This is a genomic window from Pseudomonas sp. NPDC089406 (assembly GCF_044900265.1).
GTDB classification, from domain to species: Bacteria; Pseudomonadota; Gammaproteobacteria; order Pseudomonadales; family Pseudomonadaceae; genus Aquipseudomonas; species Aquipseudomonas fakonensis.
In genome coordinates this window covers 1-113229 of sequence record NZ_JBJDNC010000016.1, presented here as the reverse complement: position 1 = coordinate 113229, position 113229 = coordinate 1, and the positions used below count along the sequence as shown (strand labels likewise).

The 113229-nt window shown below is 63.9% G+C and carries 105 protein-coding genes, 5 tRNA genes and 2 pseudogenes (1 of these 112 only partly in view); 79 read left to right on the top strand and 33 right to left on the bottom strand.

The features are described from left to right. The 3 genes from eno to ispD form a co-directional block, all read left to right on the top strand. A protein-coding gene (gene eno, locus ACI2KK_RS13715; RefSeq protein WP_217886175.1) for a phosphopyruvate hydratase crosses the window boundary here: on the top strand, nt 1-908 show its 3' portion. It extends 382 nt beyond the left edge of the window; 908 of the gene's 1290 nt are visible here — the last part of the coding sequence; its start codon lies off the left edge, out of view; the stop codon is at nt 906-908. 156 nt (nt 909-1064) lie between these two features. After that, nucleotides 1065-1346 carry a cell division protein FtsB gene (gene ftsB, locus ACI2KK_RS13710; protein ID WP_217839951.1) on the top strand — a complete coding sequence of 94 codons (282 nt, stop codon included), beginning with the start codon at nt 1065-1067 and terminating at the stop codon, nt 1344-1346. Further along, entirely contained in the window at nt 1343-2050 is a 708-nt protein-coding gene (gene ispD / locus ACI2KK_RS13705; protein WP_404669276.1) for a 2-C-methyl-D-erythritol 4-phosphate cytidylyltransferase, read from the top strand. The genes ftsB and ispD overlap by 4 nt, the downstream gene beginning before the upstream one ends. A 256-nt stretch (nt 2051-2306) precedes the next feature. On the opposite strand, the gene ACI2KK_RS13700 is transcribed toward ispD, so the two are convergent. Next, the gene (locus ACI2KK_RS13700; RefSeq protein WP_404669275.1) at nt 2307-3203 is read right to left on the bottom strand and encodes a LysR substrate-binding domain-containing protein; all 897 of its coding nucleotides are present in this window, start codon (nt 3201-3203) and stop codon (nt 2307-2309) included. Nucleotides 3204-3311: 108 nt separating this feature from the next. Between ACI2KK_RS13700 and ACI2KK_RS13695 the strand changes: the two genes are divergently transcribed. The 8 genes from ACI2KK_RS13695 (at nt 3312) to rpoS (ending at nt 10547) form a co-directional block, all read left to right on the top strand. After that, on the top strand, nt 3312-4424 hold the full coding sequence (locus ACI2KK_RS13695; protein WP_217839948.1) for an S-(hydroxymethyl)glutathione dehydrogenase/class III alcohol dehydrogenase: 1113 nt from the start codon (nt 3312-3314) through the stop codon (nt 4422-4424). Nucleotides 4425-4435: 11 nt separating this feature from the next. Continuing rightward, nucleotides 4436-5284: an S-formylglutathione hydrolase gene (fghA, locus tag ACI2KK_RS13690; protein WP_404669274.1), complete on the top strand. Its 849-nt coding sequence runs from the start codon at nt 4436-4438 to the stop codon at nt 5282-5284. Between the two features lie 177 nt (nt 5285-5461). Next, entirely contained in the window at nt 5462-5935 is a 474-nt protein-coding gene (ispF, locus tag ACI2KK_RS13685) for a 2-C-methyl-D-erythritol 2,4-cyclodiphosphate synthase (RefSeq protein WP_404669273.1), read from the top strand. Continuing rightward, nucleotides 5932-6990: a tRNA pseudouridine(13) synthase TruD gene (truD, locus tag ACI2KK_RS13680; protein ID WP_404669272.1), complete on the top strand. Its 1059-nt coding sequence runs from the start codon at nt 5932-5934 to the stop codon at nt 6988-6990. Before ispF ends, truD begins: the two co-directional genes overlap by 4 nt. Further along, nucleotides 6978-7727 (top strand): 5'/3'-nucleotidase SurE, encoded by a 750-nt coding sequence (surE, locus tag ACI2KK_RS13675; RefSeq protein WP_404669271.1) that lies wholly within the window; start codon nt 6978-6980, stop codon nt 7725-7727. Before truD ends, surE begins: the two co-directional genes overlap by 13 nt. Before the next feature lie 38 nt (nt 7728-7765). Continuing rightward, nucleotides 7766-8404, top strand: a complete 639-nt coding sequence (locus ACI2KK_RS13670) for a protein-L-isoaspartate(D-aspartate) O-methyltransferase (RefSeq protein ID WP_217888792.1) — start codon at nt 7766-7768, stop codon at nt 8402-8404. Between the two features lie 175 nt (nt 8405-8579). Further along, the gene (locus ACI2KK_RS13665) at nt 8580-9434 is read left to right on the top strand and encodes a peptidoglycan DD-metalloendopeptidase family protein (RefSeq protein WP_404669270.1); all 855 of its coding nucleotides are present in this window, start codon (nt 8580-8582) and stop codon (nt 9432-9434) included. 105 nt (nt 9435-9539) lie between these two features. Next, entirely contained in the window at nt 9540-10547 is a 1008-nt protein-coding gene (gene rpoS / locus ACI2KK_RS13660) for an RNA polymerase sigma factor RpoS (protein WP_011535249.1), read from the top strand. Nucleotides 10548-11018: 471 nt separating this feature from the next. Here rpoS and fdxA read toward each other — a convergent pair whose 3' ends face one another. The 3 genes from fdxA to ACI2KK_RS13645 form a co-directional block, all read right to left on the bottom strand. Then, nucleotides 11019-11342 carry a ferredoxin FdxA gene (gene fdxA / locus ACI2KK_RS13655; RefSeq protein WP_217839942.1) on the bottom strand — a complete coding sequence of 108 codons (324 nt, stop codon included), beginning with the start codon at nt 11340-11342 and terminating at the stop codon, nt 11019-11021. A 141-nt stretch (nt 11343-11483) separates the two neighbouring features. Next, nucleotides 11484-14057 carry a DNA mismatch repair protein MutS gene (gene mutS / locus ACI2KK_RS13650; protein WP_404669269.1) on the bottom strand — a complete coding sequence of 858 codons (2574 nt, stop codon included), beginning with the start codon at nt 14055-14057 and terminating at the stop codon, nt 11484-11486. 100 nt (nt 14058-14157) lie between these two features. Then, entirely contained in the window at nt 14158-14358 is a 201-nt protein-coding gene (locus ACI2KK_RS13645; protein WP_404669268.1) for a hypothetical protein, read from the bottom strand. Between the two features lie 121 nt (nt 14359-14479). Between ACI2KK_RS13645 and ACI2KK_RS13640 the strand changes: the two genes are divergently transcribed. The 27 genes from ACI2KK_RS13640 to recX all read left to right on the top strand — a co-directional run bounded on the left by ACI2KK_RS13640 (nt 14480) and on the right by recX (nt 34663). Next, nucleotides 14480-15217, top strand: a complete 738-nt coding sequence (locus ACI2KK_RS13640; protein ID WP_404669267.1) for a helix-turn-helix transcriptional regulator — start codon at nt 14480-14482, stop codon at nt 15215-15217. A 477-nt stretch (nt 15218-15694) separates the two neighbouring features. Next, nucleotides 15695-16048 carry a phage holin family protein gene (locus tag ACI2KK_RS13635; protein WP_404669266.1) on the top strand — a complete coding sequence of 118 codons (354 nt, stop codon included), beginning with the start codon at nt 15695-15697 and terminating at the stop codon, nt 16046-16048. Further along, nucleotides 16045-16542, top strand: coding sequence for a hypothetical protein (locus ACI2KK_RS13630; protein ID WP_404669265.1), 498 nt, complete (start codon nt 16045-16047; stop codon nt 16540-16542). Before ACI2KK_RS13635 ends, ACI2KK_RS13630 begins: the two co-directional genes overlap by 4 nt. Further along, a complete protein-coding gene (locus ACI2KK_RS13625; RefSeq protein ID WP_369987764.1) occupies nt 16539-17120 on the top strand; it encodes a phage baseplate assembly protein V in 582 nt (193 codons plus the stop codon). The genes ACI2KK_RS13630 and ACI2KK_RS13625 overlap by 4 nt, the downstream gene beginning before the upstream one ends. A gap of 13 nt (nt 17121-17133) precedes the next feature. Continuing rightward, nucleotides 17134-17319: a Com family DNA-binding transcriptional regulator gene (locus tag ACI2KK_RS13620; RefSeq protein WP_369987763.1), complete on the top strand. Its 186-nt coding sequence runs from the start codon at nt 17134-17136 to the stop codon at nt 17317-17319. A gap of 108 nt (nt 17320-17427) precedes the next feature. Then, complete coding sequence (locus ACI2KK_RS13615) at nt 17428-17754, top strand: GPW/gp25 family protein (protein WP_217886161.1); 327 nt, start codon at nt 17428-17430, stop codon at nt 17752-17754. Then, nucleotides 17751-18632, top strand: coding sequence for a baseplate J/gp47 family protein (locus ACI2KK_RS13610; protein WP_404669264.1), 882 nt, complete (start codon nt 17751-17753; stop codon nt 18630-18632). Before ACI2KK_RS13615 ends, ACI2KK_RS13610 begins: the two co-directional genes overlap by 4 nt. 1 nt (nt 18633) lies before the next feature. After that, a complete protein-coding gene (locus ACI2KK_RS13605; protein ID WP_369987761.1) occupies nt 18634-19245 on the top strand; it encodes a phage tail protein I in 612 nt (203 codons plus the stop codon). Next, nucleotides 19238-21685, top strand: a complete 2448-nt coding sequence (locus tag ACI2KK_RS13600; RefSeq protein WP_404669263.1) for a phage tail protein — start codon at nt 19238-19240, stop codon at nt 21683-21685. The genes ACI2KK_RS13605 and ACI2KK_RS13600 overlap by 8 nt, the downstream gene beginning before the upstream one ends. A 9-nt stretch (nt 21686-21694) precedes the next feature. Next, nucleotides 21695-22060: a phage tail assembly chaperone gene (locus ACI2KK_RS13595; protein WP_404669262.1), complete on the top strand. Its 366-nt coding sequence runs from the start codon at nt 21695-21697 to the stop codon at nt 22058-22060. Continuing rightward, nucleotides 22057-22497: a gp53-like domain-containing protein gene (locus ACI2KK_RS13590; RefSeq protein WP_404669261.1), complete on the top strand. Its 441-nt coding sequence runs from the start codon at nt 22057-22059 to the stop codon at nt 22495-22497. Before ACI2KK_RS13595 ends, ACI2KK_RS13590 begins: the two co-directional genes overlap by 4 nt. 11 nt (nt 22498-22508) lie before the next feature. Next, nucleotides 22509-22910: a hypothetical protein gene (locus ACI2KK_RS13585; RefSeq protein ID WP_404669260.1), complete on the top strand. Its 402-nt coding sequence runs from the start codon at nt 22509-22511 to the stop codon at nt 22908-22910. A gap of 139 nt (nt 22911-23049) precedes the next feature. Continuing rightward, entirely contained in the window at nt 23050-24216 is a 1167-nt protein-coding gene (locus ACI2KK_RS13580; RefSeq protein ID WP_217839930.1) for a phage tail sheath family protein, read from the top strand. Nucleotides 24217-24229: 13 nt separating this feature from the next. Beyond that, nucleotides 24230-24739 carry a phage major tail tube protein gene (locus ACI2KK_RS13575; RefSeq protein ID WP_369987757.1) on the top strand — a complete coding sequence of 170 codons (510 nt, stop codon included), beginning with the start codon at nt 24230-24232 and terminating at the stop codon, nt 24737-24739. A gap of 11 nt (nt 24740-24750) precedes the next feature. Further along, the gene (locus tag ACI2KK_RS13570; RefSeq protein WP_404669259.1) at nt 24751-25053 is read left to right on the top strand and encodes a phage tail assembly protein; all 303 of its coding nucleotides are present in this window, start codon (nt 24751-24753) and stop codon (nt 25051-25053) included. Nucleotides 25054-25178: 125 nt separating this feature from the next. Next, nucleotides 25179-26837, top strand: coding sequence for a hypothetical protein (locus ACI2KK_RS13565; RefSeq protein WP_404669258.1), 1659 nt, complete (start codon nt 25179-25181; stop codon nt 26835-26837). Nucleotides 26838-26846: 9 nt separating this feature from the next. Next, nucleotides 26847-27692, top strand: coding sequence for a phage tail protein (locus ACI2KK_RS13560; RefSeq protein ID WP_217886153.1), 846 nt, complete (start codon nt 26847-26849; stop codon nt 27690-27692). Next, a complete protein-coding gene (locus ACI2KK_RS13555) occupies nt 27667-27873 on the top strand; it encodes a tail protein X (RefSeq protein WP_217839925.1) in 207 nt (68 codons plus the stop codon). Before ACI2KK_RS13560 ends, ACI2KK_RS13555 begins: the two co-directional genes overlap by 26 nt. Nucleotides 27874-27904: 31 nt before the next feature. Continuing rightward, nucleotides 27905-28945, top strand: coding sequence for a phage late control D family protein (locus ACI2KK_RS13550; RefSeq protein WP_404669257.1), 1041 nt, complete (start codon nt 27905-27907; stop codon nt 28943-28945). 166 nt (nt 28946-29111) lie between these two features. Then, on the top strand, nt 29112-29663 hold the full coding sequence (locus ACI2KK_RS13545; protein WP_404669256.1) for a glycoside hydrolase family 19 protein: 552 nt from the start codon (nt 29112-29114) through the stop codon (nt 29661-29663). 133 nt (nt 29664-29796) lie between these two features. Next, nucleotides 29797-30381 (top strand): 2OG-Fe(II) oxygenase, encoded by a 585-nt coding sequence (locus ACI2KK_RS13540; RefSeq protein ID WP_404669255.1) that lies wholly within the window; start codon nt 29797-29799, stop codon nt 30379-30381. 6 nt (nt 30382-30387) lie between these two features. Further along, a complete protein-coding gene (locus tag ACI2KK_RS13535) occupies nt 30388-31206 on the top strand; it encodes a hypothetical protein (RefSeq protein WP_404669254.1) in 819 nt (272 codons plus the stop codon). A 52-nt stretch (nt 31207-31258) separates the two neighbouring features. Then, nucleotides 31259-31798: a hypothetical protein gene (locus ACI2KK_RS13530; protein WP_404669253.1), complete on the top strand. Its 540-nt coding sequence runs from the start codon at nt 31259-31261 to the stop codon at nt 31796-31798. Nucleotides 31799-32010: 212 nt separating this feature from the next. Continuing rightward, nucleotides 32011-32472 (top strand): lysis system i-spanin subunit Rz, encoded by a 462-nt coding sequence (locus tag ACI2KK_RS13525; RefSeq protein WP_404669285.1) that lies wholly within the window; start codon nt 32011-32013, stop codon nt 32470-32472. Nucleotides 32473-32529: 57 nt separating this feature from the next. Next, entirely contained in the window at nt 32530-33012 is a 483-nt protein-coding gene (locus tag ACI2KK_RS13520; RefSeq protein WP_369987751.1) for a CinA family protein, read from the top strand. A 104-nt stretch (nt 33013-33116) separates the two neighbouring features. Continuing rightward, nucleotides 33117-34184, top strand: a complete 1068-nt coding sequence (gene recA, locus ACI2KK_RS13515) for a recombinase RecA (protein ID WP_217839921.1) — start codon at nt 33117-33119, stop codon at nt 34182-34184. Nucleotides 34185-34192: 8 nt separating this feature from the next. Next, nucleotides 34193-34663: a recombination regulator RecX gene (recX, locus tag ACI2KK_RS13510; RefSeq protein ID WP_217886149.1), complete on the top strand. Its 471-nt coding sequence runs from the start codon at nt 34193-34195 to the stop codon at nt 34661-34663. Between the two features lie 58 nt (nt 34664-34721). Here the strand turns inward: recX and ACI2KK_RS13505 are convergent, their stop codons facing one another. Continuing rightward, nucleotides 34722-35840, bottom strand: coding sequence for an LOG family protein (locus ACI2KK_RS13505; RefSeq protein WP_404669252.1), 1119 nt, complete (start codon nt 35838-35840; stop codon nt 34722-34724). A gap of 319 nt (nt 35841-36159) precedes the next feature. On the opposite strand from ACI2KK_RS13505, the gene ACI2KK_RS13500 reads away from it, so the two are divergent. Continuing rightward, entirely contained in the window at nt 36160-36366 is a 207-nt protein-coding gene (locus ACI2KK_RS13500) for a hypothetical protein (RefSeq protein WP_404669251.1), read from the top strand. A 1-nt stretch (nt 36367) separates the two neighbouring features. Here ACI2KK_RS13500 and ACI2KK_RS13495 read toward each other — a convergent pair whose 3' ends face one another. Then, complete coding sequence (locus ACI2KK_RS13495; RefSeq protein ID WP_217886146.1) at nt 36368-36790, bottom strand: quorum-sensing-regulated virulence factor family protein; 423 nt, start codon at nt 36788-36790, stop codon at nt 36368-36370. 213 nt (nt 36791-37003) lie between these two features. Here ACI2KK_RS13495 and ACI2KK_RS13490 point away from each other — a divergent pair, with 213 nt between their 5' ends. The 3 genes from ACI2KK_RS13490 (at nt 37004) to ACI2KK_RS13480 (ending at nt 39062) form a co-directional block, all read left to right on the top strand. Further along, entirely contained in the window at nt 37004-37714 is a 711-nt protein-coding gene (locus tag ACI2KK_RS13490; RefSeq protein ID WP_404669250.1) for a tRNA-uridine aminocarboxypropyltransferase, read from the top strand. A 254-nt stretch (nt 37715-37968) separates the two neighbouring features. Next, nucleotides 37969-38619: a response regulator transcription factor ErdR gene (gene erdR / locus ACI2KK_RS13485; RefSeq protein ID WP_217839915.1), complete on the top strand. Its 651-nt coding sequence runs from the start codon at nt 37969-37971 to the stop codon at nt 38617-38619. Nucleotides 38620-38696: 77 nt separating this feature from the next. Further along, on the top strand, nt 38697-39062 hold the full coding sequence (locus ACI2KK_RS13480) for a diacylglycerol kinase (RefSeq protein WP_023631044.1): 366 nt from the start codon (nt 38697-38699) through the stop codon (nt 39060-39062). 3 nt (nt 39063-39065) lie between these two features. Here the strand turns inward: ACI2KK_RS13480 and ACI2KK_RS13475 are convergent, their stop codons facing one another. Further along, complete coding sequence (locus tag ACI2KK_RS13475; protein ID WP_404669249.1) at nt 39066-39992, bottom strand: LysR family transcriptional regulator; 927 nt, start codon at nt 39990-39992, stop codon at nt 39066-39068. Between the two features lie 117 nt (nt 39993-40109). On the opposite strand from ACI2KK_RS13475, the gene fpr reads away from it, so the two are divergent. Then, nucleotides 40110-40889, top strand: a complete 780-nt coding sequence (gene fpr, locus ACI2KK_RS13470) for a ferredoxin-NADP reductase (RefSeq protein ID WP_167069020.1) — start codon at nt 40110-40112, stop codon at nt 40887-40889. Nucleotides 40890-41175: 286 nt separating this feature from the next. Here fpr and tsaA read toward each other — a convergent pair whose 3' ends face one another. From tsaA to ACI2KK_RS13435, 7 genes and pseudogenes are all read right to left on the bottom strand, one after another. Beyond that, nucleotides 41176-41871, bottom strand: a complete 696-nt coding sequence (tsaA, locus tag ACI2KK_RS13465; protein ID WP_404669248.1) for a tRNA (N6-threonylcarbamoyladenosine(37)-N6)-methyltransferase TrmO — start codon at nt 41869-41871, stop codon at nt 41176-41178. Then, complete coding sequence (locus tag ACI2KK_RS13460; RefSeq protein WP_217839912.1) at nt 41871-42332, bottom strand: DUF1456 family protein; 462 nt, start codon at nt 42330-42332, stop codon at nt 41871-41873. Before ACI2KK_RS13460 ends, tsaA begins: the two co-directional genes overlap by 1 nt. A 51-nt stretch (nt 42333-42383) precedes the next feature. Beyond that, a complete protein-coding gene (locus ACI2KK_RS13455; protein WP_404669247.1) occupies nt 42384-43094 on the bottom strand; it encodes an rRNA pseudouridine synthase in 711 nt (236 codons plus the stop codon). 98 nt (nt 43095-43192) lie between these two features. Then, entirely contained in the window at nt 43193-43651 is a 459-nt protein-coding gene (locus ACI2KK_RS13450; RefSeq protein ID WP_404669246.1) for a GNAT family N-acetyltransferase, read from the bottom strand. Between the two features lie 83 nt (nt 43652-43734). After that, on the bottom strand, nt 43735-45066 hold the full coding sequence (gene rimO, locus ACI2KK_RS13445) for a 30S ribosomal protein S12 methylthiotransferase RimO (protein WP_404669245.1): 1332 nt from the start codon (nt 45064-45066) through the stop codon (nt 43735-43737). 282 nt (nt 45067-45348) lie between these two features. Continuing rightward, nucleotides 45349-45681 (bottom strand): addiction module antidote protein, encoded by a 333-nt coding sequence (locus ACI2KK_RS13440; protein WP_404669244.1) that lies wholly within the window; start codon nt 45679-45681, stop codon nt 45349-45351. A gap of 1 nt (nt 45682) precedes the next feature. Then, nucleotides 45683-45999 (bottom strand): annotated as a pseudogene (locus ACI2KK_RS13435) (type II toxin-antitoxin system RelE/ParE family toxin). Nucleotides 46000-46367: 368 nt separating this feature from the next. On the opposite strand from ACI2KK_RS13435, the gene ACI2KK_RS13430 reads away from it, so the two are divergent. Next, entirely contained in the window at nt 46368-48266 is a 1899-nt protein-coding gene (locus tag ACI2KK_RS13430; protein ID WP_404669243.1) for a potassium transporter Kup, read from the top strand. 186 nt (nt 48267-48452) lie between these two features. Here ACI2KK_RS13430 and ACI2KK_RS13425 read toward each other — a convergent pair whose 3' ends face one another. From ACI2KK_RS13425 to ACI2KK_RS13405, 5 genes are all read right to left on the bottom strand, one after another. Continuing rightward, nucleotides 48453-49745: a virulence factor family protein gene (locus ACI2KK_RS13425; RefSeq protein ID WP_404669242.1), complete on the bottom strand. Its 1293-nt coding sequence runs from the start codon at nt 49743-49745 to the stop codon at nt 48453-48455. Then, nucleotides 49745-52387 (bottom strand): bifunctional lysylphosphatidylglycerol flippase/synthetase MprF, encoded by a 2643-nt coding sequence (gene mprF, locus ACI2KK_RS13420; protein ID WP_404669241.1) that lies wholly within the window; start codon nt 52385-52387, stop codon nt 49745-49747. The genes ACI2KK_RS13425 and mprF overlap by 1 nt, the downstream gene beginning before the upstream one ends. 252 nt (nt 52388-52639) lie before the next feature. Next, nucleotides 52640-52716: transfer RNA gene (locus tag ACI2KK_RS13415), tRNA-Met, on the bottom strand. 133 nt (nt 52717-52849) lie between these two features. Continuing rightward, a tRNA-Met gene (locus ACI2KK_RS13410) sits at nt 52850-52926 on the bottom strand. A gap of 135 nt (nt 52927-53061) precedes the next feature. Next, nucleotides 53062-53138: transfer RNA gene (locus tag ACI2KK_RS13405), tRNA-Met, on the bottom strand. A 205-nt stretch (nt 53139-53343) separates the two neighbouring features. Between ACI2KK_RS13405 and dinB the strand changes: the two genes are divergently transcribed. After that, nucleotides 53344-54408, top strand: coding sequence for a DNA polymerase IV (gene dinB / locus ACI2KK_RS13400; protein WP_404669240.1), 1065 nt, complete (start codon nt 53344-53346; stop codon nt 54406-54408). A gap of 73 nt (nt 54409-54481) precedes the next feature. Here the strand turns inward: dinB and ACI2KK_RS13395 are convergent, their stop codons facing one another. From ACI2KK_RS13395 to ACI2KK_RS13385, 3 genes are all read right to left on the bottom strand, one after another. After that, nucleotides 54482-55435, bottom strand: a complete 954-nt coding sequence (locus ACI2KK_RS13395) for a hypothetical protein (protein WP_404669239.1) — start codon at nt 55433-55435, stop codon at nt 54482-54484. A gap of 21 nt (nt 55436-55456) precedes the next feature. After that, nucleotides 55457-57172 (bottom strand): proline--tRNA ligase, encoded by a 1716-nt coding sequence (locus tag ACI2KK_RS13390; protein ID WP_404669238.1) that lies wholly within the window; start codon nt 57170-57172, stop codon nt 55457-55459. A 157-nt stretch (nt 57173-57329) separates the two neighbouring features. Beyond that, nucleotides 57330-58610 carry an OprD family porin gene (locus tag ACI2KK_RS13385; protein ID WP_404669237.1) on the bottom strand — a complete coding sequence of 427 codons (1281 nt, stop codon included), beginning with the start codon at nt 58608-58610 and terminating at the stop codon, nt 57330-57332. A 765-nt stretch (nt 58611-59375) separates the two neighbouring features. Here ACI2KK_RS13385 and ACI2KK_RS13380 point away from each other — a divergent pair. Both ACI2KK_RS13380 and ACI2KK_RS13375 read left to right on the top strand, forming a co-directional pair. After that, nucleotides 59376-59795: an HIT family protein gene (locus ACI2KK_RS13380; protein ID WP_404669236.1), complete on the top strand. Its 420-nt coding sequence runs from the start codon at nt 59376-59378 to the stop codon at nt 59793-59795. Nucleotides 59796-59798: 3 nt separating this feature from the next. Beyond that, a complete protein-coding gene (locus ACI2KK_RS13375) occupies nt 59799-60005 on the top strand; it encodes a SlyX family protein (protein ID WP_217839898.1) in 207 nt (68 codons plus the stop codon). 19 nt (nt 60006-60024) lie between these two features. Here the strand turns inward: ACI2KK_RS13375 and ACI2KK_RS13370 are convergent, their stop codons facing one another. Next, nucleotides 60025-60618, bottom strand: coding sequence for a cold shock domain-containing protein membrane protein (locus tag ACI2KK_RS13370; RefSeq protein ID WP_404669235.1), 594 nt, complete (start codon nt 60616-60618; stop codon nt 60025-60027). 285 nt (nt 60619-60903) lie between these two features. Between ACI2KK_RS13370 and ACI2KK_RS13365 the strand changes: the two genes are divergently transcribed. The 20 genes from ACI2KK_RS13365 to ACI2KK_RS13270 all read left to right on the top strand — a co-directional run bounded on the left by ACI2KK_RS13365 (nt 60904) and on the right by ACI2KK_RS13270 (nt 85367). After that, nucleotides 60904-61377, top strand: coding sequence for a Dps family protein (locus ACI2KK_RS13365; RefSeq protein ID WP_023381917.1), 474 nt, complete (start codon nt 60904-60906; stop codon nt 61375-61377). 178 nt (nt 61378-61555) lie between these two features. Further along, complete coding sequence (locus ACI2KK_RS13360) at nt 61556-61894, top strand: ribbon-helix-helix domain-containing protein (RefSeq protein WP_217886128.1); 339 nt, start codon at nt 61556-61558, stop codon at nt 61892-61894. Between the two features lie 93 nt (nt 61895-61987). Then, nucleotides 61988-62209 carry an FmdB family zinc ribbon protein gene (locus ACI2KK_RS13355; RefSeq protein ID WP_217886127.1) on the top strand — a complete coding sequence of 74 codons (222 nt, stop codon included), beginning with the start codon at nt 61988-61990 and terminating at the stop codon, nt 62207-62209. Nucleotides 62210-62301: 92 nt separating this feature from the next. Next, nucleotides 62302-64077, top strand: a complete 1776-nt coding sequence (gene aspS / locus ACI2KK_RS13350; protein WP_404669234.1) for an aspartate--tRNA ligase — start codon at nt 62302-62304, stop codon at nt 64075-64077. A gap of 109 nt (nt 64078-64186) precedes the next feature. Next, nucleotides 64187-64939 (top strand): YebC/PmpR family DNA-binding transcriptional regulator, encoded by a 753-nt coding sequence (locus ACI2KK_RS13345; RefSeq protein ID WP_404669233.1) that lies wholly within the window; start codon nt 64187-64189, stop codon nt 64937-64939. A gap of 142 nt (nt 64940-65081) precedes the next feature. Further along, complete coding sequence (ruvC, locus tag ACI2KK_RS13340; RefSeq protein WP_404669232.1) at nt 65082-65606, top strand: crossover junction endodeoxyribonuclease RuvC; 525 nt, start codon at nt 65082-65084, stop codon at nt 65604-65606. 108 nt (nt 65607-65714) lie between these two features. Continuing rightward, nucleotides 65715-66332 carry a Holliday junction branch migration protein RuvA gene (gene ruvA / locus ACI2KK_RS13335; protein ID WP_404669231.1) on the top strand — a complete coding sequence of 206 codons (618 nt, stop codon included), beginning with the start codon at nt 65715-65717 and terminating at the stop codon, nt 66330-66332. Then, nucleotides 66329-67375 (top strand): Holliday junction branch migration DNA helicase RuvB, encoded by a 1047-nt coding sequence (ruvB, locus tag ACI2KK_RS13330; protein ID WP_217839890.1) that lies wholly within the window; start codon nt 66329-66331, stop codon nt 67373-67375. Before ruvA ends, ruvB begins: the two co-directional genes overlap by 4 nt. Nucleotides 67376-67500: 125 nt before the next feature. Continuing rightward, the gene (gene ybgC / locus ACI2KK_RS13325) at nt 67501-67953 is read left to right on the top strand and encodes a tol-pal system-associated acyl-CoA thioesterase (protein ID WP_404669230.1); all 453 of its coding nucleotides are present in this window, start codon (nt 67501-67503) and stop codon (nt 67951-67953) included. A gap of 2 nt (nt 67954-67955) precedes the next feature. After that, nucleotides 67956-68651, top strand: a complete 696-nt coding sequence (gene tolQ, locus ACI2KK_RS13320) for a protein TolQ (RefSeq protein ID WP_217839888.1) — start codon at nt 67956-67958, stop codon at nt 68649-68651. Between the two features lie 14 nt (nt 68652-68665). Continuing rightward, a complete protein-coding gene (gene tolR, locus ACI2KK_RS13315; RefSeq protein WP_039603824.1) occupies nt 68666-69118 on the top strand; it encodes a protein TolR in 453 nt (150 codons plus the stop codon). Continuing rightward, nucleotides 69118-70194, top strand: coding sequence for a cell envelope integrity protein TolA (gene tolA / locus ACI2KK_RS13310; RefSeq protein WP_404669229.1), 1077 nt, complete (start codon nt 69118-69120; stop codon nt 70192-70194). The genes tolR and tolA overlap by 1 nt, the downstream gene beginning before the upstream one ends. 47 nt (nt 70195-70241) lie before the next feature. Further along, nucleotides 70242-71492, top strand: a complete 1251-nt coding sequence (tolB, locus tag ACI2KK_RS13305) for a Tol-Pal system beta propeller repeat protein TolB (RefSeq protein ID WP_217843633.1) — start codon at nt 70242-70244, stop codon at nt 71490-71492. A 54-nt stretch (nt 71493-71546) separates the two neighbouring features. Beyond that, nucleotides 71547-72044 carry a peptidoglycan-associated lipoprotein Pal gene (gene pal / locus ACI2KK_RS13300; protein WP_023381906.1) on the top strand — a complete coding sequence of 166 codons (498 nt, stop codon included), beginning with the start codon at nt 71547-71549 and terminating at the stop codon, nt 72042-72044. Nucleotides 72045-72050: 6 nt separating this feature from the next. Beyond that, nucleotides 72051-72860 carry a tol-pal system protein YbgF gene (ybgF, locus tag ACI2KK_RS13295; RefSeq protein WP_217886123.1) on the top strand — a complete coding sequence of 270 codons (810 nt, stop codon included), beginning with the start codon at nt 72051-72053 and terminating at the stop codon, nt 72858-72860. Nucleotides 72861-73148: 288 nt separating this feature from the next. Further along, nucleotides 73149-73796: a 7-carboxy-7-deazaguanine synthase QueE gene (queE, locus tag ACI2KK_RS13290; RefSeq protein ID WP_404669228.1), complete on the top strand. Its 648-nt coding sequence runs from the start codon at nt 73149-73151 to the stop codon at nt 73794-73796. 10 nt (nt 73797-73806) lie between these two features. Beyond that, nucleotides 73807-74481 (top strand): 7-cyano-7-deazaguanine synthase QueC, encoded by a 675-nt coding sequence (gene queC / locus ACI2KK_RS13285; RefSeq protein WP_217839884.1) that lies wholly within the window; start codon nt 73807-73809, stop codon nt 74479-74481. A 61-nt stretch (nt 74482-74542) separates the two neighbouring features. Continuing rightward, a tRNA-Lys gene (locus tag ACI2KK_RS13280) sits at nt 74543-74618 on the top strand. Between the two features lie 161 nt (nt 74619-74779). Next, nucleotides 74780-77506 (top strand): serine 3-dehydrogenase, encoded by a 2727-nt coding sequence (locus ACI2KK_RS13275; protein ID WP_404669227.1) that lies wholly within the window; start codon nt 74780-74782, stop codon nt 77504-77506. 325 nt (nt 77507-77831) lie between these two features. Continuing rightward, nucleotides 77832-85367, top strand: coding sequence for a hypothetical protein (locus tag ACI2KK_RS13270; protein ID WP_404669226.1), 7536 nt, complete (start codon nt 77832-77834; stop codon nt 85365-85367). 233 nt (nt 85368-85600) lie between these two features. On the opposite strand, the gene ACI2KK_RS13265 is transcribed toward ACI2KK_RS13270, so the two are convergent. From ACI2KK_RS13265 to ACI2KK_RS13235, 7 genes and pseudogenes are all read right to left on the bottom strand, one after another. Next, the gene (locus ACI2KK_RS13265; RefSeq protein WP_404669225.1) at nt 85601-86911 is read right to left on the bottom strand and encodes a TolC family protein; all 1311 of its coding nucleotides are present in this window, start codon (nt 86909-86911) and stop codon (nt 85601-85603) included. A gap of 1 nt (nt 86912) precedes the next feature. Next, nucleotides 86913-88244 carry an HlyD family type I secretion periplasmic adaptor subunit gene (locus ACI2KK_RS13260; RefSeq protein ID WP_404669224.1) on the bottom strand — a complete coding sequence of 444 codons (1332 nt, stop codon included), beginning with the start codon at nt 88242-88244 and terminating at the stop codon, nt 86913-86915. Then, nucleotides 88241-89965, bottom strand: a complete 1725-nt coding sequence (locus ACI2KK_RS13255; RefSeq protein WP_404669223.1) for a type I secretion system permease/ATPase — start codon at nt 89963-89965, stop codon at nt 88241-88243. Before ACI2KK_RS13255 ends, ACI2KK_RS13260 begins: the two co-directional genes overlap by 4 nt. A gap of 148 nt (nt 89966-90113) precedes the next feature. After that, on the bottom strand, nt 90114-96254 hold the full coding sequence (locus tag ACI2KK_RS13250) for a hypothetical protein (protein WP_404669222.1): 6141 nt from the start codon (nt 96252-96254) through the stop codon (nt 90114-90116). Nucleotides 96255-96624: 370 nt separating this feature from the next. After that, nucleotides 96625-97380 carry a methyl-accepting chemotaxis protein gene (locus ACI2KK_RS13245; RefSeq protein WP_369992262.1) on the bottom strand — a complete coding sequence of 252 codons (756 nt, stop codon included), beginning with the start codon at nt 97378-97380 and terminating at the stop codon, nt 96625-96627. Nucleotides 97381-97482: 102 nt separating this feature from the next. Continuing rightward, nucleotides 97483-98472 (bottom strand): annotated as a pseudogene (locus tag ACI2KK_RS13240) (HAMP domain-containing protein); the annotation flags it as partial. 278 nt (nt 98473-98750) lie between these two features. Then, nucleotides 98751-100100 carry an APC family permease gene (locus ACI2KK_RS13235; RefSeq protein ID WP_404669221.1) on the bottom strand — a complete coding sequence of 450 codons (1350 nt, stop codon included), beginning with the start codon at nt 100098-100100 and terminating at the stop codon, nt 98751-98753. 526 nt (nt 100101-100626) lie between these two features. Here ACI2KK_RS13235 and ACI2KK_RS13230 point away from each other — a divergent pair. Together ACI2KK_RS13230 and nadA are read left to right on the top strand one after the other, a co-directional pair. After that, nucleotides 100627-102141: a YdgA family protein gene (locus ACI2KK_RS13230; protein ID WP_404669220.1), complete on the top strand. Its 1515-nt coding sequence runs from the start codon at nt 100627-100629 to the stop codon at nt 102139-102141. Nucleotides 102142-102434: 293 nt separating this feature from the next. After that, on the top strand, nt 102435-103493 hold the full coding sequence (nadA, locus tag ACI2KK_RS13225; RefSeq protein ID WP_217839878.1) for a quinolinate synthase NadA: 1059 nt from the start codon (nt 102435-102437) through the stop codon (nt 103491-103493). Nucleotides 103494-103834: 341 nt separating this feature from the next. Here nadA and ACI2KK_RS13220 read toward each other — a convergent pair whose 3' ends face one another. Next, nucleotides 103835-105271: a M48 family metalloprotease gene (locus ACI2KK_RS13220; protein ID WP_404669219.1), complete on the bottom strand. Its 1437-nt coding sequence runs from the start codon at nt 105269-105271 to the stop codon at nt 103835-103837. A 106-nt stretch (nt 105272-105377) separates the two neighbouring features. Here ACI2KK_RS13220 and ACI2KK_RS13215 point away from each other — a divergent pair, with 106 nt between their 5' ends. Next, nucleotides 105378-105617, top strand: a complete 240-nt coding sequence (locus ACI2KK_RS13215) for a sulfurtransferase TusA family protein (protein WP_369987715.1) — start codon at nt 105378-105380, stop codon at nt 105615-105617. Nucleotides 105618-105638: 21 nt separating this feature from the next. Beyond that, entirely contained in the window at nt 105639-106709 is a 1071-nt protein-coding gene (locus tag ACI2KK_RS13210) for an AI-2E family transporter (RefSeq protein WP_217886112.1), read from the top strand. A gap of 104 nt (nt 106710-106813) precedes the next feature. On the opposite strand, the gene ACI2KK_RS13205 is transcribed toward ACI2KK_RS13210, so the two are convergent. Continuing rightward, nucleotides 106814-107287, bottom strand: a complete 474-nt coding sequence (locus ACI2KK_RS13205; protein ID WP_217839874.1) for a peroxiredoxin — start codon at nt 107285-107287, stop codon at nt 106814-106816. A 10-nt stretch (nt 107288-107297) separates the two neighbouring features. After that, entirely contained in the window at nt 107298-107858 is a 561-nt protein-coding gene (locus tag ACI2KK_RS13200) for a glycine cleavage system protein R (RefSeq protein WP_217886111.1), read from the bottom strand. A gap of 225 nt (nt 107859-108083) precedes the next feature. On the opposite strand from ACI2KK_RS13200, the gene dapA reads away from it, so the two are divergent. The 8 genes from dapA (at nt 108084) to ACI2KK_RS13160 (ending at nt 112991) form a co-directional block, all read left to right on the top strand. Further along, entirely contained in the window at nt 108084-108971 is an 888-nt protein-coding gene (gene dapA / locus ACI2KK_RS13195) for a 4-hydroxy-tetrahydrodipicolinate synthase (protein WP_404669218.1), read from the top strand. A gap of 17 nt (nt 108972-108988) precedes the next feature. Next, the gene (gene bamC / locus ACI2KK_RS13190) at nt 108989-110104 is read left to right on the top strand and encodes an outer membrane protein assembly factor BamC (protein WP_404669217.1); all 1116 of its coding nucleotides are present in this window, start codon (nt 108989-108991) and stop codon (nt 110102-110104) included. Then, nucleotides 110105-110863 carry an MBL fold metallo-hydrolase gene (locus ACI2KK_RS13185; RefSeq protein ID WP_404669216.1) on the top strand — a complete coding sequence of 253 codons (759 nt, stop codon included), beginning with the start codon at nt 110105-110107 and terminating at the stop codon, nt 110861-110863. It begins immediately after the preceding gene. 28 nt (nt 110864-110891) lie between these two features. After that, nucleotides 110892-111602: a phosphoribosylaminoimidazolesuccinocarboxamide synthase gene (purC, locus tag ACI2KK_RS13180; RefSeq protein ID WP_404669215.1), complete on the top strand. Its 711-nt coding sequence runs from the start codon at nt 110892-110894 to the stop codon at nt 111600-111602. A 91-nt stretch (nt 111603-111693) separates the two neighbouring features. Continuing rightward, nucleotides 111694-111783: transfer RNA gene (locus ACI2KK_RS13175), tRNA-Ser, on the top strand. 131 nt (nt 111784-111914) lie between these two features. Then, nucleotides 111915-112394, top strand: a complete 480-nt coding sequence (locus tag ACI2KK_RS13170; protein WP_404669214.1) for a hypothetical protein — start codon at nt 111915-111917, stop codon at nt 112392-112394. A 12-nt stretch (nt 112395-112406) separates the two neighbouring features. Beyond that, nucleotides 112407-112649, top strand: a complete 243-nt coding sequence (locus tag ACI2KK_RS13165) for a hypothetical protein (RefSeq protein WP_404669213.1) — start codon at nt 112407-112409, stop codon at nt 112647-112649. A gap of 150 nt (nt 112650-112799) precedes the next feature. Continuing rightward, on the top strand, nt 112800-112991 hold the full coding sequence (locus tag ACI2KK_RS13160; RefSeq protein WP_138218418.1) for a DUF4223 family protein: 192 nt from the start codon (nt 112800-112802) through the stop codon (nt 112989-112991). Nucleotides 112992-113229: the final 238 nt, after the last annotated feature.

Here is a 113229-nt window from a genome sequence, read left to right as displayed (position 1 = left end):
TGCCGCTGTACGCGCACATCGCCAACCTGAATGGCACCCCGGGCCAGTACTCGATGCCGGTGCCGATGATGAACATCATCAACGGCGGCGAGCACGCCGACAACAACGTCGACATCCAAGAGTTCATGGTGCAGCCGGTTGGCGCCAAGACCTTCTCCGACGGCCTGCGCATGGGCACCGAGATCTTCCACCACCTCAAGGCTGTACTGAAGGCCCGTGGCCTGAACACCGCCGTGGGTGACGAAGGTGGCTTCGCGCCTAACCTGGCTTCCAACGAAGACGCCCTGGCGGCCATCGCCGAAGCCTGCGACAAAGCCGGCTACAAGCTGGGTACCGACGTGACCCTGGCCCTGGACTGCGCCGCTTCCGAGTTCTACGAAGACGGCAAGTACAACCTGTCCGGTGAAGGCAAGTCGTTCGACGCCGAAGGTTTTGCCGACTACCTCAAAGGCCTGACCGAGCGCTTCCCGATCATCTCGATCGAAGACGGCCTGGACGAGTCCGACTGGGCTGGCTGGAAAATCCTCACCGACAAGATCGGCGAGAAAGTCCAGCTGGTGGGCGACGACCTGTTCGTTACCAACACCAAAATCCTGAAAGAAGGCATCGAGAAGGGCATCGGTAACTCGATCCTGATCAAGTTCAACCAGATCGGCTCGCTGACCGAAACCCTCGAAGCCATCCAGATGGCCAAGGCTGCCGGCTACACCGCGGTGATCTCGCACCGTTCCGGTGAAACCGAAGACTCCACCATCGCCGACCTGGCCGTGGGTACCGCTGCCGGCCAGATCAAGACCGGTTCGCTGTGCCGTTCCGACCGCGTCAGCAAGTACAACCAACTGCTGCGCATCGAAGAGCAACTGGGCGCCAAAGCCGTTTACCGCGGCCGTGCCGAGTTTCGCGGCTAAGCAAGAGATGGTAAAAAGGCAGCAGCCGGGGCAGCCTGCACGTTCGTACTGAACGTTCAGGCGTTTCCCACGGGTTTCTGTCGACGAAGCCTGGCCTCGGCCAGGCTTCGTGCTATCGGAAGCTCGCTGCGGCGGCCTTTATACCTGGATATCTTCATGCGCAGTCCCTATTGGTTGTTCCTCGTCCTGCTCCTGCTGCTCGGCGGCCTGCAATACCGCCTTTGGGTCGGTAATGGCAGCCTGGCGCAAGTGGCCGAACTCAAGCAGCAGATTGACGAACAGCACGCCGAGAACGAGCGGCTGCTGGAGCGCAATCGCGTGCTCGATGCCGAAGTACTGGAGCTGAAGAAAGGTATGGAGACCGTGGAAGAGCGGGCTCGTCATGAACTGGGGATGGTCAAGGAAGGCGAAACCCTCTACCAGCTGCCACAAAAATGACCCATCCGTTACCGGCCTTCTGGGCCGTGATTCCTGCTGCGGGCGTTGGTGCCCGCATGGCTGCCGACCGCCCCAAGCAGTATCTGATGCTGGGCGGGCAGACCATCCTCGAGCATAGCCTCGACTGTTTTCTAGGCCACCCCGCGCTCAAGGGCGTGGTGGTCAGCATTGCCGATGAAGACCCGTACTGGCCCGGCCTGCGCTGCGCCCATGACTCGCGCATCCAGCGTGCCCCGGGTGGCCGCGAGCGGGCCGATTCGGTGCTCAGTGCGCTGCTGTTGCTGCACGCCCAGGGCGCTGCCGACGACGATTGGGTGCTGGTGCACGATGCCGCCAGGCCGAACCTGGCGCGCAGTGACCTGGACCGTTTGCTGGCGGAGCTTGCCGATGACCCGGTGGGTGGCCTGCTGGCGGTACCGGCCCGCGACACCCTCAAGCGTGCCGGTGCCGATGGCCGGGTGAGCGCCACCATCGACCGCAGCACCGTGTGGCAGGCCTACACGCCGCAGATGTTCCGTTTGGGCATGCTGCACCGGGCGCTGGCCGAGTGCCTGGTGTCGGATGTGGCGGTGACCGATGAATCCTCCGCCATCGAATGGGCCGGGCACGCGCCACGGCTGGTGGAGGGGCGCAGCGACAACATCAAGGTGACCCGCCCGGAAGACCTGGAGTGGTTGCGTCAGCGGTGGGCGGGACGGCGCTGAATTTCCTACTCCGGCTCTTTCGCGGGTGAACCCGCTCCCACAGGTACAGTGCAAACCTGAAGGCCTGTGCGATCCCTGTGGGAGCGGGTTTACCCGCGAAGAGGCCAGCAATAACCGTACAGTTCTTCAGCCGTGCGCCTGTGCCGGCCCTATCGCCGGCAAGCCGGCTCCTACAGGGGCCGTGAGTTTCAAGCTCGATGCAGTCCTGTGGGAGCGGGCTTGCCCGCGAAGAGGCCAGTGATGACAGTGCAGTTCTTCAGCCCTGCCGATACTCCGGCAACCCCGCCAGCTCTTCCTTCATGTAATCCACCAAGCGCCGCACCTTCGGCGACAGGTGCCGCTGCTGCGGATACAGCGCCCACACTGCCGTATTAGGCGGCTGATGCCCCTCCAGCAACGACACCAGCGCACCGCTGTGCAGGTGCTCCAGCACGTAGTAATCCGGCAACTGGCACAACCCCATTCCCTGCAACGCCGCATCCAGCACCGCCTGGCCGCTGTTGCAGCGCCAGTTGCCCTGCACCCGCTGGCTGATCTCGCGGCCATCCTGCTGCAAGGCCCACAAGTCCGAGCTACCCACCAGGCAGTTGTGCCGGGCCAGCTCCGACAGGCTGTGGGGCCGCCCATAGCGCTCAAGATAAGCAGGCGAGGCGCACAGGTACATGCGCCGGGGCGCCAGGCGTGTGGCCACCAGCCGTGAGTCCTGCAGGCGGCCCAGGCGGATTGCCAGGTCCATGCCTTCGTGCAGCAGGTCTAGGGTGCGGTTGCTCAGCTCCACTTCCACCCGCAACTGCGGGTACTGCGCCATGAAGCGCGTTACCAGCGGCACGATGAAGCGCTCGCCATAGGCCACCGCGCAGGTCATGCGCAGCAGGCCCTTGGGCTCGCTGGCCAGATCGCCCATGGCCCGCAGCGCCTCTTCGCGGCCATCCTGCAGGCGTTGGCAGTGCTGCAAAAAGGTCTGCCCGGCTTCGCTCAGGGTCACCCGCCGGGTACTGCGGTACAAAAGGCGGGTTTGCAGGCGCTCTTCCAGGCGGGCGATCTGCCGGCTGATGTGCGACGAGGAAACCCCCAGGCGCTCGGCCGCCGCCGTGAACTGGCCCGACTCGGCCACGGCGACGAACTCATCGATGCCTTCCCAGCGGTTGCTCATGGATTATCCCTGTGCGGCAATAATGTTTTTTAACTGGCCGGATTATTCATCAAAAGAGCATGAATTACACTGCTGGACTGAAATCGACACCTTGTCTGGAGACACTCGATGATCAAGTCCCGCGCTGCCGTAGCCTTCGAAGCCAAGAAACCCCTGGAAATCGTCGAGGTCGACGTGGCCATGCCCAAAGCCGGCGAAGTGCTGCTGCGCGTCGTCGCCTCGGGCGTTTGCCACACCGACGCCTACACCCTGTCGGGCGCTGACCCGGAAGGCATCTTCCCGTCGATCCTCGGCCACGAAGGCGGTGCCATCGTCGAAGCGGTCGGCGAGGGCGTCACCTCGGTGGCCGTGGGCGACCACGTGATCCCGCTGTACACCCCAGAGTGCGGCAAGTGCAAATTCTGCCTGTCGGGCAAGACCAACCTGTGCCAGGCCATCCGCGCCACCCAGGGCAAGGGCCTGATGCCGGACGGCACCACCCGCTTCAGCTACAAAGGCCAGCAGCTGTTCCACTACATGGGCACCTCGACCTTCTCCGAGTACACCGTGCTGCCGGAAATCTCCGTGGCCAAGATCCAGAAAGAAGCCCCGCTGGAGAAGGTCTGCCTGCTCGGTTGCGGCGTCACCACCGGCATTGGCGCGGTGATCAACACCGCTAAGGTCAAGCCCGGTGACACCGTGGCCATCTTCGGCCTGGGCGGCATTGGCCTGTCGGCCATCATCGGTGCAGTCAAGGCCAAGGCCTCGCGCATCATCGCCATCGACATCAACCCGGCCAAGTTCGAGATCGCCCGCCAGCTGGGCGCCACCGACTGCATCAACCCGAAGGAATACGACCGCCCGATCCAGGAAGTGATCGTCGACCTCACCGACGGCGGCGTGGACTTCTCCTTCGAGTGCATCGGCAACGTGCAACTGATGCGCGCGGCACTGGAGTGCTGCCACAAGGGTTGGGGCGAGTCGGTGATCATCGGCGTGGCCGGTGCCGGCCAGGAAATCGCCACCCGTCCGTTCCAGCTGGTGACCGGCCGCGTCTGGCGCGGTTCGGCCTTTGGTGGCGTGCGTGGCCGCAGCGAGCTGCCGAGCTACGTCGAGATGGCCGAGAAGGGCGAGATCCCGCTGGACACCTTCATCACCCACACCATGGGCCTGGAAGACATCAACAAGGCCTTCGACCTGATGCACGAAGGCAAGAGCATTCGTAGCGTCATCCACTTCTGAGGCCCGCTGCCATGACGCTGGAAAACATCTCCTGCCAGAAGAGCTTCGGCGGCTGGCACAAGCGCTACCGGCACAGCTCCAAGGTGCTTGGCTGCGACATGGTGTTCGCCGTGTACCTGCCGCCCCAGGCCGAGCAGGGCGAGAAACTGCCGGTGCTGTACTGGCTGTCGGGGCTGACCTGCACCGACGAGAACTTCATGCAAAAGGCCGGCGCCCAGCGCCTGGCCGCCGAGCTTGGGCTGATCATCGTCGCCCCCGACACCAGCCCGCGTGGCGAGCAGGTGCCAGGCGACCCGGATGGCGCGTGGGACTTCGGCCTGGGCGCCGGGTTCTACCTGAACGCCACCCAGCAGCCCTGGGCCCAGCACTACCGCATGCATGACTACGTGGTGCAGGAGCTGCCGGCACTGATCGAGGCGCACTTCCCGGCCAGCGACCAGCGCAGCATCAGCGGCCACTCCATGGGCGGGCACGGCGCGCTGGTGTGCGCCCTGCGCAACCCGGGGCGTTACCGCTCGGTGTCGGCGTTCTCGCCGATCAGCAACCCCATGGACTGCCCGTGGGGCGAGAAGGCCTTCAGCCGCTACCTGGGCGAAGACCGTGCGCGCTGGCGCGAGTGGGATGCCAGCGTGTTGCTGGCCGAGGCCGAGCATTGCCCGCCGCTGCTGGTGGACCAGGGTGATCGTGACGACTTCCTGGAAAAGCAGCTCAAGCCGCAGGCGCTGGAACAGGCCGCGCGCAAGGGTGGGCACGAGCTGACCCTGCGCCTGCAGCCAGGCTATGACCACAGCTACTACTTCATCGCCAGCTTCATCGATGAGCACCTGCGCCACCATGCAGTGGCACTTGGCCGGGTTTGACCTGCCAGCACGGTGTCGGCTTTTTCGCGGGTAAACCTGCTCCCACAGGATATCTGCAAGCTTCGGCTTGCAGCGTTCCCTGTGGGGGCGGGTTCACCCGCGAAGGGCTGCACAGCAGCCCCAATACTGCATGAAAGCAGGTAGAATCACGCCCTGACTCAATCAGGGCGTTTTTCTATGCGTATTGGCCACGGCTACGATGTGCACCGTTTTGCCGACGGTGATTTCATTACCCTGGGCGGGGTGCGTATCCCCCACAAATACGGCCTGCTGGCCCACTCCGACGGCGACGTGCTGCTGCACGCCGTCAGCGATGCCCTGCTCGGCGCTGCGGCGCTGGGTGACATCGGCAAGCACTTCCCCGACACCGACCCGCAGTTCAAGGGCGCCGACAGCCGCGTGCTGCTGCGCCATGTGCTGGGTGTGGTGCGCGGCAAGGGCTGGAAGGTCGGCAACGTCGACGCCACCATCGTCGCCCAGGCGCCGAAGATGGCCCCGCACATCGAAACCATGCGCCAGCGCATCGCCGAAGACCTGCAGGTCGAACTCGACCAGGTCAACGTCAAGGCCACCACCGAAGAAAAGCTCGGCTTCACCGGCCGCGAGGAAGGGATCGCCGTGCACGCCGTCGCCCTGTTGCTGCCCGTATGACCGAACTGGAACTGCTGGGGCCACGGGCCTCGGGCGAGGCCCTGGGTAGCGCCGTATTGAAGGCCGTGGCCGAGGACTTCCAGGTTGATGAAGTGCTCGATATCCCGTTGTCGGGGCAGGGCGAGCACCTGTGGCTGTGGGTTGAAAAACGCGACCTCAATACCGAAGAGGCCGCCCGCCGCCTGGCCCGCGCTGCCGGTGTGCCGGTACGCGCCATCAGCTACGCGGGCCTCAAGGACCGCCAGGCCCTGACCCGCCAGTGGTTCAGCCTGCACCTGCCGGGCAAGGCCGACCCGGACCTGACCCGTGCCGAGGATGAGACCTTGCGCGTGCTCAAGCAGGTGCGCCATTCGCGCAAGCTGCAACGCGGTGCCCACTCGGCCAACGGCTTCACCTTGCGTCTGACCGGTCTGACCGCCGAACACGCGGCACTCGATGCGCGCCTTGAACAGCTCAAGGCCCAGGGCGTACCCAACTATTTTGGTGCCCAGCGCTTCGGCCATGCCGGCGGCAACGTCCACGACGCCCAGGACTGGGCCGCGCGCCAGGCCCTGCCCGAGCAGCGCAACGTGCGCTCGCGGCTGCTGTCGGCCGGGCGCAGCTACCTGTTCAACCAGGTGCTGGCCGCGCGGGTGGCCGATGGCAGCTGGCAGCAAGCACAGGTGGGCGACCTGCTGGCCTTCACCGACAGCCGCAGTTTCTTTGCCGCAGGCGAGGCCGAATGCCGCGACCCGCGCCTGGCGATTCTCGACCTGCACCCCACCGGCCCGATGTGGGGCGAGGGCGAGGCGCCGGGCAGCGGCAGCCCCCAGGCCCTGGAGAACGCAGTCGGTGCGCGCCACCCGCAGCTGTGCCAATGGCTGGCGCGCGCGGGCATGACGCACGAACGGCGTATTCTGCGGCTCCCTATTGGGCGGCTTACATGGCATTATCCCGAGCCTGATATCCTGCAACTGGAATTCGTCCTTCCGGCCGGATGCTTCGCCACCGTGGTGGTGCGCGAACTCGTCGATCTGGTGCCGGCAGGGCAGACGGACAGCCCATGCGTATTCTGATTTCGAATGACGACGGTGTTACCGCACCCGGCCTCGCCGCGCTGCATGCTGCGCTGGCGGATTATGCCGAGTGCGCGGTAATTGCCCCGGATCAAGACAAGAGCGGTGCCGGCAGCTCGCTGACCCTCGACCGGCCGCTGCACCCGCAGACGCTCGCCAACGGCTTCATCAGCCTTAACGGCACCCCCACCGACTGCGTGCACCTGGGGGTCAACGGCCTGTTGCCGCACACCCCCGACATGGTGGTGTCGGGTATCAACCTGGGCGCCAACCTGGGTGACGACGTGCTGTATTCCGGCACCGTGGCCGCTGCGCTCGAAGGGCGCTTTCTCGGCGGTACGTCACAGGCGTTCTCGCTGGTGTCGCGCCAGCCCGACAACCTGCCGGCCGCCGCCCATATCGCCCGCCGCCTGGTCGAGGCGCAGGCGCGCCTGGAGTTGCCGCCGCGTACGGTGCTGAACATCAACATCCCCAACCTGCCGCTGGAGCACATCCGTGGCATCCAGCTGACCCGCCTGGGCCACCGTGCCCGCGCCGCCGCGCCGCACAAGGTGGTCAACCCGCGGGGCAAGGAAGGTTACTGGATCGCCGTGGCCGGTGACGCCGAGGACGGCGGCCCGGGCACCGACTTCCATGCCGTGATGCAAGGCTACGTGTCGATCACGCCGTTGCAGCTGGACCGCACCTTCAACGACGCCTTCGAGCGTTTCGAGGGCTGGCTGGAGGGCGTGCTCTGATGCGCGAGCAGGACGATCTGATGCGCCACGGAATTGGCATGACCTCCCAGCGCACCCGGGAGCGGCTGATCCAGCGGCTGTACGAGGAGGGCGTGTCCAACGCCAAGGTGCTCGAGGCGATTCGCCGCACCCCGCGCCACCTGTTCGTCGACGAGGCCCTGGCCCATCGCGCCTACGAAGACACCGCGCTGCCGATCGGCCACAACCAGACCATCTCGCAGCCGTTCATGGTCGCGCACATGAGCGAGCTGTTGCTCGAGGCCGGCCCGCTGGACAAGGTGCTGGAGATCGGTACCGGCTCCGGTTACCAGACCGCGATCCTCGCCCAGCTGGTGGAGCGGGTGTTCTCGGTGGAACGCATCAAGGTGCTGCAGGACCGCGCCAAGGAGCGCCTGCTCGAACTCAACCTGCGCAACGTGGTATTCCGCTGGGGCGACGGCTGCGAGGGCTGGCCGGCGCTGGCGCCGTACAACGCCATCATCGTCACTGCGGTGGCGCCCGAGGTGCCCCAGGCTTTGCTCGACCAGCTGGCGCCCGGCGGGCGCATGGTCATCCCGGTGGGCCCGGCAGGGGAGGCGCAGCAACTGATGCTGATCGTGCGTGAAGAACACGGCTTCTCGCGCCGGGTGCTCGGTGCGGTGCGCTTCGTGCCATTGCTGGGTGGCCCGCTGGCCTGAGGCAAGCGCCGGAATATTTGTGCGGGCGACGAATTCCTGGGGGCCGGGCCTGTCTATTCGGCGAGGCCTGCGCCATTGCGGCACATACTGAGCCCTGCTCGGCAGGCGCCTCGGTTATAATTGCAACAATATTGCATTTCAAATCGTCTTTTTCGGCACCATGAGGGGAGCGCGGGTGGGTCACACAGTCGTTCGGCAGCGCAAGGATCGTTCGGTTTTGAAGCTTCTGGTGATTGCGCTTGCCATGGGAACCCTGTTGGCCGGCTGCTCGAGCACAGGCTCCAGCGGCGCGCGGGTGGTCGACCGCAACAATGCGGCGCCCAAGCGCCCGACCGTCACCTCTGGGCAGTACGTGGTCAAGCCGGGCGACACTTTGTTCTCCATCGCCTTCCGTTATGGCTGGGACTACAAGGAGCTGGCAGCGCGCAACAACATCCCGGCGCCTTACACCATCCGTCCCGGTCAGGCCATCCGTTTCAGCAGCGCTGCCGGTGGCAGCACGACGGTGGTTTCCAGCCCTTCTTCATCCAGCAAGACGACGGTCATTCGTCGGCCAATTGCCACTACCGCGCCAGCATCCGGCAGTGGCAAAACTGCCACAGTGGCGCCTTCGACGTCCTCGCAAACGGTTGCCCAGGTCCCGGCTGCAGAGCGCGCCGTAGGCGGCTGGACGTGGCCGGCAAACGGCGTGTTGATTGGAAAATTTGCTTCAAACGGTAGTTTGAATAAAGGCATTGATATCGCCGGTGATTTGGGACAGCCTGTTTTTGCCGCGTCTGATGGAGCAGTGGTTTACGCCGGGAGTGGCTTGCGGGGCTACGGCGAGCTGATCATCATCAAACACAGCGATACCTACGTCAGTGCCTACGGTCACAACCGCAGGCTGTTGGTTCGGGAGGGGCAGCAGGTCAAGGCAGGGCAGACAATCGCAGAGATGGGGTCCACGGGCACTGATCGGGTGAAGCTGCATTTCGAGATTCGCCGCCAGGGCAAACCCGTCGATCCGCTCCAGTTCTTGCCACGCCGCTGACCATTGTTCCGGCCTGTTCCTTGGATGTAGAGGGGACAGGCTCCAGCGCTACCACGGAAAGGTGACGCTCGAGTCTGAGTTCGAACTCAGCAAAGGACTATAACAATGGCTCTCAGTAAAGAAGTGCCGGAGTTTGACATCGACGATGACCTGCTCTTGATGGAGACCGGCATCGTTTTGGAAACGGATGTGGTGTCAGACGAACCTGCTGTACCGTCGGTTCGGACCAAGTCGAAACAGGGCGCCTCGCTCAAGCAGCACAAATATATCGATTACAGCCGGGCGCTCGATGCCACCCAGCTGTATCTCAACGAAATCGGCTTCTCGCCCCTGCTTTCGCCAGAGGAAGAAGTGCATTTCGCGCGTCTCTCGCAAAAAGGCGACCCGGCCGGTCGCAAGCGCATGATCGAAAGCAACCTGCGCCTGGTGGTCAAGATCGCCCGCCGTTACGTCAATCGTGGCCTGTCGCTGCTCGACTTGATCGAGGAAGGCAACCTGGGCCTGATTCGTGCGGTGGAGAAGTTCGACCCCGAGCGTGGCTTCCGCTTCTCGACCTACGCCACCTGGTGGATCCGCCAGACCATCGAGCGGGCGATCATGAACCAGACCCGCACCATTCGCCTGCCGATCCACGTGGTCAAGGAGCTCAACGTCTACCTGCGTGCCGCGCGGGAGCTGACGCAAAAGCTCGACCACGAGCCATCGCCTGAAGAAATCGCCAGCCTGCTGGAAAAACCAGTGGCCGAGGTCAAGCGCATGCTCGGCCTGAACGAGCGGGTATCGTCGGTGGATGTCTCGCTCGGCCCTGACTCGGACAAGACCCTGCTCGATACCCTCACCGACGATCGCCCCACCGACCCTTGTGAGCTGTTGCAGGACGACGACCTGTCGCAGAGCATCGACCAGTGGCTGGGCGAGCTGACCGACAAGCAGCGTGAGGTGGTGGTACGCCGCTTCGGCCTGCGCGGGCACGAAAGCAGCACCCTGGAAGACGTTGGCCTGGAAATCGGCCTGACCCGTGAGCGGGTGCGGCAAATCCAGGTAGAGGGCCTCAAGCGTCTGCGCGAGATCCTCGAGAAGAACGGCCTGTCCAGCGAGTCGCTGTTCCAGTAAGCGTACGCCAGGCCGCGCAAGACGCCCCGATGACCTCGGGGCGTTTTTGTTTGTGCCTACCGGGTTGTTTACTTATCTACCCTCGTTGCATGGCGTGTAAGCATTTACTTACTCGTGCTGTAGGAGAACCGTGACAGGAGCGGTAAATAAAAGTCGTTTTCAACGCCTTTAAATTTTTAAGCAATTGAAACCAAAGGTTTTTTACGACTTTTCTGAATGTGTCTGTGGAAACTTCCTGAAAAATTCACCCCTTGCCCACCGCCCGGAAATCGCTAGTATTCGAACTGTGTCAACGGACAGACACAGGCCATCACGGATGACGGCCAAGGACATCGCAAGAGGCGATTCATCAGGACGATGAGTGGGATATACAGGGACTACGGAAAAAATGTGGGCGGGTCAAACCGCCCCTTTTTTTTGCCTGGCAGAAATGAAAAAAGGCCCGTTGCGGGCCTTTTTCGTGCCTGGAACTCAGCGCTCCAGGTCGGCGATCTTGCCAGTCTTGCCGTCCCACTCTTCGGCGTCCGCCAGGGCGTCTTTCTTCTCGGTGATGTTCGGCCAGATTTCCGCAAGCTCGGCGTTGAGCTCGATGAAGTTCTCCATGCCAGCCGGGATCTCGTCTTCCGAGAAGATGGCCTGGGCCGGGCACTCAGGCTCGCACAGCGCACAGTCGATGCACTCGTCCGGGTGAATCACCAGGAAGTTCGGGCCTTCGTAGAAGCAGTCCACCGGGCAGACTTCCACGCAGTCGGTGTACTTGCATTTGATGCAGTTGTCGGTGACGACGAAGGTCATTTCTAATTCTCTCCTCAGGCGACGGCAGCTTGCCCTTCCGTCCAGGGCAGCGCGGCTCACGATGGTGTGGCTGCAGGCCAGGCTAATAACCTGCAGCACTCGCAAACCGCGCCGGATTCTACCAGCTTGCGCGGGTGGTCGTTATAACAGGTTCTTTAGTTGATATAGCATTTCGATAGCTTGGCGCGGCGTCATGTCGTCCAGTTGCAGCTTGCCCAGCTTCTCGATGGCCGGGTGTGGCAGGCTGGCGAACAGGTCGCTTTGGTGTGGCACGCTTGGCTCGTCCTTGCTCTTGCTGGCAAGTGGCGCGTCATGGGGCAGGCTGGCGGTCTCCAGCCGGCCCAGGTGTTCGCGGGCACGTTGGATCACCGGCCCCGGCACGCCGGCCAGCTGGGCCACGGCCAGGCCGTAGCTCTGGCTGGCCGGGCCCGGCAGCACATGGTGCAGGAACACGATGCGCTCGTTGTGCTCGGTGGCGTTCAGGTGCACGTTGGCCACCAGCGGTTCGCTCTCCGGCAGCACGGTCAGCTCGAAGTAGTGAGTGGCGAACAGGGTATAGGCGCGCAGCTGGGCCAGGCGCTCGGCGGCAGCCCAGGCCAGCGACAGGCCGTCGAAGGTGCTGGTGCCGCGGCCCACTTCGTCCATCAGCACCAGGCTGCGGTCGGTGGCGTTGTGCAGAATGTTCGCGGTTTCGCTCATCTCGACCATGAAGGTCGAGCGCCCGCCGGCCAGGTCGTCGCTGGAGCCGATGCGGGTGAAGATACGGTCGACCAGCGACAGTTCGCAACTGGCCGCCGGCACGAAGCTGCCGATATGCGCCAGCAGCACGATCAGTGCGGTCTGGCGCATGTAGGTGGACTTACCGCCCATGTTCGGGCCGGTGATGATCAGCATGCGTGTGCTGTCGTCCAGGCCCAGGTCGTTGGCCACGAACGGCGTGGTCAGCACCTGCTCGACCACCGGGTGGCGGCCTTGCTCGATGCGTAGGCACGGCTCTTCGACAAAGCTTGGGCAGTTCAGGTCCAGGTTAAGCGCACGTTCTGCCAGGTTGCTCAGCACGTCCAGCTCGGCGAGGGCCGCGGCGCTGTCCTGCAGCGGCGCCAGGTGGCCGATGAGGGTCTCGAGCAGCGCGTCGTAGAGCATCTTTTCGCGGGCCAGGGCGCGGCTTTTGGCCGACAGTGCCTTGTCTTCGAAGGCTTTGAGCTCCGGGGTGATGAAGCGCTCGGCGCCCTTGAGGGTCTGGCGGCGAATATAGTCGCCCGGGGCCTGCTCGGCCTGCTTGGTCGGCAGCTCGATGAAGTAGCCGTGCACGCGGTTGTAGCCGACCTTGAGGTTGGCAAGGCCGGTGCGGGCCTTTTCGCGGGCTTCGAGGTCGATGAGGAACTGGCCGGCGTTCTCGCTCATCGCCAGCAACTCGTCCAGCTCGCTGTCGTAGCCGGTCTTGAGCACGCCGCCATCGCGGATCACCGCCGGCGGGTTGTCGATGATCGCCCGCTCCAGCAGGCCGGCCAGCTCCGGGTAGGTGCCGGTGATGGCGGCCAGGCGCGCCAGGTGCGGCGCTTCCAGCTCGGCCATCGCGTTTTGCAGCTCGGGCAGGGCACCGAGGGCGTCACGCAGGCGCGCCAGGTCGCGCGGGCGGGCGTTACGCAGGCCGATGCGCGCCAGAATGCGCTCGATGTCGCCGATTTCCTTGAGCTGCGGCTGCAGCTTTTCGAAACGGTAGCCGTCGAGCAGGCAGCGGATGGAGCCCTGGCGTGCGGTGAGCACCTTGAGGTCGCGCAGCGGGCGGTTCAGCCAGCGGGTCAGCAGGCGGCTGGCCATGGCGGTCTGGCAGCGGTCGACCACCGACTGCAGGGTGTTGTCGCGCCCGCCGGCCAGGTTGATGTCCAACTCCAGGTTGCGGCGGCTGGCGGCGTCGAGGATGACCGTGTCATCCATGCGCTCATGGCGCAGGCTGCGCAGGTGCGGCAGCGAGGTGCGCTGGGTCTCCTTGGCGTAACCGAGCAAGCAACCTGCGGCGCCGATGGCCAGGGTCAGCTTGTCGCAGCCAAAGCCTTTGAGGTCTTGGGTGGCGAACTGCTGGCACAGGCTCTTGCGCGCCGAATCGCGGTCGAAGTCCCAGGGCGCGCGGCGGCGGGCGCCGGGGCGCTTCTCGGCTGGCAGGCCCTGTGGCCAGTCATCCGGGATCAGCAGCTCCACCGGGTTGATTCGCTCAAGCTCCGCCAGCAGGTTTTCCCAGCCCTTGATCTCCTGCACGGTGAAGTTGCCGCTGGTGATATCCAGCACCGCCAGGCCGAACAGGCGCTCGTCACCCAGCAGGGCGGCGATCAGGTTGTCGCGGCGCTCGTCCAGCAGCGCCTCGTCGCTGATGGTACCCGGGGTGATGATGCGCACCACCTGGCGCTCCACCGGCCCCTTGCTGGTGGCCGGGTCGCCGATCTGCTCGCAGATGACCACCGACTCGCCGAGCTTGACCAGCTTGGCCAGGTAGCCCTCGAGCGAATGGAAGGGGATCCCGCACATGGGGATGGACTGCCCCGCCGACTGCCCGCGGGCGGTCAGGGTGATATCCAGCAGTTTCGCGGCCTTCTTCGCATCTTCGTAGAAGATCTCGTAGAAGTCGCCCATGCGGTAGAACATCAGCTGGTCCGGGTGCTGGTTTTTCAGCTTCCAGTACTGCTGCATCATCGGGGTGTGTGCGGAGAGATCGGACATTCGGGGCCTTGAAGCGGGATCTGGTGGCTGTTGCGAAACCGCTAATGGTACAGGCTTTTACTGCCCGTTGCAGGCGCCTTGGCTGGGGCAAATATGCGCATCAGCGGTAGAACTGGTTGAGCAGGATCAGCTCGATCACCACCACGACCACGCATACCACGACGAAGCCACGGGTGAACACGCGCCGCGGGCGTTCGCTGCTGGGCAGGTCCTGCAGGTTGAAGTCAAAGACCAGTGCCAGCAGTATCAGCAGCCACATGAGTAACTGGCGTGGCCAGCGGCGCTGGGGGGTGAAGTCCATGTCGGTGTTCCATTCCCTGTCTATATGAAGAAGAGCCGCGCGGCGACGATACCCACACCAGGTGACGGCAACAAGCACCGAGTGATTGCATTCCCCCTGGCTGGGATGCATTATGCACGCTATGCAAAAACGCAACGTAGCCTCCGTACTCAAAGCGCTGCTCGACCGCCACGGCCTGTCCCCGACAGAGCTGCACCGGCGCACGGGCGTTCCGCAATCCACGCTGTCGCGCATTCTCAGCGAGAAAATCGTCGACCCGTCCGACAAGCACGTGTCGCGCATTGCCGAGTATTTCGGCATCAGCACCGACCAGTTGCGCGGCCGCGCCGAGCTTGGCGAGTCGCGCGAAGCCGCGGCGTTCACGCCAGCCCATTCGGCGCTGAACGACATCAGCTTGTGGGATGATGAAACCCCCGTCGAGGACGACGAGGTGTCCGTACCCTTTCTTCGTGAGGTCGAGTTGGCAGCAGGATCAGGAAGATTCGTCATCGAAGAGAGCGAGCATGCCCGCTTGCGCTTCGGCAAGCGCAGCCTGCGCCACAACGGCGTGCAGTTCGACAACGCCAAGTGCGTGACCGTGCGCGGCAACAGCATGCTGCCGGTACTGCGCGACGGCGCCACGGTGGGGGTGAACACCGGCAAGTGCACGGTGGGCGACATCATCGACGGCGACCTCTACGCCATCAACCACAACGGCCAGCTGCGGGTGAAGCAGGTGTACCGCCTGCCCACCGGCATTCGCCTGCGCAGCTTCAACCGCGACGAGCACCCCGACGAGGACTACAGCTTCCAGCAGATGCAGGATGAGCAGATCAGCCTGCTCGGCCATGTGTTCTGGTGGGGCATGTACGCCCGCTGACCGCTCTTGCGTAAAGGAAACCCGCCCCGGCGGGTTTTTTTTCGTCCTCAGAAAAGCCCTACAAGCCACGTCATGCATGGACTTCATGCATTTCAGCAAATTCCCGAGCATAAAAACTTGAACAAATGCATTGACTGCATATGCATCAATGCATAACCTGTGTCTCAAGCCGGTCAGCAACCGGTTGTTACACAGGCAGCGATGAACAGGCCTCGACTGTTCAGAGGGTTGGCAACTGGCCCGGGTGTGCAGCGTAAAGCACCAGAAACAGTTATCCGGCGGGCAGGCGGCCGCGGTCGGAGTCACCAATTTGAAGCGCAACCGCACGGCGTCACCAGTCGTGGCCGGCGGTTGGACAACGCATTACTGCAGGGCCTGGCGAACCGGGCCCTTTGGAATGCCACGTTCATTCATATGCACACAACCCACACGCACCGCCGGCATGTCGCCGGCGGGCATCACACAGGAGACAGGACAGTGACGAACGAGCAACAGACGTTGCTGGAAATGCCGCTCTGGCTGGTGATCGTCCTGGCATTGCTGGGCGGTTTGTCTGGTGAGATGTGGCGCGCCGACAAGGCCGGCGCCCGGGGCTGGGCGCTGATCCGGCGGTTGGCGCTGCGCTCCGGGGCCTGCATGGCCTGCGGGGTATCGACGGTCATGCTGCTGTATGCCACCGGTATGTCGATCTGGAGCGCTGCGGCCTTTGGTTGCCTCACCGCCATGGCCGGCGCCGACGTCGCCATCAACCTTTACGAACGCTGGGCGGCCCGCCGCCTGGGCCTGCGCGAGCCGGCCGGCGGCAATGAGCAATGGAAGGAGGATGCATGAGCCAACTGGCCAGCTTACAGGCAACCCTCACCGCCACCATTCGTGAGGCGATGCCGGATTTGGCGTCGGTAGACGCTGATTCAACTGTAGGAAACAGCCCTGCATTACCCGCCCTGCGCCACGGCATCGTCAGCATGGTCGCCGACGCCGCGCCCCGGGATGGCCGCTCGGTACTGGCGGTCACCTTCGAGGCCGATATCACCCCCGACGCTGCCAGCAGCGATGCCCGGCTGCAGGGCAGCGAGCTGGCCGCGCAACTGATGGACCTGTTGCGCCAGCAGCTGTGGGGCCTGGAGTTCGTCGAGGCGACCCGCAACGTGCAGGCGCAGTACCAGGGCGCGCAATGGAAGGTGCGCTGGGAGCAGCCGGTGTTGCTGGGCGAGCCGCGCTGGGAATGGCCGGACCAACCGCCGGGCAGCCTGATGCTGGGCTTCGACCCGGATACCGGTACCGGCAACGAAAACCGCTACATCAGCCCGGAGGACCTGGCATGAGCTACGCCAGTGCCATGCACGACCGCATGCTGGCCGCCCTGGTGATCCCGTGCCGGGTGGTGGCGGTGGACTTGGCCGCCGCCCGGGTGCGGGTGTCCGACGGCGGCGGCTGGACCAGCGCCTGGGTGCGCTGGCATGCGCTGGCCGCCGGCAAGGCCCGGCACTGGCGGGCGCCGAGCCTGGACGAGCAGGGCGTGCTGGTCAGCCCCAGCGGCGAGCCGGCCCAGGGCACCTTCGTGCCGGGGCTGTACGGCAATGCCGGCAACCCGCCGGACAACCGCGACCATGTCGAAGCCTGGCATTTCGACGATGGCGGCTCGCTGAGCTACGACTGGCAGGCCGGGCGCTACGCCATCCAGTTGCCCGCCGGCAACGCCACCATCAGCGTGGCCGGCAGTGTGCTGGAGGTGAACGACGGCGCCATCACCCTGAAGGCGCCCTCGGTCACGGTCGAAGCTTCAACCATCACCCTGGCCGGCCAGGTGGCGGTCAACGGCCCGCTCACCGTCAGCGGCGACATCAATGGCGGCGGGCGGATCATCGATACCGCCGGCAACACCGCCAACCACAAGCACTAGGCAGGAGCCCGCGATGCTCAAGGATTTTCGTTGCGGCACCTGCTCGCGACTGCTTGCCCGCATGGGCGTGCTGACCGAGCTGCAAATCAAGTGCCCGCGTTGCGGCACCTTGAACCATGCCAGGGCCCAGAGCCCCGAGCGATCGCCTGAGAGCGACCTGAGCGCGGCCACGGCCGCGTCCCATCCCTCGCTGCAATAGAGGCGGGGGCTGGCAAACGGCCGCAACGCGGCCCGGGCCAACCCTCGCATCACAGGAGAACGCTATGCATACCCACGAACGGGGTGCGCCCGCGTCGGGAGGTGCCCCTTGATCGGCATGGACCGCCGTACCGGGCAACCCTTGAGCGGCATTGCCCACCTGCGCCAATCCATCGAAGACATCCTCACCACCCCCCTCGGCAGCCGGCGCATGCGCCCCGACTATGGCAGCCAGCTGCGCCGCTACATCGACCTGCCGGTCAACGAAGGCTGGAAGAGCGCCGTGCAGGCCGAAGTGGCCCGCGCCCTCGGGCGTTGGGAGCCGCGCCTGGCGCTGGAGCGGGTGAAAGTGGTGGCGGTGCTCGACGGCCAGGTCAGCCTGGCCCTCAACGGCCGTTACCTGGGTGACGACATGCTGGTGGAGGTGAGCGTATGAGCCAGGTCGACTTGTCGAAACTGCCCGCGCCGCAACTGCTCGAAGACCTCGACTTCGAGGAACTCTACCAGCAGGACCTGGATACCTTCCGCACGCAACTGGGCGACAGCTGGAACGCCAACCTGGAAAGCGACCCGGTGACCAAGCTGCTGGAAGTCGGCGCCTACCGCAAGCTGCTCAACCGGGCGCGCATCAACGATGCGGCCAAGGCGCTGCTGCTGGCCTACGCCGAAGGCAGCGACCTCGAGCAACTGGCCGCCAACGTCGGCCTGCAACGCCTGCTGATCCAGGCCGAAGACCTCACCGCCACACCGCCGGTCGAGGCCCTGCTGGAGCAGGACGACGCCCTGCGCGAACGGGTGCAACTGGTCTACGAGGGCCTGACCACCGCCGGCCCGCGCAACAGCTACATCCTGCATGCCCGCAACGCCTCCGGGCAGGTGGCCGACGCCACCGCCGAAAGCCCGTCGCCGGCGGTGGTGGATGTCACCGTGCTGAGCCTGGACGGCGATGGCAGCGCCAGCGCCGAACTGGTCGCCGAGGTGGCGGCTTACCTCAACGATGACGATATCCGCCCGGTGGCTGACCGGGTGCAGGTGCGCAGCGCCGAGATTCTGCCGTACCGCATCGATGCGGTGCTGCACATGGCTGGCGACGGCCCGGAATACGAGGCCATTCTGGCCGAGTGCCGCCGGCGCCTGCAGGCCTCGGTCAACCCGCGCCGGCGCTTGGGCGTCGAGGTGGCCCGCTCGGGCATCGATGCGCTGCTGCACATCGACGGCGTCAGCCGGGTCGAGCTGATCGGCTGGGCCGACCTGCAACCGAGCAAGGCCCAGGCCGCCTGGTGCACCGGCTTCGACCTTGCCCGCGGAGGCTGACATGCAAAGCCTCCTGCCGCTCAACCGCACACCCCTGGAACGCGCCCTGGAAGTGGCCGCCGACGAGGACCTCAAGGCCGGCCTGCGCACCCTCTACAACCCCGACAGCTGCCCGGCGCACCTGCTGTACCAACTGGCCTGGGCCTGGTCGGTGGACCGCTGGGACGATAACTGGAGCGAGGCGATCAAGCGCTCGGTGATCCGCTCGGCGTTCTACGTGCATGCCCACAAGGGCACCCTCGGCGCCTTGCGCCGGGTGGTCGAGCCGTTCGGCTACCTGATCGAGGTGCGCGAATGGTGGCAGCTCGACCCGCTCGGGGTGCCCGGCACCTTCGCCCTGAAAGTGGGGGTGGAAAACGCCGGCATCGACGAAAACACCTACCAGGAACTGAGCCGCCTGATCGAGGACGCACGCCCCGTCAGCCGCCACCTGATCGGCCTGGACATCAGCCTCGAAAGCCTGCTGCCGGCCTACCAGGCGCTGGTGGTCAGCGATGGCGAACTGCTCGAGGTATTCCCCTGGGAGGCGGCGGACATCGACGTGCACCTGGCCGCCAGCCAACGGCTGAACGACCACACACTGGACATACTGGACATCTACCTCAATGGCTAACTCAACCACTCAATTCGGTGGGTTCCTGACCAACGTCGGCACCGCCCAGCAGGCCAATACCGCCGCGCTGGGACTGCCCTGGAACATCACCCACATGCTGATCGGCGATGCCGGCGGCGACCCTTCGCAAACCCCCGACCCCACCCCCAAACCGACCCAGAGCGCGCTGGTGCGCCAGGTGTACCGGGCGCAGTTGAACGCGCTGTACCCGTCGCCCGCCGACCCCAACGTGCTGGTGGCCGAGCTGGTGCTGCCGCCCGAGATCGGCGGCTGGTGGATCCGCGAGCTGGCACTGGAGGACGCCAGCGGCAACTTCATCGCCGTGGCCATGCCCGCGCCGAGCTACAAGCCGCTGCTGGCGCAGGGCTCCGGGCGTACCCAGACCATCCGCATGCACGTGGTGTTCGGCAACCTGGCCAACGTCACCCTGAAGATCGACCCGAGCATTGTGCTGGCCACCCGCGACTACGCCGACAAGGCGCGCGAAGCGGCCGAGCTGTATGCCCGCAACCAGATCAAGGCGCACGTCGAAGCCGCCGACCCGCACCCGCAGTACCTGCGCCGCGCCGATGTGGCCAAGGACGCCGGCCAACTGGCCTGGCTGGGCGCCGCCACCGGCACCGGCGATGCCCTGGTGCTCAAGCTCAAGAGCAGCGAAGCGGCGCTTGCGGCCTACGCCGCCGGCCAGCGCTTCCAGTTCCAGGCCAGCGCCAGCAACACCGGCGCCGTGACCGCGCGCATCAACAGCCTGGCCGCTGTGGCCGTGAAAAAGGCCGGCAGCGCCGGCCTGATCGACCTGGTGGCCGGTGATATCCGCGCTGGCGCCTTGTACGACCTGAACTACGACGGCACCTACTTCCAGCTCGGTGGCGGCGTTGGCGCCGGCAAGGCGTTCGAGCGCTTCTCGTTCGAAGCTTCGGTAGGGCAGACCACCTTCAATGTGCCGCACACCATTGGCAGCACCATCGTGCTGCGCAACGGGCGTGAGGTGACCGACTACCAGGCTGATGGGCAGAAGATCATCTTCCGTACGGCTTGTGCGTTTGGTGATTCGGTGGAGATTCTAGCGTTCAGTGCGTTTCAGTCGGCGGACAGCTATACCAAGGCTGAAGTGCAGGCACTGATGAAAACCGCCTCGGCGTTGCCGGTGGGGACCATGTTGCCGTTCCCGCGCGATGCTGTGCCTGCAGGGTTTCTGGAGGTCGATGGCCGTGCGCACAGCGCTGCGACCTATCCCGATCTGGCGGCGTATTTGGGCGGGGCGTTCGACAAGGGCGATGAAGGGGCAGGGTTCTTCCGCTTGCCGGACACTCGTGGGGAGTTTCTGCGAGGCTGGGCTCATGGGCGGAATGTGGATGCCGGTCGAGCGCTTGGATCGAGTCAGGATGATGCTTTCCAAGGTCATTTCCACAACATTCGCGCCGGCAATACCAACGGTGGATTGGGGATTGTTACCGGCAACGCTACCGGTGGTACCGCGCTGCTGGATGGTAGCTTATATCCAACCGGAGGCTCGGTAGTTCAGGCTGTCACCGATGGCGTAAATGGCGTGCCGCGCACCGCCTCGGAAACCCGGCCGAGAAACCTTTCTGTGATGTGGTGCATCAAGGCCTGGAACGCGCCGGTCAACCAAGGAAACATCGATGTTGCCGCGTTGGCCGCCCAAGTCGCAGTAGCTGTGCCGAAAGACTATCGGACTGGATTCGGCATGGCAGTGAATGCGGCGACGCCGACCACCACTATCGACGTGCACCCCGGTCTTACGCGTGGCTCGGGCACTCCGGTCGAACTGGGCGCTGTTATGAGTGGCGTGCTACAAGCGGCCGGAGTTTGGTCAGCCGAGTCCGGCGGTAACAAGCTCGACACCGGTACTCGAGCGGCGAATAGCTGGTATCACCTGTTCGTACTCCGCAAGATCTCGAACAGCCAGGCCGATCTGTTGTTCTCCTTGAATTCCACCCTGCCGGCAGTACCAGCGGGTTACGACCTTGTTCGGCGTCTGGGCGCTCTCAAGACGGATGCAAGTGGCCTGATTATCCCGTTCATCAACGCGGGGCGTAAGTTCTGGTGGGCAACACCGATAAAGGATGCTGCGGGGACGCTATCGCTCGGCGAGTCAACGTTGCCAATCGTTCTGTCGGTACCGACTGGCGTGAGGGTGCTTGCAAGCATCCAGGCAGGTTTCACTGGGACTGCAGCTAACTTTTACGCGCACTCAACGGACACCCCGATGAATGCCACAAAGTACTTTGCTTACTCTAACAGTGTGGCAACTTTGGCGGCATGGAATGGCGGGTTGGGTATGAATACCGCTGAGTATGACATGGGCTCGGTTGCGCTGGAGGTATTGAGCGATGCGACGGGTGCCATTGCACTTCAATATTCCGGAAGCACAGGCTTCTATGGGGTCGTTACGCTCGGTTATACCGAAATCAGTTAAGGAGGCTACATGCCCTTCGTTCAACGCAACGCCAATGGCGTAATCATCGGGGTATATGCCAACCAGCAGCCCGGATATGCAGAAGAATGGCTGTCCGATGACAGCCCGGATCTCATACAGGTAAGTCCTGAGCAGGACGCGGCCGTTGAGCGCGCTTGGCGTGACGCCGAGCTTGCCGACCTAGTCGGGCCCCGTGACCGCCACCGCGACCAGTTGGAGCTAGGAGTTGCTACCACCCTGACCGGCGAGCAATTCACCGAGTTACTGGCATATGTCCAGGTTCTGAGGGACTGGCCACAAAGCGTCAATTTTCCTGACTCGTCGGCGCGTCCCGTGCAGCCGACATTCCTAGTAAATGCAGGGAGTGAAAAATGAGCCGTGCAGATAATCTGGCTGTCAACGACAAAGCTGTTCAGGACTTTGCCCTGCAAGGCGAAATCAGTGAGGCAGAAGTAACCGCTGGCTCCGCCCAAGGCAGCAAGTGGTTTAGCCTGCGCCGCCTACGTCTGGGCTTCTCCATCAGTCTTGCGGAGAACGGCTACGTCGTCTTCCCGGTATGGCTAGGCGGCCTGATTTTCCAATGGGGCATGGTTGTCCCGTCGGCAGCTGATACCACCACCAATTTGGCTTTTCCAATGGCTTTTCCAAATGCGTTCCTGGCTGGGCTGTGTGCGGGCAACCGAACCGCGCCGGTTTCTGGCGGCACGAGTTCCTGGTACTTCGCCAGCCCGAGCAAAACCGGTGCGGCGTTGATCCATGATGGCTCGAACGGCGGAACCATGGGCGCCTACTGGCTCGCAATCGGCAACTGAAGGGAAATGACATGCAACGCTATTACAGTCCTTCCACAGGATGTACTTACCTGCCTTCGATCCATGGCGAGCAAATCCCGACGGATGCAGTGGCCATTTCCGAAGTGATCTACCGCGATGTGATCGCTAACCCGCCTCCAGGCATGGTGCGCTCCCATGCGGCTGACGGAATGCCAATCCTTGTTGATGCCCCTGCGATCGCCGGACCAACTCGTGGAGCCGTCGAAGCTGCGCGCCTTAGTGCCTATGCCGACCCCCTGACTGGCTCTGACCGCTATTTCAGTGAGGCGAACCGAGAGGTCGTTTTAGGTAACACCGACAATGCCGAGCATGCGCGACTAAGAGGGTTGCAGCGCTTCACCGAAATTCAGCAAGAGCATCCTTGGCCAGAAACCGGCGACCATCCTCAATAGCGATTACCACCGCTCAAACCTGATATCACTTCATTTCGAGGCCGCTACGCGGTCCCGATTTCCCGATTTGCAGTACCTCCTCCCCCAAGGCCCCGCACTCGCGGGGCCTTTTCATATCTGAATCTGGAGCAAAACCCCTATGAGTGGATTCTTCCACGGCGTCACAGTGACCAACGTCGACACCGGTGCCCGCAGCATCGCGCTGCCGTCTTCCTCGATCATCGGCCTGGTGGACACCTTCACCGAAGGCGCTGGCGCCACCGCCAAGGCAGGCGACCTGGTGCTGATCACCAGCGAGCGCGAAGCGGTCGCGGCGTTCGGCCAGGATGCGGCCATCACCAAGGCCTGCCGCGCCATCTACACCCGCGCCAAGGCGGTCATCGTCGCCTGCGGCGTGGCCAAGCTCAGCGATGCGGCCGAACAAACCGCGGCGATCATCGGCACCGTGCAGGCCGACGGCAAGCGTACCGGCCTGCAGGCGCTGCTGGACGGCAAGAGCCGTTTCAACGCCCAGCCACGCCTGCTGGTCACCCCGAAACACAGTGCCACCGACGCCGTCGGCACCGCGCTGGTGGCCCTGGCCGACAAGCTGCGCGCCATCGCCATCATCGACGGCCCCAACACCACCGACGAGGCGGCCATCGCCTACGCCGGCAACTTCGGCGCCAAGCGCGCGTTCCTGGTCGACCCGGGCGTGCGCTACTGGGACAACGACGAAGCGGCCACGGTGGACGCGCCGGGCTCGGCCTGGGTGGCCGGCCTGTTCGCCTGGACCGACCGTGAATACGGCTTCTGGGCCTCGCCTTCGAACAAGGAGTTCGTCGGCATCACCGGCACCAGCCGTGCGGTGGAGTTCCTCGATGGCGACGACACCTGCCGCGCCAACCTGCTGAACAACGCCAACATCGCCACCATCATTCGTGACGACGGCTTCCGCCTGTGGGGCAACCGCACCCTGTCCAGCGACCCGAAATGGGCCTTCGTCACCCGCGTGCGCACCATGGACATCGTCATGGACGCGATCCTCTACGGCCACAAGTGGGCCGTCGACCGCTCCATCACCGCCACCTATGTGAAGGACGTCACCGAAGGCCTGCAGGCCTTCATGCGCGACCTGAAGAACCAGGGCGCGATCATCAACTTCGAGGTCTATGCCGACCCCGAGCTGAACACCGCCAGCCAGCTGGAGCAGGGCAAGGTGTACTGGAACATCCGCTTCACCGACGTACCCCCTGCCGAAAACCCCAATTTCCGCGTCGAAGTCACCAACCAGTGGCTGACCGAAGTCCTCGATTCCGCCGCTTAAGGAGCGCATTTACATGGCAATGATTCCCGAAACACTGGCCAACCTGAACCTGTTCGTCGATGGCGTGAGCTTCCAGGGCGACGTGCCCAGCCTGACCCTGCCCAAGCTCACCCTGAAAATGGAAGAGTACCGCCCAGGCGGCATGGACATGCCGGTCGAGATGGACCAGGGCATGGAAAAGCAAGAAGCCGCCTTCACCACCACCGGCGTGCGCCGCGAGGCGCTGAAGTTCTTCGGCCTGGCCGACGGCAACGGCTTCAACGGCACCTTCCGCGGCGCCTTCAAGGGCCTCAAGGGCCAGATCAACCCGGTGGTGGTGACCCTGCGCGGCACCCTTAAAGAAATCGACATGGGCGACTGGAAGTCCGGCGACAAGGCCGAGATCAAGCACGGCATCAGCGTCACCTACTACAAGCTGGAAGTCGACGGCCGCCTGATCTACGAGATCGACGCCATTGGCATGAAGCGGGTGATTGACGGCACCGACCAACTGGCCGCCCAGCGCGCCGCCCTGGGCTTGTAAGGAGGCTGCACATGGCTCAAGCGAAAAAGCTTCCGCAGTGGCTGAACCTCGACGCCGAGCGCGTCACCGTGCGCCTGTCGCGGCCCAGCGAGGCCAACGGCGTGCAGGTCGACAGCCTGTCGCTGCGCGCCCCCACCGTGCGTGACATCCGCAACGCCCAGGCGGGCGGCGCCAAGGACGACGAGCAGCGCGAACTGAACCTGTTCGCCTCGCTTGCCGAAGTCGGCGTCAAGGACCTCGAGGGCCTGGCCCTTAAGGACTACAGCCGCCTGCAAGCCGGCTACTTTCGCCTGGTGCAGGACGACGAGCTTTGACCCTGCCCGGCAGAAGGCCGCCGCCCGGCGGCTGGCCACGGAGCTGAACTTTTCCGCGAGCGAAATCATGAGCATGTCGTACCCCGACATGCTCTGGTGGCTCGCGCCGTGACAAGGAGGAACGCATGGCGAACACACAAGTGTTCAACCTCGGCGTCACCGCCATTCCCTCGCTTGGCAGCGCGCTCGACGCGCTGCGCAGGCAGGCGGATGGCATCCGGCTGGGGCGGTTGATCGGCGAGGTCATCCGCCTGGGGCTGGAACTGGACAAGGTGCGTTTGGTGGAACGGCAGCTCACCACCGAACAGGCCTGGGCGCACGAGGATCAGATTGACCGGCTGCGCCGTGAAGGGGATGAGGTCGAGCGCTTGCGCAGGCGGTATCTGGCGCTTGGGCGCAAGCCGATCGAGCTGCGCTTGCTGCTTACCTTTGCCAAAGCGCAAAACGGCGAGACCCCTGATTACTCGCGCGAAGCGCGTGAGGCCCGTTTGCGTGAAGGCATGCAGCCGGCGCCGAGCGAGGTGGGTGATGAGGCGCGCGGGCCTGGCTTCAATGGCGGCCAGGTGCCGATGGAGACGGCGAGTTCGGCACTCAAGGCTGGGGCACTGGCCGTGGGCGTCACCGCAGGTGCTGCCGCGACAGGCGCATTGTCCTATGTGGGCTACAAGAAATTGCCTGCCCATCTTCAGGCCAGCGTTCGCGAGTCCGCCATTGATGGTGGGCCTAAGGCTTTGGCCAAAGGATTGGTGGCGCTTCGTGAAGAAACCGGCGAAGAGAGGGCCAAAGGCGTGGGCGCCGCGTTTGGTGAGCTGGCCGGCGGTGTATTGGGAACCCTGTTGGGGGCAGTGACAAAGAACGAAAAGGCCAAGAAATACGGCGGGGAGATGGGCGAGCTGATCGGCGAAAGCCTTGGCGGATCTATCGGTACCACGCTTTACGGATGGTTCTCCAGCAAGCCTGAAGACAAGGCTGATACCGCCAAGGACGGCAAGGGCACCACCTCATCTACCCCTCAAGCAAAAGTAAAAGGCAGTGCTGCGGGTGAGGTTGAGGAGGAAGAGGAGGAAGAAGAAGAGGAGGAGGAAGAAGGGGAGGAACTGGACGAGGAACGGCTATTCGCGCAGGAAGCGTTAGAAGCGCAGGAAGCGAAACCAGAGTCGGCAACCGGCTCTCTTTTGCTTGGGGCTACCTCGCTCGTCAGTTCGATGGGCAAGGCCGGTGCAGCCCCCGCTGGCGCATCACTGGCACGCCGGGCCATGGGCCGTGTGCCGGGCTTGTCCTTGCTCGCCACCGGCCTGCAATTGGCCGACACCTACAACAGCGATGCCACGCCCGAGCAAAAGCTCGAAGGCTACGGCACGGCCGTTGGTGGTTTGGGCGGCGGCCTGGCCGGTGCAGCTGCCGGTGCGGCCATTGGCTCGGTGGTACCGGTGGTCGGCACGCTGATCGGTGGCCTGATCGGTGGCGCGCTCGGCAGCATGGGCGGGGAGAGCATCGGCGGCTTGCTGGGCAAGGCGCTGGGCTCGAGCAGCGACGACACGCCAGCCGTACCAAGCGCAGCGGTTCAACCCGCAGCGGCTCCAGCGGCAGCGGCGCCAACCCCGCCTGCGCCGATCAACCAGCAGTTCACCTTCACCGCCAACATGCCCGTCACCCTCACCAACAGCCTCTCTGACCCCAGCGTGTTGCAGCAGTTGGAAGCCATCGCGCGCCGGCAGTTGGAAGAGCTGATGCGTCAGGCCCGTTCGGTGCAACTGGCCGATACCCCACACATTGCACTCTAAGGAGCATCCATGACCTATCTGGAGCAGCTGCAAGCCACGCTGCACGCCCTGGTCGAGGCGGGGGAGGCGGGGCGTCGACGGGTCGACGCCATGCTCGACCCGATGAACGAGGCCATCGACCACGTGCAGGGCGCGGTCACCGAGCTTGAGGGCCTGCCGGTGGTTGGCCCGATCATCGGCGCCAAGCTGCAACGCGCCATGCGCGCCATCGACCGGGCCCAGGCGCGGGTGGCCAAGGTGGTGGCCAAGTACGACCAGGCGGTGGCGGTGGTGCGCCAGGTGCGCGAGCGCATCGATGCCTTTGCCGGCCACGTGGCCAAGGCCACCGCGGCGGTGCGCCGGGTGGTGGGGGAGGTGCGTGCCACGGTCAGCGGCGTGCTGCAGACCCTGGGCTTCGCCCCCGAGGCCACCCCGGCCGCCGAGGCGGTCAAACCGTTCCCGCACTTGTTGGTGCTGCAACCGCTGAAGGCGGGCGCGGCGCCGTACTACTTCAACCTCGACACCGCCGCCTTCGACCAGTTGCGCCGGCAGACGCGCTTTCGCTGGGCCGGGCAGGAACGCCTCGGCCGCGAGGGCGCGCAGCAGGCGGTCAGCCTGGGCGAGGAGAACATCAGCATTCGCGGTGCCATTTTCCCCGGCTTCAAGGGCGGGCTCGGCCAGTTGCAAACCTTGCGCAGCATCGGTCGGCAACTGCTGCCGCTGTCGCTGACCACAGGCTACGGCGAGGTGCTCGGCAACTGGTGCCTGACCAGCATCGAGGAGGACCAGAGCCTGCTGCAGGCCGGCGGCATTCCACGCAAACAAGGCTTTTCACTGGAGTTCGTAAGCTATGGCCAGGACCTGCAAAACCTCTGAGGGCGATGTGCTCGACACCCTCTGCCAGCACTACTACGGGCACCTGGCCGGCACAGTCGAGGCGGTGCTGGATGCCAACCAGGGCCTGGCAGACGAAGCACAGCCGTTTCGCGCCGGGGTGATGATCGTGTTGCCGGAGCTGCCGGCGCCGGCCAGCGACACCCTTCAACTATGGGACTGACAAATATGGGAGTGACAAAGGAGGCGCAGCCATGAAACCTGTATTCAGCATCCAGGCCGACGGCAAGGACATCACCACGCTGATCAACGACCGCCTGCTGCTGATGCGCACCACCGACAAACCGGGCCTGGAGGCGGACGAGTTCGAGTTGCGCATCGATGCCCGCGACGGCGCCCTGGCGCTGCCGGCCCGTGGCGCGGTGCTGGCGGTGCACCTGGGTTATGCCGGGCAGGCGCTGAGCCTGCTGGGGCGTTACACCGTCGATGAGGTCGAGCTGTCCGGCCCGCCGGACACCCTGGTGATCCGCGGCAAGGCCAGCGACCTGCGTGGCTCGGGCAAGACCATCCGCAGCGGCAGTTGGGAGGGCGCCACGCTGCAACGCATCGTCGCCGACCTGGCCGCGCGCAACGGCTGGCAGGCGGTGTGCCCGGTGGCCACGGTGATACCGCGCATCGACCAGTACAGCGAGTCGGACTTCAACTTCATCACCCGCGTCGCCCGCCAGTACGACTGCACCGCCAAGCTCGCCAACGGCCAACTGCTGGTGTTGCCGCGCCAGGCGGGCAAGAGCGCCAGCGGCCAGGCGTTGGGGGTGGTGACGCTCAAGCGCGAAGAGGTCAGCCAGTGGCAGTTTCGCCTGGCCGACCGCACCACCCACAAGGCCGTGCGCACCCGCCACCAGGACAGCGCCAGTGGCCGCCTGCAGGCGGTCGAGCTGGGCAACGAGCAAGCGCCGGACGGCTTGCAGCCGGTGTACACCGACCGCCACCTGTACCCCAACCGCGCAGCTGCCGAGCAGGCCGCCCGCGCGCGCCTGGCCAGCTTCAACCGCGACACCGCCAGCGTGCGCCTGGACCTGCCCGGGCGCACCGACCTGTTCGCCGAGCGCAGCATCGAGGTGCGCGGCTTCATGGCCGGGCTGGACGGCGCGTACCTGATCGAGTCGGTGGAGCAGGTGTTCACCAGCAGCGGCTGGCGCACCACCGTGCAATGCAACGGCGGCCAGCAGGGCAAGGCCCGGGCCAAGGGCAGCGCGACGCGCCAGGCCGGTACGCTCAAAGCCCAGGGCTGAACCTGCGGGCGCTGTTTCTCGCCCGCGCTTCTTGTGGTCGGCACGGGTAACCCAGGGCCGTCTCGTCACCAGCAATGAAAGCCTCGCGCTTCAACCCATCGCCCCTGAGCGACCCCGCCGGCGGCTGCGGCCGCCGTTCGACCAGACAGCAAAGGAGCTTGCACCCATGGTGCTGACCGCCAGGCAACTGAGTGACATCTACCCCCTCGCCGGCCAACGGGTCGCGGTATTTTTGCCCGCGCTCAACGAGGCCATGGCCCGTTGGGAAATCGACCACCCCAAGCGCGCCGCGGCGTTTCTCGCCCAGGTCGGGCATGAGTCCGGCCAGCTGCGCTACGTCAAGGAGCTGGGTGGCGAGCGCTACCTGGCCCGCTACGACACCGGCAGCCTGGCCCGACGCCTGGGCAATACGCCGGAGGCCGACGGCGACGGCCAGCTGTATTGCGGCCGTGGCCTGATCCAGGTGACCGGGCGCAACAACTACCAGGCTTGCAGCCGCGCGCTGTTCGGCGACGAACGCCTGCTGGCGCAGCCGCAAATGCTCGAGCAACCGCGTTGGGCGTGCGAGTCGGCGGCGTGGTTCTGGCAGTCGCGCGGGCTCAATGCGCTGGCTGACCAGGGTGAGTTCAACCGCATCACCCGGCACATCAATGGCGGGCTGAACGGGCTTACCGAGCGTTTACAACTGTGGGCGCGGGCGCGGGAGGTGCTGTGCTGAAAACTGAAAAGCCCGAAGTACACACACATGGCTGACTTAAAATACTGTGTGATACGACTTCCAACTGCCTCCAATGGGCCAACGATTTTAGCTTGGGTTCCTCGTATCCATAGCCGTCGAGGAATGTCTGATAATGAGCGAAATCATAGCCAGCAGAGATATTTGTATTATTGATGAGGGCGTAACCCCGGCAGAACATCAATCACTGCTAGGGGTTCTGAGCAAGTCAGTATGGCGATATGGGTGGCCCTATCCCTACGCCCCACTCGATCGACCATGCTGGCATAGCTTCATTGCGGGAAGCGGCCGTGACGAGCGTGCGGATTGTGAGCAGGAGCTCAAGGGAAATCCCGATTGGGGCTTTCTCGTAGAGTGCTGGCAACGCATAAAATTGGCGCATATGCCAGACGCTACGCTACTGGGCGTTTATGCAAACGGGCAGACGGCCGGGCAGGATGGCCCGATCCACAGAGATAACAGGCCTCAGGACCCAGGACGCACCATCATGTTGTTCTGCAATGACCATTGGGCAAGTTGCTGGGGCGGGGAGTTGGTCTTTTTCAATCATGATAAAGACTCGATAATCATGTCAGTCCAACCTAAACCCCGGCGCATTGTTATTTTTAACGGCGAAATTCCCCATGCTGCGCGCTCACCGTCGGTGAGTTGTAACCAGCTGCGGATGTCTGTGGCTTTTAAAACCCTGATCAAGGAGTGATGGGGGATGTCTGGAAAAGTGGAGTTGTTTGTTGGTTACGTTGATAAAGGCGTGACGGCAGGGGCTGGCGGTACGTCAGTGGTTGACCAGTTCAATAGTGATAAATCCGGATTCGCCCTGGTGAATCAGGGGGCTCAGACCGCGGCGGTGGTCGCTGGCGTGACATCGATAGTGAAGTTAACGGACGGGTTCGTTCCGTTTTTAAATGTCGCGACCCACACGCTGGCAGGCACTGTTACGTTTTTGAAGATTTCGGCTGACTACAAGACAAATCAAACGTTTCAGGCCGGCGATGTCATTAATTTGGTGGGGAATGTGGCTGGTGTGCTGGGTGGTATGACTCTGTTGGCGGGGTTTCCTGTGGTTGCCACCGCTTTTACAGCTGTTGCTATCGGTGTAAATGTGTACTCCATTTATAACTCCGGTCTGGTAGGGAATATTCACGAAACTCTCGTGAGGCCAGTATGGGAGCAATACTTCCAGTCCGCCGGGGATGCATCGATTTCGGGTCACAGGGTTGCCCCAGATTTAAAACTTGTGCACATTACAGAAATTCAAAAAGCCTATAGTCAAAAAACTGCAGTTGTCCATTGGGACCCTGGCAGCCACTCTACGGTCATCGCCAGCGCGCAGCATGATCGCTACATAAATGTGAAACCAAATGTGACGGGCGGCGGCGCGGGCTATGTGGATACGGGGCAGTTTGGCACGGGGCAGATAGTCGATATTCCTTTGGTGTTTCCACTACCAGAACCCTCAGGATGGAGCATTGACATCAGCATTGAATCCATCAACGGTCGTCCAGGCGTGGACCGGTATCATTGAGTTTCGTGGTAGGTTCTAAACCTTGATCGGGAGTTCGGATGAAGGCGTAGTGATGGTATCGTTCGGTAAGCAATTTGCAGCCGGCTCGGCAACGTTTAAATTTCTGACCCTGTTTTTTCTAGGGTTCGTTTTGTTGGCAGGTGTCGGGTTGTTTTATGGCGGTCGGGTGAGTTATCTCACGCCCGACCTTGAGAAACTTGTTTCACATGAAGGCCGCATCAGGGGATACCCTGACACAGTGAAACACCATGCTGATGTTTTAATAATGGGTGTGGGTTTCGAATGGAAGGGCGAGGCCGTACGACAGCGCATATACGCTTATCGGGAACTCTATGAGCGGAGCGGGTTGCGTATGGGTTCCAGGGTTCGTCTGCTGGTTGAAGAAACGCCGGTTGGCATTCTGGTTCGAGAAGTTGAAACGCAGGATGGGGTCGTTATTTTCAACGATGCCCTTAACTATCAGGTCAGTCGTTGGCTAAATGAACAGGCAGATCGAGTGGCGACTTTGGGTGTTATGACCGCCGCTGGTGTTTTCGTCTTAGCCTTCGTCTTGGGCTGGCGCGATCGACGCATCATCTTCCGCCGCACTTAACCTGTCACCCAAAGCTAACCAGCCTTTCATAATTTTTGTGTCCCCGCCCTCCAGGGACTCTATGAACGCTGCTTGGGAGGCCGTTCTATGTTGGAAAAACTTCAATCGTCAGGGCTTATCAATCAAGGTTCACACCAAGAAAGCAAAGTTTTGAGTGAACGTGGAGAGTTGCTGTGCTGAGCCGCTTGCAACTGGCCCTCTGCGCGTTGCTCATGGCCCTGGCGGCAACGCTCGCCTGGCACGCCCAGGCCTGGCGTTACGGGCGCTTGCTGGCGCAGCAGGAGCAGGCCCTGGTGCAGCAGCGCCTGGACCAGGCCGAGGCGCTGCACAACCTGCTGCTGGCCGAGCGCGAGCAGCGTCTTTCATTGGAGCAGCGCCTGCATGACAGCGAAGCACAACATTTCAAGGAGCTTACCGATGCCCAGGATGCCCAGGCTCGCCTGCGTGATCGCCTTGCTACTAGCGACCTGCGGTTGTCGGTCCTGGTCGAGCGCAGCGCCGGTTGCGCCGCAATGCCTGCCACCGCCGGCGCCGGCGGCGTGGATGATGGCCCCGTACGCGCCCGACTTGACCCGGCGCATGCTCGACGAATTATCGCCATCACCGACGCCGGCGACCGGGGGCTGATTGCCCTGCGCGCCTGCCAGGCCTACGTGCGGGCGCTGGCGCGCTAGGCTTGCCAGCGCGGGCGAGGGTGGTAGGGTAGGGCGCATTGTCGCCAGGAGCCTGCCATGGACCCGATCACCGCTCTTTCCACCCGCCTGGGTGAACACCTGCGCCGTTTCAACGCCCAGGTGAGCACCGCCGAATCCTGCACCGGCGGCGGGATCGCCGAAGCGATCACCCGCATTCCCGGCAGCTCGGCCTGGTTCGAGGCCGGCTATGTCACTTACTCCAACGCTCAGAAGACCCGCCAGTTGGGTGTGCCGGCCCCGCTGTTCGGCGAGGTCGGGGCGGTCAGCCAGGAGGTGGTCGAAGCCATGGTGCGCGGCGCGCAAGCTGCAAGCGGTGCACGTTTTGCCGTGGCGGTCAGCGGTGTGGCCGGGCCTGACGGCGGCTCGCCGGCCAAACCGGTGGGCACCGTGTGGCTGGCATGGGCCGACGGCAACCATGTCAGCAGCGAGCGGCGGCACTTCGACGGTGACCGCGAAGCGGTGCGTCGACAAACGGTAATCGCCGCGTTAGACGGCTTGTTACAGCTTGGTGCGGAGTAATTCGCCCGGCGGGGGTTTGCCAAAACGAATCCCTGTGGAATAATACTGGCTACTTATACAGGTATTCCGGCCGTCAGGGCCAAGTCGAACACGTGAGGATTTCAATGGACGACAACAAGAAGCGCGCCTTGGCTGCGGCCCTGGGTCAGATCGAACGCCAATTCGGCAAAGGCGCGGTCATGCGCATGGGCGACCACGAGCGCCAAGGCATTCCAGCCATCTCCACCGGCTCCCTGGGCCTGGACATCGCCCTGGGCATTGGCGGTCTGCCAAAAGGCCGTATCGTCGAGATCTACGGCCCGGAATCCTCCGGTAAAACCACGCTGACCTTGTCGGTCATCGCCGAAGCCCAGAAGAACGGCGCCACTTGCGCCTTCGTCGACGCCGAGCACGCTCTCGACCCTGAATACGCCGGCAAGCTGGGCGTCAACGTCGACGACCTGCTGGTCTCGCAGCCGGACACCGGCGAGCAGGCCCTGGAAATCACCGACATGCTGGTGCGTTCCAACGCCGTTGACGTGATCATCGTCGACTCCGTTGCCGCCCTGGTACCCAAGGCCGAGATCGAAGGCGAGATGGGCGACATGCACGTCGGCCTGCAGGCCCGCCTGATGTCCCAGGCGCTGCGCAAAATCACCGGCAACATCAAGAACGCCAACTGCCTGGTCATCTTCATCAACCAGATCCGTATGAAGATCGGCGTGATGTTCGGCAGCCCGGAAACCACCACCGGTGGTAACGCCCTGAAGTTCTACGCTTCGGTTCGCCTGGACATTCGCCGTACCGGCGCGGTCAAGGAAGGTGACGAGGTGGTCGGCAGCGAAACCCGTGTCAAAATCGTCAAGAACAAGGTCTCGCCACCTTTCCGTCAGGCCGAGTTCCAAATTCTTTACGGCAAGGGCATCTACCGCAACGGCGAAATCATCGACCTGGGTGTATCCCAGGGCCTGGTGGAAAAATCCGGTGCCTGGTACGCCTACCAAGGCAACAAGATCGGTCAGGGCAAAGCCAACGCGGCCAAGTACCTGCAAGAGAACCCGGCCATTGGCGCCGAGATCGAGAAGCAAATCCGCGACAAGCTGCTGACCAGCGCTGCTGTAACCGCAGAAGGCAAAGCCGCAGCCGCCCAGGCTGATGCTGACGATCTGGCTGACGCTGACGCCGGTTACTGATCGGCCCCATGCCTGCCGTACTCGACAACCCCGTCGCCGTCCGGCGGGCAGCCATGGACCTGCTCGCACGCCGCGAGCATGGTCGCGTGGAGCTGACGCGCAAGCTGCGTCAGCGCGGTGCCATCGATGAACTGATCGAGCCTGCGCTCGATCGGCTTGCCGAAGAAGGGCTGCTTAGCGAAGCCCGCTACCTGGAAAGCTTCATCCGTTACCGTTCAAATGCTGGCTACGGCCCCGCGCGTATTCGCGAGGAGCTGGGGCAGCGCGGTCTGGTGCGTGGCGATATCGACCAGGCCTTGCGCGAAAGCGAAGTGGACTGGGGCGAGCGCCTGCGGGATGTGTGGCAACGCAAGTTCGCCGGGCAGCGCCCGCAAGACCCGCGCAGCCGCGCCCAGCAGACGCGGTTTCTCGTCTACCGTGGTTTCTCCATGGAGATGGTCGGCCGGCTGCTCAACGGCCGCGACTTGGACGACTACTGACCAATGCCCTGTACGGGCTGGCACCACCCGGTGCCAGCCCGTACAGGGCATTTTGCGTTCAGCTCACTTTCAACGCTTCCCGCGCTCGCTGGGTGGTGTGCATGGGCTGGGGTTTCGCCCAGTTTTCCGGCAGGTTGATGAAGTCCACCAGCTCGCGCAGGCGCCCCTGGTCACGGCCATTGAAAGCAAAGGTCAGGCGCGTCAGGTGGCTGTAGTTGCCTTCTTCGTGTTCGGCGCCGCTGTCGGCCTGCTGGTGGTAGCGCCCGCTCAGGCGCAGGTCGGCAAAACCCTCCTCGATATCGTGCAGTGCGGCCTCGCTCAGGCGGTGGTGCATGCGCACCACGAACTGGTTTTTCAGCCAGCGACTGGAGTGGTAGTTGCTGTAGAACTGCCTGATCTCGTCCACCGCCTCGTCGGCGCTGTGGGCCATGCGCACCAGCTTCAGGTCGCTGGGCAGGATGTAGCGGTTCTCTTCGAGCTGGCGGCTGATGAAGGCCAGCGCGTCCTGCCAGAAGCTGCCGCCAGGGGAGTCGAGCAGCACCACCGGCACCAGTGGGCTCTTGCCGGTCTGGATTAGGGTCAGCACTTCCAGTGCCTCGTCCAGGGTGCCGAAGCCGCCCGGGCACAGTACCAGGGCGTCGGCCTCCTTGACGAAGAACAGCTTGCGAATGAAGAAAAAGTGAAACGGCAGCAGCTTGTCGGTGCCGTCGACCGTGGCGTTGGCGTGCTGTTCGAAGGGCAGGGTGATGTTGAAGCCCAGGCTGTGGTCGCTGCCGGCGCCTTCGTGGGCGGCGGCCATGATGCCGCCGCCGGCACCGGTGATGACCATCAGCTCGGCGCGGGCCAGCGTTGCGCCCAGTTCGCGGGCCAGGGCGTACATCGGGTGCTCGACGGGCGTGCGTGCCGAGCCGAACACCGTGACTTTGCGCCGGCCCTTGTAGTGCTCGAGGGTGCGGAACGAATGGTCGAGTTCGCGCAGGGCCTGCAATGTGATCTTGGCGTTCCAGCGGTTACCGTCGTCGTGGGCCATGCGCAGGATGGTCAGCATCATGTCGCGGTACAGCGGCAGGTTGGGGCTGTTGGGGGCGACCAGTTGCAGTTGCTCGTCGACCTTGCCCAGGTCGATGCCATGCTCGCGAAAGTGTTCGAGCAGGCGTTCGTTCGGTTGGTACGGCATTCAACGTCTCCTTCTGCAGCAAAACCTCTGACCGGGCCGATGGCGTGTCCCGGCCGCGACACTGCGTGTGTCGCAGGCTGCTTGGCTCGAGTGTGCACTGCGAGCATTGCAGTAGGCCTTCAAGGCCGTGTTGCAGGGGTAAAGTCCATCCATTTTCGTTGTTTTGATCGAAACGCATTGTGGCAGGCGTTCGCTTTCAATCTAGACCCTGGGGCGGGTTCGTGCCGCTGTCGCAAGCCATTCGTCAGATGGGATCCAATAATTGATCGGCTTTGATTAACTGAAAGGCACAGGGGCTCGATGCGCAGGAGGTAACGCCATGCATCGGCTGGTGATCGAGGTGGAGGCGCAGCTGTATGGGGAGTTGCTGGAGGCGGCCCAGGGCAATCGCCTGAGCCTGGAGGAGGAGTGCTTGCGCCGGTTGCAGGGCGTGCAGCCGCATTCGCGCTACTTGCAGGCCTTGCTGGCCGGTTTGCGCGCCGATGAGGAGCAGCGGCGCGCCAGTGCCAGTGATCAGGTTGCCTGAATCACTTCTTCTTGTTGCCGGCCGTGCAACTGGCAGCGTCGAAGGCCTGATCCATGATCGGTTGGTTGGTCTTGTAGACCGTGAAGCGGTACACCAGCACGGCGCCCTTGGACATCAGGTTGCGGTAGCCGTTGTTGCGGCACACGCTGTCGCCCAGTTGGCTGCGCACTTGCTCAGGGTTGGCCTGCATGCGCTCGGCGTGGCTTTCGCGCACGCTCAGGTGGTTGACCAGCGCCTTGCCCTTTTCAACGGTGTAGCCCTGGTCGAGGATGTCTTCATTGATGGCTCGCGGGGTGCCGACGCTGCTTTCCTTGGCGACCTTCTGCAGCGTCTGGGTCAGCTCGTACTCCTGCTTGGAGGCGGCCTGGGCGGCCAGCGGCAGGGCGAGCAGCAGGCTCAGGGTCGGGACGATAAGACGCAGCATGAATCTCTCCTGGTTCGATGACTGGCGCTTTGACCTGCGCCGGCGGGCGGCGTTCCATGAAACCGGCAGGTTTCGCGGCCACCAAAGCCTGCGATTATAAAGGAGCCGCCGGCACCGCTGCACGGCAAAAGAGGCCGGCTCTGGTAGACTGGCGCTTTGTTATCGCCGAGTCACACCTGTGCCCACCCCATCCCCCTTCCAAGGCCTGCGGCCATGAGCCACGCCGTAGCGCGCCTGCGCGCCGAACGCCTGGCCCGCAGCGTCAAACCCTTCGTTGCCCGTGGTTCGCGCGCCGAACGCTGCCCCGACTGCCGGGTCATCGCCACCCACTGCCTGTGTGCCTGGAAGCCTCGGGTACAGGCCGACTCTGGCGTGTGCCTGCTGATGCATGACACCGAGCCGTTGAAGCCGACCAACACCGGCTGGCTGATCGCCGACCTGATCGAAGACACCGCTGCCTTCGGCTGGCTGCGCACCTCGGTAGACGAGCGCCTGCTGGCGCTGCTCGACGACCCGCAGTGGCAGCCCTATATCGTCTTCCCTGGCGAGTTCGTCGCCCAGGAGCGCGTGGTCACCCAGGTGCAGCGCGAGCCGGGCAAGCGCCCGTTGTTCATCCTGCTCGACGCCACCTGGACCGAAGCACGCAAGATGTTCCGCAAGAGCCCGTACCTGGACCGTTTCCCGGTATTGAGCCTTGAAGCGGAGCAGATGTCGCGCTACCGCCTGCGCCGCTCCAAGCGCGACGATCACTTCTGCACCGCAGAAGTGGCCGCCATGTGCCTGGACCTGGCCGGCGACAACCAGGCCTCCCAGGCGCTGGACGCCTACCTTGACCTGTTCAGCCTGCACTACCTGAGCGGCAAGCGCCGCCTGGCGTTGGACGAGCAGGACGAGGTACATCAGCGCCTGCATACCTTCCTATAGTCCAAGGGGCAAGCGCGACGGATTGGTTCATACTGTCGGGGCTGGCAGCCAGGGTGGGCGGTACGACCGGGCAATTGGCTTGACCACCCGGGGCGTGCTGGTCATCCTTGGCGCCGCTTCAGGCGCGACGAAGCTGCTGTTACCCCGGCCTTCGCCGTGCCATCCCGGCCGACGGCCCTGCCGTACGCGCCATGAGTTGCCCGCCAGGCGTTGCCATACCCCCGCGCCTGGCACAGAACAGGATCCATAGATCGATGGCCACATACGAAATCCTGATTGCCGATGACCACCCGTTGTTCCGCAGCGCCATGCGCCAGGCCGTTACCCTCGGTTTGGGCTCTGACGTGCGCCTGGTCGAGGTGGCGAGCATCGCCGAGCTGGAAACCCGCCTGGGCGAAAAAGCCGACTGGGACCTGGTCCTGCTGGACCTGAACATGCCCGGTGCCTACGGTTTTTCCGGGCTGGTGCTGTTGCGCGGGCAATACCCGCAAATTCCGGTGGTGATGGTCTCGGCCCAGGAAGAAGCGGCAGTGGTGGTCAAGTCGCGCGAATTCGGTGCCAGCGGCTTCATCCCCAAGTCCAGCGACCTGAACGTCATCCAGGATGCGGTCAAGAAGGTGCTCGACGGCGAAGTGTGGTGGCCGCCACAGGCATTCGAGAAGGTCGATGTGTCGGCCGAGGCCAAGGCTGCCAGCGAAGGCCTGGCCAGCCTCACGCCGCAGCAGTTCCGGGTGCTGACCATGGTCTGCGAAGGCCTGCTGAACAAGCAGATCGCCTACGAGCTGAGTGTGTCGGAAGCGACCATCAAGGCCCACGTCACGGCGATCTTCCGCAAGCTGGGCGTGCGTACCCGTACCCAGGCCGCGCTGCTGCTGCAACAACTTGAATCGGTTTCGGCCAGCTAAGTCCCTGCGCCTTCACGCTTTTTTGACCCCGGTTGAACTAGCCTGCTGGCCTTTTCTAGGTGAAGTGACTGACACACATGTCGCCATTCAAGGGCCAGACCGGCCTCAAACGTATCTTCAATGCCGCCGGCTATTCGCTGGACGGCCTGCGCGCGGCGTTCAAGGGCGAGGCCGCGTTCCGCCAGCTGGTGCTGGTCAACGTGCTGCTCATCCCCACGGCCTTCTGGCTGCCGGTGAGCCGCGCCGAGCGCGCAATCCTGATTGCGGTGTGCCTGCTGGGCTTGATCGTCGAGCTGCTCAACTCGGCGGTGGAGGCGGCCATCGACCGCATCTCGCTGGACCGCCACCCGCTGTCGAAAAATGCCAAGGACATGGGCAGCGCCGCGCAGCTGGTGGCCATGAGCATGGTGGCGCTGGTGTGGGGCGTGATCCTGCTCGGCTGATGCTCAGGCAATCGGCGGCAATACAATTTCGTCGCTGCGGCTGACGCCTGCGGTGAAGCTGCGGCACAGTTCGAGGAATTCGCGCATGGCCGAGGTCTGGTACTTCTGCTTGTGCCAGATGAAATAGAACTGCCGCGCCAGGTCCAGTGCCGGGGTTTCCACCGGCACCAGGCTGCCACGGCGGAACGCATCGCGCAGGGCCAGGCGCGAGATGCAGCCTATGCCCAACCCCGATTCCACGGCGCGCTTGATCGCCTCGGTGTGCTCGAGCTCAAGGCGGATGTTCAGGTTGGCGCGGTGGTGACGCATGGCCTGGTCGAAGGTCAGGCGCGTACCCGAACCCTGCTCACGCAGAATCCACGCTTCATGGGCCAATTGCTCGATGCCGGCATGGCCGACCTTGGCCAGCGGGTGCTGCGGCGCGCAGAACACCACCAATTCATCCTCCACCCACGGCTGCACTTCGATGTTGGGGTGGTTGCAATCGCCCTCGATCAGACCCAGATCAATTTCGTAATGGGCCACCTGCTGCACAATATGCGCAGTGTTCTGCACGTGCAGCTTCACCTGGCTCTCCGGGTGCACCTGCATGAAGCTGCCGATCAGCAGCGTGGCCAGGTAGTTGCCGATGGTCAGGGTGGCGCCCACCGCCAGCGAGCCGAAACCGGACTTGCCGTTGAGCAGGTCTTCGATTTCCTTGGCCTGGTCGAGCAGTGCCACGGCCTGGGGCAGCAGTTGATGGCCCAGGGCGTTGAGGCTCAGGCGCTTGCCGGCGCGGTCGAACAGCTGGCAGCTGGACTGGCGCTCAAGCTCAGTGATAGAGGTGCTGGCCGCCGATTGCGACAAGGCCAGCACGCCAGCGGCTCGAGAGACGCTTTGGTGCTGGGCGACGGCAACGAAGACCTGAAGCTGACGAAGTGTGAATCGCATATCTATATAACCGATAACACATATCTTGATAATTCAGTTAACAGATATTGTCGCTGCCCCTAAACTATCGCGCAACTGCGCGTTTTGCGCGCTGCGTTTTTCTTCAGGAGCCCCTAGATGAGCAACATGAACCACGAACGTGTCCTCAGTGTTCACCACTGGAACGACACCCTGTTCAGCTTCAAGTGCACCCGCGACCCGGGGCTGCGCTTCGAGAACGGTCAGTTCGTGATGATCGGCCTGCAGCAGGAAAGCGGCCGTCCGCTCATGCGCGCCTATTCCATCGCGTCGCCAAACTGGGAAGAGCACCTGGAGTTCTTCAGCATCAAGGTGCCGGACGGCCCGCTGACCTCGCAGCTGCAGCACCTCAAGGAAGGCGACGAGATCATCATCAGCAAGAAGCCTACCGGCACGCTGGTACTCGACGACCTGAATCCGGGCAAGCACCTGTACCTGCTGAGCACTGGCACTGGCCTGGCGCCGTTCATGAGCGTCATCCAGGACCCGGAAACCTACGAGCGTTTCGAGAAGGTCATCCTGGTGCACGGCGTGCGCTACGTGAACGAAGTGGCCTACCGCGAGTTCATCACCGAGCACCTGCCGCAGAACGAGTTCTTCGGTGAGGCTGTGCGTGACAAGCTGATCTACTACCCCACCGTCACCCGTGAGCCGTTCGAGAACCAGGGCCGCCTGACCGACCTGATGCGCAGCGGCAAGCTGTTCAGCGACATCGGCCTGCCACCGATCAACCCGCAGGACGACCGCGCGATGATCTGCGGCAGCCCGAGCATGCTCGACGAGACCAGCGAAGTGCTCGACAGCTTCGGCCTGAAAGTCTCCGCCCGCATGCGCGAGCCAGGCGACTACCTGATCGAGCGTGCTTTCGTCGAGAAGTAAGGCGAGTGTGGTAACGCAAAAACGCAGCCCTGGGGCTGCGTTTTTTTTTGCCTGTGAGAAGTGAGTTGGCTGTGCCGGCCCTTTCGCGGGCAAGCCCGCTCCCACAGTGATCACACAATAATCAGGCCAGTGTTGTACCTGTAGGAGCCGGCTTGCCGGCGATGAGGCCAGTGCAGGCAGCACAAGAAAGTTGCCCGCACAGAGTCTTCGCTGGACTCGAATGTGGCGCCTTGCCTGTGGGAGCGGGCTTGCCCGCGAAGAGGCCAGTGCAGCAAGCCCCCGAACCTCAGCCCTCGCGCACAACCTCCAGCACCCGGATCACATCCGGCTGCGGGTACTGCCAGCGCACCTGCACATCCCAGAACCTGACCCCATATACCCGCTCCGGCGGCGGCACCTGGTAGGCCGGGCGTGGGTCCTGGGCCAGGCACTGTTCGATCAGCTCCACCAGCGGCTCACCCAGGCGCAGTGCATGCTCGCGGGCCTGGGGCAGGGCGCTGTCACTCCAGTGCACGGCAATCGGCTGCGGCGCCCCGTCGGCCATCTGATTGGTGGCATCGGCCACGCTGTCGGCGTAGGGCACGTACGGCTTGATATCCAGCACCGGGGTGCCATCCAGCAGATCGATGCCCGACAGCAGCAAGCGCCCAGGCTCCACGCCCTCCAGGCGCACCACCGACTGGCCGATGCCATTGGGCCGGTGGGTGGCGCGGGTGGCGAACACGCCCATGCTCTTGTTGCCGCCCAGGCGTGGCGGGCGCACCTTCAGGCGCGGCTTGTCTTCCAGTGCCTGGTGGAACAAAAACAGCAGCCACACATGGCTGACCTGCTCAAGGCCCGCCACCGCGTCGCCCTGGTCGAACGGTGGCAGCAGCTCCAGCACGCCTCGTGCGGCCGGCGCCAGCTGCGGCTGGCGCGGAATGGCGAACTTCTCCTTGAAGCAGGAGCGCACGATGCCGACCGGCGAGACGCTGTGCTGCATCAGCCGCGCACGCGCAGGGTCAGGCCCTTGAGGAAGTTGCGCAGCAGCTGGTCGCCGCACGGGCGGTAGTTGTCGTGGCCGACCTTGCGGAACAGTGCGCTCAGCTCAGGTTTGGACACCGGGAAATTGACCGACTTGAGCACCACGTGCAGGTCGTCTTCTTTAAGCTCGAAGGCCACCCGCAGCTTCTTGAGCACGGTGTTGTTGGTCACCGGCAATTCGATCGGCTGCGGCGGGCGGCTGTCGTCACGGCCGCGGCGGTGGATCACCAGGCCGTCGAGAAAGTGCGCCATGACCTTGTCCGGGCACGCCACGTAGCCGGGCTCTTCTTCTTTTTTCACGTAACCGGCGATGGCTTCGGCGGTCACTTGCATCCCGCTCAGACCGATGATTTCGGCCATCTTCTGGTCGTTTGCCTTGAGCATATAGCGCAGGCTGCGCATTACATCGTTGTGGTTCATTGACGCCAATCCTGTTCTGATGCCGCGCGGTCCTGCGCGGCGGGGTATCGCTTAAAAACGTTCGCTGCCAACCAGGTACCGCCACTGGCCCTGGGCCAGCTTGCCCATCGACACGCCGCCCAGGCGGATACGGCGCATGCCCAGCACCTTGAGCCCGGCGGTTTCGCACAGGGCCTCGATCACCCCGGGCTGCGGGTTTTTCAACACCATGCGCAGGTGCTGCTCGTTCTGCCAACTGGCCTTGGCCTTCGGCAGCTCGACGCCCTTGCGCTCCACACCGCGGGCCAGGCGCTCCAGCGCACCGGGTTTGGCCTCGCCGCTGACCTGGACGATGTACTCCTGCTCCATGCGGCGCAGGTCGGCGTCCAGCTTGCGGGTGACCCGCCAGTCCTGGGTGAACACCTGCAGGCCGCTGGCGCCGGGCAGCAGCGGGGCGATGCAAGCCTGGCGGGTGAAGTGGCCGTGCAGCGGGCGCACGCCTTCGCGGTGGGTTTCGCTGAGGCTGGCCATACCGATGCCGGCCTGAGCCGTTGCGGTGCCTTGGCCGGCGGGTTGGTGCAGCAGCAGGGTGACTGGCTCAAGGGCTTCGGCGCGGGCGCCGGGCAGCAGCTCGACACGCTGCTCGCCGACCTTGAACTGGGGTTGCTCGACCACCTCGCCATCGACCGTGACCCAGCCTCCTTCGATATACAGTTCGGCCTCTCGGCGGGAGCAGCCAAGCTGTTCGATGAGGCGTTTGGACAGGCGGATGGGGTCGGACATGGACAATGGTTTCGCAAGGCGGGGAAAGGCCACATTGTACCTGCCCCGGCGAGGTTGCGGCTGCAAATCGGTGTCATTCACGCCATTTTGCCCAAGCGTCAGGCCGCAGTACGTGCCAGGCGCATGTGCAGCAAGGGGTAGGGCTGGCCCAGGCCGTCGGTGGCTGAGCGGCCGACCACCTCGAAGCCTTCGTGCAGGTAGAAGCCCAGGGCCTGGGGGTTCTGTTCGTTGACGTCGAGGCGTTCGGCATTGAGTTCGGCCACGGCATGGCGTAGCAGGCGCTGGCCGACGCCCTGGCCACGGTATTCGGGGGCGACGAAGAGCATGTCGACCCGGCCATTGGCCACGCCGGCAAAACCAAGGATGTGCCGCTGACGGTCCTTGCAGCAGACCAGCATCACCGCATCCAGGTATTTGCGCAGGACATGCTCGCGCAACACCAGAATGTAGCTTTCGGGGAGAAAGTCATGGGTAGCGCGGACCGAGGCTTCCCAGACTGCAACCAGTTCGGGGTAGTCGCTGTAGCGCGGGGTCTGCAGGGTCAGCGTCGGACGCATCTGTGTTTTCCTCCATGATCATGGAGGAAAACATAGATGCAAACGCGGGGAATTGCGTTGGATGCCGGTTTGCAGCCGTTGGCTCAGACCGGCTCGGCCCACATGTCGTACTCGTCGGCATCGACCACGCGGCAACGCACCTTGTCGCCTGGCTTGAAGCCATGGTCGCCATCGATGAACACGCTGCCGTCGATTTCCGGGGCATCGAAGAAGCTGCGGCCAACCGAGCCTTGGTCCTCGACTTCGTCGATCAGTACTTCGATCTCTTTGCCGATGCGCAGTTGCAGGCGTGCGGCGCTGATCGCCTGCTGGTGGGCCATGAAGCGGTCCCAGCGGTCCTGCTTGATGTCGTCCGGCACTTCGTCCAGGCCCAGGTCGTTGGCCGGGGCGCCTTCGACCGGCGAGTACTGGAAGCAACCCACACGGTCGAGCTGGGCTTCGGTCAGCCAGTCGAGCAGGTACTGGAAGTCTTCTTCGGTTTCACCCGGGAAGCCGACGATGAAGGTGGAGCGGATCACCAGCTCAGGGCACTGCTCGCGCCAGTTCTTGATGCGCGCCAGGGTGCGGTCTTCGAAGGCCGGGCGCTTCATCGACTTGAGCACTTTGGGGCTGGCGTGCTGGAACGGGATGTCCAGGTACGGCAGGATCTTGCCGGCGGCCATCAGCGGGATCACGTCGTCGACGTTCGGGTACGGGTACACGTAGTGCAGGCGCACCCAGGCGCCGAGGCTGCTCAGGGCCTCGCACAGCTCGAGCATGCGAGTCTTGACCGGGCGGCCGTTCCAGAAGTCGGTCTTGTATTTGACGTCCACGCCGTAGGCGCTGGTGTCCTGGGAGATCACCAGGATCTCCTTGACGCCGGCCTTGACCAGGCGCTCGGCCTCGCTCAGCACTTCACCCACCGGGCGGCTGACCAGCTTGCCGCGCATCGACGGGATGATGCAGAAGCTGCAACTGTGGTTGCAGCCTTCGGAAATCTTCAGGTAGGCGTAGTGACGCGGGGTCAGCTTGACGCCCTGTGGCGGTACCAGGTCGATTAGCGGGTTGTGGTCCTGGCGCGGTGGCACCACTTCGTGCACGGCGTTGACCACCTGCTCGTACTGCTGCGGGCCACTCACCGACAGCACGCTTGGGTGCACGTCACGGATGTTGCCTTCTTCGACGCCCATGCAGCCGGTCACGATGACCTTGCCGTTTTCCTTGATTGCCTCGCCGATGACTTCCAGCGACTCGGCCTTGGCGCTGTCGATGAAGCCGCAGGTGTTGACCACCACCACGTCGGCGTCCTCGTAGGTGGGCACGACTTCATAGCCTTCCATGCGCAGCTGGGTAAGGATGCGCTCGGAATCGACCAGGGCCTTGGGGCAACCCAGCGAAACGAAGCCGACCTTGGGGATGGCGTTGGTGGTGGACATGACTAACCTCGGTATTGAATGCAGCCCGCCCGGCCGGTAACGGGGGCGATCCTGTCGGGCGCTTTAGGCGCCTCTGATCAAAAAGTGCGCAATTCTAGCGAGCGCAAAGGCGCTTGACCAGCACAAATGCGACGAACGCTGTGCCATTGTTCCGGGCCCTGGGCAGCCTTGCCTGCGCTGTGCCTGTAATGCGCCAGAGCGGGGCGCTTATGCTGTGTTGTAGCGAAGGCTTAAAGCAGCGCCCCGGCATGGGCCGGGGCAGTTTGATGTTGGGCGACGAGGTCATTCGCACGCTTGTTCAGCTTTATGCGAGACCACTTTGGACATGCCGACCCCCAGCGCCTGAAGCACTTTCAGTACGGTGGAGAGTTTCGGGTCACCGCCTGCTGCGAGCGAGCGGTACAGGTTTGGGCGTGCCAGGCCGGTGTTTTGCGAGAGGTTGCTCATGCCGCCGCGTGCCTCGGCGATACGCCGAATGGCGAGGAGGAAGGTGTCTTCGCCACCCGGTTCGTCGATGTCCTCGAGCGCGGCCGCGAGGTATTCGATGGCAAAGCCCTCGTCTTCACGCAGCATGCTGAGCACGCTGTCTTCGTGGGAGCGGGTGCGGGCAGTCATTTCAGTTCACCTTGTGATATTTCCAGAGGGCCTTGGCCTGATCGATGTCCCTTTGCTGTTTGTCTTTGGCGCCGCCACCCAGCAGGAAAATGACCTTGCGACCCTGGACCGCGTAGTACACGCGAAAGCCAGGCCCAAAATTGATCTTCATTTCAAACACGCCATCACCTACCGGCTCAACATCGCAGAAGTGGCCAAGGGATGCGCGGTCCACCCGTGTGGTGATCTTGGCTTTGCAGCGCTTGTCGCGCACGGTATCGAGCCAGGCCTGATAGATGTCCACTCCATGGAAGACAGGACGTGCTCCACGTCATACATGCAGAATGTACCTTAAAAAAGACAGGTGGGTGATTGCATATTCTTATCGGCCTGGGCGCATCCCCAAAAAAGAAACGAACACCCGCCGGCTTCGGAAAAGTCTAGTGACTGGCCTGAAGCGAGGTGGTCGAAAGCGCAGGCGAGAGTTGAACTGATTGTTACCGGGCCAGAACTGGTGTTGCAGGTCCGGTAGTGGGCTAACCTCGCTAATGCAAGCTGGCCAGCAGGTGAGCACCGGCGACGAGCTTGAGCAGCAGAAATACGCCGTACGCTGCGCTATGCTTCGCGCCGTTGCGTCGGGGCACCAGTCAGGCCCCGCGCCCAAGTGAATTCAATGGGTCTTCAAAGGCCTTCTGCGGGAGTGGTCGATGGTTCAGGCAAGCAGTCACGCCGAGGGCGGGCAGGGGGCTACACGCTCGTTCGGCCTGCTGGTGGCAGCTGTTGGGGTGGTCTATGGCGATATCGGTACCAGCCCGTTGTACACCCTCAAAGAGGTCTTCACCGGCGGCTACGGGGTGCCGGTCAACCATGACGGGGTGCTGGGGATCCTCTCGCTGATCCTCTGGTCGCTGCTGTGGGTGGTGTCGTTCAAGTACGTGATGTTCATCCTGCGCGCCGACAACCAGGGGGAGGGCGGCACCATGGCGCTGACCGCGCTGGCGCGGCGGGCCACGGCCAATTACCCGAAGCTGCGCACGCTGATGGTGATCTGCGGGCTGATTGGTGCCTCGCTGTTCTACGGTGACAGCATGATCACCCCGGCGGTGTCGGTGCTGTCGGCGGTGGAGGGCATGGGCCTGGCCTTCGATGGCATCGACCACTGGGTGGTGCCGATCTCGCTGGTGGTGCTGGTGGCGCTGTTTCTGGTGCAAAAGCATGGTACCGAGAAGATCGGCAAGCTGTTCGGCCCGATCATGGTCACCTGGTTCGTGGTGCTGGGGGCGCTGGGGGTGCATGGCATCTCTCAGAGCCCCGAGGTGCTCAAGGCCTTCAACCCGGGCTGGGCGCTGAACTTCTTCATTGTCCACCCTGGCATGGGCGTGGCCATTCTCGGGGCGGTGGTGCTGGCGCTGACCGGTGCCGAGGCGCTGTATGCCGACATGGGTCACTTCGGCCGCAAGCCGATCGCCCGCGCCTGGTTTGCTCTGGTGCTGCCGGCGCTGGTGCTCAATTATTTCGGCCAGGGTGCGATGCTGCTGCAAAACCCCGAGGCTGCGCGCAACCCGTTCTACCTGCTGGCGCCGAGCTGGGCGTTGCTGCCCTTGGTGGGCCTGGCCACCATGGCCACGGTGATCGCCTCGCAGGCGGTGATCTCGGGGGCCTTCTCCCTGACCCGCCAGGCCATTCAGCTGGGCTACATCCCGCGCATGCAGATCCAGCACACCTCCAGTGATGAGCAGGGGCAGATCTACATCGGCGCGGTGAACTGGACGCTGATGGTCGGCGTGGTGCTGCTGGTGGTCGGCTTCGAGTCGTCCGGCGCCCTGGCAGCGGCCTATGGCGTGGCGGTGACGGGCACCATGCTGATGACCACCATTCTGGTATCGGCGGTGATGTTGCTGCTGTGGAAGTGGCCGCCGCTGCTGGCGGTGCCGATTTTGCTCGGTTTCCTGCTGGTGGATGGCCTGTTCTTTGCCGCCAACGTGCCGAAGATCGTCCAGGGCGGCGCCTTCCCGGTACTGGCCGGTGGAGTGTTGTTCCTGTTGATGAGTACCTGGAAGCGCGGCAAGCAGATCCTGGTCGAGCGTATCGATGAAGGCGGGCTGCCGTTGCCGGTGTTCATCAGCAGCATCCGTGTGCAGCCGCCGCACCGGGTCGAGGGCACTGCGGTGTTCCTGACTGCCCGGCCGGACGCCGTGCCCCATGCGCTGTTGCACAACATGCTGCACAACCAGGTGCTGCACAGCCAGGTGGTGTTGCTGACGGTGGTCAGCGAGGACCGGCCGCGGGTGCCGGAGAGCGAACGCTTCGAGGTGGAGGCCTACGGCGACGGGTTCTTCCGTGTGCTGTTGCACTTTGGCTTCATGGACGAGCCGGACGTACCGGCGGCGTTGAAGCTGTGCCACCTGGACGAGCTGGACTTCAGCCCGATGCGTACCACCTACTTCCTCAGCCGGGAGACGGTGATCGCTTCGCGTTTGGAGGGGATGTCGCGCTGGCGCGGCAACCTGTTCGCGTTCCTGCTGAAGAACGCCAACGGCAACCTGAGGTTCTTCAACCTGCCGCTTAACCGGGTGATCGAGTTGGGAACCCAGGTCGAAATCTGATTGGGCCAGGGGCTGCTGCAGCCCCTGGCGAGTGACCCGTCCCTGCCAGTGGCCACTGCCTTGTGATAGCTGTGCGGGCCTCATCGCCGGCAAGCCGGCTCCTACAGGTATGCGCTGGTTTGCAGGCTTGCGATCCCTGTGGGAGCGGGTTTACCCGCGAAGGGCCGCATTGCGGCCCCCTTTACATTACTTTTCAGCGACGCTGGACTTGCCCTGGCGGGTCTCGATCTCGTCGATCAGGCGTTTGGCCAGGGCCGGGTAGTTCTCGTCGAAGTGATGCCCGCCAGGCAGCTTCATGCGCTCGCCCACTGCGGTCTTGTCGGTGCAACCGCTTTCGTCGGTTTCTTCCACACCGTAGATGCACACCACTTTCGCTGCCGGCAGACGGGCCATTTCTGGCCCGGTCGGTGCTTCCTGGCCTTCCTTGCCCAACCAGCCCTCAACCTCGATCTCGAAGCTGCCGCTGCGGGCGAAGGCCAGCAGCATTACCGCGTCGATGCGCTTCTGGTCTTCTTCAGGCAGGCGGTTGTAGATGGCCGGCAGCACGTCGGCGCCGAACGAGTAACCGGTCAGCACGAAGCGCTTGGTGCCCCACTTCTGGCGGTAGTGTTGCATCAGTTCGGACAGGTCGGCGGCGCTTTGCTCCGGGGTTTTGTGCTGCCAGTAGTAGCGCAGGGTGTCGATGCCTACCACCGGGTAGCCAAGCTTTGCCATCTCGCCGGCCACGTCGCGGTCCAGGTCGCGCCAGCCGCCGTCGCCGGAAAGGAACAGGGTAACGGTGTCGGTGGTCTGCCCGGCGGGTACTTCCACAACCGGAATCGCCAGGGCGTTGCCGTCCTGGCCGACCAGGGCCTGGGTCAACTGGGCCTTGAGCACCTGGGGCAGGTGGATGTCGTAGTCGGCGATGCTGGTCTCGGCGTTGGCCTGGTCGCGCACGAAGGCGGCGCTGGCGTCGTCCGGGTTATCGTTCCAGGCCACGTTCCAGTGGCCGTGGGCTGCAGACTTGGGCAGTGCGGCCTGGCAGCCGGGCTGCTCGAGGTTGAAGTCGACGGAAATGGCCCGGGCCTTGTCGTCGTTCTGGCTGGCCAGCCAGCGCCAGGCCTGGGCAGCGCCTGGGCCGATACCGGCAACCACGGTGGGCTTATCGGCCAGCTGGGCCAGGGCCTGGTCCATTGCCGCCTGCTGTTTGCTGCAGTCGGTGGGTGGCAGGATCACCTGCACCAGCTGGGCTTCGCCGGCCTGGCTCAGGTCCAGCAGCTGTTTGTCGGTAAGCGCCTGCTCCTGGGGTACGCCGATGGCCACCCGGGCCTTGGCGTGCACGCCGGGGGTGGCGCGGGTCAGGCTGCTGCCGTCGTTCAGGGTCAGGTGCTCCAGGCGCGCCTCGGGCGCAGGGCGGGTCCACAGCCAGAAGGCCGTGGCGCCGGCTGCAGCGGCCAGCACCAGGGGAATCAGTAGGTACAGCCAATAGCGTCGGATCATCAACGTTTCACCAATCCAGTCAGGCCGCCAGCGATCAGGGCAGCGGTATCGGCCAGTGCCACCAGCGGGTCGAGCCCGGCCGGCACGGCCATGTAGCGGGGTTCCCAGTCCGGCTGGAACTTGTCCTTGAAGCGCCGCAGGCCCTGGAAGTTGTAAAGCTGTTCACCACGCTGGAACACCATCGAACCCAAGCGCTGGGTCAAGGGTGCGCCGCGGCGCGGCTGCAAGCCGGAAAGGGGGACCATCCCCAGGCTGAAGCGGCCGTAGTCATGGCTCTTGTAGTGAAGAATCAGGCCAACCATCATGAATTCCATGGTCAGCTTCGGCGCCTCGGGGTGGGCGCGCATCAGGTCCAGGCTGGCCAGCTCGTTGCTGTGGGTTTCCAGCAGGTTGGCGAAGGCCACCGGGCGGCCCTGGAAGCGGATCAGCGCAATGCGAAAATGCTGCAGGTACTCGGGGCTGAAGCGGCCCAGCGAGAAGCCTTTCTCGCGCACGTTCTTGCCAGTCAGCCAGGCGTCGGAGATTTCCTTGAGCTCTGCCAGCGGTGCATGGCCGGGTTCGTGGATCTCAAGGCTCAGGCCATCGCGCCCACCGCGGTTCCAGGTGTAGCGCAGGTCTTTCATCTCCTTGCCCTTGGCTTCGATGTCGAAGCGGCGCAGGTCGACCCGGGCCTCTTCGCCCAGCTTGATCGCGGTCAGGCCGATGTCCATGTAGAACGGCAGGTTCTCCGCGCGTACCTGGTAGAACACCGGGCGGGCGTGGTGCAGGTCGCACAGGTCGCGGAACTGCCAGATCATTTCGGCGCGTTCCTGGGCCGGGCCGATCGGGTCGTACAGGGCTACCAGGCTGCGGCCACGGCGGGCGTACATCAGGTAGGCATTGTCGCTGGGGTGGAACAGCAGCGCCTTGTCGCCGGTCAGGGCCAGGCCGCCATCGGGTTGGTCGGATGCCAGCAGGATGCGGTTGGCACGCTGCAGTTCGTCATCGGTAGGCAGGTGGATCACCGGGCGGGCGGTGCGCAGCAGCCAGGTCAGGGCGACGATCACCAGCAGCACTGCGCTGCCGAGTGCCGCGCGCAGGCCACGCGGGGCGTCGGCATCGAGGGTGAACTGCCACCACAGCTTGTGGGTGTAGGGCACGTCCTGGTAGGCAAACAGCAGCAGCCACACCGAGGCACCGACCACGCAGGCGCTGGCCACCAGGTAAACCGGCGAGAACGGCAGCTCCAGCAGGCGGCTGGGGCGGTAGAACGAGCGGCGGAACAGCGCCAGCAGGGCAGCGGTGAAGCACATCAGGGTGGCTTCTTCCCAGTCGAAACCCTTGAGCAGCGACAGCAGCGCGCCTACCAGTAGTAGTACGGTGGTCAGCAGCCAGGCCGCCGACAGGCGCCGGCGCAGGCCTTGGGCCAGCAGCAGGCACAGCACACCGATCAGGCTGGCGCCGAAGTGCGAAGCGTCGATCAGCCGGTGCGGAATCAGAAAGCCCATGTGCTCCAGGCGGCTGTCGATCTCCGGGGTGGCGCCGGAAAACAGCAGCACCACGCCCGACAGAAACACCAGAATCGCCAGCACGGGTGCGGCCAGCCCGGAAGCGGCGCGGATCGCCTGCTGGGCGAACAACAGGCGGCGGGCTTCATTGGCCAGCAGCAGCACGCAAGCCAGCAGCAGTGGCAGCACCACATAGATCAGCCGGTACAGCAGCAGCGCGGCGGCCAGGGGAGCGGCGCCTAGCTGGTTGGCGAAGGCAGCCAGCAGAATGGCCTCGAATACGCCGACGCCACCGGGCACATGGCTGAGCACGCCCGCCGCAAGGGCCAGCAGGTAGACCAGCACGAAGGCGCCGAAGGGCGGTGCTTCGGGCAGCAGCATATACAGCACGGTGGCGGCGGCGGCGACGTCCAGCGCGGTGATCAGCAGTTGCAGCGCTGCCAGGCGGCCGTTGGGCAGGCGCAGGGTGCGCCGGCCAAACTGCACCAGCAGGCTGTCGGCCAGCGGCTGCTCGGTCAGGCGACGGCGGCTCAGGCCGATCACCAGGGCAACGGTCAGCACCAGCACGGCCACGGCAATACCGCCCAGCAGCGGTGCCGGCAGGCGCAGGGCAGTGGCGGCGGATGGCAGGTCGCTGAGGGTGGCGATAGCGGCCAGGGGTGGCAGCGCGCAGCCCAGGGACAGGCTGGCGAACACGGTCATGCGCGCCACCTCGGCGGCGCCGAGCCCTTGGCGCGCATACAGGCGATAGCGTACCGAGCCCCCCGACAGCATCGACAGGCCGATGGCATTGCCAATGGCGAAGGCGCTGAAACCGCCCAGCAATAGGGTGCGTGGTGGCAGCTGGACCGCGGCGTAGCGGGTGGCCGACCATTCATAACCCAGCAGGATCACGAAGCCCACCACGGTGGCCAGCAGTGCACCGAGCAGCGACTTGACCGGCACGCTGAGGATGGCGTCGTGCAGGGCGTAGATGTCCAGCTCGCTCAACAGGTGGCGGCAGGCAATCAGGCCCATGGCGAACAGCAGCAGGGTCAGGGCCAGGCCCAGGGGCTGACGGTACTTGCTCAGGCGTTCCAGCCAGGGCAGGTGCTGCGCAGCCGCAGGCAATGCTTCGGTGAGCGGTGCCTGGGTGTCGGGGGTGGGGGCGGTCATGGGGTACCCCGTGCGATGCGCGCGAGGTGAAGGCAGGTTACGGCCAAGTGAAAGTCCCTTTGGAAAACGTGTCCAGATATTACTCCGGGCCGGGTGGTTAATCTGTTTCAGGTTAGTTAAAGATAGTTCATCCAGGCGAACGGAGGCACCGCAGGACAAGGCGGGGCGAGAGGGGGCGGGGGAGGGAATTGCGACGGCCAGATGCAACAAACCCCGCCATCTTGCGATAGGCGGGGTTTGTTCTGACGAATATGGTTGCGGGAGCCGGATTTGAACCGACGACCTTCGGGTTATGAGCCCGACGAGCTACCAGGCTGCTCCATCCCGCGTCAGAGGTGCACATTCTACGGATACCTCGCTGGGTGTCAAGCGTTAATGCTTGATTTGGCGGAGAAATCTCGCAGAGGTTTTCTCAAGGCAATAAAAAAGGCCACTGTCGAAACAGTGGCCTTTTCTTGAATCTGGTTGCGGGAGCCGGATTTGAACCGACGACCTTCGGGTTATGAGCCCGACGAGCTACCAGGCTGCTCCATCCCGCGTCAGAGGTGCGCATTCTACGGATAGCTGGCCAAGTGTCAAGCGTTAATGCTTGATTTAGCGTAAGAAATCTCGCGCGGGTAATCTCAGAGGCAATAAAAAAGGCCACTGTCTAAACAGTGGCCTTTTCCTGAATCTGGTTGCGGGAGCCGGATTTGAACCGACGACCTTCGGGTTATGAGCCCGACGAGCTACCAGGCTGCTCCATCCCGCGCCTGTGAGATCGAATTCTACGGATTTACTTCCCAGTGTCAAGCAATAAATCCAAAAAACCCTTTTTCGTTCAATCTGTTAGCGCATCGAATCGGCAGCCGGCTCAGTGCCGGCGGGGCTTGCAGGCCGATTATCGCGGGCAGGCTGTTTCGCAGGTAGGCGCATGGAGTACTATCTGTATGAATTTACAGTAGTGCCTGTCGTCCATGCCCCAGCGCAAGATCATCCACATTGATTGTGACTGTTTCTACGCAGCCATCGAGATGCGTGATGACCCGCGCCTGGCTGGTCGCCCCATGGCCGTGGGCGGTCAGCCGGGCCAGCGCGGGGTCATCGCCACCTGTAATTACGAGGCGCGGGCCTATGGCGTGCGTTCGGCCATGGCTTCGGGGCATGCATTGAAGCTGTGCCCTGACCTTGAGATCGTCAAACCGCGTTTCGAAGCCTATAAAGAGGCGTCGCGGGAGATCCATGCGATCTTTCGCGATTACACCGACCTGATCGAGCCGCTGTCGTTGGACGAGGCTTACCTGGATGTCACCGATAGCCAGTGGTTTGCCGGCAGCGCCACGCGCATCGCCGAAGACATCCGCAAACGGGTCGCCCGGCAGTTGCATATCACGGTGTCGGCGGGGGTCGCACCTAACAAGTTCCTGGCTAAGATCGCCAGCGACTGGCGCAAGCCCAACGGCCTGTTCGTCATCACCCCCGATCAGGTTGAGGCATTCGTTGCCGAGTTGCCGGTCTCCCGCCTGCACGGAGTGGGCAAGGTCACGGCCGAAAAGCTCTCGCGGCTGGGTATCGATACCTGCCTGTCGTTGCGCGACTGGTCAAGGCTGACGCTGGTGCGCGAGTTCGGCAGTTTCGGTGAGCGTTTGTGGGGGCTGGCGCGGGGTATCGACGAGCGCGCGGTGCATAACGACAGCCGGCGGCAATCGGTGAGCGTCGAGAACACCTACGACCACGACCTGCCAGACTTGCCCAGCTGCCTTGAGAAGCTGCCCGACCTGCTGGCGAGCCTGAACGAGCGGATTGCCCGCATGGACAGCAGCTACCGCCCGGACAAGCCCTTCGTGAAGGTGAAGTTCCATGACTTCAGCCAGACGACCATGGAGCAGGCCGGGGCAGGCCGTGACCTGGACAGTTATCGGCAGTTGCTCAGCCAGGCGTTTGCCCGGGGCGGCAAGCCGGTACGGCTGTTGGGGGTAGGAGTGAGGTTGCGGGATTTACGCGGGGCCCATGAACAGCTGGAGCTGTTCGGGGAATTGTAACGGTTTCATCGCCGACAAGGTGCCGTACCCCTTGTAGGAGCCGGCTTGCCGGCGATGAGGCCCTTGCAGGCGATTACTGCACGCCCGGGTCTGCCACCAGTCGCCCGGTAGCCTTGGTCAGGCTTTTGACGAACTCCTGCTGCAACTCCGGGTCGTTGCGGGTCAGCTCGATCAGGCTCTGCTCCAGCTCGCTGGCTTCTTCTTCCAGGCCCAGCTCCGACAGGCGCTTGACCCGGTGTACCCACTGGCCAACATCGTCATCTTCGAGGTCGTCGAAGATCAGCTCATGGGCTTCGAGCAGCTTGCCGCGCAGGTTGCCGCTGACCAGCAGGCTGGCATCGCCGCGCACGCCGTTATCCTCGTCGACCACCTGCAGGTGCAAGGTGCCGACGTGGTTGAGGTTCTGCTCGGAGAACGGGCTGTCCAACAGGTTCAGGCGCAGCACGCCGTTCTTGTCGGTGGTCAGCTCGTGGGTCATCTTGCCGGCCTTGACCTCCACCAGTCGCTCGTTCCACGGCAGGCTGGTGAATTCCTCGCGCTTGCCTTTCTCGACTTCGTCGATCCCGGCCAGGTTCTGCTGGGCGCGGCCATTGGATTGCACGTTCATGAACGGGTTGAGCCCGGCCACGCCATAGCTGAGCCAGTCGTGGGTCACGCTGTCGGGCAGGCTACCCAAGGCGAACACGTTGACTACATTGGCGCCGACGCCGGCGACCACCGCCACCGCGCCCAGCGGGATCTCGTAGACCTCCCGCCAGGGTTGGTAGGGCGTGTAGCGGTCGTAACGGCGGGTCACCTCGAACTCGGTGACCTCGAAGCGCTTTTGTTCGTGAATGCGCACGCGCCGCTGCGGAAGCTCCATCACCTTCGGCTCGCCGATGTCGATCTGCAGGGTGTGTTCGAGCAGTTTGCGCTCGACGCGCTCCTCATGGTCGCTGCGCTGCGACATATGGTTGGCGCAGCCTGTGAGGAACAGGGCGCCGCACAGTGCGGCGCCCCCCAGGGTGTAGGTACTTCGCTTGGACATGATCACTCGCGCAACGGGTTATCAGCGGCGGATACGGGCCTGCAGGAAGGTCAGCACTTCATTGAGCGGCAGTGCCTGCGCATCCTGCTCGGTGCGGTGCTTGTATTCCAGGTTGCCGTCGGCCAGGCCGCGGTCGCTGACGACGATGCGGTGCGGGATACCGATCAGCTCCATGTCGGCAAACTTGATGCCGGGGCTGGTCTTCTTGTCACGGTCGTCCAGCAGCACTTCAAAGCCTGCGGCGGTCAGTTCGGCGTAAAGCTTGTCGGTGGCCTCACGGACAACTTCGGTTTCGTAGCGCAGCGGTACCAGGGCGATCTGGAAGGGCGCCAGGGCATCGTTCCAGATGATGCCCTTGTCGTCGTAGCTCTGCTCGATGGCAGCAGCGACCACGCGGGATACGCCAATGCCGTAGCAGCCCATGGACAGCACCACCGGCTTGCCGTTTTCACCCAGTACCTGGCACTTGAGCGCCTCGCTGTACTTGGTGCCGAGCTGGAAGATGTGGCCCACTTCGATGCCGCGCTTGATTACCAGGGTACCCTGGCCGTCCGGGCTCGGGTCGCCTTCGACGACGTTACGGATGTCGGCCACCTGCGGAACCGGCAGGTCGCGCTCCCAGTTCACGCCGAAGTAGTGCTTGTCGTCGATGTTGGCGCCGACAGCGAAGTCGCTCATCAGGGCAACCGAACGGTCGATGATGCATTCCAGTGGCAGGTTCAGCGGGCCCAGCGAGCCTGCGCCTGCACCGATGGCGTCGCGCAGGTCGGCTTCGGTAGCCATGACCAGCGGGTCGGCAACCTGTTCCAGCTTGGTGGCCTTGATTTCGTTGAGTTCGTGGTCGCCGCGTACCACCAGGGCGATCAGCTTGCCCTCTTCGGCGCCGCGCACGATCAGGGTCTTGACGGTCTTCTCGATCGGCAGGTTGTGGTTTTCGACCAGTTCGGCGATGGTCTTGGCCTGCGGCGTATCGACCAGGCGCAGTTCTTCTGCTGGGGCCGGGCGCACGGTTTCACGCGGGATGGCTTCGGCCTTCTCGATGTTGGCGGCGTAGTCGGAGCTGTCGCTGAAGATCACGTCGTCTTCGCCGGACGAAGCCAGTACGTGGAACTCGTGGGAATAGCTGCCACCGATCGAGCCGGTGTCGGCCTGCACGGGGCGGAAGTCCAGGCCCAGGCGGGTGAACACGTTGCTGTACGCCTGGTGCATGCGGTCGTAGGTTTCCTGCAGGGAAGCCTGGTCGGCATGGAAGGAATAGGCGTCCTTCATGATGAATTCGCGGCCGCGCATCAGGCCGAAGCGTGGGCGGATCTCGTCGCGGAATTTGGTCTGGATCTGGTACATGTTGAGCGGCAGCTGTTTATAGCTGGACAGCTCGTTGCGGGCCAGGTCGGTGATGACTTCTTCGTGGGTCGGGCCGACGCAGAAGTCGCGCTGATGGCGGTCCTTCAGGCGCAGCAGCTCGGGGCCGTATTGCTCCCAGCGGCCGGACTCCTGCCACAGCTCTGCTGGCTGGATGCTCGGCATCAGCACTTCCAGGGCGCCGGCGGCGTTCATTTCCTCGCGTACCACGTTCTCGACCTTGCGCATTACCCGCAGGCCCATCGGCAGCCAGGTGTACAGGCCGGAGGCCAGCTTGCGGATCATGCCGGCGCGCAGCATGAGCTGGTGGCTGATGACCACTGCATCGGCCGGGGTTTCTTTTTGGGTGGCGAGCAAATATTGACTGGTGCGCATGGGGAGCCGTGTCGATTGCCTGAATGTGAAATGACCCCGCATTGTACGGGGGCGGAACGAAGGCGTACAGAATGCAGCAGTTGTGCATTTATGTCAGCCAAGAAAAAGCCCGGCAATCGCCGGGCTTCTTCAGGTGCCGAGTACTGAAGCCCGGGGCTTACAGGATGCTCAGCGGGTACTCGACGATCAGGCGCAGCTCGTCCAGCGACGGGGAGCCGTAGTAGACGCCGTCGGCCGAGCGGTAGGTGGCCTGGCGTACGCGGAAGCTCAGGTCCTTGGCCGGGCCTTCTTGCAGCACGTACTTGACGTCGATGTCGCGTTCCCATTCCTTGCCGTTGTTGGTGCCTGCTACGTTGGCGCCAGTACCGCGGGCATAACGGGTCATGAACGACAGGCCCGGGATGCCGTATTCGGCGAAGTTCAGGTCGTAGCGAGCCTGCCAGGACTTCTCGTCTTCGGCGTTGAAGTCGGAACGGGCGATGGAGTTGGCCAGGAACACGGTGCCGCCACCGTCCACGCCGTAGGCGTAATCGCCGTCACCGGTGACTTTCTGGTAAGCCAGGGTGAAGGTGTGGGCGCCGATGTTGTAGGCGGCCGAGAGGCTGAACGCGCGGTTGTCCAGTTTGTCGCCGTCGAAGGCGCGAACCTTGCCCGAGCCGTCGCTCTTGGTGTCATAGATGTTGAAGTCGAACACCAGGCCTTGCTTGTCGGAGATCGGCAGAGCCCAGTTGACGTTGGCGTAGTATTTGCGCCAGTAGTCTTCGACCTTCGAGTAGTACAGGCTGGTGGTCAGGCTGTCGGTGAAGGCGTAGGTGCCGCCCAGAACGTCAGCTTCGGTCAGGCGCAGGCTGTCACGGTTGGTTTCGGCTTGCCCGGTCAGGCTGGTGAAGCGGCCGGCGTGCAGGGTCAGGCCCTTGATCTCGTTGCTGGTGATCAGGCCGCCCTGGGCCATTTCCGGCAGCAGGCGGCTGTCGTCGGTGGCGAAGACCGGCAGGGCGGTGAACTGGTCACCCACTTTCAGCACGGTATCGGAGATGCGGAACTTGGCTGCTGCGCCACCCTTGGAGTAGTCGTCCTGGGAGCGGCCGTCGCTGCCGGTGGGGAACAGGCCGGTGCCGGCGCGGCCCTTGCCGCTGTCGACTTTCAGGCCCAGCATGCCGATGGCGTCGACGCCAAAGCCCACGGTGCCCTGGGTGAAGCCGGACTCGTAGGTGCCGAGGAAGCCCAGGCCGGTTTCTTCGGCGCGGCTCTGGCGGTCGCCGTTTGCATCCCGTTCGTTGTTACGGAAGTCACGGCTGAAATACAGCATACGGGTCTTGACGTTCAGCTTGCTGTCTTCGAGGAAGCCTTTGGACTCATCCTGCGAAGAGGCGATTGCCATCTGCGAAGTCCCCGCCGCAACGGCCAGGGCGATCATGCTCCACTTCATCACGCGCATCGTGATTTGCTCCTTTGGTTTTAGGAAGAGTACCGCTGCGCCCAGTGTTTTAATTATGAGGGGCAGCTCTTTCTTGTTATGTCGGCGAAAATGTATATCACGCTGACTATTGTTGGCGATACGGCTGAAAACAACCTTTCGGTAACTTTATGGCCGTGTCGCTTACGGTTATTTCCATGTCGCAAATCACACCCCCTTTTTATTGGGGTGTACAACGCCAGCGCTGCCGCGCCCATCATTTATGTGTAAACACAAAGTAGGGCTGAAGGCTCCCTGGTAACTCCGATGCCGCTGTTGTTATTTGTCGCGCTCACCTGTCTTTGCAGGTGTCGTGCCGACTTGGCGTCAAACGAATGCAACAAGCATGCTCAAAATCGCGAACGTTTGATGAAATTTTCACAAACCCGCAGCGGGCAGGGCGAAAACCCCAATGAATACGGGGTTTCGGGTGTCTGATGGTGTGCCACTACTGCGCTTCGCTGGGTTTGTTCGAGCTGCCTTCAAAGTCAAGGTGTTACCGCGCTTTGTTCAACTTGCCTGTTTTGTGTGACGGCTGTGTGGTTGCGCGGTGACGGTTCGCATCATTGTGGTGCGAAAAGTAGCGCGGTGTTACCGCGACGGGGCAAGCGCAGGGTTGTTGGTGAACCACTTGAGTGCAGCTGTGCGCGCTTGCGCGTCGTGCCCGTGTGGTGCCTGGTAAAGCAGGGTATCCTTCGCCCCCTGTTCCCGCCGCAAGGGCGGGCATTTGTTTTCTGGAGGTTCGCCGTGTTCACCCTCGATTCGCGTCTGCAACAGGATTCCCTGCTACTGGGCGAGCTGCCGTTGTGCAGCCTGCTGCTGAGCAAGGACGCCAACTACCCTTGGTTCATCCTGGTGCCGCGGCGTGCCGATGTCAGCGAGCTGTTCGATCTCGAAGAGGCCGACCAGCGTCAGTTGTGGGAAGAAAGCACGGCGTTGGCCGAGGCGCTCAAGGATGCGTTCGCCGCCGACAAGATGAACGTTGCCTCCCTCGGCAATGTGGTCAGCCAACTGCACATGCATGTGATCGTCCGCCGCCGTGACGACGCTGCCTGGCCGGCGCCGGTGTGGGGTAAGGTGCCGGCTATCGGTTACACCGACCAGCAGGTCGAAGGCATTCGCCAGCGTATCGTCGAGCTGCTCGGCGAAAGCTTCAAGGAGGCCTGAGTCATGTCGCTTGAAATGCGCATCGTCGAACTGGAAACCCGTCAGGCATTCCAGGATGACACCATTCAGGAGCTTAACGACGTGGTGGTCGAGCAGGGGCGGGTGATCGAGCGCCTGCAACTGCAGATGGCCGAGCTGATCAAGCGTTACGAAGACATGGTTGGCCAGTACGGCGGGGGCGGGGAGGAGCCTCCACCCCCCCATTACTGAGGGTGGTGGAGGGGCGTGGTCAGCGGCGCGAAACCGCGACCACGTCTTCGGCCTGCAGGCCTTTGTCGCGGTGCATCACCGAAAACTCCACGCGCTGGCCTTCGACCAGGACACGGTGGCCTTCGCCGCGGATGGCGCGAAAGTGCACGAAGATATCGTCACCCGAATCGCGCGAGATGAAGCCGAAGCCCTTGGAGGTGTTGAACCACTTCACCGTACCGGTATCGCGCTTGCCGGCATCCAGCGCGCCGCCCTGGCTTGCGCGTGGTTTGCGCGCGCTGCGGGCCAGGCCTGCGGCCAGGTGCAGCAAGGTGGCGAGCATGGCGCAGGCCAGTGCTGGCAGGTTGCCCAGCTCCGGGCGTGCCAGCAGGGTGATGGTCTGCAGGATCACCGCAGCCACCAGCAGGATGCTGGCGGCGCGTTGCAGTTGCTGGCGCATGCCCTTGTAGTACAGCGGCAGGGCAGGGGCGAGCAGCAGGTTGAGCAGGCCGAGCAAGGCCAGGTAGACGGCCTCGGGTTGTTGCAGCAAAGGTGTCGCGTCGGTTCTGAGGCTGGGTATGAGCGATAGCAGCAAGGCAGCCACGCCCGTCACCAGATGGACGATCTTGAACATTTTTAGTTGGCTCGCATTGATAAAGGCCGATCACAGGATGAGCTGGCTGCACGGTGCACAGGAACGGTAGGTGCGAAAACGTGGCAGGCCAAGCCTATGCACCCGGCATTGAAAATCCGCACGGGTGGCACGCTGCCTATTTAACAGCAAAGGCGGGGGCTTCTCAAACCGTTGGCTGGCAAACGGCTATGCGTGCGGCGCCGGAGCGCATGCGCGGGCAGCATTCTCTTGCTACAGTGGCTCGCGCCCGCTTGAGCATTCAGGCCTTATGGAAAGGGGAACTTCATGGCAATCGATATCGGTATCAGCGAAGAAGACCGCAAGTCCATCGTCGAAGGGCTGTCGCGCCTGTTGTCCGACACTTATGTGTTGTACCTGAAAACCCACAACTTCCACTGGAACGTCACCGGCCCGTCGTTCCGTACCCTGCACCTGATGTTCGAGGAGCAGTACAACGAACTGGCCCTGGCCGTCGACTCCATCGCCGAACGCATCCGTGCCCTCGGCTTCCCGGCGCCGGGCTCTTATGCCTTCTATGCCCGCCACTCCTCTATTAAAGAAGAGGAAGGGGTGCCGGCGGCCGACGAAATGATCCGCCAGCTGGTCCAGGGGCAGGAGGCGGTGGTACGCACCGCGCGTAGCATTTTCCCGGTGGTGGACAAGGTCAGTGACGAGCCGACCGCCGACCTGCTGACCCAGCGCATGCAGGTTCACGAGAAAACCGCGTGGATGTTGCGGGTATTGCTCGACGGGAAATGATTGCCGCTTGAGCCGTTCGCAGTGCCCTGAAATCAGGCCCGCCACCTTCGCAGGTGGCGGGCCTGAGCGTTTGAGGGGAAGGCCTTGCCGCTGGGATGGTCGCGGCCGGGAGCGCTTCATGGGCGTCCTTGACCTGCTCGCCTAGGCGAAAGGTCGTGTCGCCACAGGGAGCAATGCGATGAATGACGGGGTGCGCGGGGTCGACGGCGGTGCCAGGCAGGGGCAGCGGGCAGGCAAGCCCAGTATCGACCCGTTCAGGGCCGACTTCGACATGGCGCAGGCCGGGCCGGTCTCGCGCTCGGTGCGCTTGAACGGTTTTGCCACCTGTTTGCGCCTGGAGGTGGTCTACTGGCGCATCCTCGAGCGCATTGCCCGGGCCAATCACTGCTCGGTCAGCGCCGTGCTGTCGTACCTGGACCGCGAAGTACACCTGCGTCACGGTGGGGTGCGCAATTTCAGCGGCCTGGTGCGGGTCATCTGCGTGGCCTGGCTGCAGGAAGCGCCCGACGCCGACTGATCGCCGGGCGGGCTGCACTGCTCCCCTTAACCATATATAATCCCGCTCTTTGCTGCCTTGGGCAGCGTGCGATGTGGTTGACGAGAGACACCCATGCCCCTTTACGACTATCAATGTGGCGCCTGCGAGCACCAGTTCGAGGCCCTGCAGAAGATCAGCGCCGCGCCGCTGAGCGATTGCCCGGCGTGCCAGGCACCCGCGTTGAAGAAACTGCTGTCGGTCCCCGGCTTTCGCCTGAGCGGCAACGGCTGGTACGAGACCGACTTCAAGACCGGGGCAAAAAAGAACCTGGCAGGCGGCGACAAGGCCGACTGAGTTGAATTGCACCGAGCAGGTCTTGCAGTATTAGCCCCCTGGGCAGGCCAGACCTTTACCGAATACACGAATCACGAGAAGCGAACACCATCATGATGCGCAGCCATTATTGCGGCCAACTGAACGAGAGCCTGGACGGCCAGGAAATCACCCTTTGCGGTTGGGTCCATCGTCGCCGCGACCACGGCGGGGTGATCTTCCTCGATATCCGTGACCGCGAAGGCATGGCCCAGGTCGTGTTCGACCCGGATCGCGCCGAAACCTTCGCCAACGCCGACCGCGTGCGCAGCGAATACGTCGTGCAGATCACCGGCAAGGTACGCCGTCGCCCTGAAGGCGCGGTCAACCCGAACATGGCCTCCGGCGGTATCGAAGTGCTGGGCTACGAGCTGAATGTGCTCAACGAAGCCGAAACCCCGCCGTTCCCGCTGAACGAGTATTCCGACGTTGGCGAGGAAACCCGCCTGCGCTACCGCTTCATCGACCTGCGTCGCCCGGAAATGGCCGACAAGCTGCGCCTGCGTTCGCGCATCACCAGCAGCATCCGCCGCTTCCTCGACGAAAACGGCTTCCTCGACGTCGAAACGCCGATCCTGACCCGCGCAACGCCTGAAGGCGCCCGCGACTACCTGGTACCTAGCCGTACTCACGCCGGCAGCTTCTTCGCCCTGCCGCAGTCGCCGCAGCTGTTCAAGCAACTGCTGATGGTGGCCGGCTTCGACCGCTACTACCAGATCGCCAAGTGCTTCCGCGACGAAGACCTGCGGGCTGACCGTCAGCCGGAATTCACCCAGATCGACATCGAGACCAGCTTCCTCGATGAAGCCGAGATCATGGGCCTGACCGAAGGCATGATCCGCAAGCTGTTCAAAGAAGTCCTGGACCTGGAGTTCGGCGAATTCCCGCACATGACCTTCGAAGAAGCCATGCGCCGCTACGGTTCGGACAAGCCTGACCTGCGCATCCCGCTGGAACTGGTCGACGTTGCCGACCAATTGAAGGACGTTGACTTCAAGGTCTTCGCCGGCCCCGCCAACGACCCGAAATGCCGCGTCACCGCCCTGCGCCTGCCAGGCGGCGCCAGCATGCCGCGCAGCAAGATCGACGAGTACACCAAGTTCGTCGGCATCTACGGTGCCAAGGGCCTGGCCTACATCAAGGTCAACGAGCGCGCCAAGGGTGTCGAGGGTCTGCAGTCGCCGATCGTCAAGAACATCCCAGAGGCCAACCTCAACAACATCCTCGACCGCGTGGGTGCTGTAGACGGCGACATCGTGTTCTTCGGTGCCGACAAGTTCAAGGTGGTCAGCGAAGCCCTGGGCGCGCTGCGCATCCGCCTGGGCCACGACTTCGAGCTGCTGACCTGCAAGTGGGCGCCGATGTGGGTGGTCGACTTCCCGATGTTCGAAGAGAACGAAGACGGCAGCTTCAGCGCGCTGCACCACCCGTTCACCGCACCCAAGTGCTCGCCGGAAGAGCTCGAGGCCAACCCGGGCATCGCCCTGTCCCGTGCTTACGACATGGTCCTGAACGGCACCGAACTGGGTGGCGGTTCGATCCGTATCCACCGTAAAGAAATGCAGCAAGCAGTGTTCCGCCTGCTGGGTATCGAGGCGGCTGAACAGGAAGAGAAGTTCGGCTTCCTGCTCGACGCCCTGAAGTTCGGTGCACCACCACACGGTGGCCTGGCCTTCGGCCTGGACCGCCTGGTCATGCTGATGACCGGCGCGCAGTCGATCCGTGAAGTGATCGCCTTCCCGAAAACCCAGAGCGCCGCCGACGTGATGACCCAGGCCCCAGGCCAGGTCGACGCCAAGGCCCTGCGTGAGCTGCACATTCGTCTGCGTGAGCAGACCAAGGTCGAGTGATCGACCGGGGTGCCCCGGCAACAGGGCACCCCCGCGCTTTGGCGCAGTCTTCTTCGCGTTCCGCCCTTCGGGGCGGAACCTGTTTCTGTTTCAAGGATTTGGAGTCGTTATGGCCGGTCATTCCAAGTGGGCGAACATCAAGCACCGCAAAGAACGCCAGGATGCCAAGAGAGGCAAGGTCTTCACCAAATGGATCCGCGAGCTGACCGTCGCCGCCAAGCAAGGCGGGCCTGACCCGGCCTCCAACCCGCGCTTGCGTCTGGCGCTGGACAAGGCCCTGGGCGCCAACATGAGCCGCGACATCATCGACCGTGCGGTGGCCCGTGGTGCCGGCACCAATGAAAGCGACAACGTCGAAGAGCTCAGCTACGAAGGCTACGGCCCGGGGGGCGTGGCGATCATGGTCGAGGCCATGACCGACAACCGCAACCGCACCGCTGCCGCAGTGCGTCACGCGTTCACCAAGTGTGGCGGCAACCTGGGCACCGACGGTTCGGTGGCCTACCTGTTCGAGCGCAAGGGCCAGATCAGCTTCGCCGCCGAATTGCAGGTGGACGAAGATGCGCTGATGGAAGCCGCCATGGAGGCCGACGCCGATGACGTGGTAGTCAACGATGACGGCTCGTTCGAGGTGTTCACCTCGTTCAACAGCTTCTATGCCGTGCGCAACGCCCTGGAAGAGGCTGGCTTCAAGGCCTCGGACGCCGAGATCGTGATGCAGCCGACCACCAGTGCCGAACTGGACCAGGATGGGGCCGAGAAGGTACTCAAGCTGATCGACATGCTCGAAGACCTGGACGACGTGCAGAACGTCTACTCCAATGCGCAGATTTCTGACGAGATCATGGAAGCGCTGGGCTAAGGCTGTCGTTTTTCCAGACGGCCTATTCGCGGGCAAGCCCGCTCCCACAGGTGCACCGTCGCTCTGACGAGCGATGAGATCCTGTGGGAGCGGGCTTGCCCGCGAATAGGCCGGTACACATTGCACTGGTAATGCAGGCGTTATGACTCTGATTCTTGGTATCGACCCCGGCTCGCGCATCACCGGCTTCGGCGTGGTCCGCCAGACCCCACGCGGCTGCGAGTATGTCACCTCAGGCTGCATCCGCACCGGCGACGGCGAGCTGCATGACCGCCTGCTGGTGGTATTTCGCGGTGTCAGCGAGATTATTCGCCAGCACGGCCCGGTGACCATGGGTATCGAACGGGTGTTCATGGCACGCAACGCCGACTCGGCGCTCAAGCTCGGCCAGGCCCGCGGGGCGGCCATCGTCGCTGCCGCCGAGGCCGGCCTCGAGATTGCCGAATACACCGCCAGCCAGGTCAAGCAGGCGGTGGCGGGCACCGGCGGGGCCAACAAGGAACAGGTGATGCTGATGGTCATGCACCTGCTCAAACTCACCAAGAAGCCGCAGATCGACGCCTCCGATGCCCTGGCCATCGCCCTGTGCCACGCCCACACCCGCTCCAGCCTGATCCCCCATGGGTTGAGCACGGCGCGGCGGCGCGGCGGGCGCTTGCGTCTGTAGCGGCTTCATGCGCTGATACACATTTTGTCCGGGGGAAACATTCACCCGGCGCATTTGCTGATAGGGTGAACCGGTTTTCGACCGGCGCCCGAGAGGAAGGATCGGAACGTGATTGGACGTTTGCGCGGCACCCTGGCGGAAAAACAGCCGCCACACCTGATTGTCGATGTGGGCGGCCTGGGCTATGAGCTCGAAGTCCCCATGACCACGCTGTACCGCCTGCCCAAGCTGGGCGAGGTGGTCACCCTGCACACTCACCTGGTGGTCCGTGAAGACGCCCACTTGCTCTATGGCTTTGCCGAAAAGCGTGAGCGTGAGCTGTTCCGCGAGCTGATCCGGCTCAACGGCGTCGGCCCCAAGCTGGCGCTGGCGCTGATGTCGGGGCTTGAAGTGGACGAGTTGGTGCGCTGCGTGCAGGCCCAGGACGCCTCGGCCCTGGTGCGCGTGCCCGGGGTTGGCAAGAAGACTGCCGAACGCCTGCTGGTCGAGCTCAAGGACCGCTTCAAGGCCTGGGAAACCTCCCCGGCCATGTTCACTTTGGTTTCCGACGGCCCGCTGCCGGTGGCCAGCGAGTCCACCGCCGAGGCCGACGCGGTCAGCGCCCTGGTCTCTTTGGGCTACAAGCCGCAAGAGGCCAGCAAGGCCATCGCCGCGATCAAGGACAAGGCAGGCCTGGGCAGTGAAGAGCTGATCCGCCGCAGCCTCAAAGGGATGATTGCCAAGTGATCGAGACCGACCGCCTGATCGCCGCCTCCGGTCGCGACCGCGAAGAAGTCCAGGACCGTGCGATTCGCCCGTTGAGCCTGGAGGACTACATCGGCCAGCCGGTGGTGCGCGAGCAGATGGCGCTGTTCATCCAGGCCGCACGTGGGCGCAGCGAGTCCCTCGACCACACCTTGATCTTCGGCCCGCCGGGCCTGGGCAAGACCACCCTGGCCAACATCATCGCCCACGAAATGGGCGTGTCGGTGAAAAGTACTTCCGGCCCGATCCTCGAGCGCCCGGGTGACCTGGCGGCGATGCTGACCAACCTCGAACCCCACGATGTGCTGTTCATCGACGAAATTCACCGCCTGTCGCCGGTGGTCGAAGAAGTGCTGTACCCGGCCATGGAAGACTTCCAGCTCGACATCATGATCGGCGAAGGCCCTGCGGCCCGCTCGATCAAGCTCGACCTGCCGCCGTTCACCCTGGTCGGCGCCACCACCCGTGCCGGCATGCTGACCAACCCGCTGCGCGACCGCTTCGGTATCGTCCAGCGCCTGGAGTTTTACAGCGACCGTGACCTGGCCACCATCGTCAGCCGTTCGGCGAGCATTCTCGGGTTGCCGATGGACGACAAGGGCGCCTACGAGATCGCCCGCCGGGCGCGCGGCACGCCACGTATCGCCAACCGCCTGCTGCGACGGGTGCGCGACTACGCCGAAGTACGCGGCAAGGGCGAGATCACCAAGGCGGTCGCCGACATGGCGCTGAACCTGCTTGATGTCGACGAGCGTGGTTTCGACCACTCCGACCGGCGCCTGCTGCTGACCATGATCGAAAAATTCGACGGCGGCCCGGTAGGCCTGGACAACCTGGCGGCGGCCATCGGCGAAGAGCGCCACACCATCGAGGACGTGCTCGAGCCGTACCTGATCCAGCAGGGTTACATCATGCGCACCCCTCGGGGGCGAGTGGTCACCCGCCACGCCTACCTGCATTTTGGCCTGAACATCCCCGGGCGCTTCTGCGAGGGTGGTGAATATGCCGCGCAAGACGACGAATGACAGATCGAACCGGCGTTTTTGTGGTCCTACCGCAGGCACGCCGCAGCGGCGCTGGCAATAAGACATTATCGATGCAAAAACAGTTGCCGCAGCGGATTGGCAAGCACAGGAGTAAGCACTAGAGTATGCGCGCGCAAAATGGGCTGGAACCGTTCGCACACCGCTGTCGCGTCTACTACGAGGATACCGACGCCGGTGGGGTGGTTTACTACGTCAACTACCTGAAGTTCATGGAGCGTGCGCGTACCGAGCGCCTGCGTCATCTGGGGTTTTCCCAGCTGGAGCTGGCCGGTGACAACCTTCTGTTCGTGGTCCATTCCAGCGAAGCGCGCTACCACGCGCCGGCGCGGCTGGACGACGAACTGCGGGTCACCGCGCAGGTAACCGAATTGAACCGCGCCAGCCTGCGTTTCGTGCAGCAGGTGTGGCGCTGCAAAGATGAAACGCTGCTCTGCGAAGGGCAGTTTCTGGTGGCCGCCGTGCGTGCCGACACTTTCAAACCCCGGGCCATTCCCCCAGCGCTGCGTGACGCCTTCCTGGCGGACAGCACGGGTACTCAATTCAACGCAGGAGAATAAGCGTGGAAGCAACCGTCGTCGACCATACCTCCATGTGGAGCCTGGTCGCCAATGCCAGTGTCGTGGTTCAGCTGGTCATGTTGACCCTGGTGGCCGCCTCGGTCACCTCGTGGATCATGATCTTCCAGCGCAGCACCATGCTGCGTGCCGGCCGTCGTGCCCTGGACGCGTTCGAAGAGCGCTTCTGGTCGGGCATCGACCTGTCCAAGCTGTACCGTCAGGCCGGCAGCAACCCGGACCCGGACTCGGGCGTCGAGCAGGTGTTCCGTGCCGGCTTCAAGGAATTCTCGCGCCTGCGCCAGCAGCCGGGTGTCGACCCTGACGCGGTGATGGAAGGTGTTGGCCGTGCCATGCGCGTTGCCATCTCGCGCGAGGAAGAAAAACTCGAGCAGAGCCTGCCATTCCTGGCCACCGTCGGTTCCACCAGCCCGTACATCGGCCTGTTCGGTACCGTGTGGGGCATCATGAACTCCTTCCGCGGCCTGGCCAGCGCCCAGCAAGCGACCCTGGCCACCGTGGCCCCCGGCATCGCCGAGGCCCTGATCGCCACCGCGATCGGCCTGTTCGCAGCCATCCCGGCGGTCATCGCCTACAACCGTTTCGCTGCGCGCAGTGAAACTCTGATCGGCCGTTACTACACGTTCGCCGACGAGTTCCAGGCAATTCTGCACCGCAAAGTACACACCAGCGAAGAGTGATCAGGTAGAAACCCATGGCCCGAGTTCGCCACAAACGCAAGCCGGTCGCCGAGATGAACGTGGTGCCTTACATCGACGTGATGCTGGTGCTGCTGGTCATCTTCATGGTGACCGCCCCCATGCTCAACCAGGGCGTGAAGGTGGACCTGCCCAAGGTTTCCAGCGAAGCCCTGCCGCAGGACAACAACGTCCAGATCCTGACCATCTCGATCAAGGCCGACAAGACCTACTACTGGAACCTTGGCAGCGAAGTCGACACCGACAAGCAGATGGACAAGGCCATGACCTTGCCGGAAATGACCGGTGCAGTGACCAAGATTATCGCTGCCGGCCGTGACCAGGGCAAACAGACCCAGGTCTTCATTCGTGGCGACAAGGCTGTCGACTACGGCGCGGTCATGGGTGCCATGGGCGGGTTGCAGAAGGCCGGTGTCGGTAACGTTGGCCTGATTACCGAGGCGCCCTGATGCAACAGCGAGAGCCATCCGCCTCGGAAAGCTACTTCTGGCCCAGTGTCTGGGCCATTGGCCTGCATGTGCTGGTGTTCGGCTTGCTGTTCGTCAGTTTTGCCATGACGCCCGAGCTGCCGCCCTCCAAACCCATCGTGCAGGCTACGCTGTACCAGCTCAAGTCGAAAAGCCAGGCCACCACCCAGACCAATCAGAAGATTGCCGGGGAGGCGAAGAAGACCGCCGCGCGCCAGACCGAAGTCGAGCAGCTGGAGCAGAAGAAGGTCGAGCAGGAGGCCGTAAAGGCCGCGGAACAAAAGAAAGCCGACGCCGCTCAAAAGGCCGAAGAGGCCCGCGAAGCCGCCGAGGCGAAAAAGGCTGATGAAGCCGCCAAGGCCGCCGAGCAGAAGAAGGCAGCCGAAGCCAAGAAGGCTGAAGAGGCGAAGAAGGCCGCTGAAAAGCAGCAGGCCGACATCGCCAAGAAAAAGGCTGAAGAAGAGGCCAAGAAGCAGGCCGAAGAAGAAGCCAAGAAACAAGCTGCGGAAGAGGCGAAGAAGAAAGCCGCCGAAGACGCGAAGAAAAAAGCAGCCGAGGACGCGAAGAAGAAAGCCGCGGCCGAGGATGCGAAGAAAAAGGCAGCTGAAGAGGCCAAGAAAAAGGCCGCTGCAGACGCCCAGAAGAAAAAGGCACAGGAAGCAGCGCGCAAGTCGGCGGAAGACAAGAAAGCCCAGGCCCTGGCCGAGCTGTTGTCTGACTCCACCGAGCGGCAGCAGGCCCTGGCCGATGAGCAGGGTGACCAGGTGGCCGGCGACTTCGACGACCTGATCCGCATGCGTGCAGCCGAAGGCTGGGCGCGTCCGCCCTCTGCGCGTAAAGGCATGACGGTAGTTCTGCAGATCAACATGCTGCCGGACGGCACCATCACCAACGTGAGCGTGGCCAAATCCAGTGGCGACGGCCCGTTCGACAGCTCGGCGGTAGCCGCGGTAAAGAACATTGGTCGGTTGACCGAGATGCAGGGCTTGAAGCCGAACGAGTTCAATCCGTATCGTTCATTCAAGATGACATTTACACCTGAGGATCTAGCGTTGTGATTAAACGTCTGAGAGGACTCCTGGTCTTGCTCTGCTGCGTGGCGGGCATGGCCATGGCGGAAGAGAAGAACATCCTGGTCACCAGCGGCAGCGATCGGGCCACGCCCATCGCCGTCGTACCGTTCGGTGTGCAGGGCGGCAGCGTGCTGCCGGAAGACATGGCCGACATCATCGGCAACGACCTGCGCAACTCCGGCTACTACTCGCCGATCCCGCGGCAGAACATGATCAGCCTGCCGAGCCAGGCCAGTGAAGTGATCTTCCGCGACTGGAAAGCCCTGGGCGCCCAGTATGTGATGGTCGGCAGCATCGTGCCGGCCGGCGGGCGCCTGCAGGTCAGCTACGCGCTGTTCAACGTCGCCACCGAGCAGCAAGTGCTGACCGGCAGCGTCGCTGGCGGTGTCGACCAGCTGCGCGACATGGCCCACTACATCGCCGACCAGTCGTTCGAGAAGCTCACCGGCATCAAGGGTGCGTTCTCCACCCGCATGCTGTATGTGACTGCCGAGCGCTTTTCGACCAACAACACCCGCTACACCCTGCAGCGTTCGGACTACGACGGTGCCCGTGCGGTGACCCTGCTGCAGTCGCGTGAGCCGATCCTGTCGCCGCGCTTTGCGCCGGATGGCAAGCGTATCGCCTATGTGTCGTTCGAGCAGAAGCGCCCGCGCATCTTCGTCCAGCACATCGATACCGGCCGTCGCGAGCAGATCACCAACTTCGAAGGCCTGAACGGCGCTCCGGCCTGGTCGCCTGACGGTACCCGCCTGGCGTTCGTGCTGTCCAAGGACGGCAACCCGGACATCTACGTGATGAACGTGGCTTCGCGCCAGATCAGCCGTGTCACCGCCGGCCCCGGTATCAATACCGAGCCGTTCTGGGGCAAGGATGGCAACACCCTTTACTTCACGTCCGACCGTGGCGGCAAACCGCAGATCTATAAACAGTCGGTCAGTGGTGGTGGTGCCGAGCGGGTAACTTTCGTTGGCAACTACAACGCCAACCCAAAACTGTCTGCCGATGAAAAGACCCTGGTGATGATTCATCGCCAACAGGGTTTCACCAACTTCAAGGTGGCGGCACAGGACCTGCAACGCGGAAGTGTAAAGATTCTCTCCGAGACCAGTCTTGATGAGTCTCCCACTGTTGCGCCAAACGGCACCATGCTAATCTACGCCACCCGCCAGCAGGGCCGGGGAGTCTTGATGCTCGTGTCGCTTAACGGCCGTGTGAGGCTCCCACTTCCTACCGCTCAAGGCGAAGTCAGAGAACCGTCCTGGTCCCCTTACCTGAACTGATTGCGGCGTAACACGTTTTGCTTAACACACTGGGGTTTCATTAGGAGTTTCACGATGGAAATGCTGAAGTTTGGTAAATTCGCTGCGCTGGCTCTGGCCATGGCTGTAGCTGTAGGTTGCTCCTCGAAAGGCGGTGACAACGCTGGTGAAGGCGCTGTTGACCCGAACGCTGGCTACGGTGCCAACACTGGCGCTGTCGACGGCTCCCTGAGCGAAGAAGCCGCCCTGCGCGCAATCACCACCTTCTACTTCGAATACGACAGCTCGGATCTGAAGCCAGAAGCCATGCGCGCCCTGGACGTTCACGCCAAGGACCTGAAAGCCAACGGCAACCGCGTTGTCCTGGAAGGCAACACCGACGAGCGCGGCACCCGCGAGTACAACATGGCTCTGGGTGAGCGTCGTGCGAAAGCCGTTCAGCGCTACCTGGTTCTGCAGGGCGTTTCCCCTGCTCAGCTGGAACTGGTTTCCTACGGCGAAGAGCGTCCAGTTGCCACCGGCAACGACGAGCAGTCCTGGGCTCAGAACCGTCGCGTAGAACTGCGTAAGTAAGTTCTTATGCGTATGTGCCGTCGTGCTGTAACCGTCCTCGCACTCAGCCTGCCGCTTTCGGCGTGGGCTGCAGTTCCCGTAGTAGATGACAACTCGGGTGGTTACCCACCTGCGGGTTATGGCACGAGCGGCGCGTCTGCCGGAGTAGGGGCTTCGGCCCCTGCTTCTGCAAACGGTCAGCTGTTCATGCAGCTGCAACAGATGCAGGACCAGATTTCCCGCCAGCAAGGCATCATCGAAGAGCTGCAGAACGATGTGTCGCGCATGAAGCAGGAAAACCTCGAGCGCTACCAGGACCTGGACCGTCGTATCGGTACCGGTGCTCCTGCCCCAGCGGCTCCAGACAATTCCTCCACCGGTGGTGCGAACAACGCAGCCACGGGTGCCGCTGCAGGCGCAAGCGCCGCGCAGCAACCGGCTGCCAGCAGCGAGCCGGGCGATCCGGCGAAAGAAAAGCTGTATTACGATGCCGCTTTCGACCAGATCAAGCAGAAGGACTTCGACAAGGCCAGCCAGGCGTTCAACGCCTTCCTGCGCAAATACCCCAACAGCCAGTACGCCGGCAACGCGCAATACTGGCTGGGTGAGGTCAACCTGGCCAAGGGCGACCTGCAGGGCGCAGGCCAGGCTTTCGCCAAGGTCAGCCAGTTGTATCCGCAGCACAGCAAGGTGCCGGACTCGCTGTACAAGCTGGCCGACGTCGAGCGCCGCCTGGGCCACACCGACAAGGTCAAGGGAATTCTGCAACAGGTCGTCACCCAGTACCCCGGCACGTCCGCCGCGCAACTGGCCCAGCGCGACCTGCAAAAGCTCTGAGTCACCGCTTCATGATCAAACCCGCGCCCGTCGCGGGTTTTTTCGTTCATACCCCCTGTAGGAGCCGGCTTGCCGGAGATGAGGCCCGCGCAGCAAACCCAATCGCTGGCAAGCCGGCTATACAGGGCGCGCGTTATGCCGCAGGCACGTTGGTGGACGCACCACCCGGTTGTTCGTTAGAATCTTGGCCCTTTTTCAAACACGCTATCGCGGATAACGCCATGTCGAGTCCGCGACAGTGCCTGACGGAGGCGGACAGCCTGTTTAGCTGTCACGCCCGTGGCGATCATGCAAGACACATTACGCATCACCGAAGTCTTTTACTCGTTGCAGGGTGAAACACGCACGGCTGGGCTGCCCACGGTATTCGTGCGCCTGACCGGTTGCCCCCTGCGCTGCCAGTACTGCGACAGTGCCTATGCCTTCACCGGCGGCACCATTCGCAGCCTCGATTCGATCCTCGAGCAGGTGGCCGGCTTCAAGCCGCGCTATGTCTGCGTCACCGGCGGCGAGCCGCTGGCCCAGCCGAATGCGCTGCCCTTGCTCAAGCGCCTGTGTGACGCCGGCTACGACGTGTCGCTGGAAACCAGCGGCGCGCTGGACATTGCCGGCACCGACACCCGCGTCAGCCGCGTGGTCGACCTCAAGACCCCGGGTTCGCAGGAGTCGCACCGTAACCGCTACGAGAACATCGAGCTGCTGACCCGCAACGACCAGGTCAAGTTCGTCATCTGTTCCCGCGAGGACTACGATTGGGCGGTCTCCAAGCTGATCCAGTACAACCTGGCCGAGCGCGCCGGTGAAGTGCTGTTCTCGCCCAGCCACCATCAGGTGAGCGCCACTGACCTGGCCGACTGGATCGTCGCCGACAACCTGCCCGTGCGTTTCCAGCTGCAGCTGCACAAGCTGCTGTGGAACGACGAACCTGGACGCTGAGAGAAAAGACATGACTGACAAACGTGCGGTAATCCTGCTGTCCGGTGGCCTGGACTCGGCCACCGTGGTGGCCATGGCCAAGGCCGAAGGCTATGCCTGCTACACCATGAGCTTCGACTACGGCCAGCGCCACCGCGCCGAGCTCAACGCGGCGGCCCGCGTGGCCCGTGATCTGGGTGTGGTCGAGCACAAGGTGATCGGCCTGAACCTCGACGGCATCGGCGGTTCGGCCCTGACCGACACCAGCATCGACGTGCCAGAGGCGCCAAGCGAAGGCATCCCGGTCACCTATGTGCCGGCGCGTAACACCGTGTTCCTGTCCCTGGCCCTGGGCTGGGCCGAGGTGCTGGAAGCTCGCGACATCTTCATCGGCGTCAACGCGGTGGACTATTCCGGTTACCCGGACTGCCGCCCCGAGTTCGTCGAAGCCTTCGAGCGCATGGCCAACCTGGCCACCAAGGCCGGTGTCGAAGGGCAGGGCTTTCGTATTCAGGCGCCGCTGCAGAACCTGAGCAAGGCGCAGATCGTCGAGGCCGGCATGGCCCGCGGTGTGGACTACAGCTTGACGGTCTCGTGCTACCAGGCCGACGACGACGGCCGCGCCTGCGGCAAGTGCGACAGCTGCCGCCTGCGCGCCGATGGCTTCAAGGCTGCCGGAGTAGCCGATCCGACCCGATATATTTGAAAATATTTCCGATGGGGTGTTGATTTCCTGTGAGAAATCAGTAATATACGCGCCATCCAACGGGTCGTTAGCTCAGTTGGTAGAGCAGTTGGCTTTTAACCAATTGGTCGTAGGTTCGAATCCTACACGACCCACCATACGCAGTAAGAAAAAGCCCGCCTTCATGGCGGGCTTTTTTGTTTGCGTCTTTCGCCATTTCCGACGTGCTGCATGGCTGTTTCAGCCAGCCAGTTCCGCATTGGCCCAGGATCAACTAGTCTGCTCGTTCACCGTTATTCAATGGAATGAGCGAAACGACATGGCGACCATCACCCTTTCCCGCAGTTTCAGCTTTCTTGACCCGCAGGACTGGGGCTGGGATGTCACCCAGGCCACCGGCTCATCCATGGTGATCAGTGACGGTGTGCACACCCAGTCCTTCGGTGGGCGCTTCGTCTATTTTGGCGACTATGTCAGCGGCACGGTCACCAGCAGCACCTTCCGCCTGAACGGCGCCACGGTCTACAGCGCAACCGGCATGAGCAAAAGCCTGGCGGAGCTGGCCGAATTCGCCATGACCGAAGGCGATACCCTGGAAACCTACGCCTACGTGCTCGACGGCAACGACACGCTGTTGGGCAGCACCGGCAACGACACGCTGTTGGGCTTTGCCGGCGACGACCTGATCGACGGCCGCGGCGGTGCCGACATCATGATCGGCGGGGTGGGCAATGACACCTACGTGGTGGACAACATCGGTGACCAGGTGCAGGAACTGGCTGGCGAAGGCACCGACACGGTCAAGGTAGCCATCGCCGCCACCGGCAGTTACACCCTGGGCGCCAATATCGAGAACGGCATGCTGGTGAACCGGGTCGCCTACGACCTCACCGGCAACGCGCTGAGCAACACTCTCACCGGTAACGCCGCCGCCAACCGCCTGGATGGCGGGCTAGGGGCCGACACCTTGAACGGCGGCGCAGGCAACGACACCTATGTGGTCGACAACTCCGGCGACGTGGTGATCGACAGCGCAGGTATCGACACTGTCGAGGCCTCGATCAGCTATATCCTGGCCGCAGGCCTGGAAAACTTGAAACTCACCGGCAGCCAAACCATCAACGGTACAGGCAACGCCGCAGCGAACGTGCTCGACGGTACCCAGAACAGCGCCGCCAACGTGCTCACCGGCGGCAAGGGCAACGACACCTACCTGCTTGGCGCTGGCGACATGGCGGTGGAGTTGTTCAACGAAGGCATCGACCTGGTGCAGACCAGCCTCAGCCACACCCTGGGTGCCAACCTCGAAAACCTCACCCTGCTCGGCAACGCCGCCATCAACGGCACCGGCAACGAGCTGGCCAACGTCATCACCGGCAACAGCGGCGACAACCTGCTCGATGGCGGCGGCGGGGTGGATACCCTGCGGGGCGGTGCCGGCAACGACACCTATATCGTCAGCCTGACGGCCAGCAACGCCCTGCAGGACAAGGTCATCGAGGCACTGAACCAGGGCACCGACACCTTGCGCGTCACCGGTGGCACCAGCGGCGCGAAGCTTGCCACCCTGGTGCTGGGGGCCAACCTTGAAAACCTCGACGCCGGGCAAACCGGCGCGGTGCTGCTCAACCTCACCGGCAATACCGCCGGCAACGAACTCATCGGCAACGATGCCGACAACCTGCTCAGCGGCCTGGCCGGCGACGACATCCTGCGCGGCGGGTTGGGCAACGACACCCTCAATGGTGGCGTTGGCAGCGACCAGATGTTCGGTGGCCAGGGCAATGACACCTATTACGTCGACAACCTCGGCGACAGCGTGGTGGAGCTGGCCGGCGAAGGCACCGACACGGTCAACATCGCCATCGCAATCGCCAAGGGCAGCTACACCCTGGGCGCCAACGTCGAGAACGGCAAGCTGACCAACACCGTGGCCTTCGACCTCACCGGCAATGCGCTGAACAACCTGCTCACCGGCAACGCAGCGGCCAACGTGCTCGATGGCGGTGCCGGTGCCGATACCATGAACGGCGGCGCCGGCAACGACACCTATTACGTCGACGATATCGGTGACCTGATCATCGACAGCGCCGGGCTCGATACGGTCATCTCCAGCATCAGCTTCGACCTGCAGGGCTCCACCCTGGAAAACCTCACGCTGACCGGCAGCAGCGCCATCAACGCCACCGGCAACGCCTTGGCCAACGTGCTCGACGGCTGGCAGAACAGTGCCGCCAACCTGCTCACCGGCGGCAAGGGCAACGACACCTATGTAGTTGGCGCCGGCGATACGGTGGTCGAGGGCCTGAACGAGGGCACCGACCTGGTCCAGGCCCACGTCAGCTTCACCCTGGGCGCCAACCTCGAGAACCTCACCCTGATGGGCAGCGCCCCGATCGACGGCACCGGCAACGCGCTGAACAACACCATCATCGGCAACGCCAGCGACAACCGCCTCGACGGCGGCGCGGGCGTGGACAAGCTGCAGGGCGGTGCCGGCAACGATACCTACCTGGTCGACCTCACGGCGGCCAATGCCCTGCAGGACAGCATCATCGAGCGGGTCGGGGAGGGGGTCGACACCGTGTTGGTACGCGGCGGTACCCTGGGCCTGGCCTCCAAGACCATCACCCTGGGCGCCAACCTCGACAACCTGGATATCAGCGACACCAATGCCGGCGTGCGCCTCAACCTGCTCGGCAATACGCTGGACAACGTACTCACCGGCAACAGCGCGCAGAACGTGTTCACCGGCGGGCGCGGCCATGACGCGTTCCGTTTCGACGCGCTCGACCAGTTGGGCAATACCCTCGACACCCGCGACACCATCACCGATTTCAAATCGGGCGAGGACCTGCTCGACTTCACCCGCCTGGGTGATTTCCGCGTGGTCCAAGGGGATGCCGCATTCACCGGCGGCTACCAGCTCAAGCTGGTGGGCGGTGTGCTGTACGGCACCCTCGACAACGACGACCAGGCCGATTTCCAGATCGTGCTGACCGGCGTCAAGAGCTTGACCCAGGCTGACCTGATGCCCCTGACGTGAGCCGCTGAAACGGCTTTTCTGGCGTCAACTTTCCTTTGCATGGGCTGCGGCACCCTGCCGTAGCCCCGCCAACCTATTGACCGTTGGTCGAAAACGCTACCGTTCATCCTGCCGCACGTTCGCCAGCCGAATGTGAAAAATGCCTTTTTCCCTTCCCGCTCAACGGCCTGCCATCTACTACCAAAGTAGGCGGCAGTGCCGGCCGTGATTACTACTTTCGTTTGGATCCCCCTAGGCTCAAGTTGCTGGTGGCTTTTTACTGCCATGGCGCAGCGCCTGTGCCACCGCCTTCTTCATGCCAATAGACCAACCGTATGACCACTCCATGGGTGAAACGAAAATGGCGACCATCACGTTCTCGAGAAGCTTCAGTTTCCAGGATGAACCGCTATGGACAGGCGAACTTTCACAGGCCGGCAACAACACCTTCACCATCAGTGACGCAACCCACTCACTGACCTTCACCGGCGTGTTCACCTACCCCGGCGGTGCCCCGACTGGCATCTTGCAGAACCTCACCTACCGCGACAGCACCGGGGTGGTCTACACCCTTACCGGTGTCGGCCGCGAGGTGGCGACGGTCGCCCAGGCGGCGCTGAGTACCGGCTTTACCCAGGCCATCTATGCCTTGATGCTCGATGGCAACGACACCCTTCGCGGCAGCGCCGGCGACGATTCGCTGCAGGGCTTTGCCGGCAACGACCTGCTCGATGGCCGGGCCGGCGCCGATGTAATGGCCGGCGGCACCGGCGATGACACCTACGTGGTGGACAACGCAGGCGATGTGGTCAGCGAACTGGCCGACGAAGGCATCGACCAGGTCAACGTGGCTCTGGCCACCGCAGGCGGCACCTACACCCTGGGTGACAACATCGAGAACGCCAGGCTCAACAACAGCGTGGCCTTCAACCTCACCGGCAACGACCTGAACAACACCCTGGTCGGCAACGCCGCCGCCAACCGCCTGGACGGCGGCCTGGGGGCCGACAACCTGCAGGGCGGGGCCGGCGATGACACCTATGTAGTGGACGATGCCGGCGATGTGATCATCGACAGCGCCGGCACCGATACCGTCGAGTCGTCGATCAGCTACACCCTGGGCGCGGGCCTGGAAAACCTCATACTCACCGGCAACGATGCCATCGACGGCACCGGCAACGCCGGCGCCAACGTCATTGACGGTTCGCAGAACAGCGCCGCCAACGTGCTCACCGGCCTTGCCGGTAACGACACCTACATCATCGGGGCAGGCGACAGCGTGGTCGAAGCCGCAGGCGGCGGTACCGACCTGGTGCGCTCCACAGTCGACTACCGGCTCGAGGACAACGTCGAAAACCTCACCCTGATCGGCACTGACGACCTCGAAGGCAAGGGCAACGAGCTGGCCAACGTTATCACCGGCAACAGCGGCGACAACAAACTCGACGGCGTAGGCGGGGTGGACACCCTGATCGGCGGCCTGGGCGACGACCAGTACGTGGTCGACCTCACCGCCAGCAACCAGCTCGAAGACACCATCATCGAACTGGCCGGTCAGGGTAACGACACCCTGACCCTGGCCAGCGCCTTCGACAATACTCTGGTCACCACCCTGGTGCTGGCCGCCAACCTGGAAAACGTCGATGCCCGCGACACCGGCACGCTGTCGCTGAACCTTACCGGCAACGCCGCCGACAACGACATGCGCGGCAACGACGGCACCAACACCCTCAACGGCCTGGCCGGCGCCGACAGGATGCGCGGCGAGGACGGCGACGACACCTACGTGGTCGACAATGCCGGCGACGATGTCATCGAAAACTCCGGCGAGGGCAACGACACGGTCAACGTGGCCATTGCCACGGCCGGTGGCAGCTACACCCTGACGGACAATGTCGAGAACGGCCGGCTGACCAATACCGTGGCCTTCAACCTGACCGGCAACGACCTGGCCAACACCCTGGTGGGCAACGCTGCGGCCAACCGCATCGACGGTGGCGAAGGCGCCGATGACATGCAGGGCGGTGCCGGCGATGACACCTACGTGGTCGATGACCTGGGTGATCAGGTCACCGACACCGCCGGCCTCGACACCGTCGAGGCCTCGGTCAGTTACACCCTCGCCGCAGGCCTTGAAAACCTGGTGCTCACCGGCAACGCCGCGATCAGCGGCACCGGCAACGCTGCAGCCAACACCCTCGACGGCTCGCAAAACAGCGCCGCCAACGTACTCACCGGCCTTGCCGGCAATGACACCTACATCGTCGGCGCCAACGACACCGTGGTCGAGGCCCTGAACGGCGGCACCGACACCGTGCGCTCGGCCTTCGACCACACCCTGGCCGACAACGTCGAAAACCTCACCCTCACCGGCAGCGCCAATCTGGACGGCACCGGCAACGCCCTGGCCAACATCATCATCGGCAACAGCGGCAACAACGCCCTGGATGGCGGTGACGGCGTCGACACCCTGCAAGGGGGCGCCGGCAACGATGACTACACCGTCGAGCTGGGTGCCAACAACGCCATCGTCGACCGCATCGTCGAGGCCGCCAACGAAGGCATCGACTTCGTCATCCTGCGCGGTGGCAATGCCGCCGTGACCACCGCCGCCACCATCACCCTGGGCGCCAACCTCGAAGGCCTGGACGCCAGCGAAACCGGCGCAGTGCTGCTCAACCTCACCGGCAACGCCGCCGACAACCTGATCTTCGGCAATGACGCCGATAACCTGATCAACGGCGGCGCCGGCGCAGACCTGATGCTCGGCGGCCTGGGCAATGACACCTACGTGGTGGACAACGACGGCGACGACATCATCGAACTGGCCGACGAGGGTGACGACACGGTCAATGTCAATATCGCCACCGCGGGCGGCCTGTATGGCCTGGGCGACAACATCGAGCATGCGCGGCTGACCAACACCGTCGCCTTCAACCTCACCGGCAACGACCTGGACAACCAACTGATCGGCAACGCCGCGGCTAACCGCATCGACGGCGGGCTGGGTGCCGACGACATGCAGGGCGGTGCCGGCAACGACACCTACGTGGTGGACAATGCCGGTGACCTGGTCACCGACACCGCCGGTGTCGACACGGTCGAGTCGTCGATCAGCTACACCCTGGGCACGGGCCTGGAAAACCTCACCCTCACCGGCAGTGATGCCATCAACGGTACCGGCAATGCTGCCGCCAACGTGCTCGACGGCTCGCTCAACACCGCCGCCAACGTGCTTACCGGCCTGGGCGGCAACGACACCTACATCGTCAGTGACGGCGATACCGTGGTCGAGGCCGCGGGCGGCGGCACCGACACCGTGCGCTCCAACGTCAGCTTCACCCTCGGCGACAACGTCGAGAACCTGACCCTGGTGGGCAGCGCCAGCGTTTCCGGTACCGGCAACGCCCTGGCCAACGTCATCATCGGCAACAGCGCTGACAACGAACTGGACGGCGGCGATGGCGTCGACACCCTGCAGGGGGGCGCTGGCGACGACACCTACTGGCTCGACCTGAACCAAAGCAACGCGATCATCGACCGGGTGGTGGAAAACGCAGGTGAAGGCAACGACCTGTTGCAGCTGCGCGGTGGCAACCCGGCCCTGGCCAGCACCGTCACCCTGACCCTGCAAGCCAACGTCGAAAACATCGACGCGGCCGGCGCCGCAGGCGTCAAGCTCAACCTCACCGGCAATGCGGCGGCCAACTTCCTCGGTGGCAACGACGCCGACAACCTGCTCAATGGCGGCGCGGGCGCCGACACTCTGGTAGGGCGTGAGGGCAACGACACCTACGTGGTCGACAACGAAGGCGACGAGGTGGTGGAACAGGCTGGCGAGGGCGACGATACGGTCAACGTCAACATTGCCACCGCAGGTGGCCTGTACGTACTGGGCGCCAACCTCGAAAACGCCCGTCTGACCAATACCGTGGCCTTCGACCTCACCGGCAACGACCTGGACAACCAGCTGATCGGCAATGCCGCTGCCAACCGCATCGACGGCGGCCTGGGTGCCGACGACATGCAGGGTGGGGCCGGCAACGACACCTACGTGGTGGACAACGCCGGTGACCTGGTCACCGACACGGCCGGTATCGACACGGTCGAGTCTTCGATCACCTACGTGCTGGCCAGCACCCTGGAAAACCTCACCCTCACCGGCAGCGATGTCATCGACGGCACCGGCAACGCCTCGGCCAACATCCTCGACGGCTCGCGCAACAGCGCTGCCAACGTGCTCACCGGGCTGGCCGGCAACGACACCTATATCGTCGGTGACGGCGACACCGTGGTGGAGGCCCTGAACGGCGGTACCGACACCGTGCAGTCGGCGCAAAGCTACACCCTGGGTGACAACCTGGAGAACCTCACCCTGACCGGCACCGACAACATCGACGGCACTGGCAACGGGTTGGCCAACATCATCATTGGCAACAGCGCCAACAACGTGCTCGATGGCGGTGATGGCGTCGACACCCTGCGCGGTGGCGCGGGCGATGACACCTACCTGCTCGACCTGAGCCAGGCCAATACCATCATCGACACGGTGGTGGAGAACGCCAACGAAGGCTTCGACACCCTGGTGCTGCGCGGCGGCAACTCGGCGTTGACCAGCACCGTGGCCATCGCCCTGGCAACCAACCTCGAGGCCCTGGACGCCAGCGGCGCCAGCGGCGTGCGTCTTAACCTCACCGGCAACGCCGCCGACAACGTGCTGATCGGCAACGACACCGACAACCTCATCAACGGCGGTGCCGGTGCCGACTTCATGTCCGGGCGCGAAGGCAACGACACCTACACGGTGGACAACGCAGGTGATGAGGTAGAGGAGCTGGACGGGCAAGGCACCGACACGGTCAACGTGGCCATCGCCACGGCTGGCGGGCTTTACACCCTCGGTGACAACGTCGAGAACGGCCGCCTGAGCAACAGCGTGGCCTTCGACCTGAGCGGCAACGCGCTGGCCAACCAGCTGGTCGGCAACGCGGCGGCCAACCGCCTCGATGGCGGCCTGGGTGCCGACGACATGCAGGGCGGTGCCGGCAACGACACCTACGTGGTCGACGACATCGGCGACCTGGTCACCGACACCGCCGGCGTCGATACTGTCGAATCGTCCATCAGCTACACCCTCGGCACTGGCCTTGAAAACCTGGTGCTCACCGGCAGCAACGCCATCAACGGTACCGGCAATGCCGCAGCCAACATCCTCGACGGCTCGCACAACACTGCCGCCAACGTGCTCACCGGCCTGGCTGGCAACGACACCTACATCATCGGTGCCGGCGATTCGGTGGTGGAGGCCGAGGGCGGGGGCACTGACACCGTGCAGTCGCAGGTCACCTACCAGCTTGAGGCCAACCTCGAGAACCTCACCCTGCTGGGCACGGCCAATATCGACGGCAAGGGCAACAACCTGGCCAACGTCATCACCGGCAACAGCGCCAACAACAAGCTCGATGGCGTGGGTGGCGTCGACACCCTGCAGGGCGGGCTGGGCGATGACCAGTACGTGGTCGACCTCACTGCCAGCAACCAGCTGGAAGACCGGGTCATCGAGCGCGCCGGCGAAGGCATCGACACCCTTACCCTGACCAGCGTGTTCGTCAACAACACCGTCACCACCCTGGTGCTGGATGCCAACCTGGAGAACGTCGATGCCCGCGACACCGGCACGCTGTCGCTGAACCTCACCGGCAACGCCGCCAACAACATCATTCAGGGCAATGACGGCAACAACACCCTCAATGGCCTGGCCGGCGCCGACACGATGAGTGGCCACGCCGGCAACGACACCTACGTGGTCGACAACGCAGGCGATGTGGTGATCGAGCAGGCCGGCGAGGGCACCGACACGGTCAACGTCGGCATCGCCGTCGCGGGCGGGCTGTACCTGCTCGGTGCCAACGTCGAGAACGCCCGGTTGACCAGCACCGTGGCCTTCGACCTGACCGGCAACGCCGACGACAACCAGCTGATCGGCAACGCGGCGGCCAACCGCCTCGATGGCGGCCTGGGTGCCGACGACATGCAGGGCGGCGCGGGCAACGACACCTACGTGGTGGACAACGCCGGTGACCTGGTCACTGACAGCGCCGGTGTCGATACCGTCGAGTCGTCGATCAGCTACACCCTCGGCAGCGGCCTTGAAAACCTGGTGCTGACCGGCGCAGGCGTGATCAACGGCACCGGCAACGCCGCCGCCAACACCCTCGACGGCTCACGCAACAGCGCTGCCAACGTGCTCACCGGGCTGGCCGGCAACGACCTGTACATCCTCGGCGCCGGCGATAGCGTGGTAGAGGCCCTGAACGGCGGTACCGATACGGTGCAGACCGCCTTCGACCATACCCTGGCCGACAATGTCGAAAACCTCACCCTCACCGGCACCGACGATATCGACGGCACCGGCAACGGCCTGGCCAACGTCATCATCGGCAACAGCGGCGACAACGTGCTCAATGGCCTGGGCGGTGTGGACACCCTGCGCGGCGGTGCCGGCAACGACACCTACGTGGTCGACCTGACCAGCACCAACGCCCTGCAGGACACGGTGACCGAGAACGCCAACGAAGGCACCGACACGCTGCGCCTGAACGGCGGCAACAGTGCCGCAGCCCTGGCTACCATCGTATTGGCGGCCAACCTCGAGAGCCTCGACGCCAGCCTGACCGGCAGCGTGCTGCTGAACCTCACCGGCAACGCGGCCAACAACCTGATCACCGGCAACGATGCCGACAACGTGATCAACGGCGGCGCCGGCAACGACACGCTGTTCGGCGGGCTGGGCAACGACACCCTGATCGGCGGCACCGGCAATGACCAGATGGACGGTGGCCAGGGCAACGACACTTACAGCGTCGACAGCCTCGGCGACAGCGTGATCGAGGGCAATGACGCCGGCATCGACCTGGTCAACGTGGCCATCGCCACGGCGGGCGGCACCTACACCCTCGGCAGCAATGTCGAGAACGCCACACTGACCAGCACCGTGGCCTACAACCTCACCGGTAACGAGCTGGACAACACCTTGACCGGCAACGCTGCGGCCAACGTGCTCGATGGTGGCGCCGGGGCGGATGTGATGAACGGCGGGGCGGGCAATGACACCTACTACGTGGACGATGTGGGTGACCAGATCATCGACAGTGCCGGTATCGACACGGTGATCTCCAGCATCACCTTCGACCTTGACGGCACCAGCCTCGAGAACCTCACGCTGGCCGGTACTGACGATATCGATGCGTTCGGCAACCAGTTGGCCAACCACCTGATCGGCAACAGCGGCAACAACGTGCTTGATGGCTTTGCTGGCGTGGACATTCTGGAAGGCGGCGCCGGCGATGACCTGTACTTCGTCGACCTCACCGCCGGCAACGCGCTGCAGGATACGGTGATCGAGCAGGCCGGGCAGGGCAATGACGTCATCGTGGCGTTCGGCGGTACCGCCGGGCTTGCAGCCACCACCCTGACCCTGGGGGCGAATATCGAGAACCTCGATGTGAGCCAGACCGAGGAGGGGGTCAAGCTCAACCTGGTGGGTAACGCCCTGGACAACATACTGGTGGGCAACAGCTCGCAGAACGTCTTCACCGGCGGGCTGGGCAGCGACACCTTTGCCTTCGATGCGTTGAGCCAGTTGGGTAACACCACGGCGACCCGTGACACCATCACAGACTTTGTGTCGGGGGTGGACCAGATCGACCTGACGGGGATTGGCAACTTTACCCTGGTTGCCAATGCCGCAGCGGTGACTGGCGCCAATCAGGTGTATCTGGACGCAGGTGTGCTGCACGGTACGGTGGACGGTGTGAACCAGGCCTTCGAAATCGTCCTGACCGGGGTCACTACCCTGGCGCAGTCCGATTTCGTGGCCTGACCTGCTGCACCGGCGTTGCCGGTGATCGCCGGCAAGCCGGCTCCTACAGGGGCATCACCGTCGCCAGGCCGGCGCGGCCCCTGTAGGAGCGGCCTTGTGCCGCGAAAGGGTCGCAACGCGGCCCCAGCATTTTCAGCCATGCTGCTGAAATCCCGGGGCTGCTTCGCAGCCCTTTCGCGGCACAAGGCCGCTCCTACAAAGCCTGCTTGAAATCAGCGGGTTGTGGCGACAGGCTAAGGCTCCACCAACCAGTCATTGGCCCGGCGGATATCACTGTCGGTCAACTGCCCGCGCCAGCGGTGCAGGGTCAGCAGGCTGGTGATGAAACGGTACTGCGCCTGCTGCAGGTCGCGGCGGGCGCGGAACTCCTCGCGGATGCTGTACAACACGTCGGTGCTGGTGTTGATGCCGCGCTTGTAGACTTCCTGGGCCGAACGCGTGGCCGCAGTGGTCGATTCCACCGCCACCCGCGTCGCCTTGATGCGTTGCAGCTCGGCGTTCATGGTCAGAAAGGCGGTGGCGGTTTCGCGCTTGACCTGGCGGCGCAGCGCCTCCAGCTCCTGCTCGGCCGCATCGCGATCACCCATCGAGCTTGCCACCCGTGCACTGGTGGAGCCCCCGCTGTACAACGGCACCTGCATATCCAGGGACGCCACGTAGTTCTCCGAGCGCGGGGTGAGCGTACCCTCATAACCGATGTCGCTGCGCAGCGCCGTCAGGCTCAGGCCGAGTTTGGGCAGGTGCCCGGCCTTGGCTTCGGAAATCGCCGCTTGCGCAGCGTCCAGGCTGCGCTCACGGGCCTTGATGCCGGGGTTCTCGCGCAGCGCGGTCTGCTCCCAGTAATCCCGCGATTGCGCCGGCAGGGTGTAGGTGGCGTTGCTGGCGATGCGCTTGAGCGGCTCCTGCACGTCACGCCCGACCAGCTCGGAGATGGCCTCGCGGGCCACCGCCACGCGGTTGGCGGCCTCGATCTCGTCGGCCACCAGGTTATCGACCCGCGCCTGCATGGCCTGCGAGTCCTGGGTGGTGGCCATGTTGTGGGCCAGCAGGGCCTTCAGGCGCTTGTTGTCGGTTTGGGTGGCGTCCAGTTCGGCGCGCACCAGGGCCAGTTCGTCTTCGGCGGCAAGCACCGCGAAGTAGCGCTCGGCCAGGTCGATGCTGGCCTGGATGCGGGTGTCCTCGGCCTCGAAATCGCGCTGGCGGGTAAGCTGGCGAAACTTCTGATAGCTGCGCCACACCTGCGGGTCGTAGATCGCCTGGTTGAGGCTGACCACCGCGCGCTTGCCGTTGTATTCGGTCCGCCCCAGGTCATCGTCGCGGCGGCTGCGGTTGATGCTGCCGCTGGCGCTGATCTGCGGCAGCATCTGGCCCAGCGCCTCGCGTTCGCGGCCTTCACCGCTGCGCACCACCGCCTGGGCGCGCAGCACCCGCGGGTCGGCGCTGGCGGCCTCCTGCTGCAGCTGCCACAGGTCGATGGACGCCGGCGCCGGAGTGGCCAGGGCCAGGCCCGGCAGGCACAGGCCGAGGACTATCAGGTACTTCATGTCAGTCCTCGATCAGCGAGCGGGCAAAGGCGTTGCTGGCCGGTTGCACCAGGTACTGCAGCAGGGTGCGCGCGCCGGTGTTGATCAGCACCTCGGCAGGCATGCCCGGCAGCAGCGCCAGGTGGCCGAGGGCCTTGTGGCCGTTGTCGGTCACCGCCACCCGGGCCAGGTAGTAGGGTGCGCCGGTGTCCTTGTTCACCAGGCGGTCGGCCGACACCTGCAGCAGGCGGCCTTCGATCACCGGCGTGGTGCTGCTCTTGAAGGCGCTGAAGCGGATGTTGGCCAGGCTGCCGATGACGATGCGGTCGATGTCCATGGGCGAGACCTGCGCCTCGACGATCAGCTCCTCGTTGGCCGGCACGATGTCCATCAGCGGCGTGCCGGGGCTGATCACCCCACCCAGGGTGTGCACGGTCATGCCCATCACCATGCCGGCCTCGGGGGCCTGCACCTCGGTGCGCTGGTCGCGGTCCTGCACCGCGGCCAGGCGCTCGGTGAGGTCGTAGACCTTGCTGCGGGTCTCACCCAGTTGCTCGGCCACTTCGCTGGCGAAGGTCTTGTTCAGTTGCAGGATCTTCAACTGCGCCTCGGCGATCTGCTGTTCGGCGCGGGCGGCGTCCGAGCGCAACTCGGCCAGTTGCGCCTTCATGTTGCCCAGGTCGCGCTGGCGCTCCTGCAGGCGCTGGCTGTCGACGTAGCCCTGTTTGAGCAGGTCGTCGAGGCTGGCGATCTCGCTGTCGTAGCCTGGGATCAGGCGCTCTTTTTCGGCGCGGATGGCCTGGTTGCCGGTTATCTGCACGCGGATCTGCTGGATGGTCTTCTGTTGCAGGCTGATCTCGCCCAGCAGCGCGGCGCGCCTGGCCTGGAAGATCCGCGCTTCGCTTTCCCGGGCTTCACGCACCCGCGGGTCATCGGCGTTCAGGCGCGCTTGCAGGGCCGGCGCGGCCAGGCCGTCGCGTTCGGCCACCAGGCGCTCTTCCAGGGCTTGAGCGGCAATCAGCTGGCTGCGGATCATCTCGGCGTCGGCACGCGCCTGGGTGTTATCCAGCACCAGCAGCACGTCGCCGGCCTTGACCTGGTCGCCATCGTGCACGCGTAATTCGCGCACGATGCCGCCTTCCAGGTGCTGCACGGTCTTGCGGTAGCTTTTCACGGTGACCACGCCGGGGGCCAGGGCGGCGCTGTCCAGCGGGGCGAGGGCGGCCCAGCCGCCGAACAGGCCAAAGGTCACCAGCACGATCAGGTAGCCGATGCGCCGGGTCGGGCGGTCGTCCACCGGCAGCGGTGCGTCGGCCTCGGCGGGGGCGGCCGGGTGTTGCAGCTTCAGGTTCATGGCGTGGTACCGATGGCCTGCGCATTTGGCGCGGGCGGGGTGGCAGCGTTTTGCAGGTGGGCGAGGACCTTGTCGCGCGGGCCGTACAGGCTCAGTTCGCCCTGGTTGAGCACCAGCAGGCGGTCGACCGCCGCCAGCACACCGGAGCGGTGGGTGATGACGAACACTGTGGCGCCGCTTTGCTTGAGCTTGAGCAGCGCCTCGGCCAGCAGTCGCTCGCCGGTTTCGTCCAGGTTGGAGTTCGGCTCGTCCAGCACCACCAGCCGCGGTGCCCGGTACAGGGCCCGGGCCAGGCCGACGCGCTGGCGCTGGCCGCCAGACAGGCCGCCGCCATTGGCGCCGATCACAGTGTCGTAGCCCTGGGGCAGTTGCAGGATCATCTCGTGCACACCGGCCATGCGCGCGGCATCCACTACGGCAGTGGCGTCCACCTGGGCAAAGCGGGCGATGTTCTCGCTGATGGTGCCTTCGAACAGCTCGATGTCCTGGGGCAGGTAGCCCAGGTGCGGGCCGAGTTCTTCGCGGCGCCACTGGGTGATGTCGGCGCCGTCCAAACGCACCGTGCCGGCCAGCCCCGGCCAGATACCCAGCAGGGCACGGGCCAGGGTCGACTTGCCGGCGCCGCTGGCGCCGATGATGCCGACGGTTTCGCCGGGGGCGACCTTGAAGCTCAGGTTGCGCACCAGCGGCGTGCGGCTGCCGGGGGCGGCAACCGAGAGGTTTTCCACGCTGATTGCGCCCTGGGGCGCCGGCAGCGACATGCGCTCGGGTTCGGCGGCGATCTTCTCCAGCAGCTCGTGCAATCGGGCGTACTGCCCACGGGCGCCGACGAAGCCCTTCCACACGCCGATCAACTGGTCGATGGGCGCCAGCGCCCGGCCCAGCAGGATGGAACCTGCGATCATCAGGCCCGAGCTGATCTCGTGCTTGATGGTCAGGTAGGCGCCCAGGCCCAGCACCAGCGACTGCACGATCTGGCGGAAGGTGCGCGACACCGAGGCGATGGCCCCGGCGCGGTCACTGGCCACGCTCTGCAGGCTCAGCACCTTGTGCACCCGCGCGCTCCAGCGCTGGCGCAGGTCGCCGAGCATGCCCATCGACTCCACCACCTCGGCGTTGCGCAGGCTCTTGTTGGTGAAGGCGGTGGCGGCCATGTGCTCGCGGTTGGCGTTGTACAGCGGCGCCTTGGTCAGGCGCTCGTTGCACCAGGCCAGCAGGCCCAGCAGCAGGGCGCTGATCACGCCCATCCAGCCGTACCAGGGGTGAAACATGAACATCACCGCCAGGTAGATGGGGATCCACGGGGTGTCGAAGAAGGCGAACAGGCCGTTGCCGGTGAGGAACTGGCGCAGGCTGCTCAGGTCGCTCAGCGGCTGGGCCGAGGCGTTCATGCCGCCGCTGTCCAGGGCCTGGCGAAAGCTTGCGTCGAACAGGCGCTTGCCCAGCAGCGTCTCGAGCCGGGTGCTGATGCGCACCATGATGCGCGAGCGCACCCACTCCAGGGCGCCGAGGGTGCCCATCAGCAGCAGCATGATCAGGGTCAGCATCAGCAGCGTCGACTCGCTGGCGCTGCCCACCGCGCGGTCATAGACCTGCAGCATGTAGAACGACGGCACCAGCATCAGCAGGTTGACGAAGAAACTGAAGAAGCCGACCGAGAGGAAGCTGTCCTTGCAGGTGGCGAGGGCTTGTTCCAGCTCGGTGCGGGGGGATGTTGCCATGGTTGCCTGCCTGTAAAGCGGGGATGCAGCCCCGTTGATCGTTAAACGTGCCAATGCCCATGGCTGCCGGCCGTCGCGTGCAAGCGACCGGCAGCCATGGGCATTGGCGATGCCGCCCCGGCAAGCCGGGGCGGGGAGGGCGTGCAGCTTACAGTGTCAGCTGGTCGGCATGCAGTTCGGTGACCCCCACCAACTTGATCGAGAAGTCCGGCGCGGTGTCGGCGTTGCTGTTGCCGTACACCGTGATGCCGTCTGCATCGACCTCGAAGCGCAGTTGCTTGGCCCCGTCGAACGCCCCGTCACCTTTGAAGGTGTAACCCTTGAGCGCCGAGAAATCGAGCTTGTCGCCGTCACCGAAGCCGATGATCACGTCCTGTTTGTCACTCAGACCCATCTCGTTCAAGGCATTGAACTTGAAGGTGTCCTTACCGCTGCCGCCGTACATCGTGTCGGCACCCAGGCCGCCGATCAGCACATTCTCGCCGCCGTCACCGGCATGCAGGATGTCGTTGCCGGCACCGCCGTTGAGCACGTTGTTGCCAGCGCTGCCCCAGATCTCGTTATCGGCCGCGTTGCCGGTGAGATTAATCGACAGGTTGCCGAGCTGACGAGCGTCGAGGTTTTCCAGGTTGGCGCCCAGGGTGATCGAGGCGCTGCCGGTGAAGCTGCTGATGGCGTCGGCGTCCATGCGCAGTTCGAGGGTGTCGGTGCCCTGGTTGGCTTTTTCGACGATGGTGTCTTCCAGGGCCACGGTGGCCTTGGTGCCGGTGCCTTTGACCAGCAGGTCGACGATGTAGGTATCGTTGCCTTCACCGCCGATCAAGGTATCCACGCCCTTGCCGCCATCCAGCACGTTGTTGCCGCCGTTGCCGGTGATGGTGTTTTTCAGCTCGTTGCCGGTGCCCTTGAGGGCGCCGTCGAGCAGTATCAGGTTTTCCAGGTTGTCGCCCAGGGTGTAGTCGATCGAGGCCTTGACGGTATCGGTGCCTTCGTTGGCCAGCTCGATCACCACGTCGCCTGCGTTGTCGACGATGTAGGTGTCGTTGCCCTTGCCGCCGATCAGGGTGTCGGCGCCAGCGCCGCCATCGAGGATGTTGGCGGCGGCGTTGCCGGTCAGCACGTTGTCCTGGCTGTTGCCGGTCAGGTTGATGGCGGCCGCCGAATCGACGATGGCGTTTTCGACGTTGTCGGCCAGGGTGTAGCTGTTCTTGGCGTAGGACACCACGCGCACGGTGTCGATGCCGCCGGCCTCGGCGTTTTCTTCCACCACCACGTCCTTGTCGCTGTAGACGTAGTAGGTGTCGTCGCCGTTGCCGCCGACCAGCAGGTCGCCACCGCCCTTGCCGTTGAGGGTGTCGTTGCCGTCGCCGGCAATGATCACGTTGCGCGAGGCGTTGCCGATCAGCACGTTGTCACTGGCATTGCCGGTGATGTCGAACAGGCCGGTGCCGGTAACCGTGACGTTCTCGACGTTGAGCAAGGATGTGCTGGACAGGTCGACCAGCTGCGCCTCGGTCTTGGACAGGTTGCGGTAGGTGATCTGCAGGGTGTCGTCGCCTTCGCCGGCGTTCTCCACCAGCAGGCCCAGCTCGCGGGCGTCGTCGATCACGTAGGTGTCGTTGCCCTTGCCGCCGATCAGGGTGTCGACGCCGCCCTTGCCGTCCAGCAGGTTGTCGCCGTCGTTGCCGGTGAGCACGTTGTTGGCAGCGTTGCCCGTCAGGTTGATTTTCAGCGCGCCGGTTTGGCTGGCGTCGAGGTTTTCCAGGTTGGCGGCCAGGGTGATCGAGGCGTTGCCGGTGAAGCTGGCGATGGCGTCGGCGTCCATGCGCAGTTGCAGGGTGTCGGTGCCATCGTTGGCTTTTTCGGTGATGGTGTCTTCCAGGGCCACGGTGGCCTTGGTGCCGGTGCCCTTGACCAGCAGGTCGACGATGTAGGTGTCGTCACCGGCACCGCCGATCAGGGTGTCCACACCCTTGCCGCCGTCCAGCACGTTGGCCGCGCTGTTACCGGTGATGATGTTCTTCAGGTCGTTGCCGGTGCCGTTGCTGGCGCCGTCGAGCAGTACCAGGTTTTCCAGGTTGGCGCCCAGGGTGTAGCTGATGGACGAACGGACGGTGTCGGTGCCCTCGTTTTCCAGCTCGACCACCACGTCGCCTGCGTTGTCGACGATGTAGGTGTCGTTGCCCTTGCCGCCGATCAGGGTGTCGGCGCCAGCGCCGCCATCGAGGATGTTGGCGGCGGCGTTGCCGGTCAGCACGTTGTCCTGGCTGTTGCCGGTCAGGTTGATGGCGGCCGTCGAATCGACGATGGCGTTTTCGACGTTGTCGGCCAGGGTGTAGCTGTTCTTGGCGTAGGACACCACGCGCACGGTGTCGATGCCGCCGGCCTCGGCGTTTTCTTCCACCACCACGTCCTTGTCGCTGTAGACGTAGTAGGTGTCGTCGCCGTTGCCGCCGACCAGCAGGTCGCCACCGCCCTTGCCGTTGAGGGTGTCGTTGCCGTCGCCGGCAATGATCACGTTGCGCGAGGCATTGCCGATCAGCACGTTGTCACTGGCATTGCCGGTGATGTCGAACAGGCCGGTACCGGTGATGGTGACGTTCTCGACGTTTAGCAAGGATGTGCTGGACAGGTCGACCAGCTGCGCCTCGGTCTTGGACAGGTTGCGGTAGGTGATCTGCAGGGTGTCGTTGCCTTCGCCGGCGTTCTCCACCAGCAGGCCCAGTTCGCGGGCGTCGTCGATCACGTAGGTGTCGTTGCCCTTGCCGCCGATCAGGGTGTCGACGCCTGCCTTGCCGTCCAGCAGGTTGTCGCCGTCGTTGCCGGTGAGCACGTTGTCGGCAGCGTTGCCGGTCAGGTTGATCTTCAGCGCGCCGGTCTGGCTGGCGTCGAGGTTTTCCAGGTTGGCGGCCAGGGTCAGCGAGGCGTTGCCGGTGAAGCTGGCGATGGCGTCGGCGTCCATGCGCAGTTGCAGGGTGTCGCTGCCTTCATTGGCTTTTTCGGTGATGGTGTCTTCCAGGGCCACGGTGGCCTTGGTGCCAGTACCTTTGACCAGCAGGTCGACGATGTAGGTGTCGTCACCGCTGCCGCCGACCAGGGTGTCGACCCCGGCACCGCCGTCGAGGGTGTCGTTGCCGGCACCGCCGGTTAGCACGTTCTTGGCACTGTTGCCGATCAGCACGTTGTCCAGCTCGTTGCCGGTGCCGTTGATCGCTGCACTGCCGGTGAGGGTGAGGTTTTCCAGGTTGGCGCCCAGGGCCCAGGTGACCGACGACTGCACGGTGTCGGTGCCGGCATCGGCGTTCTCGATGATCACGTCCTTGAGGTTGTCGACGATGTAGGTGTCATCGCCGGTGCCGCCGGCCAGGGTGTCGGCGCCCGCGCCGCCGTCGAGCAGGTCGTCACCGGCGCCGCCCAGCAGGGTGTCGTTGCCGTTGCCGCCCACCAGGTGGTCGTTGCCTTCCTCGCCGCTGAGCACCACTGCGCTGTCGCCGGTCCAGGTGATGCTGTTGTCGCCGGCGTCGCCCACCAACTTGTTGGAGTTGCCGTTGGCGTCGAAGCGCTGGCTGTAGATGTCGCCGTAGGCGTTGCGGCCGTTACCGTCACGGATGGACGACAGAGACTCCCAGGTGACGATGAAGCCGCCGTCGTCGGTGGCTGCGACCACCGGGAACATGTCGTTGCTGGCATCGGAGGCGATGGTCAGGGGGCCGCCGACCTTCACGCCGTTCTTGTCGTACACCTGGGCGTACAGGTTGGCCGCGCCGCTGTGCGGGGCCTCGTCGGAGGTGGCCCAGCTGATCACGTAGCCGCCGCCCTTGAGCGCGGTGATGGCAGGCTCGCCCTGGATCTCGCTGCTCGACGGGTTGACCTGGGTTTCGCCGCCGAGCTTGGCGCCGGTGGCGCTGTAGCGCTGCATGAAGACGTTGCCGCTGATGGCGTTGTCGTTGCTGTCGAGCTTGACGCTGGACCAGGTCACCACGTAGCTGCCGTCTGCCAGCTCGGTGACTTCGGCGCCGGATTGATTGCCGGCGGTGGTGGTGTTGACCCGCACGTTGCCGCCAATGGCCTTGCCGTTGGCGTCGTAGCGCTGCATGTAGACGTCTTCTTCGCCAGAATTTGCGCGCTCACGCTCCCACACGACCACGAAGCCGCCGTTGGCGAGCGCGGTGACGCTCGGCTCTTCGGCGAAGAGCACATTGTCCTTGGCAGCGGAATCGACCGAGATCGGCTCGCCGATCAGTGCGTGGGTGACCGGGTTGACCAGTTGCACGAAGACTTCACCGCCCTCGGAGCCGTTGTCACGCAACTCCTCGTTCCAGGCGACGACCCAGGTACCGTTGTTCAGCACGGTGATCGACGCGTCTTCCACCCTTACGTTGGTATTCGGGTCCTGGGTGTGGATGGTGACCGCGGTACCATTGGCCACGCCTGCGTTGGTGTAGGCCTGGATGGTGAAGGTGTACTCGGTGGAGGTCCATCCCACCAGGTAGCCACCGGCCTTGTCGGCGGTGACGATCGGGTTGCTGCCGGCGGCGCCGTCGAGCAGCACGTTCTTCACCAGGTCCTGGTCCTTGTCGTACTGCTGCAGCCAGATACCGCTTGGCTGGCCGACATCACCCAGTTGCTCCCAGACGATCACGTAGCCGCCGTCGCTCAGCGCGGTGGAGGCCGGTTCCATGGTCACCTTGGCGGTGCCGCTTTCATTGGCGAAGCGGCCGGTGTCCAGGGTCAGGGTGGCGTCATCGAAGCGAATCTGCTCGATGTTCTCCAGGCTGGTAGTGTGCTGGCCCTTGACCGCGATGTTGCCTTCCTTGTCGGTGCCGAAGGTGAAGTCGGCCAGCTTGCCGTCCAGCACGGCGGTGTCGTTGCCAGCGCCGCCGTCCAGGGTGACGTCTTCGCTGCCGACCCAGTGCAGGGTGTTGTCGCCGTCGTCGGCGATGATCTCGATGCTGGCAGCACCGACCAGTTGGCCCTGGGCGTTGACCTGCTGCACGTGGACGACCTGGTTGAACATGATGTCGCCGTCGTCGTTGACCACCGAGGTCTGGGTGCCGGTGGTCCAGCTCACCAGCAGGCTGCCGTCGGCGCGCACCAGCACGGTCGGGGCATCCCACAGGGCTTCGCCGCTGGCCGAGGTGCCGACTTGGATCGGCGCTGCATCGTAGGTGCTGCCGTCGGCATTGAAACGCTGCACGTAGATGCCGGCACCGTCGGGGTTGAAGATGTTCCAGGCCAGCAGGTAGCCGCCATCAGGCAGGCTTTGTGCCGAGGAGCCGTTGACGCTGCCGCTGGCGGCCACTTCAGTGGGGCTGCCCACAGGCTGGAAGCTCTGGTCGTACTGCTGCAGGTGAATCACCCGCGACGGGTTGAGGGTGCCGTCGTCGACCCAGGTCACCAAAAAGCCGGTCTGGGTCTCGATGACCTGGAAGTACTCGGCGTTGGAATACTGCGAGTTCACTTCGGCCACGGTCAGGGTGCTGCCGGCTACCGGCTTGCCGCTGGCGTCGACCTTGGTGGCCATCAGCGTGGTCGGGGTGATGCTGCCGTCAGTGGTGAACTTGTGCTGGGTGTAAGTCAGCCAGTAGCCGCCGTCGCCGTCCGGGTGCAGTGCCATGTCGTCGGCTTCGCCAACGCTGGCGTTGCCGGTGACCATGGTCTGTACCGCGCTGGCCTTGCCGTCGGTGTAGACCACGGCCTTGACGTTGGAATAGTAGTTGCCCTGGCGCTCGTCACCGTGGGCTTCGCTCCACATGACGATGTACTTGTTGTCGCCCAGCACGGTGACCGTGGCGTCTTCCAGCTCGAGCTTGGCGCTGGTGACTGTCACGGCATTGCCGACCTTGCTGCCATCGGCGGCGAACAGCTGGGTGTAGATGGTCGAGACGTCGGTCTTGTCGTTCTCCGAGGCCCAGGCAACGATGAACTGGCCGTTGGGCAGCACGGTCACCGACGGGTCATCGACTTCGCCACTGGCGATTTCGGTGCGCTGCAGCAGCTCGCCGCTGGCGCTGTAACGGGCCACCACCACACCCTGGAAGTCATCGTTTTCGGCGCTCCAGACCAGCGCATAGCCGTCGTCCTGGCCGTTGGCGGTCAGGCTGACCATGGCCGGGCCGTCGATGCTGCCCGAGGCCAGGGTGTTGTCGGTCTGGCGGATGATCTGCACGCTGCCGTCGTCGAGGGTGACGGCCTGGCTGCTGCTGCCTTCGAAAACCACGTTGTCGCCGTTCTTGATAACGATGTTTTCGCCGTCATTGCCGAAGGTGTACTGATCCAGGGTGCTCATGTCCATTTCCTTGCAAGATCAGCCCGCGGCGTTCGTGCCTGGGCATGGGGGCTTGTGTGCATGTGGCGGGGCAGAGAGGCCGCGCAGGGTCGTGGCATTCTGCCATCTGGTTAAGTTATGTAAAGAGAGTGAAGAAATTGTTTCGGCGGGTTTCATGATGAAGACCGTGGGGGCGGTCTTGGTGGGGGCGGGTGGGTTGTTTGAAAATCAAATACCGCGTCGCCTGCTTCGCGGGTAAACCCGCTCCCACAGGGACGCGCGTAGCCTTCAGGCTTGCGCTTTCCCTGTAGGAGCCGGCTTGCCGGCGATGAGGCCAGTGCAGGCAGCACAGGGCCATGCAGCGCCCGGCACCGCTTAGCGCGGGGCGGGTTCAGACGCGGAATTGCTCCATCAACGCCTGCTGCTGGTTGGCCAGGCGGTTCAGCGCCTGGCTGATGTGCGCCGACTCCTCGGCCTGGCCAGACAACGACTCGGTAACGTCGCGAATACCCGCCACGTTGCGGTTCACTTCCTCGGCCACGGCGCTTTGCTCTTCGGCGGCGGAGGCGATTTGCAGGTTCATGTCGCTGATCACCGCCACCGCCTCGCCGATGCGCTGCAGCGCAGGCAGGGTCAGGGCCATCTGCGCGGCGCTGTCCTGGGCCTGGCGCTGGCCGCCCTGCATGGCACCGACCACGTCATGGGTACCTTGCTGCAGGCCTTCGATCACCTGGCGAATCTCCTCCACCGACACTTGCGTGCGCTGGGCCAGGTTGCGCACTTCGTCGGCCACCACGGCAAAGCCACGCCCGGCCTCACCGGCGCGGGCAGCCTCGATGGCGGCGTTGAGGGCCAGCAGGTTGGTCTGCTCGGCAATGGCGCGGATCACCTCCAGCACCGAGCCGATCTGCTCGCTGCTGCTTTCCAGCGCGCGGGCTTGCTCCATGGCCGCATCCATGCCGCCGGCCAGGCGTTCGATGGCCTGGCCGGCGGCGCCCACCAGGTCGAGGCCTTCGCGGGTGGCCTGGTCGGCGCCACGGGCAGCGTGTGCGGCCTGCGAGGCGTTGCGCGCCACATCCTGGGCGGTGGCGCTCATTTCGTTGGCGGCGGTGGCCACCTGCTCGATCTCGCGGTGCTGCTGCTGCATGCCGGCGCTGGTCTGGCTGGCGATCAGCGCCGACTGATCAGCCGTGCCGCGGGCTTCGCCCAACGAGCCTTTGACCTGGGCGATCACCGGTTGCAGCTTGTCGAGGAAGCGGTTGAACCAGCTGCTGAGCTGGCCCAGTTCGTCGTCGCGGGCGTAGTCCAGGCGGCGGGTCAGGTCACCTTCGCCACTGGCGATGTCCTTCAGGCGTGCGGCCACGGCGAGGATCGGCCGGGTCACCCCGCGGGCGGTCAGCCACACCAGCAGCAGGCCGAGCACGGCGGCGCCCAGGCCCACCAGCAGGCTGGTCAGGTTGGCGCTGCGGTTGTGTTCGTCCAGGCGCTGGTTGAGGGCCACGGCGGGGGCTTGCAGCACGCTCTCTGGCAGTTCCAGCAACACCTGCCAGGGCGCTGCGCCGGGGATCGGCGCGAACGGGTGGGCGACCCGCAGCATGCCTTGCGCCGTGTCCTGGTTGAGGGCACGGCCCAGCTTGCTTGCATCCAGGCTGTGCCCGGCCAGCAGGCCGGCGGGGCTGACGATGCTCACCTGGCCCTGGCCGTCGAACAGCTCCTGGCGCCCGGCCAGGCTCAGTTGCTGCAGGTTGTTCAGGCCAATGTCCAGGCCCACCACGCCAACCACTTTGCCCGCTTCGAGCAGGGGCAGGGCGATGCTGGTCATCAGCACCTGCTGGCCGTTGACGTCGTCCAGGTAGGGTTCGAGCATGCACGGCCGGCCGCTCTCCAGCGGGCAGGTCAGCCAGCGGTTCTTGGCGATGCCGTTGCTGCCCAGGCTGGCGTCGCCGAGCATCGACTCGGGCATGGCTTCCTGCTCCAGGGCGCCGGGGCTGGGTTGCGACCAATACAGCGAGAAACGCCCGGTCTCGTTGCTGCCGGTGGCATCGGCGCCGATGAACCGGCTGTCCTGGTGGTCCAGGGCGTTGGGCTGGAACACCAGGTACAGGCCGATGATGTCGGGGTTGCCGGCCAGGCTCGCCTGGGCCTGGCGGGTCAGGTCGGCACGCAAATCGCTGGCGCCTTTTTGCTTGAGCACCTGCACCAGGCGGGCAAAGCCGTTGCCGTACTGGTAGGCGTCCATGAAGTAGCGCTGGATGCGCAGCGCCTGGGTTTCGGCATGCGCCTGCAGGCGCAGGCGGGCGCTGTGCTCGAGCATTTCGGTGCTGGCCTGGCTGACCAGGGCAGCGCTGCGCCGGGCCTGGCCCAGCGCGCTGGTGACCAGCACGGCGACGATGGCCAGCAGGCACAGGCCGGCGAGCAGGGTGATCTTCCACTGGATGGTGAGGCGACGCGGCAACATGGGCGGATCCTTCACGGTCTGAAAGCAGCACGCCCGCGGTCAGGCGGGCGTGGGTGGGTTCATTCAGCGATGTAGTTCGGCGGCGCGACGCGGAAGGCCTTGGTCAGCCAGCCCAGGTACAGCACGCCAAGCGCTGCCCAGACCCCGCCGAACAGCAGCGAGTGCTCGTTCAGGTCCAGCCACAGCGAAACGATGATGCAAAAGCCGATGGTCGGCAGCACCAGGTACTTCATCTTGTTCGCCAGCCCCTGGCGCAAGCCTTCGCGCAGGAAGCAGTGGTTGATCACCGACAGGTTGACGAAGCTGAACGCCACCAGCGCGCCGAAGTTGATCACCGAAGTGGCGGTGACCAGGTCGAAGAAGATCGCCGACAGCGAAATCAGGCCGACCACGATGATGTTCAGTACCGGGGTCTTGTAGCGCGGGTGCAGGCGGGCGAACACCCCGGCCGGCAACACGTTGTCGCGGCCCATCACGTACAACAGGCGCGATACGCTGGTCTGCGAGGCCAGGCCCGAGGCGATGGTGTTGATCACCGTGCAGGCGATGAACACCGACTGGAACAGCTTGCCACCGACATACAGGGCGATTTCCGGCAGCGCCGCTTCCTGGTCGTGGAAGCGCTGCATGGTCGGGAAGTAGGCCTGGATGAAGTACGACACGCCGATGAACATCACCCCGCCGATCAGCGCGGTGAGGAAGATCGCCTTGGGGATGGTCTTGCCCGGGTCGCGGGTTTCTTCCGACAGGCAGGTGACCGCATCGAAGCCCAGGAACGAGAAGCACAGGATGGTCGCCCCGGCCGCCAGGGCGGCGAACTGGGTCTTGTCGTCGATGAACGGCGTCAGGCTCCACGCGGTGCCCAGGCCCTCTCCCTGATCCAGGCCACGCACGCAGAGGTAGACGAACACGCTCATGATGGCCACCTGCACCAGCACGAACAGCAAGTTGAAATGCGCCACCAGGTTGATGCTGCGCATGTTGATCAGGCTGATCAGGGTGACGAAGCCGACCACCCAGGCCCACTCCGGGACCTCGGGGAACATCGCCGACAGGTACAGCTTGGCCAGCAGCGCGTTGACCATGGGCAGCAGCAGGTAGTCGAGCAGCGACGACCAGCCCACCAGAAAGCCCACGTGCGGGTTGATCGCGCGTTGGGTGTAGGTGTAAGCCGAACCCGACTGCGGGAAGCGCCGCACCAGGGTGCCGTAGCTCACCGCGGTGAACAGCACCCCGGCCAGGGCCAGGATGTAGGCACTGGGCACGTGCCCGGCAGTGATGCCGGAGACGATGCCGAAGGTGTCGAACACGGTCATCGGGGTGAGGTAGGCCAGGCCGATGATCACCACGTGCCAGAGGCGCAGGGATTTACGGAACTGGCCGTTGCCGGTGGCGCTTTGCTCATGCATGCGGGCGGCACTCCTGTTGCGGGGCTGCGGGCACGAACGGCGGGCACGGCAAGGTCGAGCGGGTTGGCTCCATGTTGTTCACCTTTTATGGAGGAGCTGCGAGGTGCGCGGGGAGGGCGCTGGTGTCAGGGCTGGCAGGGCCGGGACGAGGAAGGCGGCGCGTGCTGGGCGGGGCGTGGAGGCATCATGACGGCGCGTTGTTCTTCTTCGTGGAATGGGGCGCTTGCAAGGTGGGTGGAATAAAAAACGATGCCTAGGGAGGTGTCAAGTTAAACATGACAGAGTGATGAAGGATTAGAAGGTGAATCGGTTAATTTGGCCGAAATGTACTGATATTTTTAAAGGGTATGGCGTAATAGTCGATGTTGGTGTCCGTTAAATTTTACGTTTTAGGCCTCGTTGCCGGGCAAGCCTGCTCCTGCAGGAAGTCGGGCCGGTGCAGCCACCACAACCTATGGGATATTCTTCACCCGCCGCGCGGCGACTCCCTGGTCCGCGCCCTTATGGACAGCAATCGGTTCAATTCATGAAGAAATCAACAGGCATCCTTTCCGGTCTGGCTATCGCCATTGCCGTCGCAACCACCGCTGGCGCCTGGTACACCGGTAAGCAACTGCCGGCGGAGCTTGAGCGCTCCATCGCCAATGGCAACGCCGAGCTGAAGAAAGCCCTGGTGGGTACCGGTGGCAGCATGACCATCGAACTGGTCTCGCTGGACCAGCACTTCTTCACCAGCACCGCGCACTACCGCCTGAAGGCCAAGGATATCCAGCTGGGCGAAGTGGAAAAGCTGAACTTCGACGTCGGCGTGGTCGACCAGATCGAGCACGGCCCGTTCCCCTGGTCGCGGGTCAAGGCGTTCAAGCTGATGCCGGTGATGGCCACCAGCAACAGTGCGCTGGAAAAGGATGACAACACCGCCGACTGGTTCGCTGCCGCCGGCGACCAACCGCCGGTCAGCGGCCAGGTCAGCCTGGGCTATGGCGGCCATGTCGAGAGCGACATTCGCCTGGCGCCGGTCAAGCTCGAGCAGGATGGCCAGAAGGTCGTCGACTTCTCCGGCATGCAACTGCTGGTGAGCGGTGACCAGGAAGGCAAGGCGGCCGAGGTGCACGGCAACATGGGCAGCCTGGAGCTGAACTTCGCCGATGCCCAGGATACCCCGGTCAAGGTGCTGCTCAAGGGCTTCAAGCTGGGCGGCAAGCTCAGCCAGACCGCCCACGACATGATCTATGTCGGCAACATCGACCTGGCCCTGGCCAACGTACAGGTGACCAGCGGGCCGAAGCAGGAAGTGCTGCTGCTCGAAGACCTGCAGCAGAACAACCTGTACAGCGCCGATGGCGATGCCAAGGACAAGCTGTCCGGGCGCCTGGAATACAAGGTTGGCGACATCACCTACGCCGGGCGCAAGGTCGGCAGCGGCGAGATGGTCTTCACCATGAAGTCCATCGACATCCCGGCCATGCAGTCGCTGATGCAGTGGTACCAGAGCCGCCTGCCGGAAGTACAGCAAGCTGCCGCCGAAGGCGCGGGGCTGCCGGCGCTGGAGATGACCCCGGAAGAAAAGGCCAAGGTGCAGGCCGACCTGCAGCAGCTGCTGGCCGGCAAGCCGCAGTTCGCCTTGGAAAAGCTGGCGTTCAAGACCGCCAACGGCGAGAGCCACTTCAACCTGGCCATGGATTTTGCCAACCCCACCTCGTTTGACCTGCCGCCTGACCAGTTGGGCAAGCAGCTGGTCAGCCGCCTGCACAGCAAGCTCAGCGTGTCCAAGCCGATGATCGGCGATTTGGCCACCCTGCAGGCGCTGCTGGGCGGTGAAACCGATGCCCAGGCCATCGCCCAGCAATCCAGCCAGGCCGGTGAAATGGTCGGCATGATGGCGCTGCAGAGCGGCATGGCCACGGTGCAGGGCAACGATGTGGTCACCAGCCTGCAGTACGCCGACGGCATGGTCGACTTCAATGGCAAGAAAATGACCATTGAAGAGTTCGCCATGCTGATCAGCGGCCACCTGGCGGCCCTGCAGCCGCAGGGCTGACCTGCTGCGCAGCACCCCTGATCGCGGGGCAAGCCCGCTCCGACGCAAGCCCCCCTCAAACTGGGTGTTGCGTGGGAGCGGGCTTGCCCCGCGATTGCGTTGTATGGGCCACCACAAAAACCCCTTTTGCATCGCCCCGATTGCCTGTAGCCTTCGCCGTCCGATAATAATCCGTGCCCGCAGAGGGGCCGGGAGGGCCCGCCCAGGCTGGCCGTCCGGCGCCATTAGCCGATCTGCCAGGGCCGGGTGATACTCTCGACTGACGCGCCCAAGCGCCCCCAGGTCCCGCGATCATGACCCAGATTTCCGAACGCCTGTTGGTTCAGGCCCACCTCGACGCCAAGCAGCCGCACCCGCTGACGCCCGCGCAGGAGGCCGATTACCGTGCGGCCATCGCCGCAGAGCTGAAAAAGCAGAACGCCGTGCTGGTGGCGCACTTTTATTGCGACCCGGTGATCCAGGCCCTGGCCGAAGAGACCGGTGGCTGCGTGTCCGACTCGCTGGAAATGGCCCGCTTCGGCAAGAACCACGAGGCCGACACCGTGGTGGTGGCCGGCGTGCGTTTCATGGGCGAGACCGCAAAAATCCTCACCCCGCACAAGCGTGTGCTGATGCCGACCCTCGAGGCCACCTGCTCGCTCGACCTGGGCTGCCCGGTGGAGGCGTTCTCGGCCTTCTGCGACCAGCACCCCGAGCGCACCGTGGTGGTGTACGCCAACACTTCGGCGGCGGTCAAAGCCCGTGCCGACTGGGTGGTTACCTCCAGTTGCGCGCTGGAGATCGTCGAGAGCCTGATGGACAACGGCGAGACCATCATCTGGGGGCCGGACCAGCACCTGGGCCGCTATATCCAGAAGAAGACCGGCGCCGACATGCTGCTTTGGGACGGTGCGTGCATCGTCCATGAAGAGTTCAAGTCGCGCCAGTTGGCCGACATGAAGGCGCTGTACCCGGATGCCGCCATTCTGGTGCACCCCGAGTCGCCGGAGTCGGTAATCGACCTGGCCGACGCGGTGGGCTCCACCAGCCAACTGATCAAGGCCGCGCAGACCCTGCCGAACAAGCAGTTCATCGTCGCCACCGACCGCGGCATCTTCTACAAGATGCAGCAGCTGTGCCCGGACAAAGAGTTCATCGAAGCCCCCACCGCCGGTAATGGCGCAGCCTGCCGCAGCTGCGCGCACTGCCCGTGGATGGCCATGAACACCCTGGAGCGGGTGCTCGACTGCCTGCGCACCGGCAGCAACGAGATCTTCGTGGAACCTGCGCTGATTCCCAAGGCGATCAAGCCACTGAACCGCATGCTCGACTTCACCCAGGCGGCGCGGATGAAGGTGTCGGGTAACGCTTGATGCTCTATGCACGGTCTTGGGCGGCCTTGTGTCGCGAAACCGGCGACGCGGTGGCTGGCACCGGCTATGCCGGTGTTCGCGGCTAAAGCCGCTCCTACAGGTACAGCGTCTGATTCAGGCTATGTGCAATCCTGTGGGAGCGGGTTTTACCCGCGAAGCCGGCGGCGCGGTCGCTGGCACCGGCTGCGCCGGTGTTCGCGGTGGTCCGGCACTCCGGCAAGCCCGCTCCCACAGGGATTGCATGATCTTCAGGCCTGCGCGGTACCTGTAGGAGCCGGCTTGCCGGCGATGAGGCCGGCACAGGCGGCACAAGGTCGTTGTGTGTGCAGTGTCGCGAAGCGCTAACGCCCCATCATCTCCTTGACCATGCGCTGCTGTTCCATCACCTCGCGCTGGCGCTGGTCGATCTGTGCGGCCAGCGGGAAGTTACTGCCGGCACGGCGCTTGGCGTAGTCGAGCTGCTGGATCGCCTGGTCGAAGTCGCCCACCAGGGTGAAGTACTCGGCGCGGGCGCGGTGCAGGCCGATGGTATTGCCCGAAAGCCCGCGCACTTCAGCCACGTCGTACCACACGTCCGGGTCGTCCGGGCGGTTCTTCACCAGGTCATCCAGCACCTTCTCTGCCTCGGCCGGCTTGCCCTGCTTGACCAGCAGGTCGGCGCGCACCTGTTTGAGCGGGTAGTTGCCCGGGTACAGCTGCTGCATGCGCTGGACCCGCTGCTGGGCGTCGTCCAGGCGGTTGTTGGTGATGTCCAAGTCAATTTGCGCCAGGTTGTAGGTGATGTCGTTGGGCGCCTTGGCCAGCAGCGGCTTGAGGTTCTCCCGCGCTTCGTTGAGCTGGCCGCCTTTGATCAGCGCCAGGGCCAGGCCATAGCGCGCGGCATCGAGTTTCGGGTCTACGTCGAGCTGGGCGCGGAAGCGCTTGGCCGCAAGCCCCGGGGTGCCTTCGTAGGTGAGCGCCACGCGGGCGCGGATCAGCTGGTAGCGCTGGCTGTCCTCGATACCGCCCTTGGGCGCCTGTTCTGCTCGGTTGCGGGTGTCGGCCACGCGCGATTCGGTGACCGGGTGAGTCAGCAGGAATTCCGGCGGCTTGGCGTCGTAACGGTACTGGCGGGCCAGGCGCTCGAACATGCTCGGCATGTTGCGCGGGTCGTAGCCGGCCTTTTCCAGGTTCTGGATGCCGATGCGGTCGGCCTCCTGTTCATTCTGCCGGGAGAAGCGCCGCTGCTCCTGGATCGCTGCCGCCTGGGTACCGGCGATCACGCCGATACCGGCATCCCCACCGCCGCCTGCGGCCAGCACGATACCGGCCAGCAATGCTGCCATCATCGGCAGCTGCATGCGCTGCTGGGCCTCAACGCCACGGGCGAAGTGGCGCTGCGACAAGTGCGCCAGTTCGTGGGCCAGCACCGAGGCGTACTCGCCTTCGGTCTGGGCGTTGAGGAACAAGCCGCCGTTGACCCCGACGATACCGCCGGGCGCGGCGAAGGCGTTGAGTTCCTTGCTGTCGATCAGGATGAATTCCAGGCGCCGGTCCTGCAGCTGGCTGGTTTCGGCCAGCTTGTACACGCTGGTCTCGACGAAGTCCTTGAGCTGCGGGTCGTTGAGCTGGTTGACCTGGCCGCGCAGCAGGCTCAGCCAGGCACGGCCGAGGTCGTGTTCCTGCTTCGGCGAAACGATCGCGGAACTGGCATCGCCCAGTGACGGCAGGTCGTCGGCGTGGCCGGGCAGGGCCATCAGGCAGGCCAGCGCCAGCAGGGTAGGGCGCAGTAGATTCATGCAGAAGCTCGCGTCGGTCAAAAGGCTTACTGTAGCCGGGTCGCACGAAGCCGACCAGTGGCGGTATCCTACCGGCCATTTCCACGCTGCCCAGGAGCTGCGCCCGATGAGTGACACCCAGACTTGTGACGCCGAGCTCGACGCCAGCGGTCTTAATTGTCCATTGCCGCTGCTCAAGGCGAAGATGGAGCTCAACCGCCTGGCCAGTGGCGCGGTGCTCAAGGTGGTGGCCACCGACGCAGGCTCGCAACGCGACTTTCGCACCTTTGCAAAACTGGCCGGTCATACGCTGCTGCACGAAACCGCCGAGGCCGGGGTGTACACCTACTGGCTGCGCAAGGCCTGATTCCCCTCATTAGGATCGTCAATGTTCAAAGTGCTTCGCGACTGGATGCAGCGCTACTTCTCCGATGAGGAGGCGGTGGTGCTGGCGGTCCTGCTGTTCCTGGCCTTCACCGTGGTGCTCACCCTGGGCGGCATGCTGGCGCCGGTGCTGGCGGGCATGGTGCTGGCGTTCCTGATGCAGGGCCTGGTCAACGCCCTGGAGCGTTTGCGGGTGCCTACGCGGCTGGCAGTGTGGCTGGTGTTCGCGCTGTTCATGGGGGCGCTGGCGGTGTTCATGTTGGTGCTGGTGCCGCTTTTGTGGCACCAGTTGATCACCCTGTTCAACGAGCTGCCGGGCATGCTCGGCAAGTGGCAGTCGCTGTTGCTGCTGCTGCCCGAGCGCTACCCGCACCTGGTGTCGGACGAGCAGGTGCTGCGCGCCATCGAGTCGGTGCGCGGTGAGATTGGCAAGTTCGGCCAGTGGGCGCTGACCTTCTCGTTGTCGAGCCTGCCGCTGCTGGTCAACGCGATGATCTACCTAGTGCTGGTGCCGATTCTGGTGTTCTTCTTCCTCAAGGACCGCGAGCTGATCGGGCGCTGGGTCAGCGGCTACCTGCCGCGCCAGCGCACCTTGCTCAACCGGGTGGGCGACGAGATGAACCGGCAGATCGCCAACTATATCCGCGGCAAGGGTATCGAGATTCTCATCTGCGGCGGCGCCACCTACATTGCCTTCATCAGCCTGGGGCTCAATTACGCCGCCTTGCTGGCGCTGCTGGTGGGGCTGTCGGTGGTGGTGCCCTACGTCGGGGCGGTGGTGGTGACCGTGCCGGTGACCTTGATCGCGCTGTTCCAGTGGGGCTGGGGCGACCAGTTCATCTACCTGATGGCGGTGTACGCGATCATCCAGGCGCTGGACGGCAACGTGCTGGTGCCGTTGCTGTTCTCCGAGGCGGTGAGCCTGCACCCGGTGGCGATCATCTGTGCGGTGCTGTTGTTTGGCGGGCTGTGGGGCTTTTGGGGGATTTTCTTCGCCATCCCGCTGGCGACGCTGTTCAAGGCCGTGCTGGATGCCTGGCCGCGGCAGGAGAGCAGCGTTTCGCCGATGCTTTGACCCGTAGGAGCCGGCTTGCCGGCGATGGGGCCCTGGCAGGAAATGGTGTTTCCAGGACTGGCCTCATCGCCGGCAAGCCGGCTCCTACAGGGTTGTGTGCTGTCTCAGGCCTTGTTCAGCGCCTGGGCTGCCGCCAATACGGCATCCACATGCCCCGGCACCTTCACCCCGCGCCACTCCTGGCGCAGCACGCCGTCGCGGTCGATCAGGAAGGTGCTGCGGTCGACGCCCAGGTATTCCTTGCCGTACAGCTTCTTCAGCTTGATCACGTCGAACAGCTGGCACAGGGCCTCGTCCTTGTCGCTGATCAGCTCGAAGGGGAAGGCCTGCTTGGCCTTGAAGTTCTCGTGGGACTTGATGCCATCGCGCGACACGCCGAACACCAGGGTGTTGGCCGCCTGGAACGCCGCGTGCTGGTCGCGGAAACCCTGGCCTTCAGTGGTGCAGCCCGGGGTGCTGTCCTTGGGGTAGAAGTACAGCACCACCTGCTGGCCCTTGAGCTCAGCCAGGCTGACGGTCTGGCCGCTGGTGGCCTGAACCTGGAAGTCGGCGACAGGTTGGTCGAGTGCTACGGCCATGGGAGCCTCCTTAAACAGGGTTTTGTGGGCGCCACGGTTCGATCAGCGCGTCCAGGTTGAGGGCGTCGGCAAAGTCCAGGAACTGGTCACGCAGCCAGCTGATCTGGGTGCCGGCCGGCAGGATCACGGTGAACTGGGCGTTGAGCATGCTGCTGCCGGTCTGCGGGGCCAGGTAGGTGTCGCAGGTCATGGCATCCAGCTCGACGCGGTGGTCGAGGAAGAACTGGCACAGCTCGTTGATGATGTCCGGGCGATAGGCGGCGCTGACATAAGCGACGTACGGCAGTGCCTGGGGGCGCACTTCCTGCTCGGCGCTGCGCACCACATCCAGAGTCAGGCCGTGCTTTTTGGCCAGGCCCGGCAGGGTGGTTTCGAGGCGTGCCAGGGCATCCCAGCTGCCGCCGACCTGCAGCACCAGGGCGCTGGTTTCGCCGTGGCGGGTCAGGCGCGAGGTGACCACCGCGCAGCGGTTGTCGAAGGCTGCGCGGCTCAGCACATTGGCCAGCTCCATGGGGTTGGGGCCCAGGGCGCTGATGACGAGGAATTGTTCGCGAACGGTGGGGGTGGACATGCAGCATTCCTAAAGCGATGAGCGGTCGGCGCAGGACGGGGTTGGCGGCTATTCAGGCAGGCCGGAAGCACTGTCGACGGCCCGACGGGCCGCGCTGCACCGATCAAAGGATCAAGGGTAGCGAAATAAGCCGCGAAGGGGAATGCTCCGCCCGCCTGCTTCGCTTGTGCAAGGCCGATGCCCCCAGTACCATTACCGCTCTCTTTTTCCGGCAGGAGCAGTTACATGATTGCGGGCAGTATGGTGGCGTTGGTCACACCCATGGATGCACAAGGGCGTCTGGACTGGGGCAGCCTCGACAAACTTGTAGACTTCCACCTGGAAAACGGCACCCACGCGATCGTCGCTGTCGGCACCACCGGTGAGTCCGCCACTCTGGATGTAGAAGAGCACATCCTGGTCATCAAGCACGTGGTCGAGCGGGTCAAGCACAGCAAAAAACCCATCCCGGTGATCGCCGGTACCGGTGCCAACTCCACTGCCGAAGCCGTGCACCTGACGCAAAACGCCAAGAATGCCGGCGCCGATGCCTGCCTGCTGGTCGTGCCGTACTACAACAAGCCGACGCAAGAAGGCCTGTACCAGCACTTCAAGCACATCGCCGAAGCCGTCGACATCCCGCAAATTTTGTACAACGTGCCCGGCCGCACCTCCTGCGACATGCAGGCCGACACCGTGATCCGCCTGTCGAAGGTCAAGAACATCATCGGCATCAAGGAAGCCACCGGCGACCTGGTGCGCGCCAAGGCCATCCTCGACGGCGTCGATAGCGACTTCATCGTCATGTCCGGCGACGACCCGACTGCGGTCGAGCTGATCCTGATGGGCGGCAAGGGCAATATTTCGGTCACCGCCAACGTCGCCCCGCGCGAAATGGCCGACCTGTGCGAGGCCGCCCTGGCGGGCGACGCCGAGAAGGCCCGCGCAATCAACGAAAAACTCATGCCGCTGCACAAAGACCTGTTCTGCGAAGCCAACCCGATCCCGGTGAAGTGGGCGCTCGTTGAAATGGGCCTGATGCACAAGGGCATCCGCCTGCCGCTGACCTGGCTGAGCGAAAGCTGCCACGACAAAGTCCGTACTGCCTTGCGCCAGTCCGGCGTACTGGTTTAATCGAGGAAGTACACCGCATGAAGCGACTGGCTGGTCTTTCCACCCTTGCCCTGATCATCTCCAGCACCAGCGGTTGCGGCTGGCTGTGGGGCGAGGACGGCTATTTCCGCGACCGCGGCAGCGATTATCTGGAGGCGCGCCCGACCGCCCCGATGCAGCTGCCGCCGGACGCCACCAACGTCAAGCGTCTTGACCCGCTGCTGCCGATTCCGCGTAACGTCGCCAGCGACAACGCCACCGGCGAGTTCGAGGTTCCGCGCCCGCAGCCGCTGTCGGCCAGCGCCGATGTCAGCGACTTCACCCTGCAGCGCAGCGGCAGCAGCCGCTGGGTGCTGGCCCAGCGCGCCCCGGCCGAAGTCTGGCCGGTGACCCACCAGTTCTTCGAGGATAACGGCTTCCGTATCGCCGAAGAGCGCCCGCAGACCGGCGAATTCACCACCACCTGGCAGCGTTTCGACGAGCTGTCGGCCTCGCTCGGCCAACGCCTGGCCAGTGCCTCCAGCAGCCAGGACAGCGAAGTGCGCGTACGCGTGCGCATGGAGCCCGGCGTGCAGCGCAACACCTCCGAAGTGTACGTGGTCAGCGTCGAGCGCCCGGCTGGCAGCTCCAGCGAGCCTGACTTCCCGTCCACCTCGAGCAATGCCGGCGCCGACGCGCTGCTGGTCGACGAAATGCTCGCCAGCATGAACCGCAACGCCGAGAAGGGCGGTTCGGTGTCGCTGCTGGCCGCGCGCGATTTTGACGCACCAAGCCAGGTCAGTCTGAGCGAGGACGGCAGCGGCAACCCGGTGCTCAACCTCGGTTCCGACCTGGACCGCGCCTGGTCCGGCGTCGGCCGCGCCCTGGAGCAGGGCGAATGGCGGGTCGAGGATATCAACCGCAGCCTGGGCCTGTACTACATCAACCTGTCCGAAAAACCCGACGACAAGCAGAAGGAGCCTGGCTTCTTCAGCCGCCTGTTTGGCAGCGAGCCGACCAAGGAAGAGCGTGAAGCCCGTGCCGAGCGTTACCAGGTACGCCTGAGCAAGGTCGGTGACAACGTTCAGGTAACTGTCGAGAAGAACATCAACACCGTGGCCCCGGCCGATGTCGCCCGCCGCGTGCTGAGCGCCATCCAGGACCGCCTGGGTTAAGTGCGCTTCGCGGTTCTTGGAAGCGGTAGCCAGGGAAACGGCACGCTGATCGCCAGTGGTGACACGTTCATTCTGGTCGATTGCGGCTTTTCGCTGCGTGAAACCGAGCGGCGCCTGGCGCTGCTCGGGGTGTCGGCGGCGCAGTTGAGCGCGGTGCTGGTGACCCACGAACATGCCGACCACGTGCATGGGGTAGGGTTGCTGGCACGCCGCTACAATGTACCGGTCTACATGAGCCAGGGCACCCTGCGCGGCTTGCGCAAGCCGGTGGAGGTGGCCGGGTTCATCGGTTGCGGCGACCTGTTGCAGGTCGGCGAGCTGCAAGTCAGCGCCGCCCGGGTCGAGCACGATGCCTATGAGCCGCTGCAGTACGTGATCAGCGATGGTCGCCGGCGTTTCGGCATGCTCACTGACCTTGGCAGCTACGATTCGCAGCTGCTCGAGCGCTACCAGGGGCTCGATGCGCTGTTGATCGAAGCCAACCACTGCCGCGACCTGCTTGCCCGCGGCCACTACCCGCGCTTTCTCAAGTTGCGGGTTGGCGGCAGCCAGGGCCATTTGAACAACCACCAGGCCGCGAACCTGGTGGCCGAGCTGGGCTGGAACAACCTGCAGCACCTGGTGCTGGCCCACCTCAGCAGCAAGAACAACCTGCCACAACTGGCGCTGCAGTGCTTCGTCGACACCCTCGGGTGCGACCCAGCCTGGCTCCAGGTGGCCAATCAGGACCATGGGCTCGACTGGCGCCACATCGCCTAGCCCACCAACTCAGCAAGCGGAGCCCATCATGGAAAAACGCGACGAACTCTACCGCGGCAAGGCCAAATCGGTTTACCAGACCGACGACGCCGACCGTCTGATCCTGCTGTTCCGCAACGACACCTCGGCGTTCGACGGCAAGCGTATCGAACAGCTCGACCGCAAGGGCATGGTGAACAACAAGTTCAATGCCTTCATCATGCAAAAGCTTGAAGAAGCCGGCGTGCCTACCCAGTTCGACAAGCTGCTGGGCGACAACGAGTGCCTGGTGAAGAAGCTCGACATGATCCCGGTCGAGTGCGTGGTGCGTAACTATGCCGCCGGCAGCCTGGTCAAGCGCCTGGGTGTGGAGGAAGGCATCAAGCTTGAGCCCTCGACCTTCGAGCTGTTCCTGAAGAACGACGAGAAGGGCGACCCCTTCATCAACGAATCCCACGTGGTTGCTTTCGGCTGGGGCTCCGCCGAGCAACTGGTCGAGATGAAGAAGCTGTCGCTGAAGGTCAACGAAGTGCTGAGCAAGCTGTTCGATGACGCCGGCCTGCTGCTGGTCGACTTCAAGCTGGAGTTCGGCGTATTCCACGGCCAGATCGTGCTGGGCGACGAGTTCAGCCCGGACGGCTGCCGCCTGTGGGACAAAGAAACCCGCAAGAAGATGGACAAGGACCGCTTCCGCCAGGGCCTGGGTGACGTGATCGAGGCCTACGAAGAAGTGGCCAAGCGCCTGGGCGTGCCGCTGTAACCGGCGCGTTCACGCAAGCGACTGATACCACGCGAATTTTTTTCAAAAAAAGTTTGCCAAAAGCGAAAACGCTGGTATGATTCGCGCCACTGGAGAGATGCCGGAGTGGTCGAACGGGACGGATTCGAAATCCGTTGTACTGGCAACAGTACCTAGGGTTCAAATCCCTATCTCTCCGCCATTACAGAAGTAGCCGAAGCCCCCGAAAACGTAAAAATTTTCGGGGGCTTCGTCGTTTCTGGGTCTGAACGATTTGCGTCAAACCCGCAGCTTGTAGACAATCGCCGCCTTTGCCTCGAAAGGACGCGTGCAATGAAGTTTGAAGGGACTTACCAGTTTGTGGGCCACCACGGGATCGTATACAACGTCTCGCAGGTCACCCTGACCGACAGCGAGCGCGGGCGCCTGCGCGAACTGCACTTTGGTGAGGCGCGCAGCGCTCACTACGAGGTTAACAGCAAGGTGGTCGAGGTATACGACAAGATGCTGGCCGGGAACCTGCCGTGTCTGATGAGGATCGCCATCTCCAAACCGTTGACCCGCGAGCAGGGCGATGTCCTCAATACCCAGCGCACCACCGTCGCCAATGCTACTGCTTCGGCTCTTGCGTCCGGTGCTGGCTCTGTGGCTAGTCCATGGGTTGGCGTTGCTGTGGGCGTTGGTGTACGCACGTACGTCAATGAGGTCCTGCCTACCTTCCATTCGGGCGATGTGCTGGTCAGCGTCGAGGCCCAGGTCAATGGTGGTATCGGCCCACAGCGCAGCCTTTCCAGCCTGATCATCAAGACCTGAACGGAGGCCTGCATGTCCGAAATTATCCATGCAGTGATTGCCCTTGGGCTCTACATGCTGCTCGATCGGTTTCTCAAGCCCTACGCGCTGCGCAAGTGGCTGGGTGTGGCCCTGACCCTGACCGGCCTGATCGGTTGTGTCGCGGCCAGCCAGACCCGGCTGCTGGGGCTGGATCTGGGCTTGATGGCGGTTTTTGCCGCAGGGCTGGGAGTGGGGTTGTTTCGGCGACGGCGACGTTTTGAAGTGGAAGATTGACGGTCGCCCGCATCGGAAATTGAGTGACGTGGCGTGGTAAAAGCCTAGTTTGCCGGTCTGGCCCGCTCATTCGCTTGGATTAGCAGCCTGTTTTCCGTATCATCCCCGCGCCATCAGCGTGATGGCGGATCATGGACTTAAAGGATTTTTATGAAAAAGCTGATCAAGGCTACTGTAGCCGTTGCTGTCGTTTCGGGCGTTGCCCTGCTGTCCGGTTGCACTGGCCAAGTGTACAACCAGCCTAAGAACTGCTCGTACGACTACCTGTTCCACCCAGCAGTTTCCATCTCCAAGATCATCGGCGGCTGCGGCCCGATCGATAAACTGCCTCAGCAGCAGTAATCTTGGCGATACCCCGATCGGGCCTCTAATGGCTTGATCCAAGACCCCCGGCCATGGATGTGGCTGGGGGTTTTTGTTTATGGGCAGGCCGTTATGTGAACACGATGGGTTTTGCGTTGCCTGTGTGGGCCTCATCGCCGGCAAGCCGGCTCTCATAGAACAAACTACAACTCATTGATTTAACACAGTCCCCGTGGGAAGCGGCCTTGTGTCGCGATGGGCTGCGTAGCGGCCCCAA

What these genes read in the sequence shown, in the direction of transcription:
- ftsB (WP_217839951.1), top strand. Translation starts at nt 1,065, where the DNA reads ATGCGCAGTCCCTATTGGTTGTTCCTCGTCCTGCTCCTGCTGCTCGGC.
- ispD (WP_404669276.1), top strand. Translation starts at nt 1,343, where the DNA reads ATGACCCATCCGTTACCGGCCTTCTGGGCCGTGATTCCTGCTGCGGGC.
- ACI2KK_RS13700 (WP_404669275.1), bottom strand. Translation starts at nt 3,203, where the DNA reads ATGAGCAACCGCTGGGAAGGCATCGATGAGTTCGTCGCCGTGGCCGAG.
- ACI2KK_RS13695 (WP_217839948.1), top strand. Translation starts at nt 3,312, where the DNA reads ATGATCAAGTCCCGCGCTGCCGTAGCCTTCGAAGCCAAGAAACCCCTG.
- fghA (WP_404669274.1), top strand. Translation starts at nt 4,436, where the DNA reads ATGACGCTGGAAAACATCTCCTGCCAGAAGAGCTTCGGCGGCTGGCAC.
- ispF (WP_404669273.1), top strand. Translation starts at nt 5,462, where the DNA reads ATGCGTATTGGCCACGGCTACGATGTGCACCGTTTTGCCGACGGTGAT.
- truD (WP_404669272.1), top strand. Translation starts at nt 5,932, where the DNA reads ATGACCGAACTGGAACTGCTGGGGCCACGGGCCTCGGGCGAGGCCCTG.
- surE (WP_404669271.1), top strand. Translation starts at nt 6,978, where the DNA reads ATGCGTATTCTGATTTCGAATGACGACGGTGTTACCGCACCCGGCCTC.
- ACI2KK_RS13670 (WP_217888792.1), top strand. Translation starts at nt 7,766, where the DNA reads ATGACCTCCCAGCGCACCCGGGAGCGGCTGATCCAGCGGCTGTACGAG.
- rpoS (WP_011535249.1), top strand. Translation starts at nt 9,540, where the DNA reads ATGGCTCTCAGTAAAGAAGTGCCGGAGTTTGACATCGACGATGACCTG.
- fdxA (WP_217839942.1), bottom strand. Translation starts at nt 11,342, where the DNA reads ATGACCTTCGTCGTCACCGACAACTGCATCAAATGCAAGTACACCGAC.
- mutS (WP_404669269.1), bottom strand. Translation starts at nt 14,057, where the DNA reads ATGTCCGATCTCTCCGCACACACCCCGATGATGCAGCAGTACTGGAAG.
- ACI2KK_RS13645 (WP_404669268.1), bottom strand. Translation starts at nt 14,358, where the DNA reads ATGGACTTCACCCCCCAGCGCCGCTGGCCACGCCAGTTACTCATGTGG.
- ACI2KK_RS13640 (WP_404669267.1), top strand. Translation starts at nt 14,480, where the DNA reads ATGCAAAAACGCAACGTAGCCTCCGTACTCAAAGCGCTGCTCGACCGC.
- ACI2KK_RS13630 (WP_404669265.1), top strand. Translation starts at nt 16,045, where the DNA reads ATGAGCCAACTGGCCAGCTTACAGGCAACCCTCACCGCCACCATTCGT.
- ACI2KK_RS13625 (WP_369987764.1), top strand. Translation starts at nt 16,539, where the DNA reads ATGAGCTACGCCAGTGCCATGCACGACCGCATGCTGGCCGCCCTGGTG.
- ACI2KK_RS13620 (WP_369987763.1), top strand. Translation starts at nt 17,134, where the DNA reads ATGCTCAAGGATTTTCGTTGCGGCACCTGCTCGCGACTGCTTGCCCGC.
- ACI2KK_RS13610 (WP_404669264.1), top strand. Translation starts at nt 17,751, where the DNA reads ATGAGCCAGGTCGACTTGTCGAAACTGCCCGCGCCGCAACTGCTCGAA.
- ACI2KK_RS13605 (WP_369987761.1), top strand. Translation starts at nt 18,634, where the DNA reads ATGCAAAGCCTCCTGCCGCTCAACCGCACACCCCTGGAACGCGCCCTG.
- ACI2KK_RS13600 (WP_404669263.1), top strand. Translation starts at nt 19,238, where the DNA reads ATGGCTAACTCAACCACTCAATTCGGTGGGTTCCTGACCAACGTCGGC.
- ACI2KK_RS13595 (WP_404669262.1), top strand. Translation starts at nt 21,695, where the DNA reads ATGCCCTTCGTTCAACGCAACGCCAATGGCGTAATCATCGGGGTATAT.
- ACI2KK_RS13590 (WP_404669261.1), top strand. Translation starts at nt 22,057, where the DNA reads ATGAGCCGTGCAGATAATCTGGCTGTCAACGACAAAGCTGTTCAGGAC.
- ACI2KK_RS13585 (WP_404669260.1), top strand. Translation starts at nt 22,509, where the DNA reads ATGCAACGCTATTACAGTCCTTCCACAGGATGTACTTACCTGCCTTCG.
- ACI2KK_RS13580 (WP_217839930.1), top strand. Translation starts at nt 23,050, where the DNA reads ATGAGTGGATTCTTCCACGGCGTCACAGTGACCAACGTCGACACCGGT.
- ACI2KK_RS13575 (WP_369987757.1), top strand. Translation starts at nt 24,230, where the DNA reads ATGGCAATGATTCCCGAAACACTGGCCAACCTGAACCTGTTCGTCGAT.
- ACI2KK_RS13570 (WP_404669259.1), top strand. Translation starts at nt 24,751, where the DNA reads ATGGCTCAAGCGAAAAAGCTTCCGCAGTGGCTGAACCTCGACGCCGAG.
- ACI2KK_RS13565 (WP_404669258.1), top strand. Translation starts at nt 25,179, where the DNA reads ATGGCGAACACACAAGTGTTCAACCTCGGCGTCACCGCCATTCCCTCG.
- ACI2KK_RS13560 (WP_217886153.1), top strand. Translation starts at nt 26,847, where the DNA reads ATGACCTATCTGGAGCAGCTGCAAGCCACGCTGCACGCCCTGGTCGAG.
- ACI2KK_RS13555 (WP_217839925.1), top strand. Translation starts at nt 27,667, where the DNA reads ATGGCCAGGACCTGCAAAACCTCTGAGGGCGATGTGCTCGACACCCTC.
- ACI2KK_RS13550 (WP_404669257.1), top strand. Translation starts at nt 27,905, where the DNA reads ATGAAACCTGTATTCAGCATCCAGGCCGACGGCAAGGACATCACCACG.
- ACI2KK_RS13545 (WP_404669256.1), top strand. Translation starts at nt 29,112, where the DNA reads ATGGTGCTGACCGCCAGGCAACTGAGTGACATCTACCCCCTCGCCGGC.
- ACI2KK_RS13540 (WP_404669255.1), top strand. Translation starts at nt 29,797, where the DNA reads ATGAGCGAAATCATAGCCAGCAGAGATATTTGTATTATTGATGAGGGC.
- ACI2KK_RS13535 (WP_404669254.1), top strand. Translation starts at nt 30,388, where the DNA reads ATGTCTGGAAAAGTGGAGTTGTTTGTTGGTTACGTTGATAAAGGCGTG.
- ACI2KK_RS13530 (WP_404669253.1), top strand. Translation starts at nt 31,259, where the DNA reads ATGGTATCGTTCGGTAAGCAATTTGCAGCCGGCTCGGCAACGTTTAAA.
- ACI2KK_RS13525 (WP_404669285.1), top strand. Translation starts at nt 32,011, where the DNA reads ATGGCCCTGGCGGCAACGCTCGCCTGGCACGCCCAGGCCTGGCGTTAC.
- ACI2KK_RS13520 (WP_369987751.1), top strand. Translation starts at nt 32,530, where the DNA reads ATGGACCCGATCACCGCTCTTTCCACCCGCCTGGGTGAACACCTGCGC.
- recA (WP_217839921.1), top strand. Translation starts at nt 33,117, where the DNA reads ATGGACGACAACAAGAAGCGCGCCTTGGCTGCGGCCCTGGGTCAGATC.
- recX (WP_217886149.1), top strand. Translation starts at nt 34,193, where the DNA reads ATGCCTGCCGTACTCGACAACCCCGTCGCCGTCCGGCGGGCAGCCATG.
- ACI2KK_RS13505 (WP_404669252.1), bottom strand. Translation starts at nt 35,840, where the DNA reads ATGCCGTACCAACCGAACGAACGCCTGCTCGAACACTTTCGCGAGCAT.
- ACI2KK_RS13500 (WP_404669251.1), top strand. Translation starts at nt 36,160, where the DNA reads ATGCATCGGCTGGTGATCGAGGTGGAGGCGCAGCTGTATGGGGAGTTG.
- ACI2KK_RS13495 (WP_217886146.1), bottom strand. Translation starts at nt 36,790, where the DNA reads ATGCTGCGTCTTATCGTCCCGACCCTGAGCCTGCTGCTCGCCCTGCCG.
- ACI2KK_RS13490 (WP_404669250.1), top strand. Translation starts at nt 37,004, where the DNA reads ATGAGCCACGCCGTAGCGCGCCTGCGCGCCGAACGCCTGGCCCGCAGC.
- erdR (WP_217839915.1), top strand. Translation starts at nt 37,969, where the DNA reads ATGGCCACATACGAAATCCTGATTGCCGATGACCACCCGTTGTTCCGC.
- ACI2KK_RS13480 (WP_023631044.1), top strand. Translation starts at nt 38,697, where the DNA reads ATGTCGCCATTCAAGGGCCAGACCGGCCTCAAACGTATCTTCAATGCC.
- ACI2KK_RS13475 (WP_404669249.1), bottom strand. Translation starts at nt 39,992, where the DNA reads ATGCGATTCACACTTCGTCAGCTTCAGGTCTTCGTTGCCGTCGCCCAG.
- fpr (WP_167069020.1), top strand. Translation starts at nt 40,110, where the DNA reads ATGAGCAACATGAACCACGAACGTGTCCTCAGTGTTCACCACTGGAAC.
- tsaA (WP_404669248.1), bottom strand. Translation starts at nt 41,871, where the DNA reads ATGCAGCACAGCGTCTCGCCGGTCGGCATCGTGCGCTCCTGCTTCAAG.
- ACI2KK_RS13460 (WP_217839912.1), bottom strand. Translation starts at nt 42,332, where the DNA reads ATGAACCACAACGATGTAATGCGCAGCCTGCGCTATATGCTCAAGGCA.
- ACI2KK_RS13455 (WP_404669247.1), bottom strand. Translation starts at nt 43,094, where the DNA reads ATGTCCGACCCCATCCGCCTGTCCAAACGCCTCATCGAACAGCTTGGC.
- ACI2KK_RS13450 (WP_404669246.1), bottom strand. Translation starts at nt 43,651, where the DNA reads ATGCGTCCGACGCTGACCCTGCAGACCCCGCGCTACAGCGACTACCCC.
- rimO (WP_404669245.1), bottom strand. Translation starts at nt 45,066, where the DNA reads ATGTCCACCACCAACGCCATCCCCAAGGTCGGCTTCGTTTCGCTGGGT.
- ACI2KK_RS13440 (WP_404669244.1), bottom strand. Translation starts at nt 45,681, where the DNA reads ATGACTGCCCGCACCCGCTCCCACGAAGACAGCGTGCTCAGCATGCTG.
- ACI2KK_RS13430 (WP_404669243.1), top strand. Translation starts at nt 46,368, where the DNA reads ATGGTTCAGGCAAGCAGTCACGCCGAGGGCGGGCAGGGGGCTACACGC.
- ACI2KK_RS13425 (WP_404669242.1), bottom strand. Translation starts at nt 49,745, where the DNA reads ATGATCCGACGCTATTGGCTGTACCTACTGATTCCCCTGGTGCTGGCC.
- mprF (WP_404669241.1), bottom strand. Translation starts at nt 52,387, where the DNA reads ATGACCGCCCCCACCCCCGACACCCAGGCACCGCTCACCGAAGCATTG.
- dinB (WP_404669240.1), top strand. Translation starts at nt 53,344, where the DNA reads ATGCCCCAGCGCAAGATCATCCACATTGATTGTGACTGTTTCTACGCA.
- ACI2KK_RS13395 (WP_404669239.1), bottom strand. Translation starts at nt 55,435, where the DNA reads ATGTCCAAGCGAAGTACCTACACCCTGGGGGGCGCCGCACTGTGCGGC.
- ACI2KK_RS13390 (WP_404669238.1), bottom strand. Translation starts at nt 57,172, where the DNA reads ATGCGCACCAGTCAATATTTGCTCGCCACCCAAAAAGAAACCCCGGCC.
- ACI2KK_RS13385 (WP_404669237.1), bottom strand. Translation starts at nt 58,610, where the DNA reads ATGCGCGTGATGAAGTGGAGCATGATCGCCCTGGCCGTTGCGGCGGGG.
- ACI2KK_RS13375 (WP_217839898.1), top strand. Translation starts at nt 59,799, where the DNA reads ATGTCGCTTGAAATGCGCATCGTCGAACTGGAAACCCGTCAGGCATTC.
- ACI2KK_RS13370 (WP_404669235.1), bottom strand. Translation starts at nt 60,618, where the DNA reads ATGTTCAAGATCGTCCATCTGGTGACGGGCGTGGCTGCCTTGCTGCTA.
- ACI2KK_RS13365 (WP_023381917.1), top strand. Translation starts at nt 60,904, where the DNA reads ATGGCAATCGATATCGGTATCAGCGAAGAAGACCGCAAGTCCATCGTC.
- ACI2KK_RS13360 (WP_217886128.1), top strand. Translation starts at nt 61,556, where the DNA reads ATGAATGACGGGGTGCGCGGGGTCGACGGCGGTGCCAGGCAGGGGCAG.
- ACI2KK_RS13355 (WP_217886127.1), top strand. Translation starts at nt 61,988, where the DNA reads ATGCCCCTTTACGACTATCAATGTGGCGCCTGCGAGCACCAGTTCGAG.
- aspS (WP_404669234.1), top strand. Translation starts at nt 62,302, where the DNA reads ATGATGCGCAGCCATTATTGCGGCCAACTGAACGAGAGCCTGGACGGC.
- ACI2KK_RS13345 (WP_404669233.1), top strand. Translation starts at nt 64,187, where the DNA reads ATGGCCGGTCATTCCAAGTGGGCGAACATCAAGCACCGCAAAGAACGC.
- ruvC (WP_404669232.1), top strand. Translation starts at nt 65,082, where the DNA reads ATGACTCTGATTCTTGGTATCGACCCCGGCTCGCGCATCACCGGCTTC.
- ybgC (WP_404669230.1), top strand. Translation starts at nt 67,501, where the DNA reads ATGCGCGCGCAAAATGGGCTGGAACCGTTCGCACACCGCTGTCGCGTC.
- tolR (WP_039603824.1), top strand. Translation starts at nt 68,666, where the DNA reads ATGGCCCGAGTTCGCCACAAACGCAAGCCGGTCGCCGAGATGAACGTG.
- tolA (WP_404669229.1), top strand. Translation starts at nt 69,118, where the DNA reads ATGCAACAGCGAGAGCCATCCGCCTCGGAAAGCTACTTCTGGCCCAGT.
- tolB (WP_217843633.1), top strand. Translation starts at nt 70,242, where the DNA reads ATGGCCATGGCGGAAGAGAAGAACATCCTGGTCACCAGCGGCAGCGAT.
- pal (WP_023381906.1), top strand. Translation starts at nt 71,547, where the DNA reads ATGGAAATGCTGAAGTTTGGTAAATTCGCTGCGCTGGCTCTGGCCATG.
- ybgF (WP_217886123.1), top strand. Translation starts at nt 72,051, where the DNA reads ATGCGTATGTGCCGTCGTGCTGTAACCGTCCTCGCACTCAGCCTGCCG.
- queE (WP_404669228.1), top strand. Translation starts at nt 73,149, where the DNA reads ATGCAAGACACATTACGCATCACCGAAGTCTTTTACTCGTTGCAGGGT.
- queC (WP_217839884.1), top strand. Translation starts at nt 73,807, where the DNA reads ATGACTGACAAACGTGCGGTAATCCTGCTGTCCGGTGGCCTGGACTCG.
- ACI2KK_RS13275 (WP_404669227.1), top strand. Translation starts at nt 74,780, where the DNA reads ATGGCGACCATCACCCTTTCCCGCAGTTTCAGCTTTCTTGACCCGCAG.
- ACI2KK_RS13270 (WP_404669226.1), top strand. Translation starts at nt 77,832, where the DNA reads ATGGGTGAAACGAAAATGGCGACCATCACGTTCTCGAGAAGCTTCAGT.
- ACI2KK_RS13265 (WP_404669225.1), bottom strand. Translation starts at nt 86,911, where the DNA reads ATGAAGTACCTGATAGTCCTCGGCCTGTGCCTGCCGGGCCTGGCCCTG.
- ACI2KK_RS13260 (WP_404669224.1), bottom strand. Translation starts at nt 88,244, where the DNA reads ATGAACCTGAAGCTGCAACACCCGGCCGCCCCCGCCGAGGCCGACGCA.
- ACI2KK_RS13255 (WP_404669223.1), bottom strand. Translation starts at nt 89,965, where the DNA reads ATGGCAACATCCCCCCGCACCGAGCTGGAACAAGCCCTCGCCACCTGC.
- ACI2KK_RS13250 (WP_404669222.1), bottom strand. Translation starts at nt 96,254, where the DNA reads ATGAGCACCCTGGATCAGTACACCTTCGGCAATGACGGCGAAAACATC.
- ACI2KK_RS13245 (WP_369992262.1), bottom strand. Translation starts at nt 97,380, where the DNA reads ATGCAGCAGCAGCACCGCGAGATCGAGCAGGTGGCCACCGCCGCCAAC.
- ACI2KK_RS13235 (WP_404669221.1), bottom strand. Translation starts at nt 100,100, where the DNA reads ATGCATGAGCAAAGCGCCACCGGCAACGGCCAGTTCCGTAAATCCCTG.
- ACI2KK_RS13230 (WP_404669220.1), top strand. Translation starts at nt 100,627, where the DNA reads ATGAAGAAATCAACAGGCATCCTTTCCGGTCTGGCTATCGCCATTGCC.
- nadA (WP_217839878.1), top strand. Translation starts at nt 102,435, where the DNA reads ATGACCCAGATTTCCGAACGCCTGTTGGTTCAGGCCCACCTCGACGCC.
- ACI2KK_RS13220 (WP_404669219.1), bottom strand. Translation starts at nt 105,271, where the DNA reads ATGAATCTACTGCGCCCTACCCTGCTGGCGCTGGCCTGCCTGATGGCC.
- ACI2KK_RS13215 (WP_369987715.1), top strand. Translation starts at nt 105,378, where the DNA reads ATGAGTGACACCCAGACTTGTGACGCCGAGCTCGACGCCAGCGGTCTT.
- ACI2KK_RS13210 (WP_217886112.1), top strand. Translation starts at nt 105,639, where the DNA reads ATGTTCAAAGTGCTTCGCGACTGGATGCAGCGCTACTTCTCCGATGAG.
- ACI2KK_RS13205 (WP_217839874.1), bottom strand. Translation starts at nt 107,287, where the DNA reads ATGGCCGTAGCACTCGACCAACCTGTCGCCGACTTCCAGGTTCAGGCC.
- ACI2KK_RS13200 (WP_217886111.1), bottom strand. Translation starts at nt 107,858, where the DNA reads ATGTCCACCCCCACCGTTCGCGAACAATTCCTCGTCATCAGCGCCCTG.
- dapA (WP_404669218.1), top strand. Translation starts at nt 108,084, where the DNA reads ATGATTGCGGGCAGTATGGTGGCGTTGGTCACACCCATGGATGCACAA.
- bamC (WP_404669217.1), top strand. Translation starts at nt 108,989, where the DNA reads ATGAAGCGACTGGCTGGTCTTTCCACCCTTGCCCTGATCATCTCCAGC.
- purC (WP_404669215.1), top strand. Translation starts at nt 110,892, where the DNA reads ATGGAAAAACGCGACGAACTCTACCGCGGCAAGGCCAAATCGGTTTAC.
- ACI2KK_RS13170 (WP_404669214.1), top strand. Translation starts at nt 111,915, where the DNA reads ATGAAGTTTGAAGGGACTTACCAGTTTGTGGGCCACCACGGGATCGTA.
- ACI2KK_RS13165 (WP_404669213.1), top strand. Translation starts at nt 112,407, where the DNA reads ATGTCCGAAATTATCCATGCAGTGATTGCCCTTGGGCTCTACATGCTG.
- ACI2KK_RS13160 (WP_138218418.1), top strand. Translation starts at nt 112,800, where the DNA reads ATGAAAAAGCTGATCAAGGCTACTGTAGCCGTTGCTGTCGTTTCGGGC.